The sequence below is a fragment of the Amycolatopsis acididurans genome (assembly GCF_012328925.1).
GTDB classification, from domain to species: Bacteria; Actinomycetota; Actinomycetes; order Mycobacteriales; family Pseudonocardiaceae; genus Amycolatopsis_E; species Amycolatopsis_E acididurans.
In genome coordinates, this window is sequence record NZ_JAAXLS010000006.1 from 1 (window position 1) to 109,171 (window position 109,171).

Here is a 109,171-nt window from a genome sequence, read left to right on the forward strand (position 1 = left end):
TTCAACCAGCTCAAACACTGGCGCGGCATCGCCACCCGCTTCGACAAACTCGCCACCGTTTACCGCGCGGCCGTCGTACTCCACGCCGTGATCACCTGGACCAACACATTGTCAGACATGACCTAGCCCGAGGGGTTGTCGGGGCGGTGTGGGGTCAAGCACCGAGTTGCTTGCGTGCGTGAACGCAGCGAGTGTCGATCCAGTCGGCAACGAACTGCGGGAAGGTCGCTCGTGAGCCGCTGTCCCACGCGGTTGTGAAACGTTCGATCGTTTGATCGACAATGTCGAGCACGTCCGCTGAGGTGACGCCAAGGCGCTGCTGCAATTTCTGGAACGCACCGCGTCCGATGCGCTCTGCCACTTTTGTACCGCCGAATTTCAAACCAAAGTCATCGGGCGTATTTTCAGGGAAGTAGGGGCCGGTCGATACTAGGTCGTAGGCAGGCGAGAGCGTGGGAACCCGCCCATCCGCATAGATTAGCGACCAGTTCTTCAGGTGCGCGTCACCGTTTCCCACTAGAAGGTTGAAGGTAAGACGGCGAACGAATTCCTGCAATGCGGTCCGGTCCCGGTTTCGATAGACGAGCGCTGCGACCGTTTCGAAGCTGCCCGAATACTTATCGTCGGCGTAGAAGCCGCGGACCTGAGCGAAATCCTCGATGTGAATGCGCTGCCCACCCGGACCGCGGTCGAAGCGGGCCACTGCGTAAGCCTGTGTCTCGGAACCGGGCCACACGATGCGGTCGAGCGGCGGCAGTTCATCGCGGTGCACCAAGTTGACTTCTGGAATAGTGATTCCGACGCGTCCGGCAAGGCTCATGGTCGCGAACTCGTTGGCCGGAACATCCCTGTAGTGCGGATCGGGGAACTTGACGATCCAGTCACCGACAGCATCTCCTGCCGGAATAGTAAGGCGCTCGCCTTTTTTGAGTAGCGAGAACTTTAGTCCAACTCCCGCCAGAGAGAACTTGAGTTGACCCGCCTTTGGCGAAGTCGTCGAAGTGTCGGGAATGACCTCACCTAGCAGCTCAGGCTGGACGGGATCGCCTTCGTCGGCAGGGATTACCTGCACGGCTCCCGGTAGGTCACGTCCGATCCGAAGCAGCAGTTGTAGTTCCCGATCGGCTGAGACGCCTTGATCGCGTGCGATCCACTGCCGTAGCGCCCCTTCTGGTAACAGATTGGAGAACCATGCGGGAAGTCGGAGGGCCGCCTGTGGCGACCGCCGCGGATCGTCTTCGAACCACAGTCCCAGTACTTCTCGAGTCGGATCGTCCCAGTAGTATTCGACAAATAGGAAGCGCGCGACGTCGCCACGTTGCAGAATCGTGCCGATTCTACGCCCGTTTAGCCAAACGGCATGTGCAGCTTCGATCATTGGGCGTCCGAAGAAAACTCTGAAGGTAACTCAACCGTATCATTCTGATCGTCGTCATCATCGAAGTCGAGGTCGACTAGTGGTGGTGTGACTTCAAAACCTGCTCCTGTTCTGTCATCGAGGAAAGCACGTAGGTAGTTCGCTAGGCTTTCGGTGCGCCGAGCAAGAAATTTCTCGTGATCGCCTATCTCGAGTAGAGCGAGCATTTCTTCGTCAAGCAGCAAGCTATCAAGTGGGTCGCTGGGGAGGGCGCCGACGAACCGATCTCGATCAATCACTGCGATTACTCGGTTTGCGGCGCTAGACGCCCGACCCTTCAGTAACCGCCGTGGAAAGATCTCCAAGGCGACGGCGGCTGGTGAGGCCTCGCCAATGAGGTATGACGCGAGGTCATTGTGATTGAGTGGTATACCGGTCTCGGGGTTAACCGGATTTCTTGCCCATAGCGCTGCGAGGACGACCTTGCCTGAAGAACGGTTGGTACGAAACGAATCCAGTGGTGGAATTGGAACGGGTTCAGACGGGTTCGTAGCGGCTAGTAATCTTTGCACCGAGCCGCTTTCATCGCCGGGCTCGACGAGCGCGGCAAGAGCGCGAATGTTCCCGGTCGAGCCTGTGTAGCCGAGAATGGACGCCGCAGCTGTCGATCGCCAAAACCAGCGACTGAGTAACTCCAGATTGCGAGGAGCTGGATCTTCTGACAGCGCGAAGAAGCGAGTCAGGACAAGGAGATGAAACCGAAACGGAACAAATGTAATATGTGGAATTCCGGCTCGGTCCTGCAGAAACCTGACGACTTTTTCCAGTGCGACTTCCGTTCGTTGATAAGCATCAGATTGTGTTTCTGCTGCAAACGGAGTGTAAGACGATCGGTCCGTGCTGAATTCGTTGTGAGCGTCGCGAGTGATATCGGGATGGCGCCTCACTAGAATGGCCTGATAGACGATCTCGTCGTCCAGCCGACCGAAATCCGTTGCTTGGTCGAGTCGGTCTCCGATCGAACCAACTGACACCGGTTGGTCCGCCTCTCCGACTGCGCTGTGGATCGCGTCGAAGATTTCGGAGCCGCGGAGCCGTCTGCCTGCTGAGTTGATTCGGTCAAACACTTCGCGAAGCACGCGTTCGTCGGCCTGCGCGATCACCGACGCAGAGATCTGTACGTCCCGCAAAAGCCCCGTCACCCTTTGGATTTCACCTGCGTGCGCCGCAGCGTCGGGGTTCTCCTGGAGCCAGGCGAAAGCGCGACTAAGGTCGAACAAGTCTGGGAGCGGAATTCCGAGCGAGGTCTTCAGGTCTCTCGAGGAGACGAAGCGATGGTGCTCTAGGGAGTAGAAGACCCGGAAGCGTTCGTCTGCGCCGCTTGCTTCTGGATCGACAGCGTTAACCAGGCTAGTGATGCGCTGTTGACCGTCGACCACCCAAAGCGCGTCATGGACTTCGTGGGCGTTGACCTTGATAGCGCCGATCTGCAACTCCGCGGCGGGAGCGGCGCGCCGCCAAAGAAGAAGGCTGCCGAAAGGGTATCCGCGAAGGATACTGTCGAAGAGCGCGAGCACGTCACCGGCTGTCCAGCGGAATGAGCGTTGGAACTGAGGGACGCGGATCTTCCCTGAACCGACGAGCGTGACGAGGTCCTGGATTCGATAGGTCTCGTTTCGCGATGTGGTTGGCTGCTCAGACATCATTCCTCCTGGTCGCGCACACGAAGAGTGGTGTCGTCGGATGAGATGGCCGCGCTATCACGCATCACAGTGTGTCACGGGTCTTGCCGCGCGGTGACTCCTGTGGGTTGGGTCCGGGACTTACTTGACGGGGTTCCGTGAGCGGCGGCGGCAGTGCAAGCCGTAAACCAACCCGCAGGAAGGTTGTTGGGGTGACAGTGGGTACAGGCCATCACACTCGCCAAGCAAAGTCGACTCGTCGGTGCGTTTGTATCGTGGGCGTCATGGTCAATGTGTGGCAGGTACAGGTGGCGGCGCCGTCGCATGCGGCGGCTTTGAAGCTGGCACAGGGCGCCGTCGAGGCCAAGCTGGCGGCCGGCGGTCAGGTCGCCGGGCCGTTGACGAGCGTGTTCTGGCATCAGGGCGAGTTCGGCACGGGCGAGGAGTGGCAGGTCATCCTCAAGACCACCGCCAGCACCTACCCCGAGCTTGAGCGCTTCCTGGTCGAGAACCACGAGTGGACCAACCCGGAGATCACTGCACTCCCGTTCGCCGCGGGGCTAGCTCCGTACCTGGAGTGGGTTGAGCGGACGACGGGCAAGTAGGTCCGACACGCCCGACTCGGACTCGTACGGCGCGAAGCGGTCGAGGACCAGGCCGAGGCGCTCGGTCGGACGGGACGAAGCGACGTCTGCCGACAGGTCGAGCGCCTTGCCGGTCACCTGGACGGCCCGCTCGATCTCGCCAGCGTCGATGTAGGCCTCGGCGAGCCACGAGAGGTACAGCGCCTTGTCGCGGGAGTGGGTGTCGTCGTACTGCGCCATCGCGGTTTCGAGCGCGGGCACGGCACGCAGCGGGCGGCGTAGCACCGTCCAGCAGCGGCCCGCCATGATCTGCAGCTCGACCGCGTTGTGCGCCCACGCCGCCCAGGCGGGGGCGGGAGTGCCGCCGACGGGCTTCGTCAAGGCTTCTTCGGCCAGGCCAAGGACCTCGCCCGTGCGTTCTGCATCGCCGGCCATTGCGTAGGTCCAGGCGGCCCGCTGGTAGAACAGGGACTCCACGGCCGGAATCTCGGTCCGTGCGGCGACCTCGCACGAGCCGTCGCTGGCCTTTGTGCCGTCGAGGCCACCCGAAACGGCTTGGTATGCGCGGTACGCGAGCGCGTTGCCCGCGAGGTCGGCGGCACCTGCCTGCTTGGCCGCGTTGTAGCTGGTCTCGTACAGCTGGCTCGCCTTGGGCTGCCAGCCCGCGTCGAACGCCGCCCAGCCGGCCTGCTGCGCCTGCTCGGCGAAAAGGGTCAGCAGCTCACGCTGGATCTCCATCGGGAAGCTGTTCGACTTCAAGATGCCCGCGGTTCGCTGCAACTCCCCGGCATAGAACCGGTACGTCTCGGCGCCGCCGAGGTGGTCATCGAGACTGCGCAGACGAGCGAACTTCGCCCGCAGCTCGGCGAGCGTGCTTGAGCCGATCCGGGTGCCGCTCACAGGCGACGGCATCCCCGAACGATTGCCCGTCAAAGCCGTGGCCGCCAGGCCGGCGCCCAGCTTCACGAAATCCCTGCGCAGCACCGAAGTGTCTCCGTTCTCCGACGAGGTGAGTTCGGTCGTGGCTACGACTGACGCACCGCCGTTCGAGCGCGCGGTTTCCCATGGTCGCGGAGCGAGGTTGAACAGCGCCCCGGGGATGTGGAGCCCGTCGGCGACGCGCTCGAACACCTCGACGCGTTGCGCCCGAATCCTGCCGTTCACGTAGTCCTGCACCCGCGAAACCGTCATCTCACAGCGGCGGGCGAGGTGCGACGACGAGAAGCCGACGCCTCCCCACTGCTTCGCCAACCGGAGAACCGCGCCGAGGTCGCGCTGCGCGCAGGCTTCGACGAACTCGGGTCGCGTCAGGACCTGAGCCGACAAGTGATCCGCAGGCCGGTGTCGTGCCACCCGTCAATCCTCCCCTTGATGACGGCCAAATCCGGCAAGTTACTACGCAGTTTACCCACGCTGGGTACTCGCGGCAGCCTTATTCGATCATCGCTCCACGAGGTTTTCTGGCCCCATGAGCAACGCCAGACAACCTCGCTACCAGCGAGAATCCCGCAGACAAAGTCATTCGCCGCGTTTCGCCAGGCGGCTTGCGATCTCGTTCAGCCGGGTCGCGATGGACGACAGCTCGTCGGTGATGGTGCCCAGTTCGGCGTCGCTGATTTGGGCGCCGTCCGCGGCCGCGCCGCCTCGCGTCGCGATCGTCGAGAGGTGGTCGGTCGGCCAGCCGAGTGCTTCCGACAGCGCAGACAGCGTTCGGGGGCTGCGCCGACGCGGGTGCAGATTGATGCGGAGTTCGCGCACGGTCTCGGCAGCCACGCCGGCGCGCGCTGCCAGCTCGGACTGCGTCATGTCCAGCTCGGTCAGCCGCGCCTGGATCGCAGCAGCGACGGCGTCCCAGTCCTTCTGTGCCACGAAGCCTCCTTGTGGTCTATCTGCACGTCGAAGGCTAGCGGCCTCGGCTGAACCAACAACAGGACGGATATTGGGCATTGACTGGACCCAATATCGCTCTAATATCAGAGACAACGGTTGTCGCACGCTTCGCGGCAATCGCCTGGAGATCAAAAACGCCCCGGCCAGTGCTGGCACACCGACCGGGGCTCACATCGAAACCTTGGGAGAAACGATGCAGGTCGAGAGTACCCGTTTGTACCGAGTCCGCGCGGTCGCCGAGGCCCTGGACGTCTCGCTGGCCACGATCTACCGAGCCGTCGAATCGGGAGCCCTGCGCGCCGTACGGCTGGGCGTCGGTAAGGGCACGATCCGGATTTCCGGCCAGGCGGTGCTGGACTACCAAGCTGCGTGCGAGCGAGCGGCGGCCACGCGAGCAACCCAGGACCAGGGCGTCGAATTCGCCGGTGGTGCGGCATGAGCAGGGGAGACGTCGTCATTCGCCGTACCCGTGCGCAGACTTGCTTCAAGGCCGCGCTGGTCGGCGCCGCCGTTGGTGCGGTCGGACTGTTGATGCGTCGCGCACCGGAAGGGTCGTTCTCGGGGCTGTACTGGCCATGGCTGGTCGTGATCGGTGTCGTGATCGTGGTGCTCGCGCTGGTCGCAGCGATCCGGGACCGGGTCCTGTTGCGGGCGGGCATTGCAAGTGCAGCCGCGCTGGCGCTGGGTATCTGGTTCGGCTCGTCCCAGGTACCGGATGCCACGCCGGGCAAAGGCAACTGGGTTTACATCGTCGTCGGCGGGAGCCTCGCTGTCGCGCTGACCGTGTTTCTGTACTGGCAGAAGCGGGGCGGCTCAGCGGCGCTGGTGAACCGGTGGTCGCGGCGTGGCCGCCGCAATGAAGGTGTCGCGTCGATGTGGGCGATCTGGCGCACGTCGTCAGCCACCGCCGCGCGAAAGCGGGCAGCCGTACTGCGCCCGTCGTTGCGGGAGATGCCGCGGTGGCGGCGTGGATCAGTCTCGCTACGTGAATTCGCGACGCCGATCGCGCGTGTGGGATTGCAGCGGATCTGGTCGCCGATCGAGGACGTGACGCTCCGAATCGGGGGTCCGCGGTCGGGTAAGACCGGTGAACTGGCTTGCCGGATCGCGGACGCACCCGGAGCGGTTATCGCCACCAGCACCCGCACGGACCTGATCGACCTGACCAGGGACGTACGGAGCCAGCGGGGTCCGTTGTACGTGTTCAACCCGAGCGGGCTGGCGGGCCTGGAATCGTCGATCACGTTCGACCCGCTTGCCGGGTGCGAGCAGCCGCCGACCGCTACTTCACGAGCGAGCGACCTGCTGGCCGGCGTGTCTGCTCCCGGTCGCGACGGCGGGGACCGGGAGTACTGGACGGGGCAAGCCCGGCGGGTGCTTGCGGCACTGCTGCACGCGGCCGCGCTGGGAGAGCGGGCGATGCGCGACGTAATGGCGTGGGTTGCCGACCCGGACCAGGGCGCGACGGAGGTCACCCGCCTGCTGCGCCGCTCGCCCGAGCCCGCCTACGTGGAAGACGCCGCGCAGTTCCTGACCACGAACGACCGCACCCGGTCTTCGATCTGCGCCACGATCATGCCCGCGCTGGGGTGGCTGACCGACTCGACCGCGGCCGCCGCCGCAACCGGCGGCACGTTCGATGTCGAGAAGCTGCTGGCCGAGCGGGGCACGGTGTACATGCTCGGCGCCGAGGAAACCCAGGTCACGCCGCTCGTCACCGCGCTGACCGGGCACATCGCCCGCGAGGCCCGGCGTCTGGCGGCGCACCAGCCGGGCGGGCGGCTGGACCCGCCGCTGACGCTCGCGTTGGACGAGGCCGCGCTCATCTGCCCAATTCCGCTGGACAACTGGACCGCCGACATGGGTGGCCGCAACGTCACCATTCACATCGCTGCGCAGTCGCGCGCGCAGTTGCGGCAGCGGTGGGGCGACACCGGCGCGGCCGCGATCCTCAACAATGCCGCAACCCTGCTGATCTTCGGCGGCACGCGGGACCCGGAAGACCTCAACGCGTATTCGACGCTGACGGGGGAGCGGGACGAGAAGGTCGAGACGTTCGACGCCCACGGCGACACCACCACGCACACCATGCGCCGCGTGCCGGTGCTCTCGCCGGGGCAGATCGCGCAGCTGCCCTTCGGGCACGTTGTGATCATCCGTCGTGGGATGGCCCCAGCTGTGGGCAAGGTCCAGATGGCATGGAACCGCCGCGACATCAAGGCCGCCAAGCGCCACGCCCGCTGGGCCGAGTGGTGGGAGCGGTTCGACGAGACGCGCGAACGCGCGTACGGGCGGATCGCGGACTGGCTCGCGGCCGCTGACGCGAAGCTCTCGCCCACCCTGGACCGCTTCACCGACCGCACCGACACGGTGGATAGCCGCAGCGAATCGGTGGGCGTCGACGATCCCGAGCGGGGGCGGTGGTGATGAGCACCCTGTTCGTACTGACCGCCGTCGCGGCGATCGCCGCCGTGCCCGGCTGGGCGCTGTCCACCGTGCGGGCCGTCCAGCTGCGCCGGCGGTTGCTGACCGACCCGTTGACAGGACTGTCCAATCGCGACGCGCTGGCCCGCGTCTTCAACCGGGCAGGTGGTGAGGTGGGGTTGCTGCTGCTGGACGTCGACCGGTTCAAGCAGATCAACGACACCTACGGCCACCGCATCGGCGACATGCTGCTGATGGCTCTTGCCGACCGGTTGCGGCGCGTCACCCGCGAGGGAGAGGTGGCGATCCGGCTGCACGGCGACGAGTTCGCGGTGTGGTTGGGAAAAACCACGGCCGCGCACGCGGCGCGACGGGCCGAGGACATCGCGAACGCGATCGCGCGGCCGCTGGTCATCTCCGGTCAGGATTCGGTCGTCACTGCCAGCGTCGGGCACGCCACCGGCACCACCACGCTCACTGTTCTGCTGCACGAGGCCGACCAGGCGATGTACGCGGTCAAGCGCTCGCGGGCGGCAGTGACGAGGGTGCCGGTGGCGCCGCGACTTCGGTTGCGAGACAAGGGGGTGCGGCATGAGCAGTCTGCGTGAGTGTGTCCTGTGTGGACGTCGCGGCGTGCGGGACTTCGAGGCGTTGGACGGCTTGACATGGCGCTGCCTCAACCGGGGCACCTGCGAACGTCGGCAGCGCGACGCCGCCCAGGACCGGCCCGTCGAGCCGGCAGCCGTCGACGAGGCGCCGAAGGGCAAGTACGCCACTGCCGGGGCGGTCGCCGGGGTAGCTCGTGAGCTGGACGCGCTGCGCCGCGCGGTGCGCCAGCTCGGCGGGCTGTCGATGCAGGTCGAGGACCTTGCCCGTGTTGTCGGGGAGCTGGCCGAGCAGGCAAGCACTCAGGCGGCGGGCTGTGGCTCCCAGCCAGTGGTGGCGCCGTCGTGGTTGGACCTGCCCGGCAATGTCGAGGCCGCCGCTGGGCTGCTGCAGGACCTCACCGGCTGGCTGGGCGACGTGTACCTGCGCTACCCGGATGCCGCCCGCGGCCTGCCGGACTGCTGGTTATGGCACCCGGAGGTGGTCGAGGAGCTGCTGTGGCTCATGTACGCCTGGCACGCCGCCTACCGCGACGAGCGCGCAACCGTGGCGTTGGCCGGGGACTGGCACGACCGGTGCCGGTCTGGTGTGGTGCGCCGAGTCCAGGAGCTGACCAAGCACTGCTCGCTGGAGAACCACCAGCCCGGCGACGGCGCGCGCCCGGTCGTGCCGCTCGCCGAGGCCCTCGCCCCGATGGCGGACTGGTGGTCGACCCGGCGCGCCGACAGCCCGCCCGAACCGACGGCCGCGCAGCTGCGCGAGGCCGCAGCACGCGACCGGCAGTTCCGGGGTGGTCGGCGATGAGCCGCGAGGACACGGAGACCCGTTCCGGAGTCACCTTGTGGGCGTTGTGGGTGCCGGGACTCCTCGTCGCCATCGGCGCCGGTGTCGCCACCGCGCACGGTCTGTACGAGGTCGCAGTGGGCGCGGCCGTACCGCAAGCGATTGCGTGGTTGTACCCGCTGATCACCGACGGGCTCGCGCTCGTGGCTTACGCCTCCACGGCCAGGCTCGCCGACGGGGGCCGCGCCTACGCATGGGCGGTCGTCGTGCTTGCCGCCGGGCTGTCCGGGCTTGCCCAGGCGAGCTACCTCGCCGGGGGAGTCGGAGCCGCCCCGGCCGCGCTGCGGTTCGGCATCGGGGCGTGGCCGGCCATCGCCGCCGCGATCGTGGCGCACCTGCTGTTCCTGCTCGGTCACGACGCTGCCGTGTCCACCGAGTCGGACGAAGAGCCGTCCACCGACACCGACGAGCCCGCCCGTACATCGTCCATCGTGCCCGCCGTACAAACGGACGCCGCGCCGTCCGTACAACCGCCAGTCCAAGGCCCTGTACAACCCGGGCCCGTCCGTCCAACCGGCAAGCCCAAGCCCGCGCAGCGTCCAGCGATCGAGTCGGGCGAGTCGCCGCGTGAACGAGCCCGCGCCGCTGCGCGCCGCCACGCACGGCAGCACGGCCAGCTCCCCACCGTCTCCCAACTCGTCGAGATGACCGACGTCGCCCGAGGCACCGCAGGCAACGCCCTCAAGGAACTCCGCGACCAGCGCAACCAACTGCACATCGTCAACGAGACCACCTCAGCAGGTGCAGACCAATGACAACCCAGCTCCACATCGCCAAGCAGCCCACCAACACGAAATCCAGTCACCACATGACACAGATCAGTCACCCTCAGATCAACTCCAACAAGATCAAGATAGAAGCACACCGAGGCATCACGATCCGACGGTCAGAACGGCGCGTGCCTACGGCCGCGCCGCGCCCGGTTGCCACCGGCCTCGAGTTGATCTTGGTTGGCGGGTGGTCGGCGTGCTGACCGTCGCGACGGGCTACTCGGTGCGGTACCTGACGGACGAGGTGGCGCAGGGCCGCGAGAACTACTACACGGGGGCAGTCGCCGAGGGCGAGCCGCCCGGCCGCTGGTACGGCGCGGGCGCCGAAGCGGTCGGCTTGACCGGGCTCGTCGACGAGCAGGACATGACCGCGGTGTACGAGCGATTCATCGACCCGCGCGACCCGGCGTTCACCGACCCGTCCAAGTGGGCCGAGGCGTCCACCCTTGGACACACCGGCCGCAAGTACCAATCCGAGGAGGAGTTGTACAAGCTGGCGTTGGACGCCGAGCCGGACGCGAGCCCGGAGCGGCGTGAACAGCTGAAGCTGGACGCGGGCAAGCGTGCCCGCAACAACGTGGCGTTTCTGGACGCTACGTTCAGCGTGCAGAAGTCGATCACGGTGCTTCATACCGCGTTCGAGGCGCAGCAGGTTGCCGCCGAACGCGTCGCCACCGCCGCCGAGACCAACGGTGACACCCGTGAAGCGGGGCGGGCGCGCGAGGCTGCGGCCTCGTGGCGGACGCATCGGGACGCCGTCGAGGACGCCATCTGGGCGGGCAACCGCGCCGCCCTCGACTACCTGTCCGCCAAGGCCGGCTACTCCCGGATCGGGCACCACGGCGGCGCCGCTGGCCGCTACATCGACGCGCACGACTGGATCGTCGCATCGTTCTTCCAGCACGACTCGCGCAACCACGACCCACAGCTGCACATCCACAACGCGATCCTCAACCGCGTCCAGGGTTCTGACGGCGCATGGCGCACCCTCGACTCGCGCGCCATTCACAAGTTCCGAGGCGCCGCCGCGGCGGTGGCAGAGCGCACGATGGAGGAGCACCTTACTCGCACGCTCGGCGTGCAGTTCGCGACGCGTCCGGACGGCAAAGCCCGCGAAATCGTCGGCGTACCCGCCGAGGTGATGGACCTATTCAGCTCGCGCCGCCGCGCCATCACCCGGCACACTCGCGAACTCGTCGACGCGTTCGAGGAGCGGTTCGGGCGCGAACCGAACGCGCTGGAATTGGATCGGTTGCAGCGCCAGGCGACGTTCGCCACGCGCAAGGCCAAGTCCCACGACGGTGAGACCGTCGAGGAGCGCCTCGACAGGTGGGATCGCGACCTCCGCGCCGAGGTGGCCGGCGGGCTCGCGGAGGTCGCGCAGACCGTGCTCGACCACCGCGCCGACTGTCCAGGGGAGGAGTGGTCACCGCGAGCGGTCATCGAGACCGCGCTCGCAGCGGTCCAGGAGAAGAAGGCCGCCTGGACCGCGCCCGACCTGACCCGCGAGATCAGCGACGCCCTGCCGGATCACCTGGGCGCGCTCGACGGCTCGCAGCTGGCGCGGCTGCTCGACGGTCTGACTGCCGAGGCGCTGCAGCTCGCCGTCCCGCTGGACACCGACCGCCCAGCCGACGCCGAGGTGCCCGAGGCCCTCCGGTTGGCCGACGGCCGATCCGCCTACGCCGCACCGGCCGGACGCCGATACGCGACGCCATCGCACGTCCGCAGTGAGCGCGCTCTCCGCGCCGCGACAGGGCCACAGGACGCACCGGCGCTCACAGCGTCGGCGGTCGACTCGTTCGTCGGCTCGCTCGCGGAGTCGGGAATCGAACTCGGAGTGGACCAGGCCGCCGCCGTGCGCGGTGTACTGACGTCCGGGGCAGCCATTGAATCGCTCGTCGGCCCGGCGGGCACCGGCAAGTCGTTCGTCGTCGGAGCCTTGGCGAAGGCATGGCAGGACCCAGCCCTGTGGGACGGCCAAGCGCGCCGCGTGGTGGGGCTCGCGTCGAGCCAGATCGCGACCGAAGTCCTTGCCGGGGAAGGACTTGACGCCTCGAACATCGCTCGCTGGCTCGGCGCGCAACAGCGCATCGCAGAGGGACGAGCCGCCAGCGGGGATGAGCAGTGGCGCTTGCGTGCCGGTGACTTGATCGTCGTGGACGAGTCCGCGATGGCCAGCACCCCGGACCTCAGCGCCGTCCAGCAGCACGCCAGCGCCGCTGGCGCCAAGCTGCTACTGACCGGCGATCACCGGCAGCTCGCCGCGGTCGGTCCCGCAGGCGGCATGGAACTCGTCGCTGACACCGGCGCGAGCTACGAACTCGCCGAGGCTCGCCGCTTCAGCGCCGACTGGGAGCGCGCCACGTCGCTGCGGCTGCGCGCCGCAGACGAGTCCGTGCTCGGCGAGTACCACAAGCACGGCCAGCTGATCGACGGCGGAACTCTGGAACAGGCCGAGGACTCCGCCGCTCGCGCGTGGCTCGCCGACACGCTGCAGGGCCTGCATTCGCAACTGATCGTCGACACCAACGAGCAGGCCGCCCGCCTCTCCGCACAGCTCCGCGCCGACCTTGTGCGCCTCGGCAAGGTCGACGAACACGGCGTGCCGCTGGACCTGCAAGGCACCTACGCCGGAATCGGCGACATCGTCCAGGCCCGGCTCAACGGATGGAACCTCGCAGGCCACGAGGGCAACCGACGCGGCCCGATCAACCGCGAGAAATATCGCGTGCTTGCGACCCGCGAAGACGGTGGGCTTGTGGTGGCGCCGATCCTCGGCCGCGGCGCCGACGGGGACCAGCTCGGCGACCGGCTGACGCTGCCCGGCGAGTACGTGTCCCGCCACGTCGCGCTCGGCTACGCGTCGACCGTCCATTCCGCACAGGGCCTCACCGTGGACACCAGCCACCCGGTGATCACGCAGACCACGAGCCCGGAGGCGCTTTACGTCGGGATGACCCGAGGCCGTGCCGCCAACACCGCGCACGTCGCCACGCTGGCAGTGCCCGTCGACGCACCCACGGGCGCCGCGTTGGAATCCGTGTACCGGTCACCGGCCGCCGTGCTGGCCAGCACGATGGAGGCCGCGCAGCCCGAACGCTCAGCGCTGGCAACGGCCGTCGAATCGGCCGATGACATGGCAAGCGTGCGTACGCCCGCCGAGTTGCTCGCCGACGCAAGCGAGCTGGCCACGGCCGGCCGCACGGCGCAGTGGCTCGACGAACTGGTCGGGCAAGGCCACCTCGACGCGCACGAGCGGGCCCGCATCGCGGCCGAGGATGGCGGACCGACGCTTACCCGTCTACTACGCCGCGCCGAGCTGGCCGGGCACGACCCGCACCAGGTGCTCGACAATGCCGTGATCGATCGTCCACTCGTGGGCGCACGCCAGATCACGTACGTGCTCCATCACCGGATCACGTCCGCGGTTTCCCTTGACCCGCAGGGCGATTCGTACCTGGACTGGACTCCGACCGTGGACGATCCCGAATGGCAGCGCTATCTCGACAGGCTCGCCGACGCGGCCGACGCACGGCGCCACGAGCTTGGACGCCAGGCCCTCACCGATCGTCCACAGTGGGCAGTGGAAGCGCTGGGCGCGCCGCCCGAGGATGCTCAACTGCAAGCCGAGTGGGCGACCAAGGCCGCAATTGTTGCTGCACACCGGGAACTGACCGGGCACGACGATCCAGCCACGGCCCTGGGAGCGGCGCCGAAGCCCGGCCAGGTCGAGGCCTACGCGTCCTGGCGCGCAGCCTGGAAGGCGCTCGGCTACCCCGAAGCCGACCGGGACGAACTTGAGATGAGCGACGGCCAGCTGCACATGCGGATTCGCGCCTACGAGCGCGAGGAAACCTGGGCGCCAAGGTTCGTCGCCAACGAGCTGGCCGGCACCCGGCACGAGGCCGAGCAACAGCGCCAGACGGCGACGCTCCGCGCCGTCGAAGCGGCCGCGGCGACCGACGCCGAAACGCGGGCCCGGCTGGAACGCGAAGCGAACGACGCGCGCGAGTTGGCCAAGACGCTGGAGCAGCGCGCAGCCGAGCTGGAGACCGTCGACGAGGCGCGCGCCCAGTGGCTCACTCACACCGCCGAGACCCGCGCAGCCGCCGAACGTGCCCGCGCCGAGCTGTCGGCCCGACGGGCTGACGACGAGCACGACGACGAGCCGGTGACCGCGAAAGAATGGCTCGCCGAACAGAAGGCGGCCGAGCGCGCCGAGGACCCGCACCGCGAGATCACGGCCGAGTACGAACTGGACGACACGTCGACGGACGCGCCCGAGCACGCCGCAGACGCAACCGACGAGTCACCCGCTGCCGAAACCGAGGTAACCGACGTTCGCGAAGTCGCGGAGTCGGAGCCGAAGCAGGTCGACGAGGATGTCGTCCGGACTGCGACGGCCGAGGAAACGGCCGAACACGTAGCCAACGCCCAGCGCGCTCTCGCCGAGATCCGCGCACGGGAGCAGGCGGAGCGTGAACGCGCCGCCGAGGAGGCGCGCGCCGAGCAGTTGGCGCGGTGGCACACCCAAGACGTCGCCCGCGAGCAGGCCGACGACCGCGGTGCCGCCCTGGAAATGGCGGTGCCGGGTGAATAGCGCGAGATCAGCCCGTCGCGGTCGCCGCGATGATCAGAGGCGGGCCGCCGGCGCGGCGCCATGCCCAGTGCAGCGTCGCAATGACGCCCGCGAGCCAGCCCGGACGGTCGGCCAGCCACGCCGGGACCGGACGCTGCAAGTCGAGCTTCTCGGCCGCGAGGCACTCGGCCTCGATCAGCTCCTCGTACGCGAGCTTGGACCGCTCGGTGACGGGCGCGCGGGCGACATATGCCGGGCCGCTTGCCTGACGAACGGTCGCACGAGCGAGCCAACGGCAGGTCATGACCACGCCGGCGCCGTACCAGTCCGAGGGATGTGCGTCGGCGTACTGCTCAGCCGCGAGCCACATCTGGGCGAACTCGACCACCGGCACCCGCACATTGGTGCGCGGGATTCGGTCGAAGTCCGGCCCGGTGAGCTGCACATCTTCGAGGGTGACACGCCCTACCGACAGTTTCCAGCTCGCGGCCGCAGTTCGGTGGCAGCGCTCAAGGCCGCGCGGGCCAAGGATCCATGTAGAGCCGCCTTTGGCGGCGCTGGTTTGTCTACCGCGACAAACGTAGCCACTCGCCTGGAGAGCGGCGGCCCGAGTCCGGTTACCACGGCCCCACCTCACGGTCAAGGACAAGCCGGCTTCGCCGGTCGCGCAAGCGCGATCCCTGACCGCGAGCCTCCGGGGCCGTGGTCGCCCTCGCCCGCGGGCAGGCCCCCAAAAAGCACGGGGGCAGCCCGCAGGCCCAAAGGGGCCGCGGACCAAAAGACGACAACACCCGCGAGAGTCCGAAGTGGAGAGTCCCGATGACCGGCAAGGACAAGAAGAGCAAGGACGAACTGGCCGCCGCGCGCTGTGGCATGACCATCGAGCAGTGGCAGCGGATCAAGGCGCAAACGTGCGCGGCGCGGGCGCGCGGTAAGCGCCCGGCCGGTACCGCGGGCGCTGAGACGAAGCTGGCCGGCTGGGGCGACGTCGACGGCCAGGAAGCGCTGTTCACCGACGAGCAGCCGCGGGGCGGTGAGCGGTAATGGGCACCATCTACTGCGGCCCGCTCGCCGAGCAGGCCGACACCTACTCCCACGAGGGCTACGCCGCGCGGATCCTGCCCAACGGCGCGGAAACCGGCACCTGGAACTACGCGACCCGCGAGTTCACCGGATACCGCGCGCATTGCGACTGCGGTTGGCGCGGCACCACCACCTACCCGCCCACCGACCGCGGGGAAGAGCTGGCGGACGGGGAGTGGGACCGCGACCACCTCCGGCCGCTGATCGACGCCGAAGCCCAGCGGCACACCGTGACCGCCGCCCGGTTGCTCGCCTTGACACGCAGCTTGCGGGCCTCGCTGCCCACCACTGTCGACGAGCAGGGCAGGCAGGTGCTGACCGAGCGCGGCCGCGGTGCCCTTGACGTGGTGCAGAGCTTGGAGCAGCTGCTCGACGAGCTGCCGGGGGAGTGAACAATGTTCACGTTGTATGACGAGTTCGCCGGGTTCGGCGGCAGCTCCCAGGGTGCGGCTGCTGTGCCGGGGGTGGAGCTGATGCTGGCGGCCAACCACAACCCGCTGGCGGTCGAGGTGCACGGGATGAACTTCCCCGACGCCGACCACTACTGCGGCGACATCGCCAAGGCCGACATCGCCAGCTTTCCGCGCGCGGACCTGTTCTGGGCCTCCCCGTCGTGTCCACCGTGGACCGACGCCCGCGGCGTACGCCGGGACTTCGACCGCTCCACGCAGGGCGTGTTGTTCGACCCCGCCCGGGGTGCGGTGGCGACGGATCCGAAGGTGGCGCGGGCGCGGGCGTTGATGGAGGAGATCCCGCGCTATCTGCAGGCGATGCACCGCAAGGGCCGCCCGGTGTTGGCCGGGGTGGTGGAGAACGTGGTGCAGGTCCGCAAGTGGGACGAGTTCGGACGGCGGCGGCGCGAGATCGAATCCCACGGCTACCGCGCCCGCCTGGTCGCACTCAATTCCATGCACGTCACCGGGCCGGCGACCGGACGCGTGGCACAGTCGAGGGACCGGTTTTACATGCCATTCTGGCTGGCCGAGCTGGGCCGCGACCCGGATTGGGACAAGTGGCTGCGCCCCAAGGCGTACTGCGGCCACTGCGAGCAGGTGGTGGACGCGCTGCAGGTGTTCAAAAAGACCGGTGTCGACATGGGCAAGTACGGGCCGACGACCGGGCAGTACGTCTACCGCTGCCCGAACCGAACCTGCCGCCACCAGCTGGTCGAGCCCGAGGTGCTGCCGGCCTCCACGGTGGCGGACTGGAGCCTGCCGCCCGGGCAGAGGATCGGGGAACGCGTCGACGCGCAGGGCCGGCCGGACCCGCTGGCCGAGGCGACCCTGGCGCGCATCGAGGCCGGACTCGTTCGCACCCTGACCACCGCCGGCCACCAGTCCCTCGTCGGCTGGCCGACCGGACGGGCCGTGGTCGAGCGATGCACATTCGGCATGCTCGCCACCCACGAAATCGCCGCCGGAATGGGCTTCGCCTCCGACTACCAGGTCAAAGGCTCCAAACGCGATCAGGTCCGCGGCTACGGCAACGCGGTCACCCCACCCGCCGCCGAAGTCTTGATGTCCGCACTCGTCGAAGCGGTCAGCGGCGAGGATCTCGCGCCTGCACCGATCGCCGCAACACTCAGCCAACCCAATGAGAGGACATCGGTCTAATGCCTCGCCGAACCTCAGACCGCGCACAGCCTCCGCTCGGCGTGAACGTTCGTGGTCACATCGAGGAGATGCCAGGGCGGCGTGCGCCGTTTCGGGCACGGGTGCACTGGTACGACCCGGAGACGGGCGAACGTCGACGGCTGTCGACGAGCCACGAGACGGAAGAGGCAGCCGCCAACTGGGTTACCAGGATGCAACAGGCGGCGGCTGGCGGCCTCGATCTGGCTGCGGCGACGATGACGCTGCGCGAGTACGGCGAGCTGAACATGCAGCTGGCGCTCCGCGGTCTGGAACTGAAGACGACTGATCCCTACCTCGGCGGATGGAAGCTGCGCGTGGTGCCCGCCCTCGGGCACGTGCCGGTGCGGATGATCACCTATGGGGCCGTCGACCGTGCGGTCGAGGGCTGGATAGCCGACGGGTGTAGCAGGTCGGTAGTCAAGAACAGCCTTGCCGTCCTCGTACGCGTCATGGAGCAAGCGGTGCGTGACGGCATTATCGACCGCAACCCAGCCCGCATTACTGGCTGGCAGCGTCAGTACCAGCAGGTTCAGGACGAACTCGATGACCCACGCGCCCTCGCGTTGCCGGACTGGAATGCGCTCGTGAAGCTCGCAGACGCCCTGGTTGCGCGGTCCGCCGGCCAAGAGCGCATCTGGCGCGAAGTGGTCATGTTCGCGGCATGCACTGGCGCTCGAATTGGCGAGGTGTCCGGTTGCCGCGTGGGCGACGTGGACACCAAGGAATGGACCTGGACCGTGCGGCGCCAGACGACGCCGGCCCCAGGGGGCCTGATAGATAAGGGGACAAAGGGCAAGCGCGCTCGCGTGGTCCCGCTGATCGTGGAGATTCGTGACCTGGTCGAGCGCCGGATCGCCGAGACCGACGGGACCCGCGACGCGAGGCTGTTCACCGGCCCCCGCGGTGGCCGCATCACGACCGCCGTCCTGCGTGACGCTACCTACTGGGACGAGGTAGTGACCAAGCTCGGCTACGACCACCTACGTCGGCACGACCTGCGCCATACCGCCCTGACCTGGCTCGCCGACGCCGGTGTGCCCGTCCATCACCTGCAGAAGATCGCGGGTCATGGCTCGATCACGACCACGCAACGCTACCTCCACCCAGACCGCCGGTCCGTGGCGACAGCGGGTGAGTTGCTGTCGAAACACTTGTCCGTCCCGCAGGGCCTACGCGCGGTGTAGCGCATGCCGTTGCTGAGCCTGCCGCTGTTGCGGCCTTAGGAACGTGCGGGGCCTGCCAACCTTCGCTTCGAGAATTGCAGTTGCAAACGCAGGCTGAAACTCGTTACGTAGGACATTGTAATTGTCGAATATGAATTCGGCTGTTGCGTCGGTGCTGCTCTTCTACAGGTCGGGCTCGCGTCGAGACGTAGGTCGACTCGTGACATCAGAGTGGGCGCGCCGTGCAGGTCCTATCAAGTCAGTCATTCACGCACCCCGGTCGCGGTTTCTCATTCAAGCCTACCCGAGTTGGTACGAAGTCCAGCAGATGTCCATACGCTATTGCGTGTACTCCAACGATCGGCGGCTACCCGAGACCTGGACATTCTCACTGATCATGTTGCGCAGAGGCGACAAAGTGCGCCCTGGTCCCGTTGCTATATGTCGGCATGTCGAATCCCGACATGAGCCTCAGAACTTAACGATTTACGGCATTTGGATGCGTCACTTGTACAGTAACGACGCCGACGGGAGAAACGACTCAGGAGTGACCACAAAAACCTTCGTGATCGTGAGGTTGCCGTGACTGAGAAAACGATCAAAGTTCTGACGAGCGATCTACTTGGAGTCTGCACTTCGTTGAAAAATCTTGCGATTCCTAGTGACTTGGAAACAGAGACACGTGCGGAGCAGAGACGTACGCTGTACATGAACGGTATCGTCAACGTCCTTGGTGCAATGGTATTAAGCGATAAGGTGGGGCCGGGCGAGGTATTCAAACAAATCCTAAGTCAGCCGGGTGGGACATACGGTCAGGAGTCGCTGCTACTGAGTATGCTGACGCATCCCTATACCGGGCACTACTTCACGTCGTGGCACACGGCATGGTTTGAAATGTTCGGAAACAATATCGTCAGCGATAGCGGAGCATTTGTTTACAACTTCGCCGACGGCGACAAAGCTGGAGAAGCTTGCGTGCTATCGCCTGCGGCTGCAAAGAGTTTGTTTCCCGGAGGAAGAAATGCAAGCATAATACCGGACGATACTGGCCTTGACCCCACTGGTGGGATCTACGAAAAGCTGCGGACTATCGCGGAATTTGAGATAAAGCCTGCTGCGGCCGAAGGCCTCGCGGCGCAAAAAGTTGAGCAGTTGACGGACTCATCGGCGGTGCTTCGTACCGTATTTGGTACCGTATTGGGACATGAGAACGGCTATTCTCCTGAGTACGTTAACGTCTTCGGGTATCCTTTCGCGACTCCTGGCGAATGGAGCGGAACGACATGGATCAAGGCTCTCAAAGTTCTTACGGCTACCTATCCCGTAGTCGTTGCAGCGATAGCGTTGACGTCGGCCGCCATGATAACGGTACCTTTGGTGGTTACGTTTGCGGTGGCCGAAACCAATCTTGTGGTGGCCAATGCTGAGTTCTTCCAAAGTGCGATTAGTGACGGCACAAAGATCTATTCACAACAGGTTAATAGCACCGCGGTCGACGGCTTGCCCGCTGAATCTGAAACAGTCGGAATGGACGAGGCGATTGATGGGGAAATTATCGTAGATGGCGACCGCGTTCAAATATACATCCAAGGCACAAATGTGCTCGATAAAAAGCTGAGTGAGATGGAAACGGTTGAGGAAAATGAGAAGTAGGGCTTACGGTGACGGTTGAGATGTCGAACGTAACTATTGTGTCCAACGATGATGGCAGCGAAACCTCGGCTATTCTAGATGAAATCCCACGGGTAGGAGACGAGCTAGCAATCTCAACGTCTGACATATCCGGGGGTGCTACAAATTTGCTGATCGTAAGGCGGGTTGTATTTAATTTGCACGGCACGCTCAATCTAACGACGACCGGAATTGTTCTCCATGTCGAAAAGTCCAACAACCAATAACCGGCTGCGTATCAGCGCGCTATCGCATAGCCCCCGGCGTGGTGCCTGCTGTTTCTGTCACGCGTCGGCCACGCCGCGTGCGACTTGTCGGACGCGCCCGCACGTGACCCGAGTGGGCGGGCATGGCAGCGTCTCTGGAATTTGACAGCCAGAAAGCCAATCGACGCCCCGGCTGCGTCGACACACTGGCCCTGGCTGTGGAGTTTGCGGGAGCTCGACAGGCTAAGCGGCTGGCAGGGGGATTGGTCCTTTGCTTTACTGCGGGTGGCTGCGTGGTCTGGACTGTTGCCGAGCTGCGGCTGCGTACCCCGGCCAGCTGGGATACGCAGCCGTGCGGCGTTTCGCCTTCAACGAGCGCGTACCCTCAACGTGGCAACGTGACCCTGCATGGCCAAGGCCGGGACCCACAACTGACCCACAAGCGCAAACTGCGGACCCGTGGCAGGTCGATCTTGCCCGCGCGCACAAGGCCCCCCTGACCTGGGCTTTCGCCCGGATCGGGTGCCTTCGAGTGACCGTCGGGATGACAGGATTTGAACCTGCGACCCCCTGACCCCCAGTCAGGTGCGCTACCAAGCTGCGCCACATCCCGGCCGTCGCCGTGGCGACTTGTCAGAGCTTATCCGGTCCCGGAACCCGCCCTGCAGTCAGGGGGACCTAGTTGCCTCGGGTGAGGCCTTGGGCTGCCGCGCCGCGGCCCAGGACCACCCTGTCCGTGCGGGTTGCGGCGGCGGAGCCTGCGGCGGCCACCTTCAGGCGGATCGGCGGGCCGAGGTCGATCACGGTGGGCACGTATTCCGGGCGGTCGACGGTCCAGCCGGCGCCCGAGCGCGTGAAGTGGAACCGGGCGACGCACCTTCCTCCGTCGTGCCTCGCGGCTCCGAGTGCCGCGCCAGCTGGTTCCCGAGCCCGTAGGCGGCCCACTTGCCGTTGATCTTCTCGAACGGCTGCACCACGTGCGCATGGTGCCCGATGACCAGGTCCACCGCCGGGTCGCCGAGCACCTTCGTGGCGATGCGGCGCTGCTCCGGCGTCGGCGTCTGCTGGTATTCCGTCCCCCAGTGCAGGCTCGCCACCACCACCTGCGCCCCCGCGGCACGGGCCGCGCGTGCCGCAGCCAGAACCGCGTCGGCATCCAGCGTGTTCGCCAGCCAGGGCTTGTCCGCGGGGAACTTCCGGCCGTTGAAGCCGAATGTGAAGGACACGTGCCCCACCTTCACGCCTTTCATGTCCAGCGCGAGCGGCTTCCGCGGCCGAGCGGCCGGAGCGGGTGTGCTTCACGCCCGCCGCGTCCAGGGTGTCCAGCGTACTGGTGACTCCGTCCACGCCCTGGTCGAGCGTGTTATTGGACGCCGTCGAGCAGTCGTCGTACCCGATCGTGGCCAGGTGGGCCGCGATCTCGGGCGGGGCGCTGAAGTCCGGGTAGCCCCGGAACGGCCCCGCGTGAAGCTCGGATCACCGGGAGGTGTCGCGGGCGGGGAAACCGGCGCTGTGCACCCCGTGACCAGGGCCAACGCGCAGTAACCGGCGAGCAGCAGGCGCACACGCATGGGCGACATCCTGCCGGCGGCGCTTGCGTTAACATCACCGAGGCCAGCGACCGAGGGAGCCTTCGATGATCTTCATTACCGCCAAGTTCCAGGTGAAGCCCGAGCACGCGGACAACTGGCCCGAGATCAGCCGCGCGTTCACCGAGGCCACCCGCGCCGAGGCCGGCTGCCTGTGGTTCGACTGGTCCCGCAGCCTGGACGACCCCAACGAATACGTCCTGGTCGAGGCCTTCCGCGACGACGACGCCGGTGTCGCGCACGTCTCGTCGGACCACTTCAAGGCCGCCCAGCAGCAGCTGCCGCCCTACCTCGCCCGCACCCCGCGCATCGTCAACACCAAGCTCGAGCAGGACGACTGGTCCCTGCTCGGTGAGATGGCCGTCGACTGACTACCTGCGCTCCGGCATCACGATCCACAGCACCAGGTAGATCAGGAACTGCGGCCCCGGCAGCAGACACGACACCACGAACAGCAGCCGCATCGTGTTCGGCTGCCAGCCCACGTACTCGGCCAGGCCGGCGCACACCCCGGCGATCACTCGGTCGTCCCGTGAACGGGCCAGCGTCTTCGTCGTCGTCATGACTCCACGATGCCGCAGCATGCGCCGTCCGGCATCAGGGAACCGACCCTGAAATTCACCGGTATTCCGCCTCCCCTTCGCCCGTCGCTCGGGCGAAGGGGACTTTCCGGGCGGCGGGACAGTACGAAAGTATTGGTCTAGGCCAAATCCTTGACGGTTACTAATGGTCTAGTCCACATTGGGATCCGGCGCAGTTCCCTTCCCCCAAGGAGGACAAGTGCATCGCCGGACCATCGCCTCCCTCATCGCCACGGCCACGATCGTCGCCGGTACCGCCATCGCCTCGGCCCCTTTGGCGAGCGCCGCGACACTGAGCGACAAGTGGTACGCCTCGGCTCCCTATCTGATGCCCCTGAGCAACAATCCGCCCGACCCGGTGTCCGTCATGACGGCGACCGGCCAGAAGGCGTTCCAGCTCGCCTTCATTCTCGCGCCCAGCAGCGGCGGCTGTAGTCCCACCTGGGACGGCACGTCCGCGGTCTCCTCCGACACCGCCGTCGCCGGCGTGATCGACAAGATCCGTGGCGCGGGCGGCGACGTCTCGGTGTCCGTCGGCGGCTACGGCGGCACGAAGCTCGGGCAGACCTGCTCGTCGCCGGACACCACCGCCGCCGCCTATCAGCAGGTCATCGACAAGTACGGCCTCAAGGCGATCGACTTCGACCTCGAGGAACCGGAATACGAGAACGATGCCGCGATGAACAACGAACTCGGCGCGGCGCAGATCCTGCAACGTGACAACCCGGGCCTGTTCGTCTCGGTGACCATGCCCGGCACCGCCGCGGGCACCGGCTGGTTCGGAACCCTGTTGCTGGACAAGGCGAAATCCCTCGGCTTCACCCCGGACAACTTCTCCATCATGCCCTTCGACGGTGGCTTCAACGGCGCGGCGAGCCAGACCTCGGCACTGGAGGCATTCCACTCGCTGCTGATGAACCACCTCGGCTGGGACAGCGCGACCGCGTACGCGCGCGAGGGTTTCTCCGGTATGAACGGCAAATCCGACGCCGCCGAGTACTTCTACCAGTCGGACTTCCAGACCGTGCTCGACTACGCACTCGCCCACAACCTCGGCCGGTTCACGTTCTGGTCGGTCAACCGCGACCGAGCCTGCGGCACCTCGGCCGACAACGGAATCTGCAGCAACGTCACGCAGAACGACTGGGACTTCACGAAGTTCACCGCGAAGTTCGGCGGTGCGTGAGCGGGCTCAAGTGGTCTGGACCGACCGCGTCCACGGCAAGGCTGTCAGCACATACGACGTGTTCGAAGTGGACTTCCAAACCAGGACGTTCGCCAGTTTCTGAGAAGGGAGATCCATGCCGAACAGGCGATCAGTACTCAAGGGCCTCGGCGTCGCACTCGTGGGCGCGCCGGTCGGCGCCGCCTTCGCGGCGGGCCAGATCAGCGGGCGGGGCGCCAGCGCGGCGGGCACCGCACTGCCGCTGACCATCGTCAACCACAGCAACCGGTACGCGAATTCCCAGGTCTGGTACTACATCGTGGGCACCAACCTGGCGACCGGTCAGCAGTCCTTCGTCAGTCCGAACGGGACACTCACCCCGGTCTTGTTGTCGCTGAACGGACCCGATGGGTTCGCCGACCTGTCGATCCCGCTCGCCGCCGGCGGGGACACGACGCTGGCGATCCCGCCGGACATGTCCGGCCGCGTCTACTTCTCGCTGGGCGGCGAACTGAAGTTCAAGGCCGTCACCGACGGCGCCGGCAACTCGGCGCTGCAGTACCCGGCGGGATGGGTCTCCGGCGACCCGAGCTACACCGTGCTGCACGACTGCGTCGAGTTCACGCACAACAGCAGCGGCATGTTCTGCAACACGACGATGGTGGACATGTTCAGCGTGCCGCTGTCGATCACGCTCAAGGGTGCGGCGACGCAGACCACGGGAACGCTCGTCTCCGGCGGACGCGCGAACATCTTCAACGCGATCAAGGCGAACTCCACCTTCGCGCCGCTGGTGGTCGGCGATCTGCGGGTGATCGCACCGGGGCACGGCATCGACACCGGGATCTTCCCCGCCGACTACTTCGGCTCCTCCATCGACCAGGTGTGGAGCAAGTACAGCGGGCAGCAGCTGACCGTCGAGACCGATTCCGGCACCTACACCGGCCAGGTCTCGGGCGGGACGTTCAACTTCAGCGGTGGCGTCGCGTCGTTCGCCAAACCCAGCACGCGGGACGTCTTCTACTGCGACGGCGCGCTGGCCGCGCCCAACGACGGCCGCACCGGCCCGGTGGCGGCGGTGCTCGGCGCGGCGTTCAACCGCTCGACGTTGCTGAGCCGGCCCAACCAGCCTGTGGCCGATCCCGGCACGTTCTATCAGGACGCGGTGACCAACCACTACTCGAAGGCCATGCACGCCAACACCGTCGACGGCAAGGCGTACGGCTTCCCGTTCGACGACGTGCTGAGCTTCGCCTCCTACATCCAGGACACGGCCCCTACCGGCATAACCATCGAACTGACGCCGTTCTAGCCAGGGGACTCGCGCGAGTCGAGCATGGTTACGCTGGGCGGCATGAAGGCGGAGGCACTCAAGGCGGCCTGCCTCGCGTTTCCCGGCGCGGGCGAGGAGTTCCCGTTCGACGAGTCCAACAGTGTGTTCAAGGTGCGGGGCAAGATCTTCGCACTGAGCAGGCTGGGTGCGACGCCGTTGCGGGTGAGCCTGAAATGCGATCCCGACATCGCGGTGAAACTGCGGCTGGAATACCCGGCGATCACCGGTGGCTACCACCTGAACAAGAAGCACTGGAACACCGTGGTGCTCGACGGCTCGGTGCCGGAGCAGCTCGTACTGGAGATGATCGAGGACTCCTACGACCTCGTCGTTTCGCGGCTACCGCGCCGTGAACAGGAGAAGCTGAACTGGGTGGCGCTCAGCCGCGAATAAGACACAACCTGAAATCCCCCGATTGAGCGGAAATTCACTCTAAGGTGCAGCGCGTCGGCCTTGGAGGTGACGATGCGCTACCCGGTGTTGCGCCCGCCTTACGTCTATCGCTGGGCCGCCCTGCTCAGCACGCTCGTCGTCGCGATCTCGCTCCTCGTGTCGATGTTCTCACCCGGACTCGACCAGTCGCCTGCCGCGGCCCAGGTGGCCGCACGGCAGGACGTGCCCGCCGCGGCGAGCACACCGGCCGAGGTGAGCGCACCGCCCGCCGACCCCAGCCTGATCCACACCACGGCCCGGACCGGCCGATACGTCGCGCTCACCTTCGACGACGGACCCGATCCGGCCTACACGCCCCGGATACTCGACGTGCTCGCCCGCAACGGCGCGGTCGCCACGTTCTGCATGGTCGGCATGCAGGTCACGCGGCATCCGGAACTGGTGCGCGCGGTGCTGGGGCGCGGCATGCGGGTCTGCGACCACACGGTCAGCCACGACGAGGAACTGAGCACCCGCACCGAGCAGCGGATGACGGCGGAAATACAGGGCTGCTGGGCCGATCTGCAGGTCGCCGCCGACAAGGATGTGCCGGTCGACTACTTCCGCGCCCCCGCGGGCCGCTGGTCGCCCCCGATGCGGGCGATCGCGTCACGGGCGGGTATGAAAGCGCTTTCCTGGACGGTCGACACGCGGGACTGGGCGATGCCGGGCGCGGCCCGGATCGTGGCGAGCGCACAGCACGACATCCGGCCGGGCGCCCTCGTCCTGCTGCACGACGGCGGCGGCGACCGCACGCAGACCGTCGACGCGCTGGAGATCCTGCTGCCGTGGCTGAAGTCGCAGGGATACGAGTTCGACTTCCCGGCCTGATTCGGGCACCCGCGATCGCCGGTAGGCTCGGCCGTGATGATCGCCGAACTGCTCGCCGCCTACCGCCCCCGCGACCCGGACGAGGCTGCGGACCTCGCGCGCGTCCGCGAGCTGGTGCGCGACGCCGACGATCCCTGGTCCCGCGCGATCCCCTTGCACGTCACGGCTTCCGCGCTCGTCGTGCATCCGCCGACGCGGCAGGTGCTGTTGCGCTGGCACGCGCGCCAGCGGGCGTGGCTCCAGGTCGGCGGGCACGCCGACCCCGGCGAGACCGACCCGCTGGCCGTCGCGCTGCGGGAAGGGCGCGAGGAGACCGGCCTGACCGACCTGCGCCCGTGGCCGGACGACGCGCTCGTGCAGGTGACCGTCGTGCCCGTCCCCGCGAAGGGGCACGAACCCGCGCACGAGCACGCCGACCTGCGTTTCCTGCTCGCGACCGGCGCGCCCGAGCGGGCCCGGCCCGAGAAGCCGGGCGCCGACCTGCGCTGGCTGACCGTCGGCCAGGCCCGCGACCTGACCACCGAGCGCAACGTCCGCGAGATGATCGACCGCGCCGGCGAGCACTTCCGCTGATGGATCGCTCGCGACCGGCGCCTTCAGCCGAGTGCGGCGTCGAGTTCGGCGAGCAGCCTGGCCTTGGGGCGTGAGCCGACGCCGGACCACACCGGCTCGCCGCCGCGGAACAGGATCAGCGTCGGCAGCGACATCACCTGGTAGTCGCGCGCCAGCTCGGGATTCTCATCAGCGTTGATCTTGTGCACGGTCAGCGAATCCGCCCGCTCGGCGGCGATCTCGTCCAGCACCGGCGCGATCATGTGGCACGGCGGGCACCACTGCGCCCAGAAGTCCACCAGCACCGGCCGGTCGCTGCCCAGCACATCGCGTTCGAACGTCATCACGGCTCCTCGATCTTTCCGGAATCGGCCACCACACAGCACGGATCCGGCTGCCGCGCGAGCGCCTTGGCCAACTTGGCCACCAGCTCCGCCCGCACGGCTTCCAGCTGGTCGAGGCACGCGTCGACCTCGGCGAGCTTGCGCTGGTAGGCCTCGATCGAATCGGCGCACGAGTCGCCGCTGTCATGACCGGAGCGCAGGCATTCCACGAACGGCCGGGTGTCCTCGAGGCTGAACCCGGCCGCGCGCAGCGTCTGGATCTCGCTCACCAGCCGGAAGTCGTCCTCGCCGTACTCGCGGTATCCGTTGGCCGCCCGGTGTGCCCGCAGCAGGCCCTGTGCCTCGTAGAACCGCAGTGCTCTCGTCGTGGTGCCGGTGCGCTGCGCCAGTTCGCCGATCCGCATGTGACCGAGCCTAAACATTGACGCGGACGTCAAGGCAAGATCGCTGCCACCGCGTGACGCGCCGGATGATCACCAGCACGAGCACGGCGGCGCCCAGCCGCAGCAGCGCGGCCACCGTGCTGTGCGCGGCGCCGTCGCGCACCTGGTCGAGACTGTCCGGTGAACGCAGCTCGAAGTACCGCACGAAACGGTCCAGCGCCGTCCCGGTGACCAGCAGCAGCCACCAGCAGCCGACCAGCACACGTCCCGTCCCCGGACGGTGCGCCCGCCAGATGTCGCGCACGATCACGTACGGGAGCACCAGATTCAGCAGCGGGCACAGCCAGCCGCCGATCACCCAGCCCTGGCCCAGCCGGTGCCGCGCCGTGGACAGGATCCCGGCGTTCACCCGCGCCCGCCACAGCCAGCACAGGAACGCGACCGTGGCGGCGAGCATGGCCGCGATGTCGAGCCAGTTCACCACCGACATCAGCGTGTCCTGTCGTTGCAGGTCCGCGAGCGTGGTGGTCTGCTCGGTGAGGTAGGAGCCGATCAGTTCGTAGGTCAGCCAGTTGCCGACCGCGATGAGGACTTCCAGCAGCGCGGCGGCGGCGATGAACGTGCTCGCGGTCAGCGCCAGTGCGTGCACCGGCCCTACCCGCTCTCGTCCGCTCGCCGCCCCGGGCGCGTCCACGGTCAACGGTTCACTCACCGCGGCTTCCTTCCTGGCCGACGTCGCGACGACCAGGAAATCGCCGCCGGGTGACCTGCCGTTTCACGTAACAGCGACGCTCGGTGCGCCGACAACGGGGCAGGACGGGACGCCTTGGCGCCGTCTGCCGCTAACGATGTGCCGTCGCGACGCGATGCACATGGTTGAGGCGTCGCTCCGGACCCCGGCGGCCGTGTGCTCAGCACGGATTTCGGGGGTGGCAGACGATGGTGAGTCCGGTCGAGCGCGAGCTGGTGGTGGCCGCCATGGAGGGCGATTCGGTCGCCACGACGGAACTGGTGCGGCGCCTGCAGCCGCTGGTGCGGCGCTACTGCCACCGGCGCATCTCCGCCCGCGAACGGTGGCGCATCGACGTCGACGACGTGGTGCAGGAAGTCAGCATCGCGGTGGTGCACGCCTTACCGCGCTACCGCTACCAGATCCAGGCGTTCGTGCCCTACACCTACGGCATCGCGAGCAAGAAGATCGCCGAGCACCGCAGGGCCATGGCCCGCGAAACCGTGCTGCCCGCCGGCGATCTCACCGAGGAGAAATGGGCGTTGCCCGACCGTTCGGCCGATCCGGAGCGCCGCAGCGAGCAGTCCGCGACCCGGCACGAACTGGTCACCCTGTTGAACACGCTCGCCCCGCCCTCGCGCGCGGTCGTCCTGCTCCGCGTGGTCGAGGGCCTTTCGGCGCGGGAAACCGCGGACCGGCTCGGGATGCCCAGCTGCGGCGCCGTGCGCGTCGCACAGCACCGCGCGCTGAGTCAGCTGCGCACCCGCCTGGTCGAGCAGACCGGCGAGATCGCCGTGACGGGGTCCCTCACGGCGCGCGCGGGCTAGGGTTCGGCGCCGGCGTACCTCGCGCGGCGGGCGCGTTCCAGGTCCGGGCCCGCGTAGAGGTGCTCCGGGATGCTCGCCAGCCTGGACGGGTGCACCTCGGGGCCGAGACCGTAGAATCGTTGGAAACTCATGATCAGCGGCCGCCAGCGGTCCGGATCGATCCGGTTTTCCGTGCCGGGCATGCGAATGTCCTCATGCACGTGGACCCGCCGCACCCGCACCTCGATCGCCAGGATCCGGCCGCGCTGAGCCTCGTCGTCCCCGGCCACCTCGTGCACGCCCGCCACGGCGCATTCCAGGTGCACCGGGCATTCCTCGACGCGCGGCGGCGACACGGTTTCCGCCGCCAGCGGGGTGAAGCCGGAAATTCCGAACTTGTCGGGCTCGTAGCGGTAGCCGCGCTCGGCCTTGACCGGAGGCACCGGATCAACACCCGTGGTCAGCGCGAGCCGGTCGACGGCCGGCACGAGCGCGTCCGAGGGCAGGTTGAGTACGCATTCCTTGGTGCGCAACAGGTTCTGCGTGGTCTTCGACCGGGCGGAGAGCCCCAGCATGCCGCGCCAGCCGAGCCAGAACGCCGACGACATCGGCGCGAGGTTCGCCGACCCGTTCTCGTTGCGGGTCGAGATGAGCACCACCGGGGTGCCGAAGTACAGAATCGCCGGTTCGATCGGAATGTGCTTCATACCGCCAGTCTCGTGAAGCAAGACCTGCGCCGCTGGCGGGAATCGGACGCCTCGTCACCCGCCCATGAGCTCCGCGACGATGTCCGCCGCGTCACGCACCTCCCTGACCGCACCGGCAGATTCGCCCGCGTACAACGCCATCGCGTCGATCCGGCCCTCGACGTCCCGGTACGGCGGCAGGCCGGCGTGCGCGGGCAGCGGCACCATCTCCGTGCCCTGCCGGAAACGTCCCGCGTTCTCGAACGCCAGCTCGCCCACCGCGTCGATCGCCGAGCGCAGCACCCGTGCTCTGGGCACCGACACGCACAACGGGCATTTCGCGAAGCCGGCGGTGATCTCCGTGGAGTCCTCGCCCGCCGCGAGCAACGCGGCCACATAGCCGGGATGGGCGCCGGACTCGGTGCTCGCGATGAATCTGGTCCCGACGCGCACACCCGCCGCCCCGGCCGCGAGCACCGCGCGCACGGCGCGTGCGGTGGCGATCCCGCCCGCGGCGAGTACCGGCACCGTGACCTCGTCGCACACCGCGGACAGCAACGGCAGCAGCGCGGTATGCCCGCGCACGTGGCCGCCGGCCTCGGTGCCCTGCGCGGCGAGGATGTCCGCTCCCGCGCTCACGGCGGCGCGTGCCTCCGCGACCGAACCGACCTGCCACAGCGCGAGCGCACCGCCCGCGTGCACGCGCCGGATCAGCGCCCGGTCGGGATCGCGCCAGAAGAAGTCGACGATGCGGAACCGGGCCGCGGCCGCGTCCACGGCGTCGGGGTCGATGTCGTCGGTGAGGAAATTGGCCGCCAGTACGCCGCCGGTGCTCGCGCGCATCCGCTCGGACAGCGCCACGATCTGGTCGGGAGAAAGGCCCATCGCGGCGATCGTGCCGACCCCGCCCGCGTTCGCGACCGCGACGGCCAGCTCCGGCGGGGAGATCGGGCCCATGGGCGCCTGCTGGAGTGGTACCGAACATCCGGTGACTTCGGTGAAGGCGGTTCGTGGCATGACGACCTCCTTGTCGGCCTGACACCTGATGAGTCGGTGGTTTCCGGCGTCGCGTTAAACCGGTGTTGCCCCGAACGGACCTTGTGCCCACGCCCGTGGCCGTCGCTGCGGCACTGTTACCGACTTGCGCGCAGGCCGTACTGTGACGTCGTGAGCCTGCCAATCCTGATGACGGTCGACGACGACCCTTCCGTTTCCCGGTCCGTCGCCCGAGACCTGCGCCGTCGCTACGGCCAGGATTACCGCGTGGTCCGCGCCGCGTCCGGCGCCGACGCGCTGGACGCGCTGCGCGAGATCAAGCTGCGCGGGGACGCGGTCGCCGCGATCCTCGCCGACTACCGGATGCCGCAGATGGACGGCATCTCCTTCCTGGAGCAGGCGATGGACCTGTTCCCGCATGCCCGCCGGGCGCTGCTGACCGCCTATGCCGACACCGACGCCGCGATCCAGGCGATCAACGTCGTCGACGTCGACCACTACCTGCTCAAGCCGTGGGACCCGCCGGAGGAGAAGCTCTACCCGGTCGTCGACGCGCTCGTGGACGCGTGGCGCGCGGCGGGACAGCAGCCGGTCGAGGAGACCAAGCTGATCGGGCACCGCTGGTCGTCGCCGTCGTATCTGGTGCGCGACTTCCTCGCCCGCAACTCGGTGCCCTATCGCTGGTACTCGGTCGAGGAGCCGGAGGCGTGCAGGCTGCTCGACGCGGCGGGGGCCACCCGCGAGGACATCCCGGTGCTGATCACGCCGGACGGCACCGTGTTGCGCAAGCCGGGCGGCGAGGAGATCGCCGACGCGGTCGGCCTGTCCACCCGGCCCGCGGAGGAGTTCTACGACCTGATCGTCGTCGGCGGCGGTCCCGCCGGGCTCGGCGCCGCGGTCTACGGCGCCTCGGAGGGCCTGCGCACACTGCTGGTGGAACGCAAGGCGACCGGCGGGCAGGCCGGGCAGAGCTCGCGCATCGAGAACTATCTCGGTTTCCCGGACGGGGTGTCGGGGGCGCAGCTGACCGACCGGGCACGCAGGCAGGCGCAGAAGTTCGGCGCCGAGGTGCTCACCGCGCGCGACGTCGTCGGGCTGGAGGCGCGCGGCTCGGGACGCGTCATCAAGTTCGGTGACGACACCGAGCTGGCCGCGCATTCGATCGTGCTCGCGACCGGCGTGTCGTACCGGGCGCTGGAGGCCGAGGGTGTCGCGCGGCTGACCGGACGTGGCGTCTACTACGGGTCGGCCGCCACCGAGGCGCCCGAGTGCTCGGGGGAGCACGTCTACATCGTCGGCGGTGCGAACTCGGCCGGCCAGGCCGCGGTGTTCTTCTCCCGCTATGCCAAGGACGTCACGATCGTCGTGCGCGGGCCGTCGTTGCAGGCGTCGATGTCGCACTATCTCATCGAACAGCTCGAAGCGATCGACAACGTGCGGGTCCGCACGGGCACGACCGTGGTCGAGGCGCACGGCGACGACCACCTGGAGGCGCTGACGCTGTGCGACGCGTCCGGGCAGCGGGAGACGGTGCCGACGGGGCACCTGTTCGTGTTCATCGGCGCGGCCCCGCGCACCGAATGGCTCGGCGAGGCGGTGGTGCGCGACGAGCACGGGTTCGTGTGCACCGGGCCCGATCTCGTCGTGGAGGGCCAGCGTCCCAAGGGCTGGTCGCTCGACCGGGATCCGCATCATCTGGAATCCTCGATACCAGGGGTGTTCGTGGCCGGTGACGTGCGCGCGCAGTCGGTGAAGCGGGTGGCGTCGGCGGTCGGCGAGGGCGCGATGGCCGTGACCCTGGTGCACCGGTACCTGGAGCAGCAATGAGCGAACCGATCTTGACTCGGGAGTTCCTGCGGGAACTGTTCCTGTTCACGAGCCTGTCCGACGAGCAGCTCGACTGGATACTCGCGCACGCGAAGGCGGAGTCTTACCCGGCGGGCACGAAGATCATCGCCGAGGGCGATCCCGCCACGTGCTTCTACGTGCTGCTGTCCGGGGCGCTGCGGATGACGAAGACGGTCGGCGGCGGGGAGGTCGAGACCACCCGGTCGGATCAGCGCGGTGCCTACTGCGGGGCCACGCAGTTCTTCTACAACCAGCACTACCAGCGGTACGCGGCCTCGATCTACGCGGTCAGCGACCTGACGTTTCTGACCCTGCCCGCCGAGGAGTTCGCCGAGCAGTTCCGCGGCTGGTTCCCGATGGCCACGCATCTGCTCGAAGGGTCCTATCTGGGCTGGCGCAACACCGACACGCTGATCGGGTCGCGGCGGCGGCTGATGGCGCTGGGCGAGATGTCGGCCGGGCTCACCCACGAGCTGAACAATCCCGCGGCCGCGGCCGTCCGTGCCACGGCGGCGTTGCGCGAGCGGGTCGCCGGGATGCGGCACAAGCTGGCGATACTGGCCAAGAAGGACATCGAGCCGAACCTGCTGGAACAGTTGCTGGACGTGCAGGAGCGGCTGGTCAAGCAGGTCGCTTCGGCGCCGCCGCTGACCGCGATGCAGCAGGCCGACCGCGAGGACGAGATCGGCGACTGGCTGGAGGACCACGGCCTGGAGCAGGGCTGGGACCTCGCGCCGATCTTCGTCTCGGCCGGGCTGACCGCGCAGAGCATGGACCACGTACTGGAATCGGTGGGCGATTCGCTGCTCGACGGTGCCGTGCGGTGGCTGGGCTACGCGCTGGAGACCGAGATGCTGATGGGCGAGATCGAGGACTCGACCACCCGCATCTCGGCTCTGGTGGGTGCCGCGAAGCAGTACTCGCAGATGGACCGTGCGCCGCACCAGTGGATCGACGTGCACGACGGACTGGACTCCACGCTCGTCATGCTGGCGAGCAAGATCGGCGGCGGTGTCAAGGTCGTCAAGGACTACGACCGGACGCTGCCCACGGTGCCCGCCTACGCCGGGGAGCTGAACCAGGTCTGGACCAACCTGATCGACAACGCGGTCGGGGCGATGGCGGGGTCCGGCACGCTCACCATCCGCACCGCGCCGAGCGGGGACCGGCTGCTGGTCGAGATCGGCGACACCGGCCCGGGCATTTCGGCCGAGCACAAGCAGCGGATCTTCGAGCCGTTCTTCACCACGAAGCCGGTGGGGGAGGGCACGGGGCTCGGGCTGGACATCTCGTGGCGCATCGTGGTCGACCGGCACCACGGTGATCTGCGGGTGGAGTCCAAGCCGGGACAGACGCGTTTCCAGGTGCTGCTGCCGCTGACCGAGCAGGCTTCGGAGTAGGTCCTAGCCGATTTCGAGTGTCGTGCCGAGCCGCCGGATGTAGCCCGCGACGTCGTCGGCCGAGCGGTCGGGAAGTCCGAAAAGGACTTCGGTGACCCCGAGTTCCCGCCAGGTGGCGAGGGTTTCGGGATCGGGCTTCCCGGCCAGCACCGTGATTTCCGGCGTGCCGGCACGACCGTGGCGGGCCCACGTCTGTCGCAGGAGCTCGATTTTCGGGGCGAGATCGCCTTCCATGGGCGTGGTGATCCAGCCGTGCGCGGACTTCGCGATCCAGGTGAAATTCTTCTCGGTGCCGGCTGCGCCCATCAGCACGGGAATGGCGCCGGTAGGCTTCGGCCACGCCCAGCACGGCCCGAACTTGACGAATTCGCCTTCGTAGCAGGCTTCCTCGTCCGTCCACAGTGCACGCATGGCCTCGAGATACTCGCGCAACATCGTGCGACGGCGGCCACGGGGCACGCCGTGATCGGTGAGCTCGTCGACGTTCCAGCCGAAACCGACCCCGAGCGAGACGCGCCCGCCGGAGAGATGATCGAGAGAGGCGATGGTCTTCGCGAGCGAGATCGGGTCATGCTCGACGGGCAGCGCCACGGCCGTGGACAGGGAGATCTTCGAGGTCACGGCAGCGGCGGTGCTCAAGGCGACCCAGGGATCGAGCGTGCGGCGATACCGGTCGTCGGGCAACGAGGCGTCCCCGGTGCGAGGATGAGGCGCCTCGCGCTTGACCGGAATGTGCGTGTGCTCGGGCACGCTGAAGGACGAAAAGCCCGCCTCTTCGGCAACGGAAGCAGCCCGAGCAGGCGAAATCCCACGATCACTGGTGAACAGCACAATCCCGTACCGCATGGGAGTAGTAGAACACGTTCTAGTTGGAAACGCCACCCCCGCACCTCCCGGCGACCAACCCGCTAACGCGAGTTTCCCGCGGTCCCCGAGTCATCCCGGAGCCTGCCCGCCGGCGAGGCATCTTTCGCCGTGCCGGTCCGATGCGAGCCTGCCGGTTTCCTCCCCCGACCCCGATCCGGCGTAGTGCGGCTGGGGATCGGGGTTGGGGGAGGAGCGGGTTGTGGCTTGCTTCGCCCGCCGGGCGTTCGCCCGTCCCTACGCCGTCACGTGCACATAGTCCACGACCAGCTGCTGCGGAAACTGTGTGCTCCCATCCGGCGATCCGGGCCAGTCGCCGCCGACGGCCAGGTCGAGGATCAGGAAGAACGGATGGTCGAACACCCACCGGTTGCCGTTGAGGTCCGCGGGAGTCCTTGTCTGATACAGGTTTCCGTCCACGTACCACTTGATCGAGTCCGGTGCCCAGTCGACGGCGTAGGTGTGGAAGTCGTCGGCGAAGACCGGGCCGTTGTAGGCCGCGCCGATGCCGGCCGAGCCGGAGTAGCCCGGGCCGTGGATGGTGCCGTGCACCGTGCTGGGCTCGCGCCCGATGTTCTCCATGAAGTCGATCTCGCCGCAGGTGGGCCAGCCCGCGCTGCCGATGTCATCCCCCAGTGCCCAGAACGCGGGCCACATGCCCCCTCCGCGCGGCAGCTTCATCCGCGCCTCGAAGTGTCCGTAGGCCTGCGTGAACCTGCCGGCGGTGTTGAGCCGCGCCGAGGTGTAGGTGCACGCGCCGTACCAGCAGGTGTGCCCACCCTCCTGGCGGGCGGTGATCACCAGGTGCCCTTGCCCGTCGAGCGCGGCGTTCTGGGCGCCGGGTGTGTACCACTGCAACTCGTGGTTGTTGACGTTGTCGCCGGTCTCCATCTGCCACTTCGAGGCATCGGCCGCCGCACCCGCCGGACCGTCGAAGTCGTCGGCGAACACCGTCGCGGCCTGGGCCTGCCCGGCCGGTAGAAGGAGGGCGGCCGCGGCGAGCACGGGAACCGCCAGTCTGAACAGTCGGGTCCTCATCGAGAGTCTCCCTTCGTTTGTTGCGACCGCAAACAAACTTAGGAAGGTGATCTTGGACCGGCAAGCGACTTAGGTAGGGATTTTCCTCCCTCGGACCCGCACGCCGGACCGTGCGGCCGAGCGGCGATACTGGGTCCTCGTGAACGTGCCGGCCTTGATCTTCCTTCTCATCGCCGGCGTGGGGGCCGGTCTCACGGGTTCGGTCGCGGGCCTTGCCTCGCTGGTGTCCTATCCCGCACTCCTGGCCGTCGGCCTGCCGCCGATCTCGGCCAACGTCACCAACACGCTCGCGCTGCTCGGCACCACCGTCGGCGCAGCCGCGGGTTCACGCCCGGAGTTGGCCGGGCAGCGCGGGCAGCTCAAGCGGCTGTGCCTGATCACCGGTATCGGTGGCGCCTGCGGAGCCGCGCTGCTGCTGCTGACGCCGGCCGGCGCGTTCACCGCGATCGTGCCCTTTCTGATCGCAGGTGCGTCGATTCTGATGCTCCTCGGTCCGCGCCTACGGAGATTTTCGGCGAATTCGGCCGTATCCGGATTGGGGCCGCTGACCGCGGTCGCGGCTTTCTGCGTCGCGGTGTACGGCGGCTATTTCGGCGCGGCGGCCGGTGTGCTGATGCTCGCACTGCTCTCCACCGTGTGGGCCCAGTCGCTGGCCCGGTCCAACGCCGCCAAGAACATCGCCACCGGCGCCGCGAACCTCATCGCCGCGGTCGTGTTCGCCTTTACCGGCAAGGTGAACTGGCCCGCGATGATCGCGTTGTGCGCGGGTTCGGTGATCGGCTCGTGGATCGGGCCCGCGATCGTCCGCAGGGTGCCGGCGACCCCGCTGCGCATCGTGATCGCGCTCGCCGGGCTCGGGCTCGCGGGCACGCTCGGGTGGCAGGCCTTCGTGTCGTAAAGCCGTATTCCGTGAAACGGAAGAAAGACAACCCCGGGGTATGTTCGGCACTGAGTGAAGGCATGATCTGGCGAGAAAGCCAAAGTTGGAGGCCAGTTTGAGCATCGTTGGCACCCGGGTGGTCCGCATCGAGGACCAGAAGCTGATCACCACGGGCGGGACCTACGTCGACGATCTTCGTGAGGAAGCGCTGACGGGAGCGGTGCACGCCATGTTCGTGCGCAGCCCCATCGCCCACGCGAGGATCACCTCGATCGACACGTCGGAAGCGCTCGAATCGCCGGGGGTGATCGCGGTGTACACCGCCGCGGATCTGGATCTCGTCCCGCGCAAGGTGCCGCCGGTCGTCGAGCCGTGGCTCGCCTCGGACGTGGTGCGCTATGTCGGCGAGCCGGTCGCGCTGGTGCTCGCCGAGCACCGCTACCAGCTTGCCGACGCCGCCGAACTCGTCGACGTCGACTACGACCCGCTCGACGCCGCCGCGAGCATCGACGCGGCGCTGTCCGACGAGTCGGTGCTGTTCCCCGAGCACGGCAGCAACCTCGTGCAGGAGCACGGCGGCCCGCTCGACGAGCACGCGTTCGACGGCTGCGAGGTGGTCGTCACCCAGACGATCGTCAACCAGCGGGTCGCGCCCGCGCCGCTGGAGGTGCGCGGCGCCTCGTGCACGTGGGGCGAGGACGGCAGGCTCGTCGTCTGGCTGTCCACCCAGAACGCCCAGATCGCCCGCACCGCCATCGCGGCGGGGCTCGGCGTGGGCGAGGAGCAGGTCCGCGTGATCACCCCCGACGTCGGCGGCGGGTTCGGTGCCAAGATCGGCTCGGACCCGGAGCCGGTCCTGCTCGGCTGGGCGGCCCGGCGCGCCGGCCGCCCGGTGCGCTGGGTCGAGTCCCGCAGCGAGAACCTCACCTCGATGACGCACGGCCGTGCCCAGCAGAACACCGTCACCATCGGCGGGCGCCGCGACGGCACGATCGAGGTGTTCCGCCTCGACATCATCCAGGACGGGGGTGCCTATCCGCGGGCGATCTTCCTGCCGACATTGACCGAGCTGATGGCCTCGGGCGTCTACCACTTCCCGAAGGTCGAGGCCCGCAGCCGCGCGGTGCTCACCAACACCACGCCGGTCGCCGCCTACCGGGGTGCCGGACGGCCCGAGGCGACGGCGGCGATCGAGCGCGGCCTCGACGTGTTCGCCGCGGAGATCGGGATGGACCCGGCCGAGGTCCGCAAGGTCAACTTCATCCGGCCCGAGGAGTTCCCGTACACGACGCCCACCGGCGCCAGCTACGACACCGGTGAGCACGAGAAGGCACTGAACAAGGTGCTCGAGACGGGCGGCTACGCGGAACTGCGCGCCGAGCAGAAGCGGCGTCGCGAGGCTGGGGACTCCGTCGCGCTCGGCCTCGGCATCGCCAGCTACGTCGAGATCACCGGCGGCGACGGTGGCGGCGAGAGCGGCCGCGTCGACATCAACCCCGACGGCACGGTGACCGCGTACACCGGCAGTTCGCCGCACGGCCAGGGCCTCGCCAGCTCGCTGGCCATGCTGCTGTCGGACCAGCTCGGCGTCCCGATGGACAAGATCACCGTCAAGCACGGCGACACCGACGACGTGCCCAAGGCCGTCGGCACTTTCGGTTCGCGTTCCCTGCAGCTGGGCGGGTCCGCGGTCCGGGAGGCGGCCGACAAGGTCATCGCGCAGGCCCGCGAGATCGCCGCCGACATGCTCGAAGCGGCGCCGGAGGACCTGGAACTCAATGCCGACGAGGGCTTGTGGCAGGTGCGGGGCGCGCCCGCCAGCGGCAGCGTCGGCTGGGCGCAGCTCGCGGCGCGTGCCGAGGAGGGGCAGCTTTCGGCGGACGTGTGGTTCAAGGGCAAGCCGACCTTCCCGTTCGGCGCGCACCTGGCGGTGGTCGAGGTCGACACGCAGACCGGCAAGGTCGAGGTGAAGCGGATCATCGCGGTCGACGACGCAGGCCCCGTCGTCAACCCGCTGGTGTTCCGCGGCCAGCGGCACGGCGGGCTGGGCCAGGGCATCGGGCAGGCGCTGCTGGAGGTCATGAGCTACGACGCCGACGGCAACCCGACCACGGCCACCCTCGCCGACTACTCGTTCGTCACGGCCACCGAGCTGCCGGACTTCGAACTGGTCGACATGGCCACCCCGACCGACCGCAACCTGTTGGGCGTCAAGGGAATCGGCGAGGCCGCGACGATCGGCTCGACACCTGCGGTGCACAACGCGGTGGTCGACGCACTGGCGCACCTGGGCGTGCGCCATCTGGACATGCCCACGACGCCGCTGCGCGTCTGGGAGACTCTGCAGGAGGTCGCGAAGTGAAAATCAGTATGGAGATCAACGGTTCCACGGTCTCCGAGGAGGTCGAGGACCGCACCCTGCTCGTGCATTTCCTGCGGGACAACGTGGGACTGACCGGCACCAACATCGGTTGCGACACCACGTCCTGCGGCGCGTGCACGGTGCTGCTGGACGGCGAGTCGGTGAAGTCGTGCACGGTGCTGGCGGCGCAGGCCGACGGCCATTCGGTCACCACCGTCGAGGGACTGTCCGATCAGGACGATGAGCTGCACCCCGTGCAGCGCGCGTTCCGCGAGCAGCACGGGCTGCAGTGCGGGTTCTGCACGCCGGGCATGATCATGGCCTCGGTGTCGCTGCTGGCGCACAACCCGAAGCCGACGCGTGACGAGGTGCGCGAGGGGCTGGAAGGAAACCTGTGCCGCTGCACGGGTTACCACAACATCGTCAGCGCCGTGATCGACGCGTCGGGACAGGAGGTCGCCCAGTGATCCCGGCCCAGTTCAGCTACCGGCGTGCGTCCACTGTGGACGAGGCGCTGAGTCTGCTTGGCGAGTACGGCGACGACGCGAAGCTGCTCGCCGGCGGGCATTCGCTGCTGCCGCTGATGAAACTGCGCCTCGCGACACCCGAGGTGCTGGTGGACCTCGGGCCGCTCGACGAGCTGCGCTACGTCCGCGTCGAGGGCGACACCGTCGCGATCGGCGCGCTGTCGCGCTACCACGATCTGCAGCAGGACGAGACCCTGCGCACGCACGCGCCGCTGGTGGCGCACGTCGCGGGCGTGGTGGGCGATCAGCAGGTCCGGCACCGCGGCACCATCGGCGGTTCGCTCGCGCACGCCGACGCCGCGGCCGACCTGCCGGCCGCGATTCTGGCCTCGGACGGGGAATTGGTGGTGCGCGGACCGCAGGGGGAGCGGCGGATCCCGGCGGCCGAGTTCTTCCTCGGGCCGTTCACCACACCGCTGGAGCCCGACGAGCTGGTGACCGAGATCCGGGTGCCGGTGAGCACCGGAACCGGTTGGGGCTTCGAGAAGTTCACCCGCCGCGCCATCGACTGGGCGATCGTGGGGGTGGCCGTGGTCGGCAAGTCCGTCGGCCTGATCAACATGGGTGGCACGCCGCTGCGTGCGACGGCCACCGAGCAGGCGCTGGCCTCCGGTGCGTCCGTCGCGGACGCCGCGGCGCTGGCGGCCGAGGGCGCGTCGCCGCTGGACGAGCCGCACGCCTCCGCCGCGTACCGCTCCCACCTGGCCCGGGTGCTCACCGCCCGCGCGCTGGAGCAAGCCGCCTGACAAACCGTGAGGGGCCTCCTCGTGGTGCTGTGCGCCATCAGGGGGTCCCTCACGGGGAGGTGAAGTCACTTCTTGATCGCGGAGACCTCGAACTCGAGGGTGACCTTCTCGCTGACCAGCACGCCGCCGGTCTCCAGCGGGGCGTTCCAGGTGACGCCGAAGTCCTTGCGGTTGATCACGACCGAGCCCTCGAACCCGATGCGGGTGTTGCCGAACGGGTCCTGCGCGGTGCCCTCGTAGGTGAAGGGGATCGTGACCGACTTGGTCACGCCGCGGACGGTGAGGTCACCGGTCACGTCGAACTCGTTGTCCCCGGTCTGCTTGATCGCGGTCGAGGTGAACGTGATCTCCGGGTACTCCTCCATCGCGAGGAAATCGTTGCTGCGCAGGTGACCGTCGCGGTCGGCGTTGCGGGTGTCGATGCTCGCGGCCGTGATCGCGACCGACGCGGCCGACTTCTCCGGGTTGTCGCCGTCGATCGTGGCGGTGCCGCTGAACTCGTTGAACGCGCCGCGCACCTTCGTGACCATCGCGTGCCTGGCGACGAAGCCGATCCGGGTGTGCGCCGGGTCGATCTCGTAGGTGCCGGTCAGCTGTCCGTAGTTCGCCGCAGCAGTCATCGGAAGAACCTCCTTGTTGGGTGACGTGTCATCTATCCTAGCCAACTTGGATGATGCGTCAACTATTCCGGGTATACTCGATCTCGTGACAGGGACCAGGTGGCTCACGGAGGCAGAACAGCGCGCGTGGCGCGGCTACATCGCGATGCAAGCCCAGCTCGCGGCGCAGCTCAATCGTGAGTTACAGGCCGACTCAGAGCTCTCGCACTCCGATTTCGCCGTTCTCGTGCGGCTCACCGACGTCGAGGACGGCCGGGTGCGGATGCGCGAGCTCGCACGCGCGTTGCAGTGGGAGAAGAGCAGGCTGTCGCATCACCTCCGCCGTATGCAGGGGCGCGGGCTCGTCGCGCGCGAGGAGTGCCCGTCGGACGCGCGCGGCGCCTTCATCGTGCTGACCGACGCCGGGCGCGCGGCCATCGAAGCGGCGGCGCCGAAGCATGTGGAAACCGTGCGGCGCCTGGTGTTCGATGCGCTCAGCCCGGAGCAGGTCGACGCGCTGGCAGCCATTTCCGATGCCGTCCTCGCTCGTCTCGCCGAGGCCGCCTGAGCGGTCTAGCGTTTCCCGTTGCCCTCGTTCGCCTCACCGACGAGCCAGGTCGCGACGTCGTGCAGCTTGCGGTTCGTGTGCTGGGAGGCCTGCACCAGCAGGCTGAACGCCTGCTCGTCGGCGATCGAGTGCCGCTCCATCAGAATGCCCTTGGCCATCGAGATGGTGTCGCGGGTGCGCAAGGCGTTGCGCAGCTGCGCCTGACGACGCGCGCCGGCCAGTGCCACCGCGGCGTGCGCGGCGAAGAGGTCCGCCAGCGACTGGGCGTCCTCGTCGAACGCGTGCGGTCGCGTCGAGTAGAGGTTGAGCGCGCCGAGGGTGGTGGACGTGGTGAACAGCCGGATGCCGAGCAGCGAGGACACCCCGAGATCCACCGCCGCGGAGGCGAATTTCGGCCATCGGGTCTCGGAGGCGATATCCGGCACCCGGTAGACCGGCTGTTCGAAGACGGCGTCCACGCACGGGCCCTCGCCGAGTTCGTGTTGCAGCGAGTCCAGCTTCGCGACGATGTCGCTGGTCGGCGCGATCGAATGCATCACGCCGCCCTCCAGCAGGGAAACCCCGGCGTGATCGGTACCGGTGACCGTGGTCGAGGCCGCGACCACGATGTGCCCGACGGTTTTGTCGACGTCGGGTTCGGGCTCCAGGGTGCGCACAACCGAACTGAGAGCCGCGGCGAGCGCGACGTTGTCGGATTCCGTCTGCTCCGTCATGACCCCAGTCTTGCCGACCGGCGAAAAGCCCGCAGGGTTGCGCGGTTTACCGCTGGGCGAAACGGGGTAGCCGCTCGGCAACCGACCGTTGAGCAGCCAGCGGAGGCGACCGAGAATGTCGACGTCACGTGTCCACGGTGAGTACGTCGTGTGGCGACGCCTCACCGCCCTTCCCGATTTGGCCCGCCTCCGCAATTCCCTGTGCGGACTTCTTTTCGACGCGCCCTCGCAGATCGTGGTCAGCGTTGTGCTGTTCCTCGACGAGACCTGTCTCGGCGCGTTCGAGGGCGGGCTGTTCCCCGTCGAGGTGTGCGTGGTGCGCGGCACCGATCCGCATTACCTGCGCATCGACGTCAGCGGCTCGCGTCTGGCGCCGCCGAGCAGGCCCGGTTTCATGGACCTCGAACGCAGCGCGGCGGGCTGGGGTGTCGTCCACGACAGCGAGGGCATGAAGGTGTGGGCCTACCTGACCCTGCCGTTGCCCGCCCCTTCCCGTGAAGCCCCACCCTGGTCTCGCCTCGACGTCTGCCTCCCGGCCAACCCGACCTGGAATTAGACGAGGCCCGACATGCGCACGAAGATGTCGGTGCACATGTCGACCAGGCCGGGTTCGTCCATGTCGAGGGTGCCGTTGAGCCAGGAGGTCAGTGCCTGGGCGAGGCCGCCGACGAGGACCTCCGAGATCAGCTCCAGCCGCGCGCTGGTTTCGATGCCGTAGAACTCCCGTGCCTGCAGGCCGAGCAGTTGCACGAACCAGCGCGTCGATTCGGCGCGTTTGCCGGCCAGGACCGTGGCGGCCAGCGCGGGGGAGAACAGCAGCCGGCCCCGGCGCGGATCCTCGGCGATGTGGCGCACCAGGTTCGCCAGTCCCGCCTGCGTTTTCGCGCGCGCGTCGGGTGGCGCCGCCTGTACGGCGGCCAGCGTCGTCGCGGCGATCTCCTCGATGACCCGGTCGTACACCGCGCGCGCGAGGGCGTCGCGGTCGGCGAAGTTCTCGTAGAAGTAGCGGGCGGCAAGCCCCGCCTCCCGGCACACGCCGCGCACCGTGAGCTCGTGCGGACCCTCGGGCGCCCCGAGCAGGCGCAGCCCGGCCTCGAGCAGCTGCGCGCGCCGCCCGGCCTGCCGGTCTTCGCCCGCGACGCCTCCGTACGTGCGCAGCGACGTGGAATCCATGCCGACCATCTTGACATCTCCCGCCTATCGGCGTTGCATATCTGCTAACAGTTGTGCGCAGAATTGAGGGGACGATGACGACCCAACTCCGCCTTGACGACGCGATGCTCGGGGCCGGCCTGCTGGCCGGTGGCGCGAACGTGATCATGCAGCTGGCGCATCCCGGGGTCGGCTACGGCGTGGTCGAAAGCCGGGTGGAGAGCGGGCGCCTGCACGACCACCCGGTGAAGCGGACCCGCACGACACTGACCTACCTGGCGGTCGCCGTGCTCGGCACCGACGAGGAGAAAAAGGCCTACCGGCGCGCCGTGAACAGGCAGCACGCGCAGGTGCGCTCCACCGAATCGAGCCCGGTCAAGTACAACGCGATGGACCCGGAACTGCAGCTGTGGGTCGCCGCGTGTCTTTACCGTGGATTCGAGGACATCTACCAGGCCATGGTGGGCCCGCTGGATCCGGACGAGCGCGAGGAGGTATACCGGTCCTCGGCCACGCTGGGCACCGCCCTGCAGGTGCGCGAGGACATGTGGCCGCCGACCCGCGCCGCGTTCGAGGAGTACTGGAAGCAGGGGCTGGAGAAGGTCTCGATCGACGACACCGTGCGCGAGCACCTCTACGACGTCGCGACACTGGGCTTCGCGCATCCACTCGTCCGGAAACCGTTGTGGCGCTTCAACCGGTTCGTCACGACCGGATTCCTGCCGCCCCTGTTCCGCGAGCAGATGCGGCTGCCGTGGTCGCCGGGGCGGCAGCGGGTGTTCGACCGGCTGATGCGCGGCATCGGTTTCGTGGCCACGCGTTCCCCGCGCGTCCTGCGCGAGTTCCCGTACAACGCCTACCTGTGGGACTTGCGCCGGCGGATCACGACGGGGCGTCCGCTGGTGTGAGCCGCTGGCTGATCCACTGCTCGACCTCGGTCACGTGCCGCGCGGCGGCGGTGTAGGCGGCGAGGCTGTCGCGGGCCAGCAAGGCCTGGTAGATGCCCAGATGCTGCTGGTGTGTCCACGCCGCCACGTCCTCCTTGACCAGCGCGCGCCACACGCGGGCGCGCGCGGTGCGCTGGGAGATCGACTCGGCGAGCGATTCCAGCGACTTGTTCCCGGTCGCCGCGATGATCGTGGCGTGGAAGTACAGGTCTTCTTCCACGAGCCGTTCGGGATCGGTCATCGTGGCCATCCGCTCGATGCTCCCGTGCAGCGCTTCCAGCGCCTGCTCGCCGATCCGGGTGGCCGCCAGCGCGGTCGCGCCGGGTTCCAGGACGCGGCGGCATTCGAAGAGCTCGCCCAGGTGGGAGTCGTGAGCAAGGTCGAGGAACTGGCCCACGACCCGCATCATCTGGTCCGGCCGCAGGTCGGTCACGAAGGTGCCGTTGCCGCGGCGGATCTCCAGCACACCCGCCATCACGAGCGCGCGTACGGCCTCGCGCAGCGACAGGCGCGACAGGCGCATCTGCTCGGCGAGCACGGCCTCCGGTGGCAGCTTGCTGCCCGGCCCGAACTCGCCGCTCTCGATCCGCTGCCGCAGGCCCTGGATCGCCTCGTCCACGACACCCTGCGTCACGCGTTCCTCCAAGACATCTGATGTATCGACTCTACGACCCTTGTTTTCGACGGGCAAGAGCTCCTATTGTCCATTAGACATCAGATCTCATGGAAGGAACCCGCGTCATGCACATCGTCCGCTTCGCCGACTCGGACGCAACGGTCCACTGTGGACTACTGGTCGACGGGGTGATCCGCGTGCTCGAACAGGACCGGATCGCGGACCTGCTCGCCCTGTCGCTGGCAGAGCTGCGCGTACTGGCCGAAGAGCCGGCGGCCACGCCGGTCGCGGCCGCCGACGTCACACTCCTGCCGCCGCTGGACGGGCGGATGGAGGTGTGGGCCGCCGGCGTGACCTACCACCGCTCCCGCGAGGCGCGGATGGAGGAGAGCGCCGAGCGGTCGGTGTATGAAAAGGTCTACGACGCGCCGCGGCCGGAGCTGTTCTTCAAGGCGGTGCCCTGGCGCGTGGTCACTGACGGGGACGCGGTGCGCGTGCGCCCGGACTCCTCGCTCACCGTGCCCGAACCCGAACTGGGGCTGGTCGTCAACGCCCACGCCGAGATCGTCGGTTACCTCGTGGTCGACGACGTCAGCTCACGCTCGATCGAGGGCGAGAACCCGCTGTATCTGCCGCAGGCGAAGGTGTACGAGGGCAGCTGCGCGGTATCGGCAGGCATCCGTCCGGTGTGGGAGGTGCCCGACGTCAAGGCACTGGAGATCGCCATGACGATCACCCGGGGCGACGAGATCGCGTTCAAGGCGGCGATCTCCACGGCCAGCCTGCACCGGCCGGTCTCGGAGCTGGTGTCGTGCCTGTTCGACGGACAGCCCTATCCCGAAGGGGCGGTGCTCGCGACAGGGACCGGCATCGTGCCCGGAATGGACTTCACGCTCACCCCGGGCGACGTCGTGGACATCGACATCGCCGGGGTCGGCAGGCTGGTCACGCCCGTGCGGTGAGCTACTCGAAGCGCGACGGGTCACCGGCGCCGTAGCGCACGATCACCGGTTCGTCCTCGGAGAAGTCGACCACCGTGGTGGGTTCGGTGCCGCAGTCGCCGGAGTCGATCACCGCATCCAGCACGTGATCGAGCTCGTCCTTGATCTCCCAACCCTGCGTCAGCGGCTCCTCGTGGTCGGGCAGCAGCAGCGTGCTCGACAGCATCGGCTCGCCGAGTTCGGCCAGCAGTGCCTGCGCCACCACGTGGTCGGGGATGCGCACGCCGACGGTCTTCTTCTTGGGGTGCAGCATCCGCCTCGGCACTTCCTTGGTGGCCGGCAGGATGAACGTGTAGCTGCCCGGGGTGGAGGCCTTGATCGCGCGGAACACGGCGTTGTTGATGATGACGAACTGGCCCAGCTGAGCGAAGTCCCGGCACACGATGGTGAAGTGGTGCCGGTCGTCGAGGCGGCGGATCGCGCGGATCCGGTCGATGCCGTCCTTGTTCCCGAGCTGGCAGCCGAGGGCGAAACACGAGTCGGTGGGGTAGGCGATGAGCCCGCCCTCGCGCACGATCCCGGCCACCTGGTCGAGCGCACGCGGTTGCGGATTGTCCGGATGCACGTCGAAGTATTTCGCCATGCCGGGCAGCCTACCCGGCAGGAATTTCCCGCGCCGGAAACGAAACGGGCGGTTCTTGCCGAACTAGTCCAGTGCTTTCACATGTGCCTGGCTGATCACCGACAAGGCGAGGTCGCGGATTTTGACATTGCTGGTCTGGGACAGTTCACGCAGCCGCATGAAGGCCTCGTCGGGGCCGCAGTGGTGGCGCGCCATCAGGATGCCCTTCGCCTGCTCGATCGCGGCGCGCGATTGCAGTGCGCGCTGCAGGTTTTCGGCCTCCTCGCGCAGGTCGACGGCGGCCATCCGCTCCCTGGCCGCGGCCACCGCGAGCATCCGCGCGACCGCGGGCTCCTCGTCGCTTTCGGCACCGAGGAACTGCTCCAGCGCTGTGACGTCCTCGGTGTGATGCAGGATCCCGATCATCTCGCCGGTGCCGTTGCGTAGCGGGGAGTTCACCGAACTCCACAGTCGCTTGACATACGTGCCGTCCCCGGCCGGGGACGGCAGATCGAAACGCTCGATCGGCATGTGGTGGCGCCGTTTCCGGCGCAGCACCCGGCGTAGCGAATCCTCGAGCATCCGCCCGCCCGGGTCCGGGTGCCCCGGAGGCGGCCGGAACGCGTCGAAAAAGTAGCGTCCCAGCAGGTCAGCGCGTTCCCGCTCGACCACGGCCAGATAGGCACGGTTAACCGCGCGGATCGTCAAATTCAAGTCGAGTATCAGATAGGGCGAGATCGTCGCCTGGAAAGCCGGGTTCTTGTCGGTCGATTTGAAAAACTCACCCATCCCGGGCCTCCATAATTATTTCGTGCCACGAGAAATCGTAGAGCGCGGACGGGTCGGGCAAAAGGGGCCGCTGAAAACATGCGGTGGCGGTGTTCACCACCTAAGATCCCGGTTTCGCGTGCTCCGGATGCTCGCGGGCGAAGACTTCCAGTGTCCGCTTCGCCAGTTCGTCCCCGCGATCGGCGGCCCGCCGGTACCACCGTTGCCCCTCGGCGAGATCACCGCGCCGCCAGTACAGGGCGCCGAGGTTGACCTCCGCGGCCAGGTGACCGGCGGCCAGTGCCTGCTGGTACCACTGCTCGGCCTCGTCGTGGTCGCCCCGGTCCTGCAGGATCGCGCCGAGGTTGAGCATCGCCTCCGGCAGCCCGTGGCCCGCCGCGCGCCGGTACCACTGTTCGGCCTCGTCCCGCCGCTCGCGCTGTTCCAGCAATACGGCGAGGCCGAATTCCGCCACTTTCCCGTTCTCGCCGTCGGCGGCGCGTTCGAACCAGCTCTCCGCCGCGTCCAGATCGCCTTCGTTCCACAGTTGCCTGGCCAGATCGAGCGCCGCACCGGTGTCCCCGGTCTCGGCGGCGAGCCTGCGCAGCGCTTCGACGTCCGAGCGCGGCGCGCCGGGATCTCCGGGCTCGGACAGCAGGCCGATCAGCCGCACCGCCGTCGCGTCCCCGGCGAGCGCGACCTTGCGCAAGAGGCCGATACCACGCGGCCGGTCGCCGTGCAGCAGTTCCAGTACGGCCTCCTTGCGCAGCCCGACCGGATCGCCCGACATCGCCGCGCGGTGATAGGACGCGCGTGCCTGCTCGATCCGGCCGGTCTCGGCGAACAGCCCGCCGAGGTTGGTCATGCCCTTGGTGTCCCCGGCGTCGGCGGCACGCCGGTACCAGGCCTCGGCGGCCGCCACGTCGCCGCGGTTCTCCGCCAGCGTGCCCAGGTTGGTCATCGCCCAGCCGTTGCCCGCGCCGGCCGCACGCGTGTACCAATGCTCGGCCGCGGCGTGCTCACCCTGCGCCTGCGCCGCCCAGCCGAGGTTGAACAACGCGAAGGGATCCTCGTGGGCGGCCAGCGTGGTCCACAACGCGACCGCCTCGGTCAGGCGGCCGTAGCGGGCGGCGGCACGGGCGATGCGGAACATCTGGTCGCGGCGAAGTCCCGGCGTCGCGGCGAGTTTGCGCCACACCCGGTCCGGCACCTCCGGCGCGCCGGGGCGCAGTTCGGTCTGGTCGACGAGGTAGCCGAACGCGACGTAGTGGTCCTCGCCCGCGGGCAGCAGGCACGGGCTCGCGCCGTGCACGGGCGCGGTCGCCCACGCCACGGCGTCCGGGACCGTCATCGGCCCGGCGAGATCGATCAGCCAGAGCAGCGGAACCGGGTCCAGGTAGCCGGCGCGGCGCAGATCGACGGCGGCGCTGACGAGTGCGGCGCCCTCTCCGCCCGAACGCCACCGCTGCAGCACCGCGGGCCCGTTCGCGATCTGCTCGCCGAGCCCGGCGGTGGGATCGTCGAGCGCGGCCGCGACCCGGGGATCGGCGCGCAGATCGTGTGCGGCGGCCGCCTCGGCCTCGTCCAGTCGTGCCGCGATCCAGATCGGCTTGGCCCTGGTGAGGATGCGCCGGTTGCGGCTCGTGGTGACGTCGCCGTCGATGCCCAGCGCGTCGCGCGCCTGCCTGCGCAGCGTGGCGATCAGCACGACGTCGCGCCGGTCCGGCGGGCACAGCGCGCCCAGCACGTCGTCGTCGAGGCTGTCGGTGGACAGGAACCGTTCGAGATCGTCCAGCCACACCACGGTCCGCTCGGGCGGAGTCCGCGCCAGCTCACGCAGTTCGGCGGCGTCGCGGGGGATCACCACCGCGCGCAGACCGAGGCGCGCGGCGTTGCGGCGCACGGCCTGCGCCGCCGACCGGGTCTTCCCGGCGGCGGAATCACCCTGCACCAGGACGAGCCCGCCGCGGGCGAGTGCGCGGTCCAGCCGCGCGTCCACATTGCGCGGCACGTACGGCGGCAGCGGCGGCGCGCCGGGCACGGTCCACGCCGGATGGACGCCGAGGATCGTCTCGTCCAGCTCGTCGATGCGCAGGGTCCGCGCGTGGCCCGGTTTCCGGCGTCCCCTGAGCGCGCCGAACAGGCGCCTGGCTCTGCTTCCGGAATCGAACGACATCGCGGCTACTTTCCCACAGCCCGGTGTCATCCGGGATGCCCGTCCGGCAACGGACTTGACCATGCCCGACCGACATACGTACAGTCTGTACGTGAATTCTCGACGTCCTGACGCGACCGCCAGCGTTTCGGTCAAAGCCGCAGCCGAGCGGGTCTACGAGCTGGTGAGCGATCCGGGTGCGCTGGCCGGCCTCGCCAGCGAATACTCCGGGCACCGCTGGCTCGGCGGTGCGTCCCGCGCCGCGGTCGGCGCCCGTTTCCGTGGCACGAACCGTCGCGGCGTGCGGCGCTGGAGCACGGTTTCGAAGGTCACCGACGCGTCCGCGGGCAGCTGCTTCGCGTTCGACGTGAGCGCCTACGGAATCCCGGTCGCGCGGTGGCAGTACGACATCGAACCGGGCGCGGACGGCTGCGTGGTCACCGAGAGCACGTGGGATCGCCGGCCCGGCTGGTTCCGCTCGCCGAGCTCGCTGTTCACCGGGGTGTGGCAGCGCGCGCAGGAGAACCAGGCGAACATCGAGGCGACGCTGGCGCGTCTGAAGGCCGCGGCTGAAGGCTCGTGACGGCCGCGTTGCCCACGGCCACTCTCGGCACCGCCTCGCCGCGCCGCGGGTCCGCCGTCGTGGTGGCCACGCGCACCGGGCCGCCGTGGGTGACCAGGATCAGGTCGCGCCCGGCGTAGCGCGCGAGCGTGCCGTGGATGCGTTCGTACATCTCCAGCACGCTCTCGCCGCCGGCCGGGCGCCGCGCGGGATGCCGCCACAGGCCGTCGATCGTGCCCTGGACCGTGCCCTGGGTGAACTTCAGTCCCTCGAGTTCGCCCAGATTCTGTTCGCGCAGCGACGGATCCTCGTGCACGGGCAGTCCGAGCGTCTCGGCGAGGAGCACGGCCGTGTCCCGCGCGCGCCGCAGATCGCTCGTGACGATCGCCGTCGCCCGCGTGCCGGTGAGCAGTGCCGCCGCGCGGGCCGCCTGCGCCCGGCCCGTCGCCGTCAGTGAACCGGCTCGTGCCGACTGGCCCTGCACGCGGCCGGCCACGTTCCACTCGCTCTCGCCGTGGCGCACCAGATGCAGCATCAGAACTGCAGCCTCGGGTCGTCGTAGTTCTTGAACTCCAGCACGTTGTTCGACGGGTCGACGAGCGCGATCGTGCGATGCCGCTCGGCGGTGCCCTCGAACCGCACCGCCGGGCCCGCCAGCACCTTCAGCTTGCGGGTCTCCACCAGCCGCACCAGCCGGTCGAAGTCCTCGGCGCGCGCGAAGCTCACCCCGAAGTGCCTGGGGTACATCACCGCCTCCTCCGCCACGTCGTCGGAGAGGTGGCACACCAGCTGGTCGCCGAAGAAGTCGAACGTCACGCGGTCGGCGTACCGGCGGGCCATCTTGGCGCCGAGCCCGAACACGTAGAACTCCACCGCCTCGTCCAGGTCCTTGGCCGGGACCGCGATGTGGCAGGCGTCGTGCATGTCACGCATTGATTGCTCCTTTGTGGACAGTGGGTTGTGCGGCAGGGAAACCGGCGGGAGCCAGCTGCAGCAACGTGTCGCCGCGCAGGCCGCGCCGCAGCGTCTCCACGCCGACGAGGTCGGCGGCGGCGATGTTGCCGAGGTTCACCTCCGGCCCGATCTCCTTGATCAGCTCGACCTGCAGGTCCTTCGTCGGTGCCTCGAACAGCAGCCGGGCCGGGTCGGTGCCGGCCAGCACCGCGCGCAGCACGTCGTCGCGCACGTGCCCGTCGGGTCTGGCCATCCCGCTGCGGCCGCTCTCCCGGGTTTCGGTGATCACCAGTTCCGCGCCCGCGTCGAGGTCCTCGCGGATCGCGCCGACCCAGTCGGCGGGCGAGAGATGCGCGGAGCGTTCGGCGTCCTTGTATCCGACCTCGGACAGCACCGGGCGGTAGGCCGACAGGCGGCGCACGTACTCGGCCTTCGTGGGCTGGTCGAGCGGGATCGTGCCGTTGGAGACCTCGATGTGGGTGGCGCCGCTGCCCTCGACCAGCGCGAGGAAATCGTCCAGCCTGCCGCCCCACAGGTAGCGCTCGAACAGCGTGCCGCCGAAGTAGTACCCGATCCCGGCTTCCCGCAGCACCGCGGTCTTGCGGTCCAGATCCCGGGTCACCAGAGCGGTGCCCCAGCCGAACTTGACGAGGTCGACGTAGTCGCCGTGGCTGGCGATCACATCGGTGAACTGTCCCGTGGGCAAACCTGGGTCGATCATCATGGTGGTGCTCATCGGGTACCTCCTGTGGTCGCGAGTACACGGTTCTGTGCGGGTGTGGCCGGCCGGGCCCAGGCGCGGCCGGTGAGCGCGAGGCTGACCGGGGTGCGCCGGACGGCGGCGGTCAGCAGGCCCGAGACGAGGTAGATCAGCGGCAGCACGGCCAGGATCAGCACGGCCAGCACCGGCGGGCTGGACCCGGTCTGCGTCAGCGCGAGCGTCCCGGTCCAGGCCGCCACGGCCAGCGCGCCCTGCAACACCAGCGGATGCAGCAGGTAGATCCCGAACGAGGCGTCCGAGGTGGCGCGCACGAGCCGTTCCGCCGGGCGGCCGCGTTCCTGCCACAGCAGGCCGAGGGTGAGGAAGGCCCAGGCCACGGCGAAGCTTTCGAAGGTCACCGCGGGCTGGAACACCCCGCTGGCGATCAGCGGTGGCTGGCCGCCCGCGTAGACCTGCGCGAGGTAGATCCCGATTCCCCCGGCGAGCACGAGACCGCAGCCGGTCAGCACCTGGCGCGCGTAGAGCCGGGTCCAGGCGATCAGCCGGTCGCGGTGCCACGCGGCGACCGCGCCGATCAGGACGTAACCGAGGTAGCTGGGCAGGTACGGGTCCGGCATCCGCAGCCAGCCCGTGAGCGGCCCCGCCGTCCACTGCCGCTGCACGGCGAGGGAGAACACCACCTGGAAACCCAGCGCCACGACCACCAGCGCGCCGTGGCGTCTCGCGGTGACCCGTAACAGCCCGCGGATCAACGGGAACACCAGGTAGATCTGCATCGACACGAGCAGGAAGTACAGGTGGTAGCGGGCGGTGCCGGTGAGCAGTTCGGTGACGAACGATTCGCCGAGGAACGGGCCGCCGTTGGCGAAGAAGTACAGCACCGTCCACGTCACGTACGGCACCACCACGAACAGGTAGCGCTTGCGCCAGAACTTCGGCCAGCGCACCCTGCGCAGCCCGGTCGAGTACACCAGCACGAATGCCGTCAGCAGGAAGAAAACCTCGCGGCTGACGTGGAAGGCGATCGTCAACGCTCCGAAAAGGACAGTCTGCTGGACCGGGGTGAGCGCGAGGATGTGCGTGCCGATCACCAGCCCGACCGTCAGCACCCGGACGAGATCGACGTAGTGCAGGTGCTCCTTGGCCGTCACCGCGCCAGCTCCGCGCGCAGGGCGCGGCGCAGCACCTTGCCGGTCGGGCCGAGTGGCAGCGCGTCGGTGACTTCGATGACGGTGGGCCGTTTGTAGCGGGTGAGCCGCTGCGCGCACCATGCCGACAGCGCCTCGGCGTCGGTGTTGCGCGTGGTGGTCACGAACGCGACCGGCACCTGGCCGAGCCGTTCGTGCGGCGCGCCGACCACCGCGACCGCGGCGACCGCGGGATGGGAGAGCAGGACGTTTTCCACTTCCTGCGGATAGATCTTCTCGCCGCCGCGGTTGATCACGTCGTCGGCGCGGCCGGCGAGGTAGAGGAAGCCGGCCTCGTCGAGCGTGCCGAGATCGCCCGTGCGCAGCCAGCCGGAGGTGTCGCGGGCCCGGCGGGTGCGCTCCGGGCCTTCGCCGTCGAGTTCGAGGTAGTCGCTCACGATCTGCGGTCCGCGCAGCAGCACCTCGCCTTCCTGGCCGGGCCCCAGCGGGCTGCCCTCCGCGTCGGCGACGATCAGTTCGACCCCGACCGGAAGCCCGACCGAACCGGTGCGGCGCGCCGCGGTCTCGACCGGATTGGCGGTGATCTGCCCGGCGGCTTCGGACATCCCGTACGTCTCCAGCACGCCGATTCCGGTGCGCTCGGTGAACTTCCGCGCGATTTCCGGTGCCAGGGGAGCGGACGCCGAACGGGCGAAGCGGACCCGTTCGGCGGATCGTGGGGCCGGGCGCTGGGCCAGCGACGCCAGCACCGCGGGCACGGCGTTGAGCCACGTCGGCCGGAACTCCTCGACGCGGGACCAGTAGGCGTCGGCGTCGAAGCGGCGGTCGATGACCAGCGAGGCGCCGCTGACCGCCGTCGCCAGCAGGCCCATGACCTGAGCGTTGACGTGGAACAGTGGCAACGGCGTGTACCCGCGTTCGCCGGGGGCCGAATCCGTGGTGCCGCGCGACGCGCCGTGCGGCGTCCATGAGCTGCCAGCGCGACAGCGGGATTCCCTTGGGGCGCCCGGTGGTGCCGGAACTGGTAAGCAGCACGGCGGGCGCGAGCGCGGCGCCGTCGCTCGGGCGCGCGGCGGTCGTCGCCGTCCAGACGCGCCGCGGCCCGGCCAGATCCACCTGCCACACGTCGATGTCCGGCCGGATCGCCGCGTCCGCGTCGTCGGTGGCGAGCACGTCGATGCGCAACCTGGTCAGCACCTCGGCCAGTTCCGGTGCGGTGAGCCGGGGATCGATCGGAGCGGCCGTCACGCCCGCGGACAGGCAGCCGAGGTAGGCGGCGGTGAACACGAGCGGGTCGGCGATCACGAGTCCCACCCGGGAGCCGGGCCGCACGGCCCGCCAGCGTCCGGCGTGCGCGGCCAGTGCCCCCCAGGTCAGCGCGTGCCCGTCCGAGCCACGAAGGTAGGCGACGCCGTCAGGATGCTCCTTCGCCCGCGCCGAAAGCGGGTCCTTGTCACCGAACATGGCCGTGAGTCTGCTGTCGCTTCCTGGGAACGCGCTGGATGCGTGTTAAGAGCAACCTGAGAACACCTCGGTTCACTTCGGTTTCGCACCCCCATGCCGCACACTTGCGTCATGATTGTCTTGCGCCAACAGCGCAATCGACGAGCAACTGGACAAATAAGACGGTTGCTCGCGCTCGTTGGTGCCCTGTGCCTCGTCGCCGCCTGCTCCTCCGGCGTCGCGACCACGCCGAGCCAGCCGGTCAGCGCCCGCACGACGCTGGCCGACGGCACCACGACCGTGCACCGCGACCTGACCGTCGGCGGCCGCAAACGGGGTTACCTCGCCGTGGGGCCACACGTGCACAAGGCCGGGCTGCCGTTGTTGATCGTGCTGCACGGCAGGGGAATCAGCGCGCAACAGGAGTCCGAACGCACCGGTTTCCTCACCTACGCGCAACGCGGTCTCGCCGACATCGTGTACCCGTCCGGGATTTCGGAATCGTGGAACGCCGGACACGGGTGCTGCGGTGCCGCGGCGAAGGAGGGCATTTCCGACGTTCCGTTCGTCACCGCACTGGTCACCGATGCCACGCACTATTTCGACGCGGACTCACGCCGGATCTATCTCGTCGGCTACAGCAATGGCGCGAAACTGGCGTTCACGACCGTGTGCGCCCATCCCGGGGTGTTCGCCGCGATGGCGACCTATGGTGCGGTTCCGCTCGCCGAGTGCGGCGACGCCACCCCGATTCCGGCGCTGATCAGTGCGGGCACCGCGGATCCGCTGGTGCGGGCCGAACATTCCGCGCCCAGTGCGTCCGTCGCGATCGAGGACACGGTGCAGCAGTGGCGGGTCCGCGACGCCTGCACCGCGTCGGACACCAAGCACATCGGACGGCTCACGCTGACCACGTGGACCGGCTGCCGCAACGGGGTCGCGGTGGCCTCCGGCCTGTACGAGGGTGTCACCCACTACTGGCCCGCAGCGGGCAAAACCGACGCCCCGTTCACCACGCCGGTCGGCGAGGACGCCGCGGCGGGCACGGTGATGTGGGACTTCCTGGCGAGCAAGCAGTTGTGACGGGGAGGGGCCGGGCGACGCCCTGTTCGCGCGCCGGCTCGGCGAAGTCGTGCCGGATCGGCGCGCATGAGGTATCTCTGTCAGGGTGATACCGGTTCACGACGTCAACCCCCTGCGCCGCACGCCGTGGGTCACCTACGCGCTGGTCGCGGGCAACGTGGTGGTGTTCCTGCTGATGCCCGCCGCCGCGCACAGCCTCGCGGGCAGCACCACGCTCGCCCAGCTGTGCGATCTGCAGGCGTTCACCGAGCGGTGGGGCGCCGTGCCGAGCGAGCTGCTGCGCAACCAGGCGCCGGGACTGGTGCCCACCGGCCGCGCAGTGCTCAGCCCACAGGGGCCGGGCTGCCTGCTCGGGCCGCCGTCGTATCACAAGGTGCCGGTGCTTTCGGTGCTGACGGCGATGTTCCTGCACAGCAGCTGGACGCACCTGCTCGGCAACATGCTGTTCCTGGCGATCTTCGGCAACAACATCGAGGACCGCATGGGCCGCCTGCGGTTCCTGCTGTTCTACCTGGTGTGCGGGTACGTCGCGGGGTACGGCTTCGCGCTGACCGCGTCGTCGTCCACGCAACCGCTGATCGGGGCGTCCGGGGCGATCGCCGGTGTGCTGGGCGCCTATCTGGTGATCTTCCCCAGGGCGCGGGTGTGGGGCCTGATCCCGGTGTTGTTCTTCCTGCCGCTGCGCGTGCCGGCGTGGCTGATGCTCGGCATGTGGTTCGTTCTGCAGGCGTTCTACTCGACCGGGTACGGCACCGCGCAGGCGGCCAGCGTGGCCTACGCGGCGCACGTGATCGGCTTCGTCGTGGGCGCCTTGCTGGGTCTGGGTTTCCGGCGCACCCGGCGGGTCCGCTCGGACTGGTAGGGCCGGGGCTACTTCTCCGGCACCCGGCCCACGGCGCCGAGGCAGACCGAGATCGCCGGGTTCTCACCCTCGGGGAGTTCGGTGTTGTGCCACGAGCGCGTGTAGTCGACGCCCGGCTCGACGAGTTGCAGTCCCTTGAAGAACTGGGCGAACTCGTCCTTCGTGCGGGTGACGAAGTCCGGTGTGGAGGTCTTGCTGTAGTGCGCGCAGAACTGCAGCGTCGACTCGCGCACCTCGGCCTGCTTCGGATCGGCGGGGTCGAGGCCGTCGACCGTGGCGTGCGAGATGGCCACCAGGCTGCCCGGCGCGAGCTTGCCGAGGTACTGCCGCAGCGTGTGTTCCGGATCGTCCGTCGGTGGCACGAAATGCAGCAGCGCCACCAGCAGCACGCACACCGGGCGGTCGAAGTCGATCAGCTCCCGCGTCTCGGGCGCCTCGAGAATGGTGTCCGGCTGGTAGAAGTCGCCGGCGACCATCGCCGCGTTCGGTTCGTCGGTCAGCATCCGCGTGCCGTGCGCGATCGCGACGGCCTCGTTGTCGACGTAGACGACCTTGGCTTCCGGATGGCGCGCGTGCGCGATCTGGTGCACCGGGCTGGTCGTGGGAATGCCGGACCCGATGTCGAGGAACTGGTCGATGCCCTCGTCCAGCGCGTACCCCACGGCGCGCACCATGAACTCGCGGTTGCTCTTGGCCACGAACGGGGCGTGCGGCATCAGCTTCAGTGCCTGCTTGCCGAACTCGCGGTCGATCGCGTAGTTGTTGTCGCCACCGAGGTACCAGTCGTAGATCCGCGACACGTTCGGACGTTCGAGGTCCACGGCCGGAGGCGTCCAGGTGGACCGGTTCATGCCGAGATCGTCATCGGGTTCCGTCACCGGGGACTCCAGACTCATTGTTCCGCCGTCGCCGTCACGATAGCAGCGAGCCCGATTCTTCCTGATCTTGGTGGCGCCGCGGATCCAGTCGCGCCGGCACGTTGAACCCGACCAGCGCTGCGGTCACCAGTGTCAGTGCCGCGGCCAGCACCACCAGCGCCGGTCCGAGCCCGATCCGGCCCGCGACCTGCGCACCCGCCAGCGGTGCGACGGCGCCACCGAGCGCGCCGACGTTGTAGGTCAGCCCGAGGCCGGCGGCCCGCGAGCGCACCGGGAAATGGTCGGCGATGTACTTCGGCAGCAACCCGGAAATTCCCGAACTCGTCGCCTGCAGCACGAAAAGCAGCAACCACAGCGCGATCACGCTGTTCGAACCCAGTGCGAACGCGGGGAAAACGAACACCAGCGACAGCACCAGCCCGCCGACATAGGCCCGGCGCGTGCCGAACCGGTCCCCGGCGAAGCCCGCCAGACACGAACCGGCCGCGTAACCGAGCCCGGCCCACGTCAGCGCGTTGGCCACCTGTCCGGCGTTGAAGTGCAGATCGGTCTTCAAATACGTCGGCAGCAGCGACTGGATCGGCCACGAGTAAAGGAAAGCGCAGAACACGGTGACCATCACGCCGACCGCCATCGGCCACGACCGGCCGCTGACCTGAGCCGCGAACGCCACGAAACCCAGGACGCACACCGCGATGTACAGCGGATACCACCCGCCCGCGTGCCCGGAGAAGATCAGCACCAGGCACAGTGCCACGGCCACGGCGATCGCGACGTTGACGATCCGCCATCGCCCGCTGAGCAGGACGTTCGCGCTGGTGCCTTCCCGCTGCGGTCCGGCCTGCTCGGTCCAGTCATTGGCCTCCGGCAGCGCCCTGCGCAGCCACAACGCGAGCAGCACCGGCACGATCCCGATCCAGAACAGCCACCGCCAGCCGAGGTTCGGCACGATCAGGTCGTAGGCGCGCGCGGCGAGCACGGTGCCGATCGGGTAGGCCGACAGCAGGAACCCGCTGGCGCGGTTGCGCAACGCCGCCGGCCAGCTCTCCATCACGTAGGTGCTGCTCGACCCGTATTCGCCTGCCATTCCGATGCCGACGATGGCGCGGAAGAAGAACAGCGACCAGTAGCTCCACGCGAACCCGCACAGCGCCGTGCCCACCGCGTAGCAGACGATGCTGAGGATCATCGCGGGCCGCCGCCCGAACCGGTCGCCGAACGCGCCCAGCGCGAGCCCGCCGAACCAGCGGGACACGAAGGCGGCCGAGACCAGCGTCGCCGCGCCCGCGAGGGAGAGACCGAACTCCGCGCGGATCTCGGTCAGCACCAGCGTGATGATCACGAAGTCGAAACCGTCGAGCAGATAGCCGAGCCAGGCCGCGCTGAAGGCCTTCCACGCGCCGGGGCCGACCTGCCGGAACCAGGGGACACGGGGCTTGCCGTCCATGATCACCGCTTCATCGAGGTAGTCGTATTGGTAGGACGTTGGACGTCCTATGATGGCTGGGACGCTAGCCCAACAACCGGAGCGAGGGCAAGAGTGGCGAGCAGCCGGGGCATGAGCCGCCCGGCGCGGGGTGAGAGGGCCGCCGGATGAGTACCTGGGAGAACGGCCCGCGTGGCCCGGTGCGCAGCCGGGGCACGACGCGCAGCCAGGAGCTGGTCGACCGCATCATCGAGCTGATCGATCAGCGCGGGCTGCGCCCGGGCGATCCGCTGCCGCCGGAACCGCGCCTGATGGAGGAGTTCGACGTCGCGCGCAACTCCGTGCGCGAGGCACTGCGGTCGTTGCAGGCACTGGGCATCGTCGAGATCCGGCACGGCTACGGCACGTTCGTCGGCGAGGCCAGCATGGCCACTCTCGGCCCGTCGCTGCTCTTCCGCACGCGCGCGCACTCCCGCGACGGCTTGCGCGGGCTGTCCGACCTGCTCGAGGTGCGTCAGGTACTGGAGACCGAGCTGGCCCGCAAGGTTTCCGGCGACCGGAAACTGATCGAGGAACTCACCGGCTGCGTCGAGCGCATGCGTGACCCGGCGACCGCGGCCGCGGCCGACCGGGATTTTCACGAACGCATCTGCGTCGCGGCGGGCAACGAGCTGGCCGTGGAGCTGACGCGGCTGTTCTGGAACGTCTACCGGCAGACCGAAACACTGATCGGCGCGCCGACGTCCACGACGGACTCATTGGTGGCCAAGCACGCGAAGATCGTCGCGGCCATCGAATCCGGCGACGGCGAAGCCATCGGCAACGCCGTCCGCCAGCATTTCGACGAGGTGCGGGGGAGGATCAGCCGGCGCTGAGGGGCGCGCCGGAAACGATGTCCGCCGCGAGCGGGGCGACCGCGGCGAGGATCTGGTCCACCAGATGCGGCGGCACGCCCGCGTCGGTCAGCGATTCCGCCAGCAGTACGGCCACGCGGTCGAAATCGGCCTGGCTGATGCCCCGGCCCCGGTGGGCCTCTTTCATGTTCTGCCCGACGTAGTGCTCCGGTCCGCCCAGCGCGCCCGCGAAGAACTCGACCTGCCTGCCCTTGAGCCGGTTCATGTTGGCGCCGGCGAAGAACGGGGCGAGATCGGCGTCCTTGAGCACCCGGACGTAGAAATCGTCAACGACCGCGATGAGGGCTTCCTGGCCGCCGATCTGGTCATAGATGCTGGTCATGTTCGCCTTTCGGTAGGTGCTCCGGAATCCGCGCGAGTTTGTCGACTTCCTGCGCGAAAGCGTCGGACGCCGCGTGCAGCTGAACCTGTACCGCGCGGCAGAAAGCGCGTAACCAGGCCATCCGGCGTTCCATTTCCTCGAGATCGGCGTCGCGGTCGTCCCCGGCGCGCGTGCGGTAGGCGTGCACGGCCTGCTGCGCCGCGGCCTCCGCTCTCCGCTGCGCGTCCTGCACCAGCGCGGTGGCCTGTGTCCTGGCCTCACCGGTGACGCGGCGGCTGTGTGCCTCGGCCTGCGCGATGTAGGCCTCCGCCTGCAACTGTGCTTCCGAGAGCAGGTTCACCGCCGCCACGTCCACCTGGACCGGCACCAGTGCGGGATCGACGTTCTCGCCGTGGTTGCGGTACCAGTCGCGCAGACGGTCCACTTCGGCGCGCAGGCGCGCGTTCTCCGCCTCGCCCGCCGCGATCTCCTCGGCGAGCCTGCGCTGGAACAACTCGACTTCGCTCGCGTCGACACCGCGACGGCCGATCGGTGCCTTGCTGAACGTGAGGCTGCGGATTCGTTCCGGCGTGAGTATGCGCCGGAACGACGGTTGTCGCTGGCCGTCTGCCTGCAAAGTCATACTGGGTATTCCTTGTCCCCTTGGAGAAATCCGGTCGCGCTGGTGGGGCCCCCGTAGCCTTGGAAGTCCTCGTAGTGCACGCGGTGGTCGCCCATCCCCGCGGCGCGCAACGTGTCGCGCGTGGCCGCCACCATCGCGGGCGAGCCGCACACGTAGACCTCCTGCGCGGGCCATGGCCCGTAGCGCAGCGCGACCTCGCTGACCAGCCCGTGCGGCACGTTGGCTTCTTTGTCCTCCGACAGCACGGGAATCACGCGCAGGCCGGGTATCGCGCGCTCGAAGGCCTCGATGGCCGGCATGTCGTAGAGATCGCGCATGCAGCGCGCGCCGACGAACAGGTGGACCTCGCGGCGGAGCTGTTCGTTCGCGATCTGGCCGAGCAGCGCCTTGAACGGGGCCAGCCCCGTTCCGCCCGCGATCAGCAGTATGTCCCGTTCGTGATCGACGGTGAGGCTGCCGCCGACCGGCGCACCGACCCGCAGCACGTCACCGAGCTGGATGCCCTGGACGAGTGCCGTGCTGACCACACCGCCGTCGACCATGCGTACGTGCAGTTCGAGCAGCCCGTCGTCGCGGGCGACGTTCGTGGGGGAGTAGTAGCGCCACATCCTCGGCCGCAGCTGGGTTTCCACCGCGACGCTTTGACCTGCGGCGTAGTGCAGTGGCCGGTCGGTGCGCACGGTCAGCACGGCGACGTCCACCGTTCTTCGTTCGTGGCGCACCACTTCCGCGTTCCACCACGGCGGCGTGTGCTGCGCGGCCTCCTGCGCCGCGGCCTTCATCACGTCGGCGACCAGGGTGTAGGCGGCGGTCCAGTCCGCCGCGAGTTCTGCGGTCCAGTTCTCGGACAGGAAATGCTTGAGCGTGGCCAGCAACGCCTGCCCCACGGCGGGATAGTGGTCGGCGGTGACCGCGAACTTGCGATGATCGCGGCCGAGTTGCTGCAGGAACGGCACGGCGGCGTCGAGTTCGTCCACATGCGCGACCACCCTGCCCAGCGCGGACAGCAGTTTGTCACGTTGCGCGGACATACCCGCGGGAAACATTTCCCGGATCGGGGGATTCGTCAGGAACAAGGTCGAATAGAAGAAAAGCGGAACCTGGCCGCCGAAGCCGGCTACGGTATTCCAGCTCTCACGAAGCCGGACGGTGTCCATTGTTAGAACGCCCTTCCTGGCGTGCCACGATCGGGGTGAATCGTCTACCGGCCTGAGCCATTCGGCCCCGGCTGCTCGGCCGTCTCGCGGAGAGCCTAAGTCCACCGCAATTTGCATTCAAGGCCTTGCCCGGGTCGAGAACGAATTACCGTTTTCTTTTCCGATATGAGCAGCAACTAACGCTCACGCTGTGTCGAAACCGGGGTTCGCGCAGCGTAGTTCAGGAAACAAAACGGGAAAAAACAATCTGGTTCTGTACGTTTCGGGTATGTCGCCGCCGCGAGACGGGGCACGCCGGGGGAGGGAGAACAGCGATCCGGGGATGGTGAACCGCTGTTCTCCCGCCACCGGCCGGGTCACCGGCCGGACGCGTATCCCTGCATGCCGCGGGGGTTGGCGGCCGCGGACAGCACGCCGGTCTCCGGATCCCGCGCCACCGCGCACAACCGGCCCTCCGACCACGGCCCACCGACGGTAACCCGATGTCCCCGGCGGCGCAGCCCGGCGATGACGTCCTCGCCGATCCGCGATTCCACGGTCACCTCACCCGGCGCCATCACCCGCGGATAGAACGACCCCGGGAAGCTGTCGTGGTGCCAGTTCGGCGCGTCGATCGCCCCCTGCAGATCCAGCCCGCCGCGCACCTTCGCCCGCAGCGCGACGGCGAGGAAGAAGTGGAAGTTCCACTGGTCCTGCTGGTCACCGCCCGGTGTCCCGAACGCCAGCACCGGCTGCCCGTCGCGCAGTGCCATCGACGGGGTGAGTGTCGTCCGTGGACGTTTGCCCGGTGTCAGCGAGTTCGGCAGTCCCGGTTCCAGCCAGGCCATCTGTAATCGCGTGCCCAGCGGGAAACCGAGCTCCGGCACCACCGGATTCGACTGCAGCCAGCCGCCGCTCGGTGTCGCCGCGACCAGGTTTCCCCACCGGTCGGCGACATCGAGATGGCAGGTGTCGCCGCGGGTCGCGCCGTCCTTGGCGACCGTCGGTTCGCCCGCGCCCGCCGGCACGTCCACCGTACCGCCTGAGGCGACGAACGTGGCGTGTTCGCTCAGTCGCGGCGCCCGGCCGTCCGGACTTCCCGGCCGCAGTTCGCACGAGGCGTCCCGGCCGATCAGCGCACGGCGGGTTTCGTTGTAGGGCCGGGAAAGCAGCGTGTCCAGCGACACCTCGGCGCAGTCGCCGTACCAGGCCTCGCGGTCGGCGAAGGCGAGCTTCGAGCCCTCGATCAGCGTGTGGTGGTACTCCGGCGTGCCGTACTCCAGCTCCTCCGGCAACAGCGCGAGTTGTTGCGCGAACACCGGTCCCTGGCTCCACAGTCCCGGTTTCGCGATCGTCCAGCCGTTCCAGTCGTAGGTGACCGGGTCCTCGTAGGATGCGGAGAAGTTCACGAGGTCGTCACCGGTCAGCGTGCCCGCGTGCCGATCGCCGGAGGTGTCCATTGTGGATCGCGCGGCCGACCCGGCCAGCGCCGCACCGATGAAGCCCTCGCGCCAGACCCGGCGGGCGGCCTCGATCTGTTGTTCCCGGCCGGATCCGGCCGCCTCGGCTTCGGCGATCAGGCGCTGCCAGGTCCTGGCGAGTGCGGGATTTTTCAGCAGCTCGCCGGGCGCGGGCGCGTTGCCGCCGGGCAGGTAGATCTCGGCCGAGGTGGTCCACTCGGTCTCGAACAGCTCCCGCACCGTTTCGACGGTCTCGCCGATCCGCTCCACCGCGGGATGGCCGCGCTCGGCGTACCCGATCGCGTAGGACAGCACGTCGGCGAGCCGTTTGGTGCCGTGGTCGCGCAACAACGTCATCCACGCGTCGAACGCGCCGGGCACGGCGGCGGCCAGCGGGCCGGTACCGGGCACCAGGTCAAGACCCAGCGAGAGGTAGTGCTCGATCGTCGCACCGGCCGGGGCCGGGCCTTGTCCACAAAGGATTTCCGGCGCCCGCCCGGCGGGCGCGAGAATGATCGGCACCTCGCCGCCGGGACCGTTGAGGTGTGGTTCGACCACGTGCAGCACGAAGGCGGCCGCGACCGCCGCGTCGAAAGCGTTGCCGTCGTCCTCGAGCACCGCCATCGCCGTGGCCGAGGCGAGCCAGTGCGTGGACGACGCCATCCCGAACGTGCCCTGCAGGGTCGGTCGCGTCGTGATCACGCGTGGAGTATCGCTCCGGACGCCGCGGCACGTCCAAGACATCCGTGACACCACTTCGATAGCGTTCGGCTATGGAACGCAGGCAGCTGGAGTACTTCGTCGCGATCGTCGAGCACGGCGGCTTCACCAACGCGGCGCGGGCCCTGCGGGTCGCGCAGCCGTCGCTGTCGCGCGCGATCGGGAAGCTCGAACGCGATCTCGGCGTGGCGCTGTTCCACCGGATCGGCCGCAACGCCGTGCTCAGCAACGCGGGCGAACTGCTCGCCGACCGTGCCCGGCTGGTGCTGCGCGACCTCGACGCGCTGCGGGCCGCCGCACAGACCGTCGGCGAGGGCGTCGCGGGACGGGTCGACGTCGCGGCGACCTCGTCGTCCGGGCTGGAGCCGGTCATCAGCGTCGTCGCGAAGCTGCGCCGGCGGTATCCGGGCGTCACGGTGAGTACCTCATCCGCGCTGTCGGCGGCCGAGGTGGCCGCGATGGTGCTGCGCGGGCGGTGCGAGGCCGGGGTGTGCGGCAGCGCGGAGCGGCCCGCCGGCCAGGGTCTTGTCGCCCACCACCTGCGGGACGAGGAGTTCCTGCTGGTCGCGCCGCCCGGCAGCGGGGCGGGCACTGCTGACACGATCCGGCCCACCGATCTGCGCGGCATGAGTTTCGTGGTCACGCGGCCCACGACGGCGGTGCGGACGCGGTTCGACCGGCTCGCCGCGACCGTTGGCGATCTCCACGTCGCCGCCGAGGTGGGGGACCGCGGCGTGCTGCTGCCGATGGTGCTGCGCGGCATCGGGGCCGCGCTGATGCCCGACGGCTGGGAGGAGCTGGCCCGCCGGGCGGGCGCCGAGGTGTACCGATTCGACCCGCCGGAGCGATTGCCGCAGTGGCTGGTGTACCGGAGCGGGCCGATCACCGCGGCGACACAGGCGTTCGTGGACACGACGCTCGCACACGCGGTCACGCAGCGCAGCTGATCGCCGGTCCGGGTTCGTGACCGGCACGAACCGGACCTTTGTTACCTGTTCGTGAACATGAAGGGCCTTCCGTTCGACCTCGATCCGGAAGTATGTTGTCGCGCACAACATTCGAATGTTGCCGACCACAACATTTCCTCTCAAGGGGACGCAATGAAGCGCAAAAGGACCCTTGCCCTGCTCGCGGCAGGCGCCGGCGCGACGCTGGTGCTCACCGCGTGCGGGGCCAACAGCTCGAACAACTCGAGCGGCAGCCAGCCCGCCGGTTCGGGCGGTGGCGGCCCGAAGGTCGGCGTGATCCTCCCGGAGACCGCGACCTCGGCCCGCTGGGCCGGTTTCGACCAGCCGATGCTGCAGGCCGCGCTGACCAAGGCCGGCCTCGATCCGATCATCGAGAACGCCCAGGGCGACAACCAGAAGTTCTCGCAGTACGCCGACAGCATGCTCAGCCAGGGCGTGAAGGTGCTGATCATCGCCGCGCCCAGCGGCGACGTCGGCGCGACCGTGGAACGCAAGGCCAAGCAGCAGGGCGTCCCGGTCATCGACTACGACCGGCTCAACCTCGGCGGCAGCGCCGACTACTACGTCAGCTTCGACAACGTCCGCGTCGGCGAGCTGCAGGGCACCTCGCTCAAGGAGGCGCTGGCGGGCAAGCAGGGCGCCCAGGTCATCGAGGTCGAGGGCTCGCCCACCGACAACAACGCGACCCTGTTCCACAACGGGCAGGAAAACGTCGTCAAGCCGCTGTACGACTCGGGCGCGCTCAAGCTGGTCGCCAGCCAGGCGATCGACGGCTGGGACAACGCGCTGGGCGGCAACCGCTTCGAGCAGATGCTTTCGGCCAACGGCGGCAAGGTGGACGGCGTGCTCGCGGCCAACGACGGCCTCGCCGGCGCCATCATCACCGTGCTGCAGAAGAACGGCCTCGCCGGCAAGGTCCCGGTCACCGGGCAGGACGCCAGCGCCGCCGGTCTCAAGGCCATCCTGCAGGGCACCCAGTACTCGACCGTTTTCAAGCCGATCCAGCAGGAGGCCGACGCTACCGCGCAACTGGCCGCCGCGCTGGTCAAGGGCGACACCGCGGGCGCCGACAAAATCGCGACCGCGACCTCGAAGGACCCGACGGGCAACCGCGACGTCAAGTCCGTGCTGCTGACCCCGCAGCCGATCACCAAGAACCAGGTCAAGACCGTCGTCGACCAGGGCTACGTCAAGGCGAGTGAGATCTGCACCGACACCGCCGCGCCGGTGTGCGCCCAGCTCGGCATTTCCTGACAGATCCCCTTGTGCTGCCGCGGGAAGGCCATACTTCTCGCGGCAGCACTTCCCAACGATGTGGAGGTACCGCGGTGAACGAGCCGATCCTCGCGCTGCGCGGTGTGAACAAGAGCTTCGGCCCGGTCCACGTCCTGCACGACGTGGACCTCTCGGTGCGGCCGGGAGAGGTGACCGCGCTCGTCGGCGACAACGGCGCCGGGAAATCGACGCTGGTGAAGTGCATCGCCGGCATTCACGGGGCGGACAGCGGCGAGATCCTCTTCGAGGGCGAGCCGGTGCACATCCACAATCCCCGTGAGGCCGCGGCGCTCGGGATCGAGGTCGTCTACCAGGATCTCGCGCTGGCCGACAACCTGGACATCGTCCAGAACATGTTCCTCGGCAGGGAGAAGACCAGCGCCGGCCTGCTGGACGAGGCCTCGATGGAACTGGCCGCCCGCAAGACGCTGGCGTCGCTGTCGGTGCGCACCGTGAAGTCCGTGCGCACGCCGGTGTCCGCGCTCTCCGGCGGGCAGCGGCAGACCGTGGCCATCGCCAAGGCGGTGCTGTGGAACAGCAAGGTGGTGCTGCTCGACGAGCCCACCGCCGCGCTCGGTGTCGCGCAGACCCGCCAGGTGCTCGACCTGGTGCGGCGCCTGGCCGAACAGGGCCTCGGCGTCGTGCTGATCAGCCACAACATGAACGACGTCTTCGAGGTCGCCGACCGGATCGCGGTCCTCTACCTGGGCAGGCTCGCCGCCGACGTGGCGGCCAAGGAAGTCACCAACAACCAGGTGGTCGAACTGATCACCGCGGGCAGGTCCGGCGATCTCGGACTGGCACGGCCCGAAGTCGCGGCGGTTTAGGAAAGAACATGACAGAGACCCCCCTCAAGCAACCCGCCTCCGATGCCGCGATCACCGACTTCGGCATCGACACCACGTCGCGCACCACGAGCGAGGCGATCGGCGACTACTTCCGGCGGCTGCGCGGCGGCGAACTCGGCGCCCTGCCTGCCCTGCTCGGCCTGCTCGTGCTGGTACTCGTGTTCACCGGCCTGTCGGATTCGTTCCTGACACTGAACAACATCGCGAACCTGTTCGCGCAGGGCGGCGGCCAGACCATCATCGCGATGGGCATCGTGCCGGTGCTGCTGCTCGGCGAGATCGACCTGTCCGCGGGCACCGCCTCCGGTGTGGCGGCCTCGGTGCTGGCACTGCACTTCACCCAGCACGGCAACCTGCTCGGCGCCATGGGCAGCACGATGTTCTACGGCTTCGTGGTCGGTTCCGTGGTCGCGATCGTGCTGTGCGTGCTGATGCGGATCTGGATCGGCGCGGGCCTGGCCGCGATCGCCGCGCTGATCTTTCTGCTCGGCATTCCGGCCAACCCGTGGGTGGAGATGCTGCTGGCGGTCTGCGTCGGCGCGGTCATCGGTTCACTCACCGGCGCGCTGGTGTCCAAGATCGGCATCCCGGCGTTCGTGGTGACGTTGGCGTTGTTCATCGCGTGGTACGGCGTGGTGCTGGCACTCGTCGGCCAGGGCGGCACGATCCCGATCCGGGACAGCAACGTGCTCTTCGAGGTCGCCAACGGCAACCTCAACGTGCTCGGCAGCTGGATACTGTTCGTCGTCGCGGGCGGCGGGTACGCGGCGGTCGTGCTGTTCCGGCACTACTCCCGGCTGCGGCACGGCCTGGTCGCACAGCCCACGACGCTGATCGTGATCAAGGCCGGTGCGGTCGTCGTGCTCGGCGCGGTGGCCACGTACCTGCTCAACCTCAACCGCTCGCCGAACCCGAACCTCACCACGATCCAGGGCGTGCCCTACGTCATCCCGATCATCCTGGTGCTGCTGGTCGTGGGCACGTTCGTGCTCGACCGCACGCGCTACGGGCGGCACGTGTACGCGGTGGGCGGCAACAAGGAGGCCGCGCGCCGCGCCGGTGTGAAGGTCGACAAGATCCGGATGAGCGTGTTCGTGATCTGCTCGTCGGTCGCGGCGATCGGCGCGATCGTCTACAGCTCCAAGGTGGGCTCGGTGGACGGCAACGCGGGCAACGGCAACACGCTGCTGTTCGCGGTGGGTGCCGCGGTGATCGGTGGTACCTCGCTGTTCGGTGGCCGTGGCCGTATCCGCGACGCCGTCATCGGTGGTCTCGTGCTCGCGACCGTCCAGAATGGTCTCGGGCTGCTGGGGTACCAGGCGGACACCGTTAACATCATCACCGGCCTGGTGCTGCTGATCGCGGCTACTGTGGACGCGTTGTCGCGCAAGCGCGCGGCGGCGCGCTGACGGTGATCAGGACAGCGGGAGACGTACCAGTAGCGGGGAAGCCGAGGTGACGAGCACACCCACCGCCGGGACACGCCCGGACGACGTTCGTCGCCACAATCGCGCGGCACTGCTGCGCCGGTTGCATGTGGACGGCCCGGCGACGAGGGCCAAACTGGCCACGGCGCTGGGCCTCAACCGCAGCACCATCAAGGCGCTTGTGGACGGTCTCGCCGAAGACGGCGTGGTCGAGGAACGGGTGCCCGCCCAGCGCAGCGGGGCGGGCCGCCCGTCGCTGCTGGTGCTGCCGCAGCCACAAGCCGCGGTGGTGCTGGCGATCGACATCCGCGTCGACCGGGCCGCGATGGCGCTGGTCGGTATCGGCGGGCAGATCCTCGGCCGGGACAGCTGGCGCGTGCGTGAGGAAAAGCGGCGCGAACCGCGTGAGGTCTTCACCAAGATCATGGACTGTTACGGGCCATTGATCGCGGAAGAGGACGCCAGCCCGGTCGCGGTCGGCGTGTCGGTGCCCGGTGTGGTGCGGCACGCGGACGGTTTCGTGCACGAGGCACCGAACCTGCACTGGAGCGACGTGCCGCTGGGAGCCTGGTTGTCGCACGCGCTGAAACTGCCCGTGCACATGGGCAACGACGGCGAACTGGGTGCGCTGGCCGAACACCTGCGCGGCGCGGCGCGTGCCGTGGACGACATGGTCTACGTCAGCGCCGAGGTCGGAGTCGGCGGAGGCGTGATCTCCAACGGCGTTTCGTTGCGCGGGGCGGGCGGGCACCACATCGGCGAGGTCGGGCACATGGTCGTGCGGCCCGGCGGGCGGCAGTGTTACTGCGGTTCGAAGGGCTGCTGGGAGACCGAGGTCGGGGAGAGCGCGCTGTGCCGGGCGCTGGGCTTGGAGGAGGACTCCCCGGTCGGCGCGATCGTCGCCGAGTTGCGTGCGCTGGCCGCCCGCGGCGAAGCGGAACTGGAACGGCTGGACGAGTTCACCGAATGGCTCGCGCTCGGGCTGGGCAACGTCGTGAACTTGCTGTGCCCGCAACTGGTCGTGCTGGGTGACTTGTTCACCGCGTTACCGGCGCCGGTCGTCGAACGAGTCGAACGCAAGGTCCGCGAAAGCAGCCTGGTGAGCCGGGCCCTGGGCGGAACCCGTGTGGTGACGTCGAAACTGGGCTCGGATGCGAACCTGCTGGGCGCGGCGGAGCTGGCGTTCGAAACCGTACTGGCGGGCTGGTAAGGGAAATTCTCGGCGTCTGAAGTGGACGGTGGGCTCAGGGCAGTCCCACGCGGTCGGGCACGGCGCGGGGCAGGCCGCGCAGCCACTCGTCGGGCGGGTCAGGCCACCAGCGGCCCGAAGGCAGCCGCGAGAGCGCACCGGCCACAGCGCCCGCCGTGGCCGCGCACGGGACCACCCGGCTCGGCGAAACTCCGGCGAGCACGCCGAGCCACCAGTGTTTTCTCGTCGGTGGCAGGGATTCCGGATCGAGCACGACGTAGTAGTCGGGCAGCAGCGCCGCGCCCGAACGCAGCGCCGCGAGCGTGCTCTCGACCGCGACCTCCAGCGTGCCGGGCGTGGCGGCACCGTCGAAGTAGTCCGTCCATGCCGTCGCGAGGTCGGCCAGCGGGTCGGCGTCGTGCACGACATAGGCGGCGTGGGCCTGGGCGACGAGTTCGCTCGCGGACTTCTCGACCGCGGCGGCGCGCACGTTCGCCAGCCCGTCCAGCCGCGGCAGGATCTCGGCGGCCCCGGCTCCGGCGACCACCACCACGGTGCTGCTCGGTCTTGGCACGCCGCGATTCTAGTAGCGGTTCACAGTTCCAGTGTCGCTTCGGCGGCGCACGCCGCCCGGCACGGCCACGGCTGCCCGCAGGCCTGGCAGCGGGTGCCCGTGCGCAGGTGCCGCGCGAGAACCTCGACCGCGGCGTGTCGGTAGTGCTCGAGCCTCGAATCCCAGGTCTCGGGCTCGCTCGCTCGTGCGGAGATGTTGTCCGTCATGGTGATCACGACCTTCCGGCACTTCCCATGTGGCTTCGGTTCGGGACGCCGCTACGACATGGTACGACCGGATCGTCGAAGGTGCCTGCGGTTAGCGGTGGCGTTTCGCGGGCATTTCGGTGAAGTGTTCACTGTGCACGGGTTGACCGAGCTCGCCGATCTCATCGAGACCGGCACGCCACTGTATGTCCGCTACTCACCGGGTCCCGAGGCGGACGCGGCGCATCCGAGCACCGATCACGAGAGCGGGCTGCTGATGCCGGGCGTGTCGGCCAACTCGCTGGAGCCGCCGGGCTGGTGGACACGCCCGGTGGCGGACTGGCTCGCCCGGCGCATCTGCCAGTACCTGCGCGAGGTGCACGAAGGCGCGCGCCCGTGGCTGCTGACCGGCCGCGAAACGGACTTCGGACCCGACAACGAGCCGCTGCTGGCCGACATTCAGCCGATCGCGTGGATCGCGCCCGAACTGCTCGACGAGGCCCGCGAGCGCTACCGGGCCCGCTTCAACGCGGGCCGGTCCACGCACTAACCCCCGGCCATCGCGCCCACGACCAGGAAGGGCTCCTTTCCCGCGACGACGGGCTCGGGCAGCGGCGTGTCCGGTGGTTCGTGCGAGAGGTCCTCTTCACACGCGAAGAACCGCACGAACGGCCTGCGCCGCAGCGTGGTGTGGTCGCGGATGGTGCCGCGCAGCACGGGATAGCGCGACTCCAGCGCGTCCAGCACCGTGGCCGGCGTGACCGGCCCGGTCAGCTCCAGCGTCACCTCGCCGTCGATCCGCGCCAGGTTGCGCAGATGCGTCGGCAGCACCACCCTGATCATGGCAGGGTCTGGACCTCGACCGAGAGCACGGCGGGCAGGTCCCGCACGATCGGCGTCCAGCTGTCCCCGGCGTCCGCCGAGGCGTACACCTGGCCGCCGGTGGTGCCGAAGTACACGCCGCACTCGTCCAGCGAGTCCACGGCCATCGCATCACGCAGCACGTTGACGTAGCAGTTGCTCTGCGGCAGCCCCTTCGTCAACGGCTCCCACTCCTGACCACCGGCGCGGCTGCGGTACACGCGCAGCCTGCCCTCGGGCGGGAAATGCTCCGAATCGCTCTTGATCGGCACCACGTACACGGTGTCCGGGTCGTGCGCGTGCACGTCGATCGCGAAACCGAAGTCCGTCGGCAGGTCGCCGCTGATCTCGTACCACGAGTCCCCGGCGTCGTCGGTGCGCATGACGTCCCAGTGCTTCTGCATGTACAAGGTCGACGGCCGCGCCGGGTGCTGCGCCAGCCGGTGCACGCAGTGGCCGACCTCGGCGTCCGGATCCGGAATCCCCTCCGACCTCAGGCCCCGGTTGATCGCCTTCCACGTCTTGCCCGTGTCGTCGCTGCGGAACGCGCCCGCCGCCGACACCGCCACGAACATCCGCTCCGGGTCGCTCGGGTCGAGCTTGATCGTGTGCAGGCACAGCCCGCCCGCCCCCGGCTGCCACGACATGCTCGTGCTGTGCCCCCGCAGCCCCGGCAGCTCCTGCCAGCTCTGCCCGCCGTCGTTGGACCGGAACAGGCCGGCGTCCTCCACACCTGCGTAGACCAGGTCCGGATCGGTCGGCGACGGCTCCAGATGCCACACCCGCGCGAACTCCCACGGATGCGGCGTGCCGTCGTACCACTGGTGCGGGCCGGGCGTGCCCTCGTAGGTGAACTCGTTGCCCACCGGCTCCCACGTTCTGCCGCCGTCGTCGGAGCGCTGGATGTGCTGCCCGAACCAGCTGGTGTTCTGTGCGGCGAACACGCGGTCCGGGTCCGCCTTCGAGCCGGCGAGGTGGTAAATCTCCCAGCCCGCGAAATGGGGACCGCTGATGTCCCACTGTTCCCGCTTGCCGTCCGAGGTCAGCACGAACGCCCCCTTGCGCGTGCCCACCAGTACCCGTACGCCAGACATCGCGGCTCCTTCCCGTGTCGTTTCACGGTAGGTCGCCGCGACGCCGGAGTCTTCTCCAATCTTGCGCTGTCTCAGCCGACCGGGCCCTGCGCGAGGGTGACGTCGGCGGACTGCTGCTGCCCGCTCTGGTCGGTCCAGCTCAGCGTGACCTTGTCGCCGGGGTGGAAGGTGTCCATCAGCTCGGTGAGGGTGGTGGCCGAGTCGACCGTCTTGCCGTTGATCGCGTTCAGCGTGTCGCCGGCGGTCAGCCCGGCCTGCTCGGCGGCGCCGCCCGAGACCGTCTGCTGGATCAGGGCGCCCTGCTGCCCGTCGCTGACGGACACGCCGAGGAATGCCGACGAGCCGATGTGCACGGTGTCGGTGCCGGTGCCGGACTCGATCTGGTTCGCGATCTGCAACGCCTGGTTGATCGGAATCGCGAAGCCGGTGCCGCCGGTGCTGCCGCGTCCTGCGCCCCGGCGCGGTCCGAGCGAGTAGCCGGTGGACGCGGCCGTGTTCATTCCGATGACCTGGCCGGAGGTGTTGGCCAGCGCGCCGCCCGAGTCACCGGACTGGATGTTGGCGTTGACCTCGATCAGGCCTTTGAGCTGCTCGGAACTGCCACTGCTCTCGTCGCTGGCGGTGATGTCCTGGTCCAGCGCGGAAACGGTGCCCGGCGCGACGCTGGGGACGCCGCCGTTGCCGCCCGCGTTGCCGAGCCCGACGATGGCGTCGCCGACCTTGACCGAACCGGAGTCACCGGTCTTGATGGTCTCCAGCCCCGACGCGTTGTCCAGTTGCAGCACGGCGACGTCCTCGGTGCGGTCGTAGCCGACGACCTTCGCGGTGTAGGTCTTGCCGTTGCCGACGTCGGTCACCGAGATGCTGGTGGCGCCCTCGACGACGTGGTTGTTGGTCAGCACCTCGCCGGAGGAGGTCAGCACCATGCCGGTACCGGCGGCCTGGCCGTTCTGGTAGCCGAGGGTGGTGTTGATGTCGACAAGGCCGGGGCTGACCTTGCCCGCGACCGCCTGCGCGTTCATGGACTGCAGCGAGCTGCTCGCGGAGCTGGAACCGGAGCCGCTGCCCTGCGGGGCGAGCGCCCGGTTGACCGGTGCCTTGTTCAGTCCGGATACCAGGAAGGCGACCCCGACCAGCGCGGCGAGGGTGACCGCGCCCAGCGTCAGGGCGAGAGTGCGCAGCGGGCCGGGTCCCCGGTGCGGTGGCTGCGGCGGCGGTGTCGGCGCCTGCGGTGGGTAGTAGGTCATGCTTCCAGTGAACGCCCGGCGCCTGAGAGCTTTCTTCGGCCGGGCCATGAAAAACCTGAGAAGCGCAGAGCCGCCACCCGGTCACCGAGCGCCACCGCCGAGAATGAGCGCATGTCCGTCCTGCGCTCGATCGCCCTGTTCGTCCTCGCCGCGCTGCTGGAGATCGGCGGGGCATGGCTGGTATGGCAGGGCGTGCGCGAGCACCGCGGCTGGCTCTGGACCGGCGGCGGTGTACTCGCACTCGGGCTGTACGGCTTCGTCGCGACCCTGCAGCCCGACGCGAGCTTCGGCCGGATCCTCGCCGCCTACGGCGGGGTGTTCGTCGCGGGCTCGCTCGCGTGGGGCGTGCTCGCCGACGGCTTCCGGCCGGACCGGTTCGACGTGCTCGGCGCGCTGATCTGCCTCGCCGGCGTCGCCGTCATCATGTATGCCCCGCGCTGAGCGGTCCTCAGGCCACCGACGCCAGGTAGGCCTGCGCCTTCTCCGGCTCGAAGAACCACTCGTCCATGTCCGGCGGATCGTTGAAGCCGTGGGCGAAGCGGTCGGCGACGGTCTTGTTCGTCTGCGCCACGCCGAGGATCTGCTGGATGTGCTCGGGCGGGGGCATCAGCATCGTGTTGGTCAGGCGCGTGACGTGCTTGGCGTACTCCCAGTACTTGTCGAACGTCGCCTGCATGAACTCGCGGTCGAAGGGCTTGTCCCCGTGCGCGAGAATGCTGTCCAAATAGGACGCCGCGCACTTCGCCGCGTTGTTCGCACCCTGCCCGGTGACCGGGTCGTTGGCCACCACCACGTCGGCCATGCCGAGCACGAACGTGCCCGAGGGCAGCTCGCCGACCGGATGCCGCACGACCGGCGGGTAGCCGCCTGTCAGCACGCCCTTCGGGTCGGTGATCTCGCAGTTGCGGTAGCGCTCGTACTCCCACGGCATGTACTGCTTGAACAGCTCCAGGTGCCGCCGCAGCTGTTCCTGGGCGGGCGGCCGGTCGGAGAAACAGTCCAGCGGGCCGCCGGGAATGCCGGACACGTAAAGGATGTCGCACGGACCCGAGAGCGTGTAGCCGGGAATCGAGATGTGCTCGCCGATCCCGGGCACCACGTTCATCCACACGTCGGTGGCGCCCGGCGTTTCCGGCCGGGACTCCGCACCGTGCACATAGGACACCGACAGTGCGCGCTGGGGTTTGGTGAACGGGGAGCGCGACGGATCGCGGTCGAACAGCTGCACCAGTTCGCCCTTGCCTGCCGCGACGATCACCAGTTCGTACATCCCGGCGAGCGCGTTGAGGTCGGACGTGGTCACCCCGTGGATGATCACCTTGCCGCCGCGTTCCTCGAGCAGTTCCATCCAGGCGGCCATCTTGACCCGCTGGTCGATGGACTGCGCGAACCCGGCGTTCCAGTCGCCCATCCAGTTGAGCACGCGCGTGCCGTCGGGCTGGCCCAGCGAAAAGCCCTGGCCGCCGATCTTGGGCGCCACGTCGTCCCACAGGTTCAGCCCGTGGTCCCGCTCGGTCTGCAGCGCGTTGGCGAACATGCACTGGGTGGAGGTGACCCAGCCGCCGCGGATCTCCTCCGGTGTGCGGGCCGACATCAACGTGACGTCGTAGTCGTGTTCCCGCAAGGTCAGTGCGAGCTGCAGGCCGGACTGGCCCGCACCGACGATCAGGACCTTACGCATTGGCGCGAATCCTCCCGGAATCCGAGATCTCGGCGAGCGACAGCGTGTGGGAGACCAGTTCCCGCAACGCCTCCGCCGTCGATTTGGGGTCGCGGGCGTCGACGGTGATCAGCGGGATCTCGGGGCGCAGGTCCAGCGCCTCCCTGACCTCGGCGAGGTCGTGCCGCAGCTCCCCGTCGAACAGGTTGACCGCCACGATGAACGGCAGGTCCGAATCGTGCTCGAAGTAGTTGATCGCGGCGAAGGACTGGTCCAGCCGCCGCGTGTCGACCAGCACGATCGCGCCGAGCGCGCCACGCGAGAGGTCGTCCCACAGGAACCAGAAGCGGGACTGGCCGGGCGTGCCGAACAGGTACAGCAACAGGTCCTGATCCAGCGTGATGCGGCCGAAGTCCATCGCGACGGTGGTCGTGGTCTTGCCGCCGTCGGGCGGCAGATCGTCCACACCGGCACCGGCCTCGGTCATCCAGGCCTCGGTGTTGATGGGCGGAACCTCGGACACCGACCCGACCAGCGTCGTCTTGCCGACGCCGAAGCCCCCGGCCACCACGATCTTCGCCGAGATCGTGAGCGCCCCCGGGTCAGACGGGTAGCTGCTTGAGTCCATTGAGGATCCTCTCGAGCACGTTCCGATCATGGTGATACGCGTGTGCGGTCGGATGGATGAACACGGCCCCCTGTGCGGCCAGATCGCTGATGAGTACCCGCACCACGCCCAGCGGTACCTCGAGCAGCGAGGACAGTTCGGCGATCGACACCTGCGACCTCGCCCGCTCGTAGAGGGCTCTGGACTCGGGCATCAGCTTGTCCGCGAGCGACGGATCGTAGCTGGGCACCGAAACCAGCGTCTCCACCAGCAACTGGTGGCGGGCCTTCGTGCGGCCCCCGGTCAGTGCGTAGGGCCGGATCCGCCTGCTGCGGAGCTTGCGCACCGGCTCGCCCGTCTCCTGGTCTGCCATCAGCTTCCCTCCTAGCCGAGCGGGCGGCGGGCCGTGAGCACGCGGCGCAGATCCGCCCGTGTCTCGGGGGTCAGCGCGTGTCCGGCGTTGGTGACGAACTGCGTCATCTCGTAGGCGACGACCTTCATATCGCAGTCGGGACCGGTCAGCACCGCGAGCCCGGCGCCGCTGTCGATGCCCATGAACAGGAAGTAGCCGTGCGAGAGCCGGATGATGATCTGTTCGCAGGTGCCCTTGTCGAACAGCGCCGCGCTGTTACCGGCGAGGCTGAGCAGGCCGCTGGAGATCGCGGCGAGCTGCTCGCTCTCGGTGGTGCTCATCTTCTCTGACGCGGTCAGCGGGAAGCCGTCGGAGGACATGATCAGCGCATGTGTCACGCCGTGCACGGTGCGGACGAAATCGTTGATGAGCCAGGTGAAATCCTGCCCTGCCGGGCGGTTCTCGTCCGTCACTGCTGCGTGTCCTCGCCGTTTTGATTGTCCTGCCGCTGATCCTGCCGTGCCGCGCGTTCCCCGTCGGAGAAGGCGTCGAGGTCGGCGAGCAGCTTGTCGTGCCCGGCCTTGCGGTCGGTGGCGGGCTTGTCCTCGGCCGGTGCCGGCACGGGGTTCCCGTTGGGGTTCTTGATGCTCTGCGAAACCCGGCGTGGCAGGCCGCTCGCGGTGGTGCCGCCGATGACCGGCGGGCGTGGGGTGGGCGCGGGAGCGGGCCGCGGGGCCGGTGACTCGGTGGCCGTGCGCCGCGGCAGCGTGCTCGTGCGCGCACCGCCGCCGGAGTTCTCGGCCGAATGCCTGGGCGGGCGCTGCCCGGCCTGCGGGAAGACCACCGTCTGCGCACCGGACCAGCTGGCCTCGGGAAGTTCGCTCACCAGCGACGCGGGCAGCAGCACCGTGGCGGTGGTGCCGTGCGGAACGCGGCGGTCGAGCCACGCGCGGACCTCGTGCCGGTCGGCGAGCCGCCGCACCACGGCCAGGCCCATGTGCCGCACCGCGGCGTCGTCGAGCACGGGCGCGTCGGAGAGTCGCTCGTTGAGCTCGCGCAGGCGTTCCGGCGGCAGGCCGATGCCTTCGTCCTCGATGCGGATCAGCACGCTGCCCTTTTCGGTCAGATGCGCGCTGACCCGGACCGGAGCGTTGGGCGGCGAGGATTTCGTCGCGTTGTCCAGCAGTTCGGCCAGCAGGCGGCTCAGGTCCTCGGCGGCGAAACCGACGACGCCGAGCGAGACGACGCGGCCGATCGTGACGCGCGAGTAGTGGTCGATCGAGGACATGCCCGCGCGCACGACGTCGACGAGCGACGATGTTTCCGACGTCGAATCGCTGGCGTCGCGGCCGGCGAGCACACGCAGGTTCTCCGCGTTGCGCCGCAGCCGCGTCGCGAGGTGGTCCAGCCGGTACAGCTCCGCGAGCCGGTCGGTGTCCTCCTCCTTGGCCTCCAGGTCCTCCAGGTGGGACAGCAGGGTGTCCACCAGGTTGAGGTCACGCAGCGCGACGTTCGCGCAGATCGCGGCGAGCGTGTCGTCGGTGCCCGCCGCGACGGGCGCGGCCGGCGGCGGTTCGATCACCAACCTCGGCCGCGCCTGATCCGCCTGTGGTCCGTTGAGGAACTGCGCCGCTGCTTCGCGAGAGCGGTCCAGCAGTGCGCGTGAGCGGTTCAGCAGTTCTCGAGCCCGCGTGGCCATCTACCCCAGCTTTCTCGTCCGGCCGGTTCGGCTGCATCATGCAATCAGAGACTCGCGTCCGTGTCCAGACCGTTACCTACCGGAATTTCGCCGAAAAGGCCTATACCAACTGGATGTCCAGTCTGGTCCGTTCCCCGTCACCGATGCGGATCGGCCGGCGCGAAGGAGCGTAGCTGGTGGCGACCACGGTGTAGGAACCCGGATCGAGATCATGGAAAGCGTAGCGCCCCGTCTCGTCCGCGAGCGCGGTACGTACCACCTGGCCCGCCTCGTCCAGCAGCGTCACGGTGATCGCCGGCCGTGGCTGCGTGTCGGGCAGCCGCACCGAACCGTGAATCACCGCGCCGTCGGCGAGTTCCACGTCCTGTGTGGTGGGTGAGGACTCGCCGATGGTGACGGTGAGCGCGCTGGGCCGGTAGTTCGGCGCGTTCACCGCGAGCGTGTACGTGCCGGGCGCGATCGCGGCGAAGGTGTACTCGCCGCTTTGCCCGGACAGCCGCGAATCCACGACCTCGCCGCGCATGTCGGTGAGGGTGATCGCGGCGTCCATGATCGGCACGCCGGTGTCCGCCGCGCGGATCACGCCGCGCAGGCCACTGGCCCCGCGCAGCGTGATCTCCAGCCGTACCTGGCTGTCGGCGACGGTCACGGTCACCGCCTCGGGCTGGTGCGCCGGCGCCGACGCGATCAGCACGTAGGAACCCCGGCCGGGAGCGGCCAGTTCGAAGGATCCGCCGGATCCGGTGGCACTGCGCGAGATCTGGCGCCCGGAGGAGTCCACGAGGGTCAGGGCGGCGCCGGTCACGGGCACGCCTTCGGAGTCGCGGACGCACCCGGAAATACCGATCGCGCGGCGGTTCTGCCTGGGAATGCCGTCCTCGGTCATGACGCCGCTTCCGCCCGCTGGCCGCTGACCAGATCGACGTCCACGGTGGTGGACTCGCCGGAGTTGAGATCGACCTGGCGCACCGCGGGCTCGTACATGCTCGTCACGACCGTGTACTCGCCGGGCTCCAGATCGTGCAGCTCGTAGCGGCCCTCGGTGTCGGTGACGGTGGTGGCGACGACCGCTCCGACGGCGTTGTTGATGGTGACCGTCGCGTTGGGCAGCGCAGTGCCCTCCGGCCCGGTCACCACGCCGAAGAGCGTGCCGACGGCCTCCACCACGAGGTCCACCGACGCCGGCTCGGCGGAACCGGTGAGCACGGTGACCGCACGGGGCCGGTGGTTGTCGACGTTCGCGGTGACCGTCACCTCGCCCGCCGGGAGCCCGCTGAGCAGGAACTTGCCGTCGTGCGCGGTGCTGGTCTGGCCGACCACCTGCCCGGTGCCGTCGGTGGCCAGCACCGCGGTGCCGGACACCGGGACGCCGTCGGAGCGCAGCACGCTCCCGGTGACCACGCCGCCGCCCTGCATCACGAAGTCGTGCACCGCGCCCAACCCGTTGACCGTCACCGACGCGGCGGTGGGCTGGAATCCCGGTGCCGTCACGATCAGGGTGTACGTGCCCGGCTTGATCCCGTCGAGCGCGTAACCGCCACGCTCGTCGGCCTTGGCGCGGCCGACCTGCATGCCGTCGTGCCCGGTCACGGTGATCACGGCGCTGGAGACGCCCGTCCCGCCGGGGGTGCTCAGCCTGCCGCTGATCTCGCCCGGCCGTCCCGGTGCGATCGCCGGACGGCGCACGGTCGGCGCGTCCGAGGCCGACACGTCGACCAGTTCACCGGCCTCGGCGGCCAGTTCCGAGCCCACCGTCTCGTGCGGCGCGGACGCCGCGACCGGCTTCGGCTTGCCCACCAGCCACGAGCACACCGCCGCGATCACGCACACGATGATCGCGAACCAGAACGCGGCGGTCAGGCCGTCGGAGAACGGCGAGGAGATCAGGTTCGGGAAGAAGCTGCGCCCGGTCAGGAACGAGGCCTGGTCGGCGGGCAGCTGGGGCAGCACCCCGCCCAGCAGCTGCTCGATCGGGTTGTAGCCCAGGAACGCCGCGAACAGCACGCCCACCGGCGGCAGGTTCGCCACCCCGCTCGCCGCGTCCGCGGGCACGCCGTGCTGGGTCAGGCCCTGGAACATCGCGCCGGGCAGGTGGTTGGCCAGGCCGGCGATCATCAGGCTGAAGAAGAAGCCGATGGACAGCACCATCGCCGAGTTCTGGAACGTCGCGGTCATGCCGGCGCCCGCGCCACGGGCGTTGGCGGGCAGGCTGTTCATCACGTCGGCCCGGTTCGGCGAGGCGAACAGGCCCATGCCAAGACCGTTGACGAGCAGGATCGCCGCGAAGGCCCAGTAGTTGAAGTTGACCGGCAGGATCTCCAGCAGTACGAAGCTCACCGCGGTCGCGATCATGCCACCGGAGGCCAGCAGGCGGCCGCCGATCCGGTCGGTGATGATGCCGGAGATCGGGGCCGCGATGAGGAAGCCGATCGTCATCGGCAGCATGTAGATACCGGCCCACAGCGGGGTCTTCTCGAAGCTGTAGCCGTGCTGCGGCAGCCAGATGCCCTGCAGCCAGATGATCAGCACGAACTGCAGGCCACCACGGCCGAGCGAGGCGAGCAGGTTCGCCGCGTTGCCGAACGTGTAGGCCTTGATCTTGAACAGGCCGAGGTTGAACAGCGGGTTGGCGACCTTCGTCTCGATGATCCCGAAGATGATCAGCACGACGACGCCGCCGATGAGGCAGGACAGCACCATCGGGCTGGTCCAGCCCATGGTGTGGCCGCCGTAGGGCTGGATGCCGTAGGTGATGCCGACCAGTACCGCGATGAGGCCGACGGCGAAGGTGAGGTTGCCCCACCAGTCCATCTTGGCGCGGTGCCGCTCGCTGGTGTCGTGCAGTTTGAGGTAGGCCCAGATGGTGCCGAACACGCCGAAGGGCACCGACACCAGGAACACCAGGCGCCATTCGACCGGGCCGAGCAGACCGCCGATGACCAGGCCGAGGAACGAGCCCGCGATCGCCGCGACACCGTTGATGCCCAGCGCGAGCCCGCGCTGCTTGAGCGGGAAGGCGTCGGTGAGGATCGCGCTCGAGTTGGCCATCAGGAAGGCGCCGCCGACGCCCTGGACGACACGCCAGGCGATCAGCCAGATCGCGGCGGTGGGACCGTCCATCCAGGTGATGGCGAGAAAGACCGAGGAGATGGCGAAGACAGCGAAGCCGAGGTTGTACATGCGGACGCGGCCGTACATGTCGCCGAGCCTGCCGAAGCCCACCACCAGCACGGCGGTGACCACGAGGAAGCCCATCATCATCCACAGCAGGTAGCTGGTGTTGCCCGATTCCAGCGGGTTGATGTGGATGCCGCGGAAGATGTCCGGCAGGGCGATCAGCACGATCGAGCTGTTGATGGTGGCCATCAGCATGCCGAGCGTGGTGTTGGAAAGCGCGATCCACTTGTAGCGCGGACCGAGTTCCTCGACCGACCAGGTCCGCTTGTGCCGGCGATTCGGTGCCGCCGGCGCGTCCACCGTCTGCTGGGCAGACGTCACTTCTATCACTCCAACCAGGGAAGGTCGCGTCTTCGTTGACTTCGAACGGTCAAAATTAGTTGACCTATGCTAACTGATTTTCGCTCGATAAGGCGATGCGAGTCACCTTGTGGGATGGAGTGATTCCTGTCGCAGCGGTAGCTTGGCGGTACGAGAACTCCTCCTCGTAGTGTTTGTCCTGATTGTTCGTTATGTGTGAATTCACGGTGAACCGGCAGGGACGTGCGCGTTTCGATACGCCCTGCTGACCTGGCGGCTACAGCCTCGTTCTCAGGGCTGGTTCGAATGACTCCGCGATCGTCTGAACGGCGTATCGAGTCCATTCGGGAGGACCTTCAACCGTGCCAATTCCAGTATCCGAAGCCCTCGAGGACCAGGCCGTGGCCGCCGCGGGGAAGATCGAGGACCTGCGTAGTCCTGGCCGTTATCTCGTGAGCTCCATGCTCGCCGGTGCCTACATCGGGATCGGCATCGTGCTGATGGTGTCGGCATCCGGACCGCTCAACGCGGCGAACTCGCCGTTCACCAAGGTCGTGCAGGGCCTTGTCTTCGGCATCGCGTTGACCCTGGTCATCTTCGCCGGGGCGGAGCTGTCCACCGGCAACATGATGACGATGGTGCAGGGCGCCATCTCCCGCCGCCGCGGCGTCATGGCCGGGATCGGCGTGATCCTCGGTTCCTTCGTCGGCAACCTGATCGGATCGATCGTGTTCTCGTGGCTGGTGCACGCCGGCGGGGTCATGTCGATCGGCGGCACCCCCGGTCACGTCGCGCCGGGCGCCGCGATGCTCGCCGCGGTCGTCAAGGCCAAGGCGGCCGAATCCGCGGGCGCCATGTTCTTCCGCGGCGTCCTGTGCAACATGCTGGTCTGCCTCGCGGTGTGGATGGGCATGCGCACCAAGTCCGACGGCGCGAAGCTCATGCTGATCTTCTGGTGCCTGCTCGCCTTCATCACCTCCGGGTTCGAGCACGTCGTGGCGAACATGACGGTGTTCTCGCTCGGCATGATGGAGGGCACGCCCGGCGCGACCGCCGCCGTGTTCGCCAAGAACCTGCTGTTCGTCGGGCTCGGCAACCTCGTCGGCGGCGGGCTGCTGGTCGGCGCTGCCTACGGGCTGCTCGGCCGTCGGCCGCGGCTCAAGGCGCGCACCGCGGAGCCCGCGGGTCAGGAGCTGGCCCCGGCCTCGGCCTGAACCCTGGCCGCTGGTCCCGGCCGTGAGGGACCCCCTGATGGCGCTGTGCGCCGCGAAGGGGGTCCCTCACGGCTTTCTGCCCATCCGGTGCAGCAGGCGGCTCTGGCGTGACGCGTCGGCGGTGAGCGTTGCTGGGGGAGCCGCGAAGAACCGGTGGGTCGTGCCGTCGGCGACGGGGGTTTCCGCCAGGCCCGCGTAGATCTCGTCGAGATGGTCGTCGATCCACGCGACCAGGCCGGGATCGAGGCGCTCGCCGGCGCCGAGCGCCCGGGCGAGATCCCAGGTGTGGATGACGGTGTCGGTGGTGCGCACGGCGAGCGCCTGCCCTCCCGAGACCGGGCCCAGGGGGTAGTCCAGCGTCCGCTCCAGCACCCCGGGCCGGGCGAACGCCTCGGCGCAGTTCCGGACCGAGGCCGCATACGTGGCGACCGGGTCGCCGCCCAGCGCGTCGAGATCCCGCATCCGCAGGAACTCCGCGCCGGTGCCGCCCTCCAACAGGGCCACGTAGTTGAGATTCCCCCGCGCCACATGGTTGACCAGCCGGCGCACATTCCATTCGCTGCACGGAGTCGGCGACGCCCACTGCCCCGGGCGAACCGAGCGAAGCAGCCGCTCGAACCCGGCGCCCGCCGTGACGAACCGGTCGATGATCCCTTCCATATCCGCGAATCTGCCCCGCGCGGGGCGCCGGTGCTGGCGGATATCCGACCTCGCGGCCGCGCGAAATCCTTTCAACTGGTGAAAACGGAGCTGGTTGACCAGGGGCGCCGCGGGCGAGGGTTGCCCGGACCGTCTACACCGAAGGAGTTGCAGATGAGTACGTTCGTGCGCGACCAGTGGTACGTCGCCGCCTACGGCCGCGAGGTCGGGCGGGACCTGTTCGCGAGGACGATTCTCGGCGAGCCGATCGTGTTCTACCGCACCGTCGCCGGCGAGGTCGTCGCACTGGCCGACCGGTGCGTGCACCGGCGCTACCCGCTGTCGCAAAGCAGGCTCGACGGCGACAACGTCGTCTGCGGTTACCACGGCTTCACCTACGACACCGGCGGCGGCTGCGTGTTCGTGCCCGGCCAGTCCCGCATCCCGCGCACCGCGCGCGTGCCCGCCTATCCGGTGGTCGAGCGGGACTCCTTCGTCTGGGTCTGGATCGGCGACAACGACAAGGCCGACGAGTCGCTGATCCCGCGCGCGCCCTGGCTCGCCGACCCCGGCTACACGACCGTGTCCGGCCTCGAACCGCTCAAGGCACGCTACGAGCTGCTCGTGGACAACCTGATGGATCTGTCCCACGAGACCTACCTGCACGGCGGCCACATCGGCACGCCGGAGGTGGCGAACACGCCGATCACCACCGAGGTCGACGAGGACCGCGGCATCATCTACGTCAGCAGGCACATGGACGACGCCGCGTGCCCGCCGTTCTACGCCAAGTCCACCGGGATCGAGGGCCGCATCACGCGCTGGCAGGACATCGAATACCACCCGCCGTGCCTGTACCTGCTGCACAGCCGGATCGCCCCGGTCGGGGTACTGCCGGAGGCCGACGGCAACGATCCCGACGGTTTCCACGTCGAGGTGGTGTACGCGATCACCCCGGAGACCGAGCACAGCACCCATGATTTCTGGGCGGTGGCAAGGGATTTCGCTCTCGGCGACCAGGAGGTCTCCGACTTCCTCGCCGAGAGCAACCGGACCGTCGTGCTGCAGGACGTCGTCGCGCTGGACATTCTCGAACAGGTCATCCAGGCCGAACCGGAGGGCTACCAGGAGCTGTCGGTCAACATCGACACCGGCGGCCTCGCGGCGCGCCGTATCCTGAAACGGATGGCCGGCGAGCGCACGAAGGCCGCCGTGAAATGACCAGGGTGGCGATGCTGCGCGGCGACAACGTCAACCGCGTCCACTGGAGGCTCGGCACCGACATTCTCGTCGGTGTGTGCCATTGCGGCGCCGAGCACGAGTCGGAGGATCCGGTGGAGCTGTGGGACTGGCTGCTCGCGCACCCGGACGGGCACGGGATCGCCGTGCCCGCCGCGGGCAGGCAACTGGCTGGAGTGTCATGAAACTGTTGGTACGCAAGGAATTCCTCGCCGAGGGTGTGGTGTGCCTCGAGTTGCGGGATCCCGACGGCGGGCCCGTGCCCTCGTGGGAGCCCGGCGCGCACGTGGACCTGGTGCTGCGGCCCGATCTGGTGCGCCAGTACTCGCTGTGCGGCGATCCGGCGGACCGGTCGGTGCTGCGGGTCGCGGTGCTGCGCGAGGACGGCGGCCGGGGCGGCTCGCGGTTCGTGCACGACGAGCTGGCCGACGGTGACCTGATGGAGATTCGCGGTCCGCGCAACAACTTCGCGCTCGTGGACGCGCCCCAATACCTGTTCATCGCCGGCGGCATCGGCATCACGCCGATCGTGCCGATGGTCGCGGCGGCCGACGCCGCGGGCGCGCAGTGGCGGCTGGTGTACGGCGGGCGGACCAGGGCGTCCATGGCCTTCCGCGACGAGCTGTGCGCCAAGTACGGCGACCGGGTCAGCATCCACCCGCAGGACGAGACGGGCCTGCTCGACCTGGGCTCGCTGGTGGACGAGCAGGCCGAGGTCTACTGCTGCGGGCCGGAACCACTGCTGGCCGCGGTCGAGGCGCGGTGCCCCGGCGTGCACGTCGAACGGTTCGCACCCAAGGAGATCACCGGGGAGTCGAGCGGTTTCGAGGTCGAGCTGGCGCAGACGGGCAGAACGCTCACGGTGCCCGAAGACCGGTCGATCCTGGACGTGCTGGACGAGGCCGGGGTGCCGGTGATGTTCTCGTGCGAGGAAGGCACCTGCGGCACGTGCGAGACACCGGTGCTCGACGGCGTGGTCGAGCACCGTGACTCACTGCTCACCGCGGAGGAACAGGCCGCGAACGACACGATGATGATCTGCGTGTCCAGATGCCGAGGGCCGCGGCTCGTGCTCGACTTGTAGCCGTGGGTTCGGTCACCAGCAAGGTCCTGGCGCTGCTCGACGCGTTCAGCCCGGAGTGTCCGGCGATGACGCTCTCGGAGCTGGCGCGGCGGGCGGGCATCTCGCTGGCCACGGCGCACCGGCGGGCGGCGGAGCTGGTCGACTGGGGTGCGCTGGAGCGTGGCGCCGACGGCCGGTACCGCATCGGGCTGCGGCTGTGGGAGGTGGCGTCGCTGGCGCCGCGCGGGCTCGCCCTGCGCGAGGCCGCGATGCCCTTCCTGGAGGATCTGTACGAGGTCACGCGGGAGAACGTGCAGCTCGCCGTGCGCGAGGGACTGGAGCTGGTGTTCGTCGAGCGGATCGCGGGCAGGCACGCGGTGCCCGTGCTGACGCGTGTCGGCGGCCGGTTCGCCCTGCACGCGACCGGGGTGGGGCTCGTGCTGCTCGCGCACGCGCCCGCCGAGGTGCAGGAGGAAGTGCTGGCCGCGCCGCTGCAGGCGTGGAACCCGAAGACGATCACGAACCCGGCCCGCCTGCGTGAGGTCCTCGCGGCCGTGCGCCGCAACGGCTACGCGGTCAGCGACGGGCAGGTCACGATGGACGGCCTTTCGGTCGCGGCGCCGGTGGTCGACGGGAGCGGCGAGGTGGTCGCGGCGGTATCGCTGGTGGTGCACGCCGAGGGCGCGCAACCGGCGGCGCTGGCGCCACTGGTCCGCGCCGCGGGCCGCGGCATCGGCCGCGCACTGGGCTGACGCCTGCCGTCATGTCGGCGGCGGCCGACATGTTCCGGCCCTAGCGTCGGGGACATGGAACCACCGATGCCCGATCCGCCCGGCCTGCCGGGTGGCCGTTCGGCTTCGGCGCGCACGCCTGCCCTGGGCGGGAACACGCGATCGCACTCGCGCGAGGAGTACTGGAGGTACTGCGATGACCACGTTCGCCGAACTGCACGCCACACCGTTCCTGCTGCCCAACGCCTGGGACTTCGCGTCCACCGCCGCGCTCGCCGCCCGCGGCTATCCGGCGGTCGGGACCACGAGCCTCGGCGTCGCGGCGGCGGCCGGGCTTCCCGACGGGGAGGGGCTCGCACGCGAGGAGACACTCGCGCTGGCCCGGCGGCTCGCCCGGCTGCCGTGCCTGATCACCGTCGACATCGAGACCGGGTTCAGCGACGACCCCGCCGAGGTGGCGTCGCTGACCCGCGAACTGGCCGCACTCGGCGTCGCGGGCGTCAACATCGAGGACGCGCTCGGGGAGGTCGGCCACCGCTGCGAGGTGATCGCGGCCGCGAAGACCAGCGGACTGTTCGTCAACGCGCGCACCGACACGCACTGGCTCAAACCGGAGGGAACCGACCTGATGGCCGAGGCCCTCGACCGCGTTCGGTCCTATGTGGACGCGGGGGCGGACGGCGTGTTCATCCCCGGATTGGCCGACGAGGAGTCCATCTCGGCCGCGGTGGCCGCGGTCGACGTGCCGCTGAACGTCTTGTACCTGCCGGTCGGCCCGTCCTTCGCGCGGCTCGCCGAGCTCGGTGTCCGGCGCGTCAGCTGCGGTTCCCTGCTGTACCGCGCGGGCCTGTCCGCGGCCGTCCGAGCCGCCGACACCATCGCCGCGGGCGGCACGGTCGAGGGTGACATCCTCAGCTACGGGGAGACCCAGGCCCTGTCAGGTAGCTGAACGCGTCACCGTCGCCGTCGCGCGGCAGCCGCCGGTAGACCTCGCCCGCCGCAATGCCGAACCCGTCCGGCAGGCCCGCGTCGGCGAACGTGCGCCCGGTCTCCTCCAGTTCGTAGGCCCACCGCCAGCCGCGTTCCCTTCCCAGCCGCGCCGCGTCCTGCGACCGCCCCGGCAGCGAGGGCTGGCTCAGCTCCCACTCCCGCAGCAGCTCGTCCTCGACGCCGAGCGACCGCGCGGCCGCCCGGGTCGCGAGCAGGAGCGCGGTCGTGCCCTTCGTCCACGCGGCATAGGTCATCTTCAACGCCGACGCGTCGCCGGCAGGCCCGGGCAGGACACGGGCGTCGAGCGCGGTGCCCTCGAACAACGCGGCGACGGCCGGCGACTGCGGCCCGGCCAGGTACACGCGCGTCGTGCCCGCGTGCACCGGCGGCGGGCCGATGATGCCGCCGTCCACGAACCGCGGCACGAGCCTGGCCACCTCGGCACAGGTGGCCGGGCTGATCGCGTTCAAGTCCGCGTAGAGACCCGGATAGTCGCGGAACTGGCGCGCGGTCTCCACCGCGGCGTGCGGCGGGCACACGGACAGCACGATCTCGCAGTTGTCCTTCAGCCGCGCGATCGTGCCGAGGTCGGTCAACCCCGCCGCACGCACTCGTGTCGCGGAGCTTCGCCCCTGCGAAGCCCACGCCGCCTTGTCGAGCAGGCCCGCGATCGCGGCGCCCATGTTGCCGGGATGCACGATGCCGATCATGCGGCCGAGAGTATGCGCTTTCTGGCCGCGAGCAACGTCTCCGCCGCCACGGTCAGTCCTTCGAGCTGGCCGAGTTCGACGTCCTCGTGTTCGATGTTGACCGCGATGTCCGGATCCGCCTTCGCCAGCGCGGCGAGGAAATCCGCCCAGTACGCGACGTCGTGCCCGCGCCCGACCGACACGAACTCCCACGGCGCCTGTTCCGGGAACAGGTTGGCCACGTACCGCCCGCCCAGCCCGGTCGCCGAACCCGGATCCGGTGCGCGGAACCGGTCATCGAGCACCCCGTTGAGGCGGCAGTGCTCCTCGTTGATCCGCACGTCCTTGGCCGCCGCGTGGAACACCCGGTCGCCAAGGTACTCGATCGCGACGACGGGCTCGATCCCTTGCCAGAACAGGTGCGACGGGTCCATTTCCGCGCCGACGTTGGTCGCGCCGACGCGCTCGATCAGCCTGGTCAGCGTCGCCGGGTTGTAGACCACGTTGTGCGGGTGCATCTCGATGCACACCCGCACGTCCGCGCGGCGCGCCCGCTGCTCGATGTCGCGCCAGAACGGGACCACGACCTCGGTCCACTGGTACTCGAGTACCTCGCTGGCGGCCGAGTGCCACGGCTCGACCACCCACGCAGGCGCCAGCCCGCCGGGATGGGCACCCGGCTGACCGGACATCGTGACCACGTTGCGCACCCCGAGCAAGCCCGCCAGCTCGATCGTCTTGTGCAGATCGCTCGCGTGCTTGCTGCTCACCGCGAGGTCGGGATGCAGCGGATTGCCGTTGACGTTGAGCCCGGTGAGCGCGATCCCGTGATCGGCGATGCGCGCCAGGTACTCGCGGCGGGCGCGGGCGCCGGCCAGCAACGCGTCGACGTGGATGTGCGGCGCCGGGATGAACCCGCCCGCGTTGACCTCGACGCTGTCCAGCCCGAGGCCGCGCAGTGTCGCCAGCGCCTCGTCCAGGGTCTTGTCGTGCAGGCAGGCGGTGTACGCGCCGAACCTCATCCGTTCCCCTTCCCTTCCACATCGACGGCGGCTCCGTCACGGCGGGCCGATTCGACGACCGCGGCGAGCACTTCCAGGCCGTGCACGCCGTCCTCGATCGTCGCGCACGGCGGCAGCTCCTTGATCCCGGCGATCTGGTCCAAAAAGGACCTCGCCTGGTAGACGAACATGTCGGCGGTGCCATGCCCGGCCCCGGGCGAATCCATCGGCAGTCCATTGCGGACGAATGGATGTTCCGGCCCGACGAACACCCGCCGGTGGCCGTTGAGCTCCGGCCGCGGCGCGTTGTCGGAGATGACGAACTCACTCGCCCGGTGCAGGTCGAACGACGCGGAGCCGTTGCGGCAGAACAGTTCGAACGCCAGCCCGTCGGGCAGCCCGTGAGCGACCCGCGACGCGGAGAACGTGCCGAGCGTGCCGGAGGCGAACCGTGCGCTGAAGCTCACGATGTCCTCGTTCTCCACCGGCGCGCTCTCCCCGGTCAGCTCCGCGCGCCCGTGCCCGACGGTCGGGCCCACCGGGACCGGGCGCTCGCCGATGACGGTCGTCAGCATCCCGCCGCTGACCCGCGTGACCGGCCCGCACAGGTATTCGGCGAGATCCAGCAGATGACTTCCGGTGTCGGCGAGGATCCCGGTGCCGGGCCCGCCCCGGTACCGCCAGCTCATCGGCGTGAGCGGATCGAGCGCGTAGTCGTACCAGGCGTGGCCGTTGAAGTGGAACACTTCGCCCAGCCGCCCGCTCGCCAGCTCGTCCCGGATCGCGGACGCGGCGGGGGAGCGGCGGTAGGTGAACCCGACCGCCGCGACCCGGTCGGAGGCCGCCGCCGCCCGTGCCATGGCCCGGCCGTCGGCGACCGTCGGCGCGAGCGGTTTCTCGCACAGCACGTGTTTCCCCGCCGCCAGCAGGGTTTCCAGCATCTCGCGGTGCAGCTGGTTGGCCACCACCACGCTCACGGCGTCCACATCGGACGCTTCGGCGAGCGCCCGCCAGTCCGCCTCGATCCGCTCGAAGCCGTACCGGCGGCGCGCGTCCTCGGCCAGTCCGGTGTTGATGTCGGCGATCGCGACCAGCCGGACCTCCGGCCGGTCCAGCCCGAAAACCGTGCCCGCGCCGCGATAACCCGCCGCGTGGGCACGGCCCGCCATCCCGGCGCCGATCACGGCGACGCCGATCGAGTTCGCGCTCATGACGTCCTTTCGTGCAGTTCGATGGCGTTTCCGGAGGGATCGGACAGGAACGACTGCCGCGCGGTCCCGACCGGTGCGGGATCGCTGACCTGGGTTCCGGCCGCCCGCAACTGCCCGACGGTGGCGTCCAGATCGTCGACCAGCACCGCGAAATGCTGGCCCCGCGCCTGGGGCGGTGTGCCGGCGATCAGGTGCACCTGCTGATCGCCGACGTCCAGCCACGCGCCGGGCCCGAAGCCCTGCGGGCGGTCGGTGCGCAAGCCGAAGCCCAGTACTCGCGTGTAGAACTCGACCGCCTCGCCGAGGTCGCGAACGGTGATCGCGACGTGGTGGATGGCCCTCATGTTCCTCGGCTCGTCTCCTGCAGCGCGCCCATCTCGGGCGCCTGGATGCGGTCGATCTCGTGGCGCAGCGTGTCCAGTTCCGTGCCGCCCGCCATGTGGTGGGTGAGATCGTCCAGTGTCAGCTCGGCCCGCGTGGCGTTGAGCTCCACTTCTCCCTGCCGCAGCACGACGAAGTGGTCGCCGACCATGAACGCGTGATGCGGGTTGTGCGTGATGAACACGACGCCGAGCCCGGCGTCGCGCGCGGCGGCGATGTACTTGAGCACGACCCCGGACTGCTTCACCCCGAGCGCCGCGGTCGGCTCGTCGAGGATCAGCACCCGGGCGCCGAAGTAGATCGCCCGTGCGATCGCGACGCACTGGCGCTGCCCGCCGGAGAGGCTGCCGATCGGCAGGTCCACGTCCGGCAGGTCGATGCCCATCTTCTTCAGCTCGGCGTCGGTGGTCTCGCGCATCCTCCGCACGTCGATCCGGCGCACCGGCCACACCCCGACCGTGGGTTCGGAACCGAGGAAGAAGTTGCGCCACACCGGCATGAGCGGCACGACCGCGAGATCCTGGTACACGGTCGCGATGCCGCGATCCAGGGCCTCGCGTGGCGAGCCGAACCGCACCGGCTCGCCCTCGACCAGGTACCGGCCCTCGTCGTGCTGGTGCAGCCCGGAGATGATCTTGATGAGGGTGGATTTGCCCGCACCGTTGTCCCCGAGCACGCACGTCACCATCGCCTCCGGCACGGTGACGCTGACGTCGCGCAACGCGGAGATGTTGCCGTAGCTCTTGCCGACACCGTCGAGTTCCACGAACGGCCTGCCCATGTCCTCACCTCCTCGAGGTGCGCAGCCGCACCCACATGTTGAGCAGCGTCGCGACGAGCAGCGTGGCGCCGACGAAGAACTTCAGCCAGTCCGGGTTCCAGCCCGCGTACACGATGCCCTGCGTGGTCATGCCGTAGATCAGCGCGCCGATCGCCGCGCCGACGGCCGAGCCGTAACCGCCGGTGAGCAGGCAGCCGCCGATCACCGCGGCCGCGATGTAGAGCAGTTCGTTGCCGACGCCGATGCCGGACTGCACCGAGTCGAACGCGAACAGCTGGTGCATGCCGACGAACCAGGCGCCGAAGCCGACCGCCATGAACAGGCCGATCTTGGTCCACTTCACCGGAACGCCGACCGCGCGGGCGGAGTCGGCCTGCCCGCCGACGGCGTAGATCCAGTTGCCGACCTTGGTGCGCAACAGGATCCAGGTCGCCACGGCGACGAAGGCGATCCACCAGAACACGGTGACCTTGACGTTGACGCCGCCGATCGGCACGTCGGCGGCGAACACCGCCTTCGCCGAGCCGAACCCGTCCATGTCGGAGATCGAGTCCGTGGCCACGTTGCCGGTGACCATCTTGGTGATCGCCAGGTTGAGGCCCTGCAACATCAAGAACGAGGCCAGTGTGATCAGAAAGCTCGGCAGTCTGGTGCGCATCACCAGGTAGCCGTTGCAGAAACCGACCAGCAGCGACAGCCCGAGTGCCGCGATGATCCCGATCCAGACGTTGAGGGACAGCTGGAAGGCCATGATGGACGCGGTCAGCGACGAGGCGGTGACCGCGACGCCCGCGGACAGGTCGAACTCGCCGCCGATCATCAGCAGCGCCACGGGTACCGCGACGATGCCGATGGTCGAGCTGGAATAGAGCACAGTGGACAGTGACGCCGCTTCCCGGAACGGGGGAGCGACCACGAAGAACAGGACGAACACGCACACCGCGCCGAGCAGCGAGCTCAGCTCCGGCCGTGCGATCGCGCGACGGAGGAAGGACCGGTGCGCGGCCTGTGACCGCGCGGCCTTCGTCGCGGGGGTGGGGGCTACTGCCTGAACCATGACTTCCTACCGGGTGCCGTTGTTCGCGAACTGGGCCACGGTGTCGATGTTCGACTTGTCGATGAAGGCGGGACCGGTCAGCGTGCTCTTGCCGCCGCCGATGGTGTTGCCGTTGTACTTGTACAGCCACAGCGCGTCGACGGCGAGGTAGCCCTGCAGGTAGGGCTGCTGGTCCACGGCCCACTGGACCGAGCCGTCCTTGATCGCGTTGACGAGTGCCTTGTTGGTGTCGAATGTCGCCACCTTCGCCGAGCTGCCCGCACCCTGGACGGACTGCACGGCCAGCAGTGCCATCGGCGCGCCGAGCGTGGCGACGAAGTCGATGGAGCGGTCCTGCTGCAGTTTGGCCTGCATCGTGGACTGGGAGGCCGTCTGGTCCTGCCCGTTGACGTAGAGGATCTCGGTCTGCCCCTTGAAGGCCTGCTGCAGGCCGGCGCAGCGGGACTGCAGCGCCACCTGGCCCTGTTCGTGGATCACGCAGAGCGCGTGCTTCGCGCCGACGTCGTTGAGCCGGTTGCCGAAGGCCTGGCCCGCGAGGTTCTCGTCGGAGCCGAAGTACTCCATCAGCCCGGCCTGCGCCCAGTTGTCCAGGCCCGAGTTGAACCCGACGGCCGGGATGCCCGCCGCCTTGGCCTTGGCCACGACGCCGCTCATCGCGTCGGGGTGGGCGAGGGTGACCGCGATGCCGTCGACCTTCTGGTCGATCGCGTTCTGCACGAGCGTCGCCTGTTTGGACCCGTCGGGATCGCTGGAGTAGACGAGATCGACGTTGTCCTTGGCCGCGGCGGCCTGCGCGCCCTTGCGGATGATGTCCCAGAACGTGTCACCGGGGGTTTCGTGGGTGATCATCGCGATCTTGATCCGGGCGGTGTTCGCGCTGCCCGCGTTGGGCGCGCCGCCCTGCTGCTGGGACTGTGCTCCGCCCTTGCTGCTGCACGCGGCCAGGGCCAGCGCGGCCGCCGCGAGCGCGGCCAGTGCGACAAGTTTGCGGTTTCTTCTCATCGTGTGCACCTCTTTGTGCGATGGGGAAGGGGCGGCAGGCGCGGCGGCCGGGACGGCACGCGCGGTCGTGATGCCCGCCATCCCCGCTTGCCTGCCTGTCGCGCTCTACTAGCGCGCTCTAGTAGTTGGGTACTATGCTGCTCGTCACACTGGTGTGTCAAGCCCCGGCGGACAACCGGTTTTCCCCGACAGGCAGGATCGAGCCATGGCTGCCCAGCGCGCACGAGACCGGCGCCCGACGATGGCCGACGTAGCGGCCCACGTCGGGGTGTCGCGTGCGCTGGTGTCGCTCGTGTTCCGCAACGAGCCCGGTGCGAGCGACGAGACGCGCGAGAAGGTGTTCGCGGCCGCGCGTGAGCTGGGATACCGGCCCGACAACGCCGCGCGCCTGCTCGCCCGCTCGCGCAGCAAGGTGCTCGGCGTGATGCTGACCGTGCGCAACATGTTCCACGCCGATCTGGTGGAGGGCATCTATCCGATCGCCGAGCAGCTCGGCTACGAGATCCTGCTGTCGGCCGCGCTGCCACCGCTGCGTGACGAGCCCAAGGTCATCGAGGCGCTGCTCGGCCACCGCTGCGAAGGGCTGATCCTGCTCGGCGGCCATCTGGAAGCCGGCTACATCGCCGAGCTCGGCAAGCGGGTGCCCGCGGTGGTCGTCGGCCGCCGGTTCCCCGGCGCCCCCGTGGACTCGGTGCACGTCGCCGAGGCCAAGGGGGTGCGGCTGATCATCGACCACCTCGTCGATCTGGGGCATTCGTCGATCCTGCTGATCGACGGCGGCGACGAGGCGGGCGCGGCCGAGCGGCGGCGCGCGTACAAGGCCGCGATGCGGCGCCACGGGCTCGGCGAGCGGATCCGCGTGCTGCCGGGCGATCACACCGAGGATTCGGGCGCGCAGGCGGCCCGCACCCTGCTTTCCGGCGGCCGCGAGCTGCCGACCGCGGTGTTCGCGAGCAACGACCGGTGCGCGCTCGGGTTCATGGACTCGATCAGGCGGGCGGGTTTCGACGTGCCGGGTGACGTGTCCGTGGTCGGCTACGACGACAGTCATCTCGCGCGGCTGTCGCACATCGACCTCACCACGGTCGGGCAGGATCCGGTGCGGCAGGCCGAGCTCGCCGTGCACGCGGTCGTCGAGCGGCTGAACGACCCGGACCTGGACCCGCGCGAGATCGTGCTCCAGCCGAAACTCGTGGTGCGTGGCAGTTCCGGCCCGCCCAAGGTACGCTGACGGCAAATGGTTCAGACCAGTTGGTCCCGTGAGGAGAATCGTCATGCTGGAACGACGGGTGGTCGTGGGCTCGTCCGTGGGGTTGCACGCGCGTCCGGCCGCGCTCTTCGTGAAGGCCGCGGCCGAGCAGCCGGTGCCGGTGACCATCGGTCTCGGCGACGGTGCTCCCGTCGACGCGCGGAGCCTGCTGTCGGTGATGGGGCTGGGAGCCCGCGGGGGTGACGAGGTCGTGCTGCGCGCGGACGGCCCCGACGCGGACACCGCCCTGAATGCGCTGGCCGCCGTCGTCGCCGCCGATCACGACGCCTAACCCGCGCGCCGCGGCCATTGCCGCGATATGCTTCCTGTTGAAGTTTCAAGGAGGCTTGCCGTGGAGGTCAAGGAACTGGGGCACGTCGTGCTCTACGTGCGCGACATCGAGCGTTCGGCGCGGTTCTACCGGGACGTGCTCGGCTGGCGCCAGATTCTGCCGGCGGCCGGTGGCGACGCGACCCTGGGGAAGGTGCCCGTCGCGGCGTTCAACGCACCCTCGGGCCGCACGCACCACGAGCTGCTGCTGATCGAGGTCGGCGAGGACGCGGCGGGTATGCCCGAGGGCAGGCGGATTGGTATGTACCACTTCGGCCTGAAGATCGGCACCAGCGACGACGAGCTGCGCGAGGCACTGGCGCAGCTGAAGGCGGCGGGCACCCCGGTGCTGGGCATGAGCGATCACACGGCCACGCACAGCCTGTACATCGCCGACCCGGACGGTAACGAGATCGAACTCTACGTGGACGTCCCGGGCGTGGACTGGGAGAACCCGGCCGCGATCGGTGCCCCGGTGAAGCCGCTGCGTCTGTGAGCACCGCGGCGTGCGCCCGTGCCCGGGCGGCGTCACGTTCTGGCCAGCAACGGGATTCTGCCGCCTGCCAGTACCGCTTCCACCTGTCGCTGCGAGAAGCGGTGGCGCAGGTGGTAGTCCTCGTTCTTCGTGGTGTTGTGGACCGTCAGCTCGGGCCCGCTCGGCAACTGCTCCCGTAGGCCCTCCAGCGACAGCACGTCGCCGGGGTCGATGCGGTCGTAATCGTCCGGATTCTCGAATTCCAGTGCCAGGATCCCGAAGTTCGCCAGGTTCTGCCAGTGGATCCGGGCGAAGGACTTCGCCAGCACCGCGTGCAGACCGAGATAGCGGGGCGTGATGGCGGCGTGTTCGCGGGATGAGCCCTGGCCGTAGTTGTCGCCGCCGACGAGGAAATGCCCCTCGGCCGTCTCGCGTGCCCGGCGCGGGTAGTCCTCGTCGATCTGGGTGTAGGTGAACTCCGCGAGTTTCGGCACGTTCGACCGGAACGGCAGCGACCGCGCACCGGCGGGCGAGATCTCGTCCGTCGAGACGTTGTCGCCCACCTTCAGCAGCACCGGCGCCTCCATGCGGTCCGGCAGCTCCGGGAAATCGGGCAGCGACGAGATGTTCGGGCCCTTCGCCAAGGTCTCGTGCGCCGCTTCCTCCGGCGGCAGCGGCGGTACGAGCATGTCGGTGTTGACCGAGGAGTGCTCCGGCAGCGTCACCCGCGGATAGTCGATGCCCAGGTCACGCGGGTCGGTGATCACGCCCGTCAGCGCCGCCGCCGTGGCGGTCTCCGGCGAGCACAGCCAGACCCGGTCCTCCTTGGTGCCCGAGCGCCCGGGAAAGTTGCGCGGGAAGGTGCGCAGCGAGTTGTGGCCGACGGCGGGAGCCTGGCCCATGCCGATGCACCCCATGCAGCCCGCCTGGTGAATCCTCGCGCCCGCCCCGATCAGGTCCAGCGTGGCGCCCATTTTCGTGAGATCGGCGAAGATCTGCCGCGACGACGGGTTCACGTCGAAGCTCACCGCGTCCCGCGTCTGCCGTCCCCTGACCATCGCCGCCGCGATCGCGAAGTCACGCAGGCCGGGATTCGCCGATGAGCCGATCACGACCTGTCCGACGCCGGTCCCGGCGACCTCGCGCACGGGAACGACGTTGTCCGGCGAGGACGGGCGCGCGATCAACGGCTCCACAGTGGACAAGTCGATCTCGTCCTCGACGTCGTAGCCGCCGTCGGGCAGCGACTCCGTGAAGTCTTCCTCCCGGTCCTCGGCCCGCAGGAAATCGCGCACCGCGCCATCGGAGGGGAACACCGTCGTCGTGGCACCGAGTTCCGCGCCCATGTTCGCGATGACGTGCCGGTCCATCGCCGTGAGGGTGTCGAGGCCGGGGCCGTGGTACTCGATGATCCGGTTCAGCCCGCCCTTGACCCCGTGGCGGCGCAGCATCTCCAGCACCACGTCCTTGGCCGACACCCAGTCCGGCAGGCGCCCGGTCAGCCGCACACCCCAGATCCGGGGCATCCGCAGGTACAGCGGCTCACCCGCGATCGCCATCGCGACCTCGAGGCCGCCGACACCGATCGCGAGCATGCCGAGCGAACCCGCGGCGCAGGTGTGCGAGTCCGAGCCGACCATCGTGCGGCCCGGCCTGCCGAAGCGCTGCATGTGCGTCGGATGCGAAACACCGTTGCCGGGCTTGGAGAACCACAGCCCGTACTTACGGCACGCCGAACGCAGGAACGCGTGGTCCTCGGCGTTCTTCTCGTCGGCCTGCAACAGGTTGTGGTCGACGTACTGCACGCTGGCTTCGGTGCGCGCCCGGTCCAGGCCGAGCGACTCCAGCTCCTGCATCACCAGCGTGCCGGTCGCGTCCTGGGTGAGCGTCTGGTCCACCCGCAGCGCGATTTCCTCGCCGGGTGTCATGGTCCCGGTGACCAGATGGTCCTCGATCAGCTTCCGCGCGACGGACATCGCTGCTCACCCCTGGCTGGCGCGGGCGAACTGTTCGCGTGGCTGGTGCTGTTCGGACGTGGCCACCACCTGCCGCTTGAACGGCAGCGACAGCAGCCAGTCGGCGGCGATCCGCGCCTTGCGGTGCACCGTCGGCATGGTCGCCAGGTGGTAGGTCCGGTGCAGGAACCACGCCGGCAACCCGCACAGCTTCACGCCGTAGATCTGTGCGACCCCCTGGTACAGCCCGAGGCTGGCCACGGAACCGGCGTTCGCGTGCCGGTAGTGACCGAGCGGCTCACCGCGCAGCGTCGCGACGATGTTCTTCGCCAGCTGGGTCGCCTGCCGCGTCGCGTGCTGCGCGGACGGCGGGCACATCGCGTCGGGGTCGTCCTTCGTGACGTCGGGCACCGCCGCGCTGTCACCGGCGGCGAAGACGCCCGGGCTGTCTTCCACCCGCAGCGTCGTGTCGCAGATGATGCGGCCGCGCTTGTCCAACGGCAGATCGGTGTCGGCCAGCCACGGGTTCGGCTTGACCCCGGCCGTCCAGACGAGCGTGTCGGCGTCGAACTCGGTGCCGTCGCCGAGCACCACATGGCAGTCCTCGGCGGACTTGAGCGTGGTGTTGAGATGGATCTCGAAACCGCGCCGCGACAACAGTTCCACGGTGTAGGCCGCCAGCGATTCGCTGACCTCGGGCATGATCCGGCCCATCGCCTCGACGAGCACCCAGCGCAGTTCGGACGGGTCGATGTTGTACTCGGGCAGCGCCTGGCGAGTCATGTCCTCGACCTCGGCCATCGCCTCGATGCCCGCGTAACCGCCACCGACGAACACGAACGTCAGCAGCTTGCGGCGCAGGTCCCGATCCATCGTGCTCGCGGCCTGATCCAGCCGGGACAACACGTGGTTGCGCAGATAGATGGCCTCTTCCAGGGTCTTGAACCCGATGCCGTGCTCGGCCAGGCCCGGGATCGGCAGCGTCTTGGACACCGAACCCGGCGCGGCCACGAGAATGTCGTAGCCGATCTGCTCGATGTGCCCGCCGGCCACCCGGACGGTGACGGCGCGCTCACCGCGGTCGATCCCGATAGCCTCGGCGGCCAGCACGCGGCAGCCGGGCAGGACCTCCCGCAGCGGCACCACGACGTGGCGCGGTTCGACCGAACCGGCCGCGGCTTCGGCGAGGAACGGCTGATAGGTCATGTAGGACCGCGGGTCGATCACCGTCACCTCGGCTTCCTGGCCGGTGAGGTGCTTGCGCAGATAACGGGCCGTTTTCGAGCCGACGTAACCGCCGCCCACGATCACGACGCGCGCAGGGTCAGCCATAGTCGGGTTCCTCCTCGTCGTCGAAGTAGCCGAGGCCGCGCCGCTGTTCGGCGACGTCGCCGGGATCGGCCTCCGCCGGCAGGCCGGGCCGGACGTCGGCGGGCACCGCGGAGGCGACCTCCTGGCGTTGCTCCAGGACGTCGGCGACCGGCTGCTGCGGGTCGAGCGGCCACTCGGTCTCCTCGTCGATCGCTTCGCGCAGGGACTCGTCGGGCTCGGTCACTTGGTCGCTCCTAGTTCCGAGATCGCGTTCTGTACTCCGGAAACCACGTCGGGATGCCCCAGCGGCAGCGGGGCCGGGATGCGGTCGGACTCACCGCCCTCGCTGTGCGCGATCGTCCGCACGTCGATGCCCTCGCGCGTCAGCTCCCACCGCTGCTTCTCGGTGTCCTCTTCCCAGTGCTCGTTCGCGGCGGGACCGTCGCCGGGCGCGACGAAACCGCGCGCGGCGGGGTCGACCAGCAGCACCGAGCGCACCGACCGGGCGTGCCGGTCGGCCAGCCGCATCGCCTCCTCGGCGTACGGGCCGCTGGCGACCATGTGCACGACCTTCCCGGCGGCGGGCGGGTCGGCGAGAATGTCGTCGGCCTGGCTCAGGCTGCCGTCGGCGGGCAGCCGGCACCAGACGATGCGCCATCGCTGCTCGAGGTCGCGCCACGTCGCGGGCAGGCCTTCGTGCCTGGCGGCCCCGGCTGGATCGAGCACCAGCACGATCGGGCCGTCAGGGGTACCTTCGGTGACGGCGGACGGGCCTTGCGCACGTACCGGGTCGGTGGAGTAGTCCATGGCCGCTCCTTTCTCGGAGTCCGGCTACCCCGGGTGCCGTCCAGCTACACGCGAGCTTCGCCAGCAGGGAGGGGACAACGATGCGAGAAATGGGATTTTCCGGCGGTTCCTCGGTCGCCGAATCACACGACGTGTTCGAGGACACCGCGTTGGTGCGCGAACAGCGGCGCCGTGCGGTACGCGCGGTGGCTTCCGCGGCGGCGGACGCCGGCGACTGCGCGCTGTTGCTGGAGGCCCTCGGACTCAAGCCGACCGAGGGCGTCACGGCCGTTCCGGAGCCCCGTCCGGCGGACTGATTCTGTAATCTCTGTCACACGGCAGGGGGAACGAGCCAGGCTCGTGATCACGTTGGCTTGGAGGGGAAGTCAACGGAAGGGATTGAGCACATGGCTTTGGCCGACATCGAGCTGCGGACGCTCGCGGGTGAACCGGCGACGCTGGGAGGGCTCGGCCGCAAGGCGATGCTCGTGGTGAACGTGGCGTCCAAATGCGGCCTGACGCCGCAGTACGAGGGGCTGGAGCGGCTGCAGGAACGCTTCGGGGACAAGGGTTTCTCGGTCGTCGGCTTCCCCTGCAACCAGTTCGGCGGGCAGGAGCCTGGCACGTCCGAGGAGATCGCGACGTTCTGCTCGGCCACGTACGGTGTCACGTTTCCCATGTTCGAGAAGCTCGAGGTGAACGGGACTGGCAGGCATCCGGTCTACGCCGAGCTGACCAAGGCGGCCGACGCCGACGGCGAGGCCGGCGACATCCAGTGGAACTTCGAGAAGTTCCTGATCGACGGCGAGGGCACCGTGCTGGCGCGGTTCCGTCCGCGCACCGAGCCTGAGGCGCCGGAGGTCGTTGCGGCGATCGAAGCGGCCCTTTAGTTCAAGGTTTGATCAAAAGCGGCGCTTCGCTTCGGTCGCGGCCGAGCTGGTGGTGAGCTTGTCGAGCAGTCCGATGAGCACCATCAGCTCCGGCTTGGTCAGCGCGTTCGCCCAGGCCTGCTCGCGTTCGTTGTGGGCCTCGTAGGCGCTGGTGATGGCGTCGTGCCCGGCCTCGGTGAGGCTCAGCAGTACCGCCCGTTTGTCGTGCTCGGCCTGCTTGCGGGAGACGAGTTCGTCGCGTTCGAGGGTGTTCACCAGTGCCGAGACGGCGGCCCGGCTCATTCCCGACAGCTGGGCGACGCGCTTGGCCTCCATCGGCCCGGCCAGCCACAGTACGAACAGCACCCGGAAGCCGCCCCAGCTCCAGCCGCGCGGCCGGTGCACCGTGGACTCCCAGTCGTAGACCAGTGCGCTGGTGAGCCGGTGCAGGGTCAGCTCGAGCCGCATCGCGGCGGGGTCCACCTTCGGCAGTTCCGCGGTCGTCTTGTCGATCGCGTAGTCGACGAAGCTCAGGTAGTCCAGCTCTTCCGGGGGCTCGGGCTCGGCCATGCGCCAAGGTTAGAACGCTGCCCGTCGAAGTCGTGAAACGCCCGGCTCGTGCGCCTAGGCTTCCCTTGAGGTGTGTGACGAGTTAAGCTGCTCACACTAAATAGTCAAAGCTTTGATTAATGGAGGGTGCGTCGTGGCACAGAAGGCCTTCGCCTCGTCGGCGGATCTGGACGAGAAGGAACAGACGCTGGAGGTACTCGCCGACGGCGTGTACGCGCTGACCGCCGAGGGCGACCCCAACGTCGGCGCCATCGAAGGCGAGGACTTCGTGGTGGCGTTCGAGGCGCTCGCGACACCCGTGGCCGCGCAGGACTGGCTGAAGCTGCTGCGCCGGCACACCGACAAGCCGGTGCGCTACCTGGTGCTCTCGCACTACCACGCAGTGCGCGTGCTCGGCGCCTCCGCGTTCGACGCGGAGGTCATCGTCGCCCACGAGAACACCCGCGCCCTGGTCGCCGAGCGCGGCAAGGAGGACTGGGAAAGCGAGTTCGGCCGGATGCCGCGGCTGGCCAAGGGCGCCGACTCGGTGCCGGGCCTGACCTGGCCGACGCTCACCTTCTCCGACCGGCTCACCATCGACCTCGGCGGCGACCGCGGCGACCTCGTGCTGCAGTACTGCGGGCGCGGGCACACCGAGGGGGACATCGTGGCCTGGCTGCCGCGCCAGCGGATCCTCTACGCGGGCGACCTGGTCGAGGCCGAGGCCGCGCTCTACACCGGCGACGCGTTCCACCGGGACTGGGCATCGTCCACTTTGGATCGGGTGCGCGATTTCGGCGCGGAGGCGCTCATCGGTGGCCGCGGCGGCGTGACCAAGGGACGGGACGCCGTCGACGCGGCGATCGAGCAGACCCGCGAGTTCCTGCGGGTCATGATCCGCGAGGTCGGCGCCGTGCAGCAGGCCGGCGGCATGCTCAAGGAGGCCTTCGAGCGCACGCACGCCGCGCTCGCGCCGCAGTACGGCCGGTGGCCGATCTTCGAGCACTGCCTGCCCTTCGACGTCTCGCGGCTGTGGGACGAACTCTCCGGCATCGAGCGCCCGGTGATCTGGACGGCCGAGCGGGACCGCGAGGTCTGGGACCAGCTGCAGGGCTGAGCGATGACCACGATGCGAAACCGCGCCGTGGCGGTGATCGGCAACGGGCCGGTCGGTCAGACCACGGCCCTGTTGCTCGCCCGCTGGGGCGTGCCGGTGGTGCTGCTGGACGGCCGCCCCGAGCGGGATCTGGTCGGCTCCAAGGCGATCTGCCAGCAGCGGGACGTGCTCGATGTGTGGGAGTCGGTCGGCGCCGGGCGGCGGATCGCCGACGAGGGCGTCACCTGGACCACCGCGCGCACGTTCTACCGGGACTCCGAACTGTTCGCCTACGAACTCGGCGACGCCGGGCGCTCGTCGTTCCCGCCTTTCGTCAACATCTCGCAGTCGCGCACGGAGGAGATCCTCGACGAGTGCATCGCCACGCAGCCCCTGATCGACGTCCGCTGGAACTGCCAGGTCGAGGGCGTCGACCAGGACGACGAGGGCGTCACGTTGCGATGCGCACGCGGCGATGTCCGCGCCGCCTACGTGGTCGCCTGCGCCGGGGCGCGCGGGGACGAGATCCGGCGGATGCTCGGCGTGCGCTTCGACGGGCACTCCTTCGACGACCGGTTTCTCATCTGCGACATCCGGGCCGGGCTGACGGGCTGGGCGCGGGAGCGGCGGTTCTACTTCGACCCGGAGTGGAACCCGGGCCGCCAGGTGCTCATCCACCCGTGCCCGGACTCGACGTTCCGCATCGACTGGCAGGTGCCCGGCGACTACGACCTGGAAGCCGAGGAGCGCAGCGGTGCGCTGGAGCGGCGCATCCGCGCGATCATCGGCGACATCCCGTACGAGATCATGTGGAAATCGGTGTACCGCTTCCATTCCCGGGTCGTGGACCGGATGCGGGCCGGCCGCGTGCTGCTGGCCGGGGACTGCGCGCATCTCGTGGCGCCGTTCGGGGCACGCGGGCTGAACTCCGGTGTCGGTGACGCGGAGAACGCGGCCTGGAAGCTCGCCTGGGTGCTGCGCGGCCGGGCGGGGGAGGAACTGCTCGAGACCTACCACGAGGAACGGCACGCGGCGGCGGTGGAGAACATCGAGGTCACCACGGCCACGATGGACTTCCTGGTGCCGCAGACCCCGGAGCAGCACGCCACCCGCCTGTCCGTGCTTTCCACCGCCGCGGCCGATCCGGCGGCGCGGGCGCGGGTCGATTCGGGGCGGCTGTCGGAACCGTTCTGGTACGTGGCCTCGCCGCTCACCACGCCGTGTCCGGACCGGCCCTTCGCGGGACGGCCGCCGCGCGGCAGTGTGCCCCCGCCGGGGCCGGGCATCCTCGCCCCGGACGTGCCGGTGGCCGCGCCGGGCTGCACGCGTTTCCGGGAACTGGCACGGGAAGGCTTCCTCGTGCTGGCCGCCCCGGGGGCCGAGGACGTGACCGCGTCGGTGCCGGTGCTGCCGCTGGCGTCGATCGACGTCGGCGGTGCGCTCACCGAGGCGCTCGGTGCGCGGCCGGGAGAGCTGTGGCTCGTCCGGCCGGACGCCTACATCGCCGCGGTGGTCACCGATGCGGCCGGACTGGAGGCCGCGATCGCCAGGGCCACCGGTCGTCAGGCGAGCGCGGTGAGCAGCCCCGCGAGCAGGGCCGTGCGCACCGGTACGTGATCGAGCAGGACGTGCTCGTGCCGGGCGTGCGCGCCCGCGCCGACGGCGCCGAGGCCGTCGAGCACGGGACGGCCCAGCGCTGACACGAAGTTCGCGTCGCTGGCGCCGCCGACCGAGACCTCGCCGAGCGTGAGGCCGAGGTCGGCGGCGACCCCGTGCGCGATCTTGAACAGCCGCTCCGACGCGGGGTTGGGCACCATGGGCGGCCGGTTCCACTCGCCGCGCACGCTCACTCGCGCCCGGGGATCCGACGGGGCCAGCGCGGCGAAGGCCGCGTCGAGCCGGGCGACCTCGTCGGTCAGGCCCACCCGCACATCGATCCCGCAGGTGGCCTCGCCGGCGACGACGTTGCGGCCGGTGCCGCCCGCGATCAGGCCGACGTTCACGGTGGTACCGGCGGCGGGGTCGGCCAGCCCCGCGATCCGGGGCACCAGCCCGGCCAGCTGATGAATGGCGCTCACCCCGGCGTCGGGCTCCAGCCCCGCGTGCGCCTCGATCCCGCGCACGGTGACGTCGAACAGACCGACGCCCTTGCGCCCGGTCTTGAGCGCACCGCCGAGCGAGGCCTCGAAGACGAGGGTGGCCCGCGCACCCTCGGACACGCGTTCGATATGCGGCCGTCCCGCCGGGCTGCCGATTTCCTCGTCACCGGTGAGCAGCAGTTTCACCGTCGGCGCCGGCAGGCCGAGTTTCCGCACGCAGCGCAGTCCCCACACGGCCTGCACCAGCCCGAGTTTCATGTCGAAGGCGCCCGGCCCGCTCGCCCGGGTGCCGGACACCTCGAACGGCCACTGCGCGAGCGTGCCCTCCGGCCACACCGTGTCGTAGTGGCACAGCAGCAGCACGACTTCGCCCGTCGTGCCGGGATAGGTCACCTCGAGCACGTCGCCGTGCCCTCCGCCGTCGTGCCGGTGCAGCTCGCCGGGCGTGCCGAGGCGGTCGGCGAGCCACCGGTGGATCGCGGTGAGCCCCGCGTCGAGCAGGGCCTTGTCGTGGCTGGGGGTTTCGAGCCCGACCAGGGCACGCAGGTCCTCCGTCATCGCGGGCAGCGCGTCCTCGGCCCACACGTCGACGGTGGAACGTGCCACTTCAGGCTCCTTGGCTCGATTTGGGAGATATCATCTATCGGTATCCGGAAAGAATGTTGAAGGTGATCATGACTGCGGACAGACCGGCGTCACCCTCGGTCGACCGCGCGCTGACGGTGCTGGAAGCTCTCGTGAGCGCCGGCGACGGGATGACCTTGAGTGGTCTCTCACGGGCCACCCGGATTCCGCTCGCCACAACCGCCTCCATTGTCTATACCCTCGAAGAGCGCGGGTACGCCACACGACGAGTGGTCGGCCGCAGCCATTTCTGGCGGGCCACCTCCCGGTTGTACGAGCTCGCCGCCCCTCTGGCCACGGAGGCCCTTTCCTCCCCGACCGCACCGTGAACGGCGAATGCAGGTAGCCACCCAGATCCTCGGTCTCGTTGTGGTGGTACTGGTCGTGACGGGCATCGCGCGCCGTCTGGACTGGTCGCCGCCCTTGTTGCTCGTCGGTGTCGGCGTCGGCGTGTCGTTCATTCCCGGCGTGCCCGGCTACGAGCTCGATCCCGAGCTGGTGCTGGTCGGGTTGCTGCCGCCACTGCTGTACGCGTCCGCGATCCGCACGTCGCTGGTGGAGATCCGGGCCAACAAGACGCCCATCGGCCTGCTCTCGGTCGGGCTGGTCGTGTTCACCACGCTCGCGGTCGGACTCGTGACGTGGACGGTGATCCCCGGACTGCCCCTGGCGGCCGGGTTCGCACTCGGCGCGGTCGTCGCCCCGCCGGACGCGGTCGCCGCGACGGCGGTCGCGCGGCGCGTGGGCATGCCGAGGCGGCTCGTGCGGATTCTGGAGGGCGAGAGCCTGCTCAACGACGCGGCGGCGCTGGTCGCGTTGCGCACGGCGATCGCCGCCATCGCCGGTGCGGTCACGATGTGGGAGGTCGGGCTCGACTTCCTCGTCGCCGCGGTCGGCGGGGTGCTCGTCGGCGGGCTGATCGGCTGGGGCGCTTCGCTGCTGCGGAAGCGGATCCTGGACCCGGTGTTGGACACGGCGTGGTCGTTCGTGGTGCCCTTCGCGGCGTATCTCGTGGCGGAGGCGGCGCACGGTTCCGGAGTGCTCGCGGTCGTGGTCGCGGGCCTGATCATCGGGCAGCAGACCCCGCGCATGTCCTCGGGCCCGTCGCGGCTGGCGAGCAGGGTCAACTGGCAGACGATCCAGTTCCTGCTGGAGAACGCCGTGTTCCTGCTGATCGGCCTGCAGTTGCGGCGGATCGTGCAGGAGGTGGCCGACAGCGATCTGTCCGGTGCCTCGATCGCGGTCATCTGTGCCTGCGTGCTGGCGGCGACGATCCTGGCGCGCGTGGCGTGGATGTTCGCCACCGCGCTCGGGAGGCGGGTGCTGCCGAGTTCGTGGGTGCTGCCGTGGTCGTACTCCGCGGTGCTCGCGTGGGCGGGGATGCGGGGCGTGGTCACACTGGCGGCGGCGTTCGTGCTGCCGGCGAACACACCGGAGCGGGGCGTGCTGGTGCTCGCGGCCTTCGTCGTGGTCGCGGGAACGCTGGTGTTGCAGGGCACCACGCTGCCCAGGCTCGTGCGCAGGCTGGACCTGCCCGCGCCCGATCCGGGGGAGGACGCGCTCCAGGCGGCGGCCTTGCTGCACGACATGACGCGCGCCGGGCTGGAGCGCCTGGAGAAGGTGCGGACGGACTCGGACCCGGAGGACGTGATCGCCCGGTTGAAGGACAAGCAGGTGTACCGGTCGGATTCGGCCTGGGAACGGCTGGGGGCGGGCAGTAGCCTCGATGAGACGCCGAGTGCGGCCTACCGGCGGCTGCGGCGCGAGATGCTGGACGCGGAGCGCGAGGTGATGCTGGACGCCCGCGATCGCGCCACCGTCGACGATGAGGTGCTGCGGCATGTTCTGCAGACATTGGACATCGAGGAGTCGATGTTGGAACCGAGCGAGCAAGCACCACAGGACACCGGCCGCGAGCTGCGCACCCCGGCGAACACCGCCGGTTCGTGCGAGCACCTGGCCAACGCCGGCGACGCCACGTCGGAGGCCACCGGCTGCGAGGACTGCCTGCGCGAGGGCACGACGTGGGTGCACCTGCGGCTGTGCCTGGAATGCGGCCACGTCGGCTGCTGCGACTCGTCACCGGAACGCCACGCGTCGAAGCACTTCCACGACACCCGCCACCCCGTGATGCGCAGCTACGAGCCCGGCGAGAACTGGCGCTGGTGCTTCGTGGACCGGCTGGTGGGCTGAGCCACCGAGTCCGGCACCAACCCAGTCAACAACGTAGCCGCCGTGTCACGGGCGCTTCGCGTCGCTGCGCGATGACCTTCGGCCACCCTGGACGCGACCCTCCCGGCGAAGTGCGGCTGGGGATCGGGGTTGGGGGAGGAGTGGGTTGCCGGGGCGCTCGGGCTGGGTGCGTGTTGGCGCGGCACGAACCCGGCTCCTGGCACGCGCTAACTGCCCACCTCCTGCTGCGCGCCGGTGTGCGGATCGGCCTCCGGCAGGGTCTTTCCGGTCTCCAGCAACGTTTTCAGGCTCGACAGGATCGCCGGCCAGCCGCCCCGCAGCGCCTTCAGCATTTCGGTCTCGGTGTCGAAACCGTCGTGGCGCACCGTCAGCTTGACGGTGCGCCCGGCGGGCTCGATGTCGAAGCTGACCTTGGATCTCGGCTCCTTCCGGAGCTCGGCGAGATGTTCGGCGCTCCAGCCGAAATGTTCCGCATGCCGCGCCTGATAGTTGTGCCAGGTATAGACCAGTCGTCGGGGCGGATCGGACTCCAGCACGGTCTGGTCCAGATCCTCGAACTCCTCATCGCCCTCGCGCCAGAGTATGCGCGAGCCGGCCTGCCAGTCGGATTTGAGTTCCGCGCCCCAGTACCGCTTGGTGAACGCGGGCTCGGTCAGCGCCTTCCAGAGTTGTTCCGGCGTGGTTTCGATGTAGGTGACGTAGACGAATTCGGGGTTGTTCACGGGTTTGTCCTCCAGGGCTCGTTTGAGGTCGGCGAGCGCGTGCGCGCGCTCGCGGTGGTAGGGGGCGATCCAGCGTTCGCTGATGTAGTTGATCGGCGCCGCGTTCAGGTAGTGCAGCTTCGTGCGGCCACTGCGCTCCGTCGTCACGAGCGAGGCCTCTTCGAGTACGGCCAGGTGCTTGGTGACGGCCTGCCGTGTCATGTCCAGGCCCGCGCACAGCTCGTTCAGGGTCTGGCCGTTTCGCTCGTTGAGACTGTCGAGGAGCTGCCGTCTGCTCGGGTCGGCCAGCGCCCGGAACACGGCGTCGAACTCGCTCATCGGAACAGGCAACTTCGCGGTTGCATGAATGCAAGGTAGGCAACCGCGAGGTTCCCTGTCAAGGGTTGACAGGCGATCGAACGCATGTTCGACTGGTCGTGTGAGGTGGGAGAGTCAGAAGGCGGACGCGCAGCAGGCATTGATCGGCCTCGACGGACTGGTCCGCTCCGTGCGTTCGCCGGAGTTCGCGGGCATCACGTTCCACGAGGTGCGGGCGCGCTCGGTGCTGAACAAGGTGCCCGGCCAGTCCCAGGTTCCGTTCGGCTGGACGGTGAACCCGTACCGCGGCTGCTCCCACGCGTGCCGGTACTGCCTGGGCGGCGACACGTCGATCCTGCTCGGGAACGGCCGCACCACACGGCTGGCCGACGTCCGGGCCGGCGACGAGATCTACGGCACCGAGGTGCGCGAGGGCGAGCGGCGGTACGTGCGCACCCGCGTGCTGGCGCACTGGTCCACCCGCAAGCTCGCGTACCGCGTCGTCCTGGCTGACGGGACGAAACTGGAGGCCAGCGGCGATCACCGGTTCCTGACCGAGCACGGCTGGACGTACGTGGCCGGGCGGCGGCCGCACCTCACGCCGGCCGACCGGCTGCTGGGCCCCGGCCCCGAAGTGCCGGAGCCGGGCACGATCGTGGGACCCGGCCCGGCGCTCGACGTCGTGACGGTCGAGCCGCTCGGGCTCGAGCTGCCGATGTTCGACATCACCACGGGCACCGGGGATTTCGTCGCGGACGGTGTCCTCAGCCACAACTGCTTCGCCCGCAACACCCACACCTACCTCGACTTCGACGCCGGGCACGACTTCGACAGCCAGGTGGTCGTGAAGGTCAACGCCCCGGAGGTGCTCGCGTCGCAGCTGCGCAAACCGGGCTGGACGCGCGAGCACGTGGCGATGGGCACCAACACCGATCCCTACCAGCGCGCCGAAGGCCGCTACCAGCTGATGCCCGGCATCATCCGCGCCTTCGCCGACAACGGCACCCCGTTCTCGATCCTCACCAAGGGCACCACGCTCAACCGCGATCTGCCGTTGCTGCGCTCGGTCTCCACGGAGGTCGACGTCGGCCTCGGCGTGTCGATCGCGCTGCTGGACCGCGACCTGCAACGCGACCTCGAACCCGGCACGCCCAGCCCGCAGGCCCGCCTCGAACTCGTGCGCCGCATCCGCGACGCCGGGCTGCCGTGCGGCGTGATGATCGCGCCCGTGCTGC

114 protein-coding genes, 1 tRNA gene and 3 pseudogenes (1 of these 118 cut by a window edge) are annotated in these 109,171 nt (G+C 69.0%); 56 read left to right on the forward strand and 62 right to left on the reverse strand.

Annotated features, from left to right (window positions below; all coding sequences use genetic code 11):
• Window positions 1-154: 154 nt before the first annotated feature.
• Window positions 155-1,378, reverse strand: a complete 1,224-nt coding sequence (locus tag HFP15_RS11695; protein ID WP_168514591.1) for a type II toxin-antitoxin system HipA family toxin — start codon at window positions 1,376-1,378, stop codon at window positions 155-157.
• Window positions 1,375-3,060 (reverse strand): DUF262 domain-containing protein, encoded by a 1,686-nt coding sequence (locus HFP15_RS11700; RefSeq protein WP_168514593.1) that lies wholly within the window; start codon window positions 3,058-3,060, stop codon window positions 1,375-1,377. The genes HFP15_RS11695 and HFP15_RS11700 overlap by 4 nt, the downstream gene beginning before the upstream one ends.
• Before the next feature lie 263 nt (window positions 3,061-3,323).
• Here HFP15_RS11700 and cutA point away from each other — a divergent pair, with 263 nt between their 5' ends.
• On the forward strand, window positions 3,324-3,644 hold the full coding sequence (gene cutA, locus HFP15_RS11705) for a divalent-cation tolerance protein CutA (RefSeq protein ID WP_168514595.1): 321 nt from the start codon (window positions 3,324-3,326) through the stop codon (window positions 3,642-3,644).
• Here the strand turns inward: cutA and HFP15_RS11710 are convergent.
• Both HFP15_RS11710 and HFP15_RS11715 read right to left on the reverse strand, forming a co-directional pair.
• The gene (locus tag HFP15_RS11710; protein ID WP_168514598.1) at window positions 3,600-4,976 is read right to left on the reverse strand and encodes a helix-turn-helix domain-containing protein; all 1,377 of its coding nucleotides are present in this window, start codon (window positions 4,974-4,976) and stop codon (window positions 3,600-3,602) included. The genes cutA and HFP15_RS11710 overlap by 45 nt on opposite strands.
• 165 nt (window positions 4,977-5,141) lie before the next feature.
• Window positions 5,142-5,492 (reverse strand): helix-turn-helix domain-containing protein, encoded by a 351-nt coding sequence (locus HFP15_RS11715; protein ID WP_168514600.1) that lies wholly within the window; start codon window positions 5,490-5,492, stop codon window positions 5,142-5,144.
• Between the two features lie 214 nt (window positions 5,493-5,706).
• Between HFP15_RS11715 and HFP15_RS11720 the strand changes: the two genes are divergently transcribed.
• Genes HFP15_RS11720 through mobF form a run of 6 tightly spaced genes read left to right on the forward strand, consistent with a single transcriptional unit; the run spans window position 5,707 to window position 14,759 of the window.
• Window positions 5,707-5,952 (forward strand): helix-turn-helix domain-containing protein, encoded by a 246-nt coding sequence (locus HFP15_RS11720; protein WP_246271617.1) that lies wholly within the window; start codon window positions 5,707-5,709, stop codon window positions 5,950-5,952.
• Entirely contained in the window at window positions 5,949-7,940 is a 1,992-nt protein-coding gene (locus HFP15_RS11725; RefSeq protein ID WP_168514602.1) for a type IV secretory system conjugative DNA transfer family protein, read from the forward strand. Before HFP15_RS11720 ends, HFP15_RS11725 begins: the two co-directional genes overlap by 4 nt.
• Window positions 7,940-8,545, forward strand: a complete 606-nt coding sequence (locus HFP15_RS11730) for a GGDEF domain-containing protein (RefSeq protein WP_168514604.1) — start codon at window positions 7,940-7,942, stop codon at window positions 8,543-8,545. Before HFP15_RS11725 ends, HFP15_RS11730 begins: the two co-directional genes overlap by 1 nt.
• Window positions 8,529-9,347, forward strand: coding sequence for a hypothetical protein (locus HFP15_RS11735; protein ID WP_210717127.1), 819 nt, complete (start codon window positions 8,529-8,531; stop codon window positions 9,345-9,347). The genes HFP15_RS11730 and HFP15_RS11735 overlap by 17 nt, the downstream gene beginning before the upstream one ends.
• A complete protein-coding gene (locus HFP15_RS11740; protein WP_168514606.1) occupies window positions 9,344-10,141 on the forward strand; it encodes a DUF2637 domain-containing protein in 798 nt (265 codons plus the stop codon). Before HFP15_RS11735 ends, HFP15_RS11740 begins: the two co-directional genes overlap by 4 nt.
• Window positions 10,128-14,759 carry a MobF family relaxase gene (mobF, locus tag HFP15_RS11745; RefSeq protein WP_312871549.1) on the forward strand — a complete coding sequence of 1,544 codons (4,632 nt, stop codon included), beginning with the start codon at window positions 10,128-10,130 and terminating at the stop codon, window positions 14,757-14,759. Before HFP15_RS11740 ends, mobF begins: the two co-directional genes overlap by 14 nt.
• Window positions 14,760-14,766: 7 nt before the next feature.
• Here the strand turns inward: mobF and HFP15_RS11750 are convergent, their stop codons facing one another.
• The gene (locus HFP15_RS11750) at window positions 14,767-15,183 is read right to left on the reverse strand and encodes a hypothetical protein (protein WP_168514608.1); all 417 of its coding nucleotides are present in this window, start codon (window positions 15,181-15,183) and stop codon (window positions 14,767-14,769) included.
• Between the two features lie 374 nt (window positions 15,184-15,557).
• Between HFP15_RS11750 and HFP15_RS11755 the strand changes: the two genes are divergently transcribed.
• From HFP15_RS11755 to HFP15_RS11775, 5 genes are all read left to right on the forward strand, one after another.
• Entirely contained in the window at window positions 15,558-15,782 is a 225-nt protein-coding gene (locus tag HFP15_RS11755; protein WP_168514610.1) for a hypothetical protein, read from the forward strand.
• Entirely contained in the window at window positions 15,782-16,213 is a 432-nt protein-coding gene (locus HFP15_RS11760; protein ID WP_168514612.1) for a hypothetical protein, read from the forward strand. Before HFP15_RS11755 ends, HFP15_RS11760 begins: the two co-directional genes overlap by 1 nt.
• 3 nt (window positions 16,214-16,216) lie before the next feature.
• Window positions 16,217-17,434: a DNA cytosine methyltransferase gene (locus HFP15_RS11765; RefSeq protein ID WP_168514614.1), complete on the forward strand. Its 1,218-nt coding sequence runs from the start codon at window positions 16,217-16,219 to the stop codon at window positions 17,432-17,434.
• 41 nt (window positions 17,435-17,475) lie between these two features.
• Window positions 17,476-18,639 (forward strand): tyrosine-type recombinase/integrase, encoded by a 1,164-nt coding sequence (locus HFP15_RS11770; protein ID WP_312871550.1) that lies wholly within the window; start codon window positions 17,476-17,478, stop codon window positions 18,637-18,639.
• A 561-nt stretch (window positions 18,640-19,200) separates the two neighbouring features.
• On the forward strand, window positions 19,201-20,271 hold the full coding sequence (locus HFP15_RS11775) for a hypothetical protein (protein WP_168514618.1): 1,071 nt from the start codon (window positions 19,201-19,203) through the stop codon (window positions 20,269-20,271).
• A 763-nt stretch (window positions 20,272-21,034) separates the two neighbouring features.
• Here the strand turns inward: HFP15_RS11775 and HFP15_RS11780 are convergent.
• Both HFP15_RS11780 and HFP15_RS11785 read right to left on the reverse strand, forming a co-directional pair.
• Window positions 21,035-21,108: transfer RNA gene (locus HFP15_RS11780), tRNA-Pro, on the reverse strand.
• Between the two features lie 187 nt (window positions 21,109-21,295).
• Window positions 21,296-21,914 (reverse strand): annotated as a pseudogene (locus HFP15_RS11785) (CapA family protein).
• Between the two features lie 217 nt (window positions 21,915-22,131).
• Between HFP15_RS11785 and HFP15_RS11790 the strand changes: the two are divergent.
• Window positions 22,132-22,455, forward strand: coding sequence for a putative quinol monooxygenase (locus tag HFP15_RS11790; protein WP_168514620.1), 324 nt, complete (start codon window positions 22,132-22,134; stop codon window positions 22,453-22,455).
• Here HFP15_RS11790 and HFP15_RS11795 read toward each other — a convergent pair whose 3' ends face one another.
• Window positions 22,456-22,647 (reverse strand): PspC domain-containing protein, encoded by a 192-nt coding sequence (locus HFP15_RS11795; protein WP_168514622.1) that lies wholly within the window; start codon window positions 22,645-22,647, stop codon window positions 22,456-22,458.
• A 217-nt stretch (window positions 22,648-22,864) separates the two neighbouring features.
• On the opposite strand from HFP15_RS11795, the gene HFP15_RS11800 reads away from it, so the two are divergent.
• From HFP15_RS11800 to HFP15_RS11820, 5 genes are all read left to right on the forward strand, one after another.
• Complete coding sequence (locus tag HFP15_RS11800) at window positions 22,865-23,851, forward strand: chitinase (RefSeq protein ID WP_312871551.1); 987 nt, start codon at window positions 22,865-22,867, stop codon at window positions 23,849-23,851.
• Between the two features lie 115 nt (window positions 23,852-23,966).
• Window positions 23,967-25,142 (forward strand): glycoside hydrolase family 64 protein, encoded by a 1,176-nt coding sequence (locus HFP15_RS11805; protein ID WP_168514624.1) that lies wholly within the window; start codon window positions 23,967-23,969, stop codon window positions 25,140-25,142.
• Between the two features lie 42 nt (window positions 25,143-25,184).
• Entirely contained in the window at window positions 25,185-25,556 is a 372-nt protein-coding gene (locus HFP15_RS11810) for an MmcQ/YjbR family DNA-binding protein (protein ID WP_168514626.1), read from the forward strand.
• A 72-nt stretch (window positions 25,557-25,628) separates the two neighbouring features.
• Window positions 25,629-26,426, forward strand: coding sequence for a polysaccharide deacetylase family protein (locus tag HFP15_RS11815; protein WP_168514628.1), 798 nt, complete (start codon window positions 25,629-25,631; stop codon window positions 26,424-26,426).
• 36 nt (window positions 26,427-26,462) lie between these two features.
• Complete coding sequence (locus HFP15_RS11820) at window positions 26,463-26,999, forward strand: NUDIX hydrolase (RefSeq protein ID WP_168514630.1); 537 nt, start codon at window positions 26,463-26,465, stop codon at window positions 26,997-26,999.
• Window positions 27,000-27,022: 23 nt separating this feature from the next.
• Here the strand turns inward: HFP15_RS11820 and trxA are convergent, their stop codons facing one another.
• From trxA to HFP15_RS43465, 3 genes are read right to left on the reverse strand one after another with little or no spacing between them, the layout of a single operon-like run.
• Window positions 27,023-27,322 (reverse strand): thioredoxin, encoded by a 300-nt coding sequence (gene trxA / locus HFP15_RS11825; RefSeq protein ID WP_168514632.1) that lies wholly within the window; start codon window positions 27,320-27,322, stop codon window positions 27,023-27,025.
• The gene (locus HFP15_RS11830) at window positions 27,322-27,726 is read right to left on the reverse strand and encodes a MerR family transcriptional regulator (protein ID WP_168514634.1); all 405 of its coding nucleotides are present in this window, start codon (window positions 27,724-27,726) and stop codon (window positions 27,322-27,324) included. The genes trxA and HFP15_RS11830 overlap by 1 nt, the downstream gene beginning before the upstream one ends.
• 10 nt (window positions 27,727-27,736) lie before the next feature.
• Window positions 27,737-28,417, reverse strand: a complete 681-nt coding sequence (locus HFP15_RS43465) for a DUF4328 domain-containing protein (protein WP_168514636.1) — start codon at window positions 28,415-28,417, stop codon at window positions 27,737-27,739.
• Window positions 28,418-28,644: 227 nt separating this feature from the next.
• On the opposite strand from HFP15_RS43465, the gene HFP15_RS11840 reads away from it, so the two are divergent.
• Window positions 28,645-29,262: a sigma-70 family RNA polymerase sigma factor gene (locus HFP15_RS11840; protein WP_168514638.1), complete on the forward strand. Its 618-nt coding sequence runs from the start codon at window positions 28,645-28,647 to the stop codon at window positions 29,260-29,262.
• On the opposite strand, the gene HFP15_RS11845 is transcribed toward HFP15_RS11840, so the two are convergent.
• Together HFP15_RS11845 and HFP15_RS11850 are read right to left on the reverse strand one after the other, a co-directional pair.
• Entirely contained in the window at window positions 29,259-29,948 is a 690-nt protein-coding gene (locus HFP15_RS11845; protein WP_168514640.1) for a flavin reductase family protein, read from the reverse strand. The two genes, HFP15_RS11840 and HFP15_RS11845, sit on opposite strands and share 4 nt — an antisense overlap.
• A 54-nt stretch (window positions 29,949-30,002) precedes the next feature.
• On the reverse strand, window positions 30,003-30,944 hold the full coding sequence (locus HFP15_RS11850) for an NAD(P)H-dependent flavin oxidoreductase (RefSeq protein WP_168514642.1): 942 nt from the start codon (window positions 30,942-30,944) through the stop codon (window positions 30,003-30,005).
• Between the two features lie 150 nt (window positions 30,945-31,094).
• On the opposite strand from HFP15_RS11850, the gene HFP15_RS11855 reads away from it, so the two are divergent.
• Complete coding sequence (locus HFP15_RS11855) at window positions 31,095-32,750, forward strand: NAD(P)/FAD-dependent oxidoreductase (protein ID WP_168514644.1); 1,656 nt, start codon at window positions 31,095-31,097, stop codon at window positions 32,748-32,750.
• Entirely contained in the window at window positions 32,747-34,171 is a 1,425-nt protein-coding gene (locus tag HFP15_RS11860; RefSeq protein WP_168514646.1) for an ATP-binding protein, read from the forward strand. The genes HFP15_RS11855 and HFP15_RS11860 overlap by 4 nt, the downstream gene beginning before the upstream one ends.
• Window positions 34,172-34,174: 3 nt before the next feature.
• Here HFP15_RS11860 and HFP15_RS11865 read toward each other — a convergent pair whose 3' ends face one another.
• On the reverse strand, window positions 34,175-35,017 hold the full coding sequence (locus HFP15_RS11865; RefSeq protein WP_168514648.1) for an LLM class F420-dependent oxidoreductase: 843 nt from the start codon (window positions 35,015-35,017) through the stop codon (window positions 34,175-34,177).
• Between the two features lie 255 nt (window positions 35,018-35,272).
• Window positions 35,273-36,073, reverse strand: a complete 801-nt coding sequence (locus HFP15_RS11870; protein ID WP_168514650.1) for a glycoside hydrolase family 16 protein — start codon at window positions 36,071-36,073, stop codon at window positions 35,273-35,275.
• Between the two features lie 139 nt (window positions 36,074-36,212).
• On the opposite strand from HFP15_RS11870, the gene HFP15_RS11875 reads away from it, so the two are divergent.
• From HFP15_RS11875 to HFP15_RS11890, 4 genes are all read left to right on the forward strand, one after another.
• On the forward strand, window positions 36,213-36,971 hold the full coding sequence (locus tag HFP15_RS11875; RefSeq protein WP_168514652.1) for a sulfite exporter TauE/SafE family protein: 759 nt from the start codon (window positions 36,213-36,215) through the stop codon (window positions 36,969-36,971).
• Between the two features lie 97 nt (window positions 36,972-37,068).
• On the forward strand, window positions 37,069-39,315 hold the full coding sequence (locus tag HFP15_RS11880; RefSeq protein WP_168514654.1) for a xanthine dehydrogenase family protein molybdopterin-binding subunit: 2,247 nt from the start codon (window positions 37,069-37,071) through the stop codon (window positions 39,313-39,315).
• Complete coding sequence (locus HFP15_RS11885) at window positions 39,312-39,782, forward strand: (2Fe-2S)-binding protein (RefSeq protein WP_168514656.1); 471 nt, start codon at window positions 39,312-39,314, stop codon at window positions 39,780-39,782. The genes HFP15_RS11880 and HFP15_RS11885 overlap by 4 nt, the downstream gene beginning before the upstream one ends.
• A complete protein-coding gene (locus HFP15_RS11890; RefSeq protein WP_168514658.1) occupies window positions 39,779-40,588 on the forward strand; it encodes an FAD binding domain-containing protein in 810 nt (269 codons plus the stop codon). Before HFP15_RS11885 ends, HFP15_RS11890 begins: the two co-directional genes overlap by 4 nt.
• Before the next feature lie 65 nt (window positions 40,589-40,653).
• Here HFP15_RS11890 and HFP15_RS11895 read toward each other — a convergent pair whose 3' ends face one another.
• Complete coding sequence (locus HFP15_RS11895) at window positions 40,654-41,208, reverse strand: YceI family protein (RefSeq protein WP_168514660.1); 555 nt, start codon at window positions 41,206-41,208, stop codon at window positions 40,654-40,656.
• A 145-nt stretch (window positions 41,209-41,353) separates the two neighbouring features.
• On the opposite strand from HFP15_RS11895, the gene HFP15_RS11900 reads away from it, so the two are divergent.
• Entirely contained in the window at window positions 41,354-41,755 is a 402-nt protein-coding gene (locus HFP15_RS11900) for a MarR family winged helix-turn-helix transcriptional regulator (RefSeq protein WP_168515069.1), read from the forward strand.
• Window positions 41,756-41,760: 5 nt separating this feature from the next.
• Here HFP15_RS11900 and HFP15_RS11905 read toward each other — a convergent pair whose 3' ends face one another.
• Window positions 41,761-42,468, reverse strand: a complete 708-nt coding sequence (locus HFP15_RS11905; protein ID WP_168514662.1) for a GAF and ANTAR domain-containing protein — start codon at window positions 42,466-42,468, stop codon at window positions 41,761-41,763.
• 115 nt (window positions 42,469-42,583) lie between these two features.
• Between HFP15_RS11905 and HFP15_RS11910 the strand changes: the two genes are divergently transcribed.
• Window positions 42,584-43,024 (forward strand): hypothetical protein, encoded by a 441-nt coding sequence (locus HFP15_RS11910; RefSeq protein WP_168514664.1) that lies wholly within the window; start codon window positions 42,584-42,586, stop codon window positions 43,022-43,024.
• Here HFP15_RS11910 and HFP15_RS11915 read toward each other — a convergent pair.
• On the reverse strand, window positions 43,021-43,641 hold the full coding sequence (locus HFP15_RS11915) for a TetR/AcrR family transcriptional regulator (protein ID WP_168514666.1): 621 nt from the start codon (window positions 43,639-43,641) through the stop codon (window positions 43,021-43,023). The two genes, HFP15_RS11910 and HFP15_RS11915, sit on opposite strands and share 4 nt — an antisense overlap.
• Before the next feature lie 74 nt (window positions 43,642-43,715).
• On the opposite strand from HFP15_RS11915, the gene HFP15_RS11920 reads away from it, so the two are divergent.
• A complete protein-coding gene (locus tag HFP15_RS11920; protein ID WP_168514668.1) occupies window positions 43,716-44,528 on the forward strand; it encodes an oxygenase MpaB family protein in 813 nt (270 codons plus the stop codon).
• Here HFP15_RS11920 and HFP15_RS11925 read toward each other — a convergent pair.
• Window positions 44,503-45,201, reverse strand: a complete 699-nt coding sequence (locus HFP15_RS11925) for a FadR/GntR family transcriptional regulator (RefSeq protein WP_168514670.1) — start codon at window positions 45,199-45,201, stop codon at window positions 44,503-44,505. The two genes, HFP15_RS11920 and HFP15_RS11925, sit on opposite strands and share 26 nt — an antisense overlap.
• A 107-nt stretch (window positions 45,202-45,308) precedes the next feature.
• Between HFP15_RS11925 and HFP15_RS11930 the strand changes: the two genes are divergently transcribed.
• Window positions 45,309-46,145, forward strand: coding sequence for a fumarylacetoacetate hydrolase family protein (locus HFP15_RS11930; protein ID WP_246271619.1), 837 nt, complete (start codon window positions 45,309-45,311; stop codon window positions 46,143-46,145).
• Window position 46,146: 1 nt separating this feature from the next.
• Here HFP15_RS11930 and HFP15_RS11935 read toward each other — a convergent pair whose 3' ends face one another.
• From HFP15_RS11935 to HFP15_RS11945, 3 genes are all read right to left on the reverse strand, one after another.
• Entirely contained in the window at window positions 46,147-46,767 is a 621-nt protein-coding gene (locus tag HFP15_RS11935) for an L-threonylcarbamoyladenylate synthase (RefSeq protein ID WP_168514674.1), read from the reverse strand.
• 63 nt (window positions 46,768-46,830) lie between these two features.
• On the reverse strand, window positions 46,831-47,535 hold the full coding sequence (locus HFP15_RS11940) for an ANTAR domain-containing protein (protein WP_168514676.1): 705 nt from the start codon (window positions 47,533-47,535) through the stop codon (window positions 46,831-46,833).
• Window positions 47,536-47,635: 100 nt separating this feature from the next.
• Entirely contained in the window at window positions 47,636-49,690 is a 2,055-nt protein-coding gene (locus HFP15_RS11945; protein ID WP_168514678.1) for an SEL1-like repeat protein, read from the reverse strand.
• Between the two features lie 91 nt (window positions 49,691-49,781).
• Here HFP15_RS11945 and HFP15_RS11950 point away from each other — a divergent pair, with 91 nt between their 5' ends.
• Entirely contained in the window at window positions 49,782-50,252 is a 471-nt protein-coding gene (locus HFP15_RS11950) for an SRPBCC family protein (protein WP_312871552.1), read from the forward strand.
• Here HFP15_RS11950 and HFP15_RS11955 read toward each other — a convergent pair.
• From HFP15_RS11955 to HFP15_RS44130, 7 genes and pseudogenes are all read right to left on the reverse strand, one after another.
• Complete coding sequence (locus tag HFP15_RS11955) at window positions 50,164-50,766, reverse strand: histidine phosphatase family protein (RefSeq protein WP_168514682.1); 603 nt, start codon at window positions 50,764-50,766, stop codon at window positions 50,164-50,166. The genes HFP15_RS11950 and HFP15_RS11955 overlap by 89 nt on opposite strands.
• A complete protein-coding gene (locus tag HFP15_RS11960; RefSeq protein ID WP_168514684.1) occupies window positions 50,766-51,164 on the reverse strand; it encodes a VOC family protein in 399 nt (132 codons plus the stop codon). The genes HFP15_RS11955 and HFP15_RS11960 overlap by 1 nt, the downstream gene beginning before the upstream one ends.
• Window positions 51,157-51,921, reverse strand: a complete 765-nt coding sequence (locus HFP15_RS11965) for a phosphosulfolactate synthase (RefSeq protein WP_168514686.1) — start codon at window positions 51,919-51,921, stop codon at window positions 51,157-51,159. Before HFP15_RS11965 ends, HFP15_RS11960 begins: the two co-directional genes overlap by 8 nt.
• On the reverse strand, window positions 51,918-53,057 hold the full coding sequence (locus tag HFP15_RS11970; RefSeq protein WP_168514587.1) for an acyltransferase: 1,140 nt from the start codon (window positions 53,055-53,057) through the stop codon (window positions 51,918-51,920). The genes HFP15_RS11965 and HFP15_RS11970 overlap by 4 nt, the downstream gene beginning before the upstream one ends.
• Window positions 53,054-53,515, reverse strand: coding sequence for a class I adenylate-forming enzyme family protein (locus HFP15_RS44125; RefSeq protein WP_376768866.1), 462 nt, complete (start codon window positions 53,513-53,515; stop codon window positions 53,054-53,056). Before HFP15_RS44125 ends, HFP15_RS11970 begins: the two co-directional genes overlap by 4 nt.
• A pseudogene (locus HFP15_RS43470) lies at window positions 53,489-53,965 on the reverse strand (AMP-binding protein); the annotation flags it as partial. The pseudogene HFP15_RS43470 and the gene HFP15_RS44125, both read right to left, overlap by 27 nt.
• Window positions 53,966-54,038: 73 nt before the next feature.
• A pseudogene (locus HFP15_RS44130) lies at window positions 54,039-54,518 on the reverse strand (AMP-binding protein); the annotation flags it as partial.
• A gap of 165 nt (window positions 54,519-54,683) precedes the next feature.
• Here HFP15_RS44130 and HFP15_RS11985 point away from each other — a divergent pair.
• Together HFP15_RS11985 and HFP15_RS43480 are read left to right on the forward strand one after the other, a co-directional pair.
• Window positions 54,684-55,580: a CE1 family esterase gene (locus tag HFP15_RS11985; RefSeq protein ID WP_168514690.1), complete on the forward strand. Its 897-nt coding sequence runs from the start codon at window positions 54,684-54,686 to the stop codon at window positions 55,578-55,580.
• Between the two features lie 85 nt (window positions 55,581-55,665).
• The gene (locus HFP15_RS43480; protein ID WP_210717128.1) at window positions 55,666-56,442 is read left to right on the forward strand and encodes a rhomboid family intramembrane serine protease; all 777 of its coding nucleotides are present in this window, start codon (window positions 55,666-55,668) and stop codon (window positions 56,440-56,442) included.
• Between the two features lie 8 nt (window positions 56,443-56,450).
• On the opposite strand, the gene HFP15_RS11995 is transcribed toward HFP15_RS43480, so the two are convergent.
• Together HFP15_RS11995 and HFP15_RS12000 are read right to left on the reverse strand one after the other, a co-directional pair.
• On the reverse strand, window positions 56,451-57,320 hold the full coding sequence (locus HFP15_RS11995) for an SAM-dependent methyltransferase (protein WP_168514692.1): 870 nt from the start codon (window positions 57,318-57,320) through the stop codon (window positions 56,451-56,453).
• 34 nt (window positions 57,321-57,354) lie between these two features.
• A complete protein-coding gene (locus tag HFP15_RS12000) occupies window positions 57,355-58,767 on the reverse strand; it encodes a sialate:H+ symport family MFS transporter (RefSeq protein WP_168514694.1) in 1,413 nt (470 codons plus the stop codon).
• Window positions 58,768-58,913: 146 nt separating this feature from the next.
• On the opposite strand from HFP15_RS12000, the gene HFP15_RS12005 reads away from it, so the two are divergent.
• Window positions 58,914-59,621, forward strand: coding sequence for a FadR/GntR family transcriptional regulator (locus HFP15_RS12005; RefSeq protein ID WP_168514696.1), 708 nt, complete (start codon window positions 58,914-58,916; stop codon window positions 59,619-59,621).
• Here the strand turns inward: HFP15_RS12005 and HFP15_RS12010 are convergent.
• From HFP15_RS12010 to HFP15_RS12025, 4 genes are all read right to left on the reverse strand, one after another.
• Window positions 59,608-59,982: a group I truncated hemoglobin gene (locus HFP15_RS12010; protein ID WP_168514698.1), complete on the reverse strand. Its 375-nt coding sequence runs from the start codon at window positions 59,980-59,982 to the stop codon at window positions 59,608-59,610. The genes HFP15_RS12005 and HFP15_RS12010 overlap by 14 nt on opposite strands.
• Complete coding sequence (locus HFP15_RS12015; protein WP_168514700.1) at window positions 59,966-60,604, reverse strand: DivIVA domain-containing protein; 639 nt, start codon at window positions 60,602-60,604, stop codon at window positions 59,966-59,968. Before HFP15_RS12015 ends, HFP15_RS12010 begins: the two co-directional genes overlap by 17 nt.
• Window positions 60,601-61,878 (reverse strand): globin domain-containing protein, encoded by a 1,278-nt coding sequence (locus HFP15_RS12020; protein WP_312871553.1) that lies wholly within the window; start codon window positions 61,876-61,878, stop codon window positions 60,601-60,603. The genes HFP15_RS12015 and HFP15_RS12020 overlap by 4 nt, the downstream gene beginning before the upstream one ends.
• 239 nt (window positions 61,879-62,117) lie before the next feature.
• Complete coding sequence (locus HFP15_RS12025) at window positions 62,118-63,902, reverse strand: gamma-glutamyltransferase family protein (protein ID WP_168514704.1); 1,785 nt, start codon at window positions 63,900-63,902, stop codon at window positions 62,118-62,120.
• A gap of 71 nt (window positions 63,903-63,973) precedes the next feature.
• Between HFP15_RS12025 and HFP15_RS12030 the strand changes: the two genes are divergently transcribed.
• From HFP15_RS12030 to HFP15_RS12050, 5 genes are all read left to right on the forward strand, one after another.
• Window positions 63,974-64,867 carry a LysR family transcriptional regulator gene (locus HFP15_RS12030; protein ID WP_168514706.1) on the forward strand — a complete coding sequence of 298 codons (894 nt, stop codon included), beginning with the start codon at window positions 63,974-63,976 and terminating at the stop codon, window positions 64,865-64,867.
• A 153-nt stretch (window positions 64,868-65,020) separates the two neighbouring features.
• Window positions 65,021-66,142: a sugar ABC transporter substrate-binding protein gene (locus HFP15_RS12035; RefSeq protein WP_168514708.1), complete on the forward strand. Its 1,122-nt coding sequence runs from the start codon at window positions 65,021-65,023 to the stop codon at window positions 66,140-66,142.
• A gap of 74 nt (window positions 66,143-66,216) precedes the next feature.
• Window positions 66,217-66,990 (forward strand): ATP-binding cassette domain-containing protein, encoded by a 774-nt coding sequence (locus tag HFP15_RS12040; RefSeq protein WP_168514710.1) that lies wholly within the window; start codon window positions 66,217-66,219, stop codon window positions 66,988-66,990.
• A gap of 8 nt (window positions 66,991-66,998) precedes the next feature.
• Window positions 66,999-68,420 carry a sugar ABC transporter permease gene (locus HFP15_RS12045; RefSeq protein ID WP_168514712.1) on the forward strand — a complete coding sequence of 474 codons (1,422 nt, stop codon included), beginning with the start codon at window positions 66,999-67,001 and terminating at the stop codon, window positions 68,418-68,420.
• Window positions 68,421-68,466: 46 nt separating this feature from the next.
• A complete protein-coding gene (locus HFP15_RS12050; protein ID WP_168514714.1) occupies window positions 68,467-69,648 on the forward strand; it encodes an ROK family protein in 1,182 nt (393 codons plus the stop codon).
• Window positions 69,649-69,682: 34 nt separating this feature from the next.
• Here HFP15_RS12050 and HFP15_RS12055 read toward each other — a convergent pair whose 3' ends face one another.
• Both HFP15_RS12055 and HFP15_RS12060 read right to left on the reverse strand, forming a co-directional pair.
• Window positions 69,683-70,201, reverse strand: coding sequence for a hypothetical protein (locus tag HFP15_RS12055; RefSeq protein ID WP_168514716.1), 519 nt, complete (start codon window positions 70,199-70,201; stop codon window positions 69,683-69,685).
• Between the two features lie 20 nt (window positions 70,202-70,221).
• Window positions 70,222-70,407 carry a hypothetical protein gene (locus tag HFP15_RS12060; RefSeq protein WP_168514718.1) on the reverse strand — a complete coding sequence of 62 codons (186 nt, stop codon included), beginning with the start codon at window positions 70,405-70,407 and terminating at the stop codon, window positions 70,222-70,224.
• A 133-nt stretch (window positions 70,408-70,540) separates the two neighbouring features.
• Here HFP15_RS12060 and HFP15_RS12065 point away from each other — a divergent pair, with 133 nt between their 5' ends.
• Window positions 70,541-70,936 (forward strand): DUF6098 family protein, encoded by a 396-nt coding sequence (locus tag HFP15_RS12065; RefSeq protein WP_376768867.1) that lies wholly within the window; start codon window positions 70,541-70,543, stop codon window positions 70,934-70,936.
• Here HFP15_RS12065 and HFP15_RS12070 read toward each other — a convergent pair.
• From HFP15_RS12070 to HFP15_RS12080, 3 genes are all read right to left on the reverse strand, one after another.
• Window positions 70,933-71,229 (reverse strand): MoaD/ThiS family protein, encoded by a 297-nt coding sequence (locus tag HFP15_RS12070; protein ID WP_168514722.1) that lies wholly within the window; start codon window positions 71,227-71,229, stop codon window positions 70,933-70,935. The genes HFP15_RS12065 and HFP15_RS12070 overlap by 4 nt on opposite strands.
• On the reverse strand, window positions 71,226-72,341 hold the full coding sequence (locus HFP15_RS12075) for a WD40/YVTN/BNR-like repeat-containing protein (RefSeq protein WP_168514724.1): 1,116 nt from the start codon (window positions 72,339-72,341) through the stop codon (window positions 71,226-71,228). The genes HFP15_RS12070 and HFP15_RS12075 overlap by 4 nt, the downstream gene beginning before the upstream one ends.
• A gap of 71 nt (window positions 72,342-72,412) precedes the next feature.
• On the reverse strand, window positions 72,413-73,588 hold the full coding sequence (locus HFP15_RS12080; RefSeq protein WP_246271621.1) for a S1C family serine protease: 1,176 nt from the start codon (window positions 73,586-73,588) through the stop codon (window positions 72,413-72,415).
• Between the two features lie 111 nt (window positions 73,589-73,699).
• On the opposite strand from HFP15_RS12080, the gene HFP15_RS12085 reads away from it, so the two are divergent.
• Entirely contained in the window at window positions 73,700-74,029 is a 330-nt protein-coding gene (locus HFP15_RS12085; protein ID WP_168514728.1) for a YnfA family protein, read from the forward strand.
• A 7-nt stretch (window positions 74,030-74,036) separates the two neighbouring features.
• Here HFP15_RS12085 and HFP15_RS12090 read toward each other — a convergent pair whose 3' ends face one another.
• The 7 genes from HFP15_RS12090 to HFP15_RS43855 all read right to left on the reverse strand — a co-directional run bounded on the left by HFP15_RS12090 (window position 74,037) and on the right by HFP15_RS43855 (window position 81,278).
• Window positions 74,037-75,269 carry a styrene monooxygenase/indole monooxygenase family protein gene (locus HFP15_RS12090; RefSeq protein WP_168514730.1) on the reverse strand — a complete coding sequence of 411 codons (1,233 nt, stop codon included), beginning with the start codon at window positions 75,267-75,269 and terminating at the stop codon, window positions 74,037-74,039.
• The gene (locus HFP15_RS12095) at window positions 75,262-75,876 is read right to left on the reverse strand and encodes a GTP-binding protein (protein ID WP_168514732.1); all 615 of its coding nucleotides are present in this window, start codon (window positions 75,874-75,876) and stop codon (window positions 75,262-75,264) included. Before HFP15_RS12095 ends, HFP15_RS12090 begins: the two co-directional genes overlap by 8 nt.
• On the reverse strand, window positions 75,851-76,228 hold the full coding sequence (locus HFP15_RS12100; protein ID WP_168514734.1) for a DUF742 domain-containing protein: 378 nt from the start codon (window positions 76,226-76,228) through the stop codon (window positions 75,851-75,853). Before HFP15_RS12100 ends, HFP15_RS12095 begins: the two co-directional genes overlap by 26 nt.
• An 11-nt stretch (window positions 76,229-76,239) precedes the next feature.
• The gene (locus tag HFP15_RS12105; RefSeq protein WP_168514736.1) at window positions 76,240-76,680 is read right to left on the reverse strand and encodes a roadblock/LC7 domain-containing protein; all 441 of its coding nucleotides are present in this window, start codon (window positions 76,678-76,680) and stop codon (window positions 76,240-76,242) included.
• Window positions 76,677-77,906, reverse strand: a complete 1,230-nt coding sequence (locus tag HFP15_RS12110; protein ID WP_168514738.1) for a sensor histidine kinase — start codon at window positions 77,904-77,906, stop codon at window positions 76,677-76,679. Before HFP15_RS12110 ends, HFP15_RS12105 begins: the two co-directional genes overlap by 4 nt.
• 100 nt (window positions 77,907-78,006) lie before the next feature.
• A complete protein-coding gene (locus HFP15_RS12115) occupies window positions 78,007-78,792 on the reverse strand; it encodes an MSCRAMM family protein (RefSeq protein WP_168514740.1) in 786 nt (261 codons plus the stop codon).
• The gene (locus tag HFP15_RS43855; protein ID WP_210717150.1) at window positions 78,789-81,278 is read right to left on the reverse strand and encodes an MFS transporter; all 2,490 of its coding nucleotides are present in this window, start codon (window positions 81,276-81,278) and stop codon (window positions 78,789-78,791) included. Before HFP15_RS43855 ends, HFP15_RS12115 begins: the two co-directional genes overlap by 4 nt.
• Before the next feature lie 467 nt (window positions 81,279-81,745).
• Here HFP15_RS43855 and HFP15_RS12125 point away from each other — a divergent pair, with 467 nt between their 5' ends.
• The gene (locus tag HFP15_RS12125) at window positions 81,746-82,597 is read left to right on the forward strand and encodes a formate/nitrite transporter family protein (protein WP_168514744.1); all 852 of its coding nucleotides are present in this window, start codon (window positions 81,746-81,748) and stop codon (window positions 82,595-82,597) included.
• A 66-nt stretch (window positions 82,598-82,663) separates the two neighbouring features.
• Here the strand turns inward: HFP15_RS12125 and HFP15_RS12130 are convergent, their stop codons facing one another.
• Window positions 82,664-83,257 (reverse strand): TIGR03086 family metal-binding protein, encoded by a 594-nt coding sequence (locus HFP15_RS12130; protein WP_168514746.1) that lies wholly within the window; start codon window positions 83,255-83,257, stop codon window positions 82,664-82,666.
• Window positions 83,258-83,410: 153 nt separating this feature from the next.
• Here HFP15_RS12130 and HFP15_RS12135 point away from each other — a divergent pair, with 153 nt between their 5' ends.
• The 5 genes from HFP15_RS12135 (at window position 83,411) to HFP15_RS12155 (ending at window position 87,218) form a co-directional block, all read left to right on the forward strand.
• The gene (locus HFP15_RS12135; protein WP_168514748.1) at window positions 83,411-84,457 is read left to right on the forward strand and encodes an aromatic ring-hydroxylating dioxygenase subunit alpha; all 1,047 of its coding nucleotides are present in this window, start codon (window positions 83,411-83,413) and stop codon (window positions 84,455-84,457) included.
• Window positions 84,454-84,660, forward strand: coding sequence for a hypothetical protein (locus HFP15_RS12140; RefSeq protein WP_168514750.1), 207 nt, complete (start codon window positions 84,454-84,456; stop codon window positions 84,658-84,660). Before HFP15_RS12135 ends, HFP15_RS12140 begins: the two co-directional genes overlap by 4 nt.
• Window positions 84,657-85,559, forward strand: a complete 903-nt coding sequence (locus HFP15_RS12145) for a PDR/VanB family oxidoreductase (protein ID WP_168514752.1) — start codon at window positions 84,657-84,659, stop codon at window positions 85,557-85,559. Before HFP15_RS12140 ends, HFP15_RS12145 begins: the two co-directional genes overlap by 4 nt.
• Window positions 85,526-86,290: an IclR family transcriptional regulator gene (locus tag HFP15_RS12150; protein ID WP_210717129.1), complete on the forward strand. Its 765-nt coding sequence runs from the start codon at window positions 85,526-85,528 to the stop codon at window positions 86,288-86,290. The genes HFP15_RS12145 and HFP15_RS12150 overlap by 34 nt, the downstream gene beginning before the upstream one ends.
• A gap of 175 nt (window positions 86,291-86,465) precedes the next feature.
• Entirely contained in the window at window positions 86,466-87,218 is a 753-nt protein-coding gene (locus HFP15_RS12155; protein WP_168514754.1) for an isocitrate lyase/PEP mutase family protein, read from the forward strand.
• On the opposite strand, the gene HFP15_RS12160 is transcribed toward HFP15_RS12155, so the two are convergent.
• Genes HFP15_RS12160 through HFP15_RS12190 form a run of 7 tightly spaced genes read right to left on the reverse strand, consistent with a single transcriptional unit; the run spans window position 87,181 to window position 93,381 of the window.
• The gene (locus HFP15_RS12160; protein WP_168514756.1) at window positions 87,181-87,969 is read right to left on the reverse strand and encodes an NAD(P)-dependent oxidoreductase; all 789 of its coding nucleotides are present in this window, start codon (window positions 87,967-87,969) and stop codon (window positions 87,181-87,183) included. The genes HFP15_RS12155 and HFP15_RS12160 overlap by 38 nt on opposite strands.
• Window positions 87,966-88,970, reverse strand: a complete 1,005-nt coding sequence (locus HFP15_RS12165; protein WP_168514758.1) for a sugar phosphate isomerase/epimerase family protein — start codon at window positions 88,968-88,970, stop codon at window positions 87,966-87,968. Before HFP15_RS12165 ends, HFP15_RS12160 begins: the two co-directional genes overlap by 4 nt.
• Entirely contained in the window at window positions 88,967-90,160 is a 1,194-nt protein-coding gene (locus HFP15_RS12170; RefSeq protein ID WP_168514760.1) for a Gfo/Idh/MocA family protein, read from the reverse strand. The genes HFP15_RS12165 and HFP15_RS12170 overlap by 4 nt, the downstream gene beginning before the upstream one ends.
• Window positions 90,157-90,504 (reverse strand): VOC family protein, encoded by a 348-nt coding sequence (locus tag HFP15_RS12175; protein ID WP_168514762.1) that lies wholly within the window; start codon window positions 90,502-90,504, stop codon window positions 90,157-90,159. The genes HFP15_RS12170 and HFP15_RS12175 overlap by 4 nt, the downstream gene beginning before the upstream one ends.
• The gene (locus tag HFP15_RS12180; RefSeq protein WP_168514764.1) at window positions 90,501-91,322 is read right to left on the reverse strand and encodes an ATP-binding cassette domain-containing protein; all 822 of its coding nucleotides are present in this window, start codon (window positions 91,320-91,322) and stop codon (window positions 90,501-90,503) included. The genes HFP15_RS12175 and HFP15_RS12180 overlap by 4 nt, the downstream gene beginning before the upstream one ends.
• Window positions 91,323-91,326: 4 nt before the next feature.
• On the reverse strand, window positions 91,327-92,379 hold the full coding sequence (locus HFP15_RS12185) for an ABC transporter permease (protein ID WP_168514766.1): 1,053 nt from the start codon (window positions 92,377-92,379) through the stop codon (window positions 91,327-91,329).
• 6 nt (window positions 92,380-92,385) lie between these two features.
• Window positions 92,386-93,381 carry a substrate-binding domain-containing protein gene (locus HFP15_RS12190; protein ID WP_168514768.1) on the reverse strand — a complete coding sequence of 332 codons (996 nt, stop codon included), beginning with the start codon at window positions 93,379-93,381 and terminating at the stop codon, window positions 92,386-92,388.
• Window positions 93,382-93,586: 205 nt separating this feature from the next.
• Between HFP15_RS12190 and HFP15_RS12195 the strand changes: the two genes are divergently transcribed.
• From HFP15_RS12195 to HFP15_RS12205, 3 genes are read left to right on the forward strand one after another with little or no spacing between them, the layout of a single operon-like run.
• Window positions 93,587-94,612, forward strand: a complete 1,026-nt coding sequence (locus HFP15_RS12195; RefSeq protein WP_246271622.1) for a LacI family DNA-binding transcriptional regulator — start codon at window positions 93,587-93,589, stop codon at window positions 94,610-94,612.
• A 43-nt stretch (window positions 94,613-94,655) separates the two neighbouring features.
• The gene (locus HFP15_RS12200) at window positions 94,656-94,922 is read left to right on the forward strand and encodes an HPr family phosphocarrier protein (RefSeq protein ID WP_168514770.1); all 267 of its coding nucleotides are present in this window, start codon (window positions 94,656-94,658) and stop codon (window positions 94,920-94,922) included.
• A gap of 60 nt (window positions 94,923-94,982) precedes the next feature.
• Window positions 94,983-95,456: a VOC family protein gene (locus tag HFP15_RS12205; RefSeq protein ID WP_168514772.1), complete on the forward strand. Its 474-nt coding sequence runs from the start codon at window positions 94,983-94,985 to the stop codon at window positions 95,454-95,456.
• 32 nt (window positions 95,457-95,488) lie between these two features.
• On the opposite strand, the gene HFP15_RS12210 is transcribed toward HFP15_RS12205, so the two are convergent.
• Genes HFP15_RS12210 through HFP15_RS12225 form a run of 4 tightly spaced genes read right to left on the reverse strand, consistent with a single transcriptional unit; the run spans window position 95,489 to window position 99,508 of the window.
• Window positions 95,489-97,411, reverse strand: coding sequence for an aconitate hydratase (locus HFP15_RS12210; RefSeq protein ID WP_168514774.1), 1,923 nt, complete (start codon window positions 97,409-97,411; stop codon window positions 95,489-95,491).
• Between the two features lie 6 nt (window positions 97,412-97,417).
• Complete coding sequence (locus tag HFP15_RS12215; protein WP_168514776.1) at window positions 97,418-98,722, reverse strand: NAD(P)/FAD-dependent oxidoreductase; 1,305 nt, start codon at window positions 98,720-98,722, stop codon at window positions 97,418-97,420.
• The gene (locus HFP15_RS12220) at window positions 98,715-98,945 is read right to left on the reverse strand and encodes a hypothetical protein (RefSeq protein ID WP_168514778.1); all 231 of its coding nucleotides are present in this window, start codon (window positions 98,943-98,945) and stop codon (window positions 98,715-98,717) included. The genes HFP15_RS12215 and HFP15_RS12220 overlap by 8 nt, the downstream gene beginning before the upstream one ends.
• Entirely contained in the window at window positions 98,942-99,508 is a 567-nt protein-coding gene (locus tag HFP15_RS12225) for a hypothetical protein (protein ID WP_168514780.1), read from the reverse strand. Before HFP15_RS12225 ends, HFP15_RS12220 begins: the two co-directional genes overlap by 4 nt.
• Before the next feature lie 89 nt (window positions 99,509-99,597).
• On the opposite strand from HFP15_RS12225, the gene HFP15_RS12230 reads away from it, so the two are divergent.
• Both HFP15_RS12230 and HFP15_RS12235 read left to right on the forward strand, forming a co-directional pair.
• Window positions 99,598-99,804, forward strand: coding sequence for a hypothetical protein (locus HFP15_RS12230; RefSeq protein WP_210717153.1), 207 nt, complete (start codon window positions 99,598-99,600; stop codon window positions 99,802-99,804).
• A gap of 90 nt (window positions 99,805-99,894) precedes the next feature.
• Window positions 99,895-100,377 carry a glutathione peroxidase gene (locus tag HFP15_RS12235; RefSeq protein WP_168514784.1) on the forward strand — a complete coding sequence of 161 codons (483 nt, stop codon included), beginning with the start codon at window positions 99,895-99,897 and terminating at the stop codon, window positions 100,375-100,377.
• A gap of 12 nt (window positions 100,378-100,389) precedes the next feature.
• On the opposite strand, the gene HFP15_RS12240 is transcribed toward HFP15_RS12235, so the two are convergent.
• The gene (locus tag HFP15_RS12240; RefSeq protein ID WP_168514786.1) at window positions 100,390-100,926 is read right to left on the reverse strand and encodes a MarR family winged helix-turn-helix transcriptional regulator; all 537 of its coding nucleotides are present in this window, start codon (window positions 100,924-100,926) and stop codon (window positions 100,390-100,392) included.
• Window positions 100,927-101,059: 133 nt separating this feature from the next.
• Between HFP15_RS12240 and HFP15_RS12245 the strand changes: the two genes are divergently transcribed.
• Together HFP15_RS12245 and HFP15_RS12250 are read left to right on the forward strand one after the other, a co-directional pair.
• A complete protein-coding gene (locus HFP15_RS12245) occupies window positions 101,060-102,022 on the forward strand; it encodes an MBL fold metallo-hydrolase (protein ID WP_168514788.1) in 963 nt (320 codons plus the stop codon).
• A 12-nt stretch (window positions 102,023-102,034) separates the two neighbouring features.
• Window positions 102,035-103,618 carry an FAD-dependent monooxygenase gene (locus tag HFP15_RS12250; protein ID WP_168515079.1) on the forward strand — a complete coding sequence of 528 codons (1,584 nt, stop codon included), beginning with the start codon at window positions 102,035-102,037 and terminating at the stop codon, window positions 103,616-103,618.
• Here the strand turns inward: HFP15_RS12250 and HFP15_RS12255 are convergent.
• Window positions 103,564-104,658 (reverse strand): M20 family metallopeptidase, encoded by a 1,095-nt coding sequence (locus tag HFP15_RS12255; RefSeq protein ID WP_168515077.1) that lies wholly within the window; start codon window positions 104,656-104,658, stop codon window positions 103,564-103,566. The two genes, HFP15_RS12250 and HFP15_RS12255, sit on opposite strands and share 55 nt — an antisense overlap.
• Before the next feature lie 101 nt (window positions 104,659-104,759).
• On the opposite strand from HFP15_RS12255, the gene HFP15_RS12260 reads away from it, so the two are divergent.
• Window positions 104,760-105,053, forward strand: coding sequence for a helix-turn-helix domain-containing protein (locus HFP15_RS12260; RefSeq protein ID WP_246271623.1), 294 nt, complete (start codon window positions 104,760-104,762; stop codon window positions 105,051-105,053).
• Between the two features lie 7 nt (window positions 105,054-105,060).
• Window positions 105,061-106,917 carry a Na+/H+ antiporter gene (locus HFP15_RS12265; protein ID WP_168514790.1) on the forward strand — a complete coding sequence of 619 codons (1,857 nt, stop codon included), beginning with the start codon at window positions 105,061-105,063 and terminating at the stop codon, window positions 106,915-106,917.
• A 206-nt stretch (window positions 106,918-107,123) separates the two neighbouring features.
• On the opposite strand, the gene HFP15_RS12270 is transcribed toward HFP15_RS12265, so the two are convergent.
• Window positions 107,124-107,957 (reverse strand): ArsR/SmtB family transcription factor, encoded by an 834-nt coding sequence (locus HFP15_RS12270; RefSeq protein ID WP_168514792.1) that lies wholly within the window; start codon window positions 107,955-107,957, stop codon window positions 107,124-107,126.
• Between the two features lie 100 nt (window positions 107,958-108,057).
• On the opposite strand from HFP15_RS12270, the gene HFP15_RS12275 reads away from it, so the two are divergent.
• Window positions 108,058-109,171, forward strand: partial view of an Rv2578c family radical SAM protein gene (locus tag HFP15_RS12275; protein ID WP_312871555.1) — the 5' portion only. 347 nt of this gene lie beyond the right edge of the window; the window shows 1,114 of its 1,461 coding nt (coding positions 1-1,114); the start codon lies at window positions 108,058-108,060; its stop codon lies off the right edge, out of view.

Excerpts from the sequence above, each read along its gene's own strand:
- HFP15_RS11695 (WP_168514591.1), bottom strand. The coding sequence starts at position 1,378 with ATGATCGAAGCTGCACATGCCGTTTGGCTAAACGGGCGTAGAATCGGC.
- HFP15_RS11700 (WP_168514593.1), bottom strand. The coding sequence starts at position 3,060 with ATGTCTGAGCAGCCAACCACATCGCGAAACGAGACCTATCGAATCCAG.
- cutA (WP_168514595.1), top strand. The coding sequence starts at position 3,324 with ATGGTCAATGTGTGGCAGGTACAGGTGGCGGCGCCGTCGCATGCGGCG.
- HFP15_RS11720 (WP_246271617.1), top strand. The coding sequence starts at position 5,707 with ATGCAGGTCGAGAGTACCCGTTTGTACCGAGTCCGCGCGGTCGCCGAG.
- HFP15_RS11725 (WP_168514602.1), top strand. The coding sequence starts at position 5,949 with ATGAGCAGGGGAGACGTCGTCATTCGCCGTACCCGTGCGCAGACTTGC.
- HFP15_RS11730 (WP_168514604.1), top strand. The coding sequence starts at position 7,940 with ATGAGCACCCTGTTCGTACTGACCGCCGTCGCGGCGATCGCCGCCGTG.
- HFP15_RS11735 (WP_210717127.1), top strand. The coding sequence starts at position 8,529 with ATGAGCAGTCTGCGTGAGTGTGTCCTGTGTGGACGTCGCGGCGTGCGG.
- HFP15_RS11740 (WP_168514606.1), top strand. The coding sequence starts at position 9,344 with ATGAGCCGCGAGGACACGGAGACCCGTTCCGGAGTCACCTTGTGGGCG.
- HFP15_RS11755 (WP_168514610.1), top strand. The coding sequence starts at position 15,558 with ATGACCGGCAAGGACAAGAAGAGCAAGGACGAACTGGCCGCCGCGCGC.
- HFP15_RS11760 (WP_168514612.1), top strand. The coding sequence starts at position 15,782 with ATGGGCACCATCTACTGCGGCCCGCTCGCCGAGCAGGCCGACACCTAC.
- HFP15_RS11765 (WP_168514614.1), top strand. The coding sequence starts at position 16,217 with ATGTTCACGTTGTATGACGAGTTCGCCGGGTTCGGCGGCAGCTCCCAG.
- HFP15_RS11790 (WP_168514620.1), top strand. The coding sequence starts at position 22,132 with ATGATCTTCATTACCGCCAAGTTCCAGGTGAAGCCCGAGCACGCGGAC.
- HFP15_RS11795 (WP_168514622.1), bottom strand. The coding sequence starts at position 22,647 with ATGACGACGACGAAGACGCTGGCCCGTTCACGGGACGACCGAGTGATC.
- HFP15_RS11805 (WP_168514624.1), top strand. The coding sequence starts at position 23,967 with ATGCCGAACAGGCGATCAGTACTCAAGGGCCTCGGCGTCGCACTCGTG.
- HFP15_RS11810 (WP_168514626.1), top strand. The coding sequence starts at position 25,185 with ATGAAGGCGGAGGCACTCAAGGCGGCCTGCCTCGCGTTTCCCGGCGCG.
- HFP15_RS11815 (WP_168514628.1), top strand. The coding sequence starts at position 25,629 with ATGCGCTACCCGGTGTTGCGCCCGCCTTACGTCTATCGCTGGGCCGCC.
- HFP15_RS11820 (WP_168514630.1), top strand. The coding sequence starts at position 26,463 with ATGATCGCCGAACTGCTCGCCGCCTACCGCCCCCGCGACCCGGACGAG.
- trxA (WP_168514632.1), bottom strand. The coding sequence starts at position 27,322 with ATGACGTTCGAACGCGATGTGCTGGGCAGCGACCGGCCGGTGCTGGTG.
- HFP15_RS11830 (WP_168514634.1), bottom strand. The coding sequence starts at position 27,726 with ATGCGGATCGGCGAACTGGCGCAGCGCACCGGCACCACGACGAGAGCA.
- HFP15_RS11840 (WP_168514638.1), top strand. The coding sequence starts at position 28,645 with ATGGTGAGTCCGGTCGAGCGCGAGCTGGTGGTGGCCGCCATGGAGGGC.
- HFP15_RS11845 (WP_168514640.1), bottom strand. The coding sequence starts at position 29,948 with ATGAAGCACATTCCGATCGAACCGGCGATTCTGTACTTCGGCACCCCG.
- HFP15_RS11850 (WP_168514642.1), bottom strand. The coding sequence starts at position 30,944 with ATGCCACGAACCGCCTTCACCGAAGTCACCGGATGTTCGGTACCACTC.
- HFP15_RS11860 (WP_168514646.1), top strand. The coding sequence starts at position 32,747 with ATGAGCGAACCGATCTTGACTCGGGAGTTCCTGCGGGAACTGTTCCTG.
- HFP15_RS11865 (WP_168514648.1), bottom strand. The coding sequence starts at position 35,017 with ATGCGGTACGGGATTGTGCTGTTCACCAGTGATCGTGGGATTTCGCCT.
- HFP15_RS11870 (WP_168514650.1), bottom strand. The coding sequence starts at position 36,073 with ATGAGGACCCGACTGTTCAGACTGGCGGTTCCCGTGCTCGCCGCGGCC.
- HFP15_RS11895 (WP_168514660.1), bottom strand. The coding sequence starts at position 41,208 with ATGACTGCTGCGGCGAACTACGGACAGCTGACCGGCACCTACGAGATC.
- HFP15_RS11900 (WP_168515069.1), top strand. The coding sequence starts at position 41,354 with ATGCAAGCCCAGCTCGCGGCGCAGCTCAATCGTGAGTTACAGGCCGAC.
- HFP15_RS11905 (WP_168514662.1), bottom strand. The coding sequence starts at position 42,468 with ATGACGGAGCAGACGGAATCCGACAACGTCGCGCTCGCCGCGGCTCTC.
- HFP15_RS11910 (WP_168514664.1), top strand. The coding sequence starts at position 42,584 with ATGTCGACGTCACGTGTCCACGGTGAGTACGTCGTGTGGCGACGCCTC.
- HFP15_RS11915 (WP_168514666.1), bottom strand. The coding sequence starts at position 43,641 with ATGGATTCCACGTCGCTGCGCACGTACGGAGGCGTCGCGGGCGAAGAC.
- HFP15_RS11920 (WP_168514668.1), top strand. The coding sequence starts at position 43,716 with ATGACGACCCAACTCCGCCTTGACGACGCGATGCTCGGGGCCGGCCTG.
- HFP15_RS11930 (WP_246271619.1), top strand. The coding sequence starts at position 45,309 with ATGCACATCGTCCGCTTCGCCGACTCGGACGCAACGGTCCACTGTGGA.
- HFP15_RS11935 (WP_168514674.1), bottom strand. The coding sequence starts at position 46,767 with ATGGCGAAATACTTCGACGTGCATCCGGACAATCCGCAACCGCGTGCG.
- HFP15_RS11940 (WP_168514676.1), bottom strand. The coding sequence starts at position 47,535 with ATGGGTGAGTTTTTCAAATCGACCGACAAGAACCCGGCTTTCCAGGCG.
- HFP15_RS11945 (WP_168514678.1), bottom strand. The coding sequence starts at position 49,690 with ATGTCGTTCGATTCCGGAAGCAGAGCCAGGCGCCTGTTCGGCGCGCTC.
- HFP15_RS11955 (WP_168514682.1), bottom strand. The coding sequence starts at position 50,766 with ATGCTGCATCTGGTGCGCCACGGCGAGAGCGAGTGGAACGTGGCCGGC.
- HFP15_RS11960 (WP_168514684.1), bottom strand. The coding sequence starts at position 51,164 with ATGCGTGACATGCACGACGCCTGCCACATCGCGGTCCCGGCCAAGGAC.
- HFP15_RS11965 (WP_168514686.1), bottom strand. The coding sequence starts at position 51,921 with ATGAGCACCACCATGATGATCGACCCAGGTTTGCCCACGGGACAGTTC.
- HFP15_RS12000 (WP_168514694.1), bottom strand. The coding sequence starts at position 58,767 with ATGGACGGCAAGCCCCGTGTCCCCTGGTTCCGGCAGGTCGGCCCCGGC.
- HFP15_RS12005 (WP_168514696.1), top strand. The coding sequence starts at position 58,914 with ATGAGTACCTGGGAGAACGGCCCGCGTGGCCCGGTGCGCAGCCGGGGC.
- HFP15_RS12010 (WP_168514698.1), bottom strand. The coding sequence starts at position 59,982 with ATGACCAGCATCTATGACCAGATCGGCGGCCAGGAAGCCCTCATCGCG.
- HFP15_RS12015 (WP_168514700.1), bottom strand. The coding sequence starts at position 60,604 with ATGACTTTGCAGGCAGACGGCCAGCGACAACCGTCGTTCCGGCGCATA.
- HFP15_RS12020 (WP_312871553.1), bottom strand. The coding sequence starts at position 61,878 with ATGCAAATTGCGGTGGACTTAGGCTCTCCGCGAGACGGCCGAGCAGCC.
- HFP15_RS12030 (WP_168514706.1), top strand. The coding sequence starts at position 63,974 with ATGGAACGCAGGCAGCTGGAGTACTTCGTCGCGATCGTCGAGCACGGC.
- HFP15_RS12035 (WP_168514708.1), top strand. The coding sequence starts at position 65,021 with ATGAAGCGCAAAAGGACCCTTGCCCTGCTCGCGGCAGGCGCCGGCGCG.
- HFP15_RS12045 (WP_168514712.1), top strand. The coding sequence starts at position 66,999 with ATGACAGAGACCCCCCTCAAGCAACCCGCCTCCGATGCCGCGATCACC.
- HFP15_RS12060 (WP_168514718.1), bottom strand. The coding sequence starts at position 70,407 with ATGACGGACAACATCTCCGCACGAGCGAGCGAGCCCGAGACCTGGGAT.
- HFP15_RS12070 (WP_168514722.1), bottom strand. The coding sequence starts at position 71,229 with ATGATCAGGGTGGTGCTGCCGACGCATCTGCGCAACCTGGCGCGGATC.
- HFP15_RS12075 (WP_168514724.1), bottom strand. The coding sequence starts at position 72,341 with ATGTCTGGCGTACGGGTACTGGTGGGCACGCGCAAGGGGGCGTTCGTG.
- HFP15_RS12080 (WP_246271621.1), bottom strand. The coding sequence starts at position 73,588 with ATGACCTACTACCCACCGCAGGCGCCGACACCGCCGCCGCAGCCACCG.
- HFP15_RS12085 (WP_168514728.1), top strand. The coding sequence starts at position 73,700 with ATGTCCGTCCTGCGCTCGATCGCCCTGTTCGTCCTCGCCGCGCTGCTG.
- HFP15_RS12090 (WP_168514730.1), bottom strand. The coding sequence starts at position 75,269 with ATGCGTAAGGTCCTGATCGTCGGTGCGGGCCAGTCCGGCCTGCAGCTC.
- HFP15_RS12095 (WP_168514732.1), bottom strand. The coding sequence starts at position 75,876 with ATGGACTCAAGCAGCTACCCGTCTGACCCGGGGGCGCTCACGATCTCG.
- HFP15_RS12100 (WP_168514734.1), bottom strand. The coding sequence starts at position 76,228 with ATGGCAGACCAGGAGACGGGCGAGCCGGTGCGCAAGCTCCGCAGCAGG.
- HFP15_RS12110 (WP_168514738.1), bottom strand. The coding sequence starts at position 77,906 with ATGGCCACGCGGGCTCGAGAACTGCTGAACCGCTCACGCGCACTGCTG.
- HFP15_RS12115 (WP_168514740.1), bottom strand. The coding sequence starts at position 78,792 with ATGACCGAGGACGGCATTCCCAGGCAGAACCGCCGCGCGATCGGTATT.
- HFP15_RS43855 (WP_210717150.1), bottom strand. The coding sequence starts at position 81,278 with ATGCTGATGGCCACCATCAACAGCTCGATCGTGCTGATCGCCCTGCCG.
- HFP15_RS12130 (WP_168514746.1), bottom strand. The coding sequence starts at position 83,257 with ATGGAAGGGATCATCGACCGGTTCGTCACGGCGGGCGCCGGGTTCGAG.
- HFP15_RS12135 (WP_168514748.1), top strand. The coding sequence starts at position 83,411 with ATGAGTACGTTCGTGCGCGACCAGTGGTACGTCGCCGCCTACGGCCGC.
- HFP15_RS12140 (WP_168514750.1), top strand. The coding sequence starts at position 84,454 with ATGACCAGGGTGGCGATGCTGCGCGGCGACAACGTCAACCGCGTCCAC.
- HFP15_RS12145 (WP_168514752.1), top strand. The coding sequence starts at position 84,657 with ATGAAACTGTTGGTACGCAAGGAATTCCTCGCCGAGGGTGTGGTGTGC.
- HFP15_RS12150 (WP_210717129.1), top strand. The coding sequence starts at position 85,526 with ATGCCGAGGGCCGCGGCTCGTGCTCGACTTGTAGCCGTGGGTTCGGTC.
- HFP15_RS12155 (WP_168514754.1), top strand. The coding sequence starts at position 86,466 with ATGACCACGTTCGCCGAACTGCACGCCACACCGTTCCTGCTGCCCAAC.
- HFP15_RS12160 (WP_168514756.1), bottom strand. The coding sequence starts at position 87,969 with ATGATCGGCATCGTGCATCCCGGCAACATGGGCGCCGCGATCGCGGGC.
- HFP15_RS12165 (WP_168514758.1), bottom strand. The coding sequence starts at position 88,970 with ATGAGGTTCGGCGCGTACACCGCCTGCCTGCACGACAAGACCCTGGAC.
- HFP15_RS12170 (WP_168514760.1), bottom strand. The coding sequence starts at position 90,160 with ATGAGCGCGAACTCGATCGGCGTCGCCGTGATCGGCGCCGGGATGGCG.
- HFP15_RS12175 (WP_168514762.1), bottom strand. The coding sequence starts at position 90,504 with ATGAGGGCCATCCACCACGTCGCGATCACCGTTCGCGACCTCGGCGAG.
- HFP15_RS12180 (WP_168514764.1), bottom strand. The coding sequence starts at position 91,322 with ATGGGCAGGCCGTTCGTGGAACTCGACGGTGTCGGCAAGAGCTACGGC.
- HFP15_RS12185 (WP_168514766.1), bottom strand. The coding sequence starts at position 92,379 with ATGGTTCAGGCAGTAGCCCCCACCCCCGCGACGAAGGCCGCGCGGTCA.
- HFP15_RS12190 (WP_168514768.1), bottom strand. The coding sequence starts at position 93,381 with ATGAGAAGAAACCGCAAACTTGTCGCACTGGCCGCGCTCGCGGCGGCC.
- HFP15_RS12195 (WP_246271622.1), top strand. The coding sequence starts at position 93,587 with ATGGCTGCCCAGCGCGCACGAGACCGGCGCCCGACGATGGCCGACGTA.
- HFP15_RS12200 (WP_168514770.1), top strand. The coding sequence starts at position 94,656 with ATGCTGGAACGACGGGTGGTCGTGGGCTCGTCCGTGGGGTTGCACGCG.
- HFP15_RS12210 (WP_168514774.1), bottom strand. The coding sequence starts at position 97,411 with ATGTCCGTCGCGCGGAAGCTGATCGAGGACCATCTGGTCACCGGGACC.
- HFP15_RS12215 (WP_168514776.1), bottom strand. The coding sequence starts at position 98,722 with ATGGCTGACCCTGCGCGCGTCGTGATCGTGGGCGGCGGTTACGTCGGC.
- HFP15_RS12225 (WP_168514780.1), bottom strand. The coding sequence starts at position 99,508 with ATGGACTACTCCACCGACCCGGTACGTGCGCAAGGCCCGTCCGCCGTC.
- HFP15_RS12230 (WP_210717153.1), top strand. The coding sequence starts at position 99,598 with ATGGGATTTTCCGGCGGTTCCTCGGTCGCCGAATCACACGACGTGTTC.
- HFP15_RS12235 (WP_168514784.1), top strand. The coding sequence starts at position 99,895 with ATGGCTTTGGCCGACATCGAGCTGCGGACGCTCGCGGGTGAACCGGCG.
- HFP15_RS12240 (WP_168514786.1), bottom strand. The coding sequence starts at position 100,926 with ATGGCCGAGCCCGAGCCCCCGGAAGAGCTGGACTACCTGAGCTTCGTC.
- HFP15_RS12250 (WP_168515079.1), top strand. The coding sequence starts at position 102,035 with ATGCGAAACCGCGCCGTGGCGGTGATCGGCAACGGGCCGGTCGGTCAG.
- HFP15_RS12255 (WP_168515077.1), bottom strand. The coding sequence starts at position 104,658 with ATGACGGAGGACCTGCGTGCCCTGGTCGGGCTCGAAACCCCCAGCCAC.
- HFP15_RS12260 (WP_246271623.1), top strand. The coding sequence starts at position 104,760 with ATGTTGAAGGTGATCATGACTGCGGACAGACCGGCGTCACCCTCGGTC.
- HFP15_RS12265 (WP_168514790.1), top strand. The coding sequence starts at position 105,061 with ATGCAGGTAGCCACCCAGATCCTCGGTCTCGTTGTGGTGGTACTGGTC.
- HFP15_RS12270 (WP_168514792.1), bottom strand. The coding sequence starts at position 107,957 with ATGAGCGAGTTCGACGCCGTGTTCCGGGCGCTGGCCGACCCGAGCAGA.